The sequence below is a fragment of the Prevotella illustrans genome (genome assembly GCF_017426725.1).
Taxonomy (GTDB): domain Bacteria; phylum Bacteroidota; class Bacteroidia; order Bacteroidales; family Bacteroidaceae; genus Prevotella; species Prevotella illustrans.
The window spans coordinates 1-115,343 of record NZ_JAERMS010000001.1; the positions used below are offsets into that span (position 1 = coordinate 1).

The 115,343-nt window shown below is 50.4% G+C and carries 74 protein-coding genes, 1 tRNA gene and 1 pseudogene (1 of these 76 running past the window's edge); 47 read left to right on the forward strand and 29 right to left on the reverse strand.

The window, feature by feature from the left end; genetic code table 11:
- The 13 genes from JHU38_RS00005 to JHU38_RS00065 form a co-directional block, all read left to right on the forward strand.
- On the forward strand, nucleotides 1–431 hold a 431-nt coding region (locus JHU38_RS00005; protein ID WP_207859242.1), incomplete at its 5' end, for a transposase.
- Between the two features lie 756 nt (nucleotides 432–1,187).
- Nucleotides 1,188–2,123 carry a FecR family protein gene (locus JHU38_RS00010; protein WP_107581620.1) on the forward strand — a complete coding sequence of 312 codons (936 nt, stop codon included), beginning with the start codon at nucleotides 1,188–1,190 and terminating at the stop codon, nucleotides 2,121–2,123.
- 289 nt (nucleotides 2,124–2,412) lie between these two features.
- A complete protein-coding gene (locus JHU38_RS00015; RefSeq protein WP_107581619.1) occupies nucleotides 2,413–5,688 on the forward strand; it encodes a SusC/RagA family TonB-linked outer membrane protein in 3,276 nt (1,091 codons plus the stop codon).
- A 22-nt stretch (nucleotides 5,689–5,710) separates the two neighbouring features.
- Nucleotides 5,711–7,285: a RagB/SusD family nutrient uptake outer membrane protein gene (locus tag JHU38_RS00020; RefSeq protein ID WP_021588713.1), complete on the forward strand. Its 1,575-nt coding sequence runs from the start codon at nucleotides 5,711–5,713 to the stop codon at nucleotides 7,283–7,285.
- 38 nt (nucleotides 7,286–7,323) lie between these two features.
- Entirely contained in the window at nucleotides 7,324–8,343 is a 1,020-nt protein-coding gene (locus tag JHU38_RS00025) for a glycoside hydrolase family 18 (RefSeq protein ID WP_021588852.1), read from the forward strand.
- Nucleotides 8,344–8,355: 12 nt separating this feature from the next.
- On the forward strand, nucleotides 8,356–9,534 hold the full coding sequence (locus tag JHU38_RS00030; RefSeq protein WP_021588840.1) for a DUF1735 and LamG domain-containing protein: 1,179 nt from the start codon (nucleotides 8,356–8,358) through the stop codon (nucleotides 9,532–9,534).
- Between the two features lie 211 nt (nucleotides 9,535–9,745).
- Nucleotides 9,746–10,312, forward strand: coding sequence for an RNA polymerase sigma-70 factor (locus tag JHU38_RS00035; RefSeq protein WP_107581618.1), 567 nt, complete (start codon nucleotides 9,746–9,748; stop codon nucleotides 10,310–10,312).
- Between the two features lie 718 nt (nucleotides 10,313–11,030).
- The gene (locus JHU38_RS00040) at nucleotides 11,031–11,345 is read left to right on the forward strand and encodes a carboxypeptidase-like regulatory domain-containing protein (protein WP_107581617.1); all 315 of its coding nucleotides are present in this window, start codon (nucleotides 11,031–11,033) and stop codon (nucleotides 11,343–11,345) included.
- 10 nt (nucleotides 11,346–11,355) lie between these two features.
- Complete coding sequence (locus tag JHU38_RS00045) at nucleotides 11,356–11,616, forward strand: hypothetical protein (protein WP_146156992.1); 261 nt, start codon at nucleotides 11,356–11,358, stop codon at nucleotides 11,614–11,616.
- A 69-nt stretch (nucleotides 11,617–11,685) separates the two neighbouring features.
- Nucleotides 11,686–11,907 carry a hypothetical protein gene (locus JHU38_RS00050; protein WP_146156991.1) on the forward strand — a complete coding sequence of 74 codons (222 nt, stop codon included), beginning with the start codon at nucleotides 11,686–11,688 and terminating at the stop codon, nucleotides 11,905–11,907.
- A gap of 97 nt (nucleotides 11,908–12,004) precedes the next feature.
- Complete coding sequence (locus JHU38_RS00055) at nucleotides 12,005–12,541, forward strand: hypothetical protein (RefSeq protein WP_146156990.1); 537 nt, start codon at nucleotides 12,005–12,007, stop codon at nucleotides 12,539–12,541.
- Nucleotides 12,542–12,914: 373 nt separating this feature from the next.
- On the forward strand, nucleotides 12,915–16,226 hold the full coding sequence (locus JHU38_RS00060) for a SusC/RagA family TonB-linked outer membrane protein (protein ID WP_207859244.1): 3,312 nt from the start codon (nucleotides 12,915–12,917) through the stop codon (nucleotides 16,224–16,226).
- A gap of 54 nt (nucleotides 16,227–16,280) precedes the next feature.
- A complete protein-coding gene (locus JHU38_RS00065; protein ID WP_107581613.1) occupies nucleotides 16,281–17,912 on the forward strand; it encodes a RagB/SusD family nutrient uptake outer membrane protein in 1,632 nt (543 codons plus the stop codon).
- A 506-nt stretch (nucleotides 17,913–18,418) separates the two neighbouring features.
- Here JHU38_RS00065 and recO read toward each other — a convergent pair.
- The gene (gene recO, locus JHU38_RS00070; RefSeq protein ID WP_107581612.1) at nucleotides 18,419–19,144 is read right to left on the reverse strand and encodes a DNA repair protein RecO; all 726 of its coding nucleotides are present in this window, start codon (nucleotides 19,142–19,144) and stop codon (nucleotides 18,419–18,421) included.
- A gap of 222 nt (nucleotides 19,145–19,366) precedes the next feature.
- Between recO and rpsT the strand changes: the two genes are divergently transcribed.
- The 8 genes from rpsT (at nucleotide 19,367) to JHU38_RS00110 (ending at nucleotide 29,662) form a co-directional block, all read left to right on the forward strand.
- On the forward strand, nucleotides 19,367–19,621 hold the full coding sequence (gene rpsT / locus JHU38_RS00075; RefSeq protein WP_107581611.1) for a 30S ribosomal protein S20: 255 nt from the start codon (nucleotides 19,367–19,369) through the stop codon (nucleotides 19,619–19,621).
- A 277-nt stretch (nucleotides 19,622–19,898) separates the two neighbouring features.
- Nucleotides 19,899–21,869, forward strand: a complete 1,971-nt coding sequence (gene gyrB, locus JHU38_RS00080; RefSeq protein ID WP_107581610.1) for a DNA topoisomerase (ATP-hydrolyzing) subunit B — start codon at nucleotides 19,899–19,901, stop codon at nucleotides 21,867–21,869.
- Nucleotides 21,870–22,102: 233 nt separating this feature from the next.
- Nucleotides 22,103–24,526 carry a glycoside hydrolase family 95 protein gene (locus tag JHU38_RS00085; protein WP_107581609.1) on the forward strand — a complete coding sequence of 808 codons (2,424 nt, stop codon included), beginning with the start codon at nucleotides 22,103–22,105 and terminating at the stop codon, nucleotides 24,524–24,526.
- Nucleotides 24,523–25,440 (forward strand): alpha-L-rhamnosidase N-terminal domain-containing protein, encoded by a 918-nt coding sequence (locus JHU38_RS00090; protein ID WP_107581608.1) that lies wholly within the window; start codon nucleotides 24,523–24,525, stop codon nucleotides 25,438–25,440. The genes JHU38_RS00085 and JHU38_RS00090 overlap by 4 nt, the downstream gene beginning before the upstream one ends.
- Before the next feature lie 27 nt (nucleotides 25,441–25,467).
- Entirely contained in the window at nucleotides 25,468–26,346 is an 879-nt protein-coding gene (locus tag JHU38_RS00095) for a helix-turn-helix domain-containing protein (RefSeq protein WP_107581607.1), read from the forward strand.
- 29 nt (nucleotides 26,347–26,375) lie between these two features.
- Entirely contained in the window at nucleotides 26,376–26,954 is a 579-nt protein-coding gene (locus tag JHU38_RS00100; RefSeq protein ID WP_107581606.1) for an RNA polymerase sigma factor, read from the forward strand.
- Nucleotides 26,955–27,003: 49 nt separating this feature from the next.
- Nucleotides 27,004–27,984, forward strand: a complete 981-nt coding sequence (locus JHU38_RS00105) for a FecR family protein (protein ID WP_107581605.1) — start codon at nucleotides 27,004–27,006, stop codon at nucleotides 27,982–27,984.
- A gap of 121 nt (nucleotides 27,985–28,105) precedes the next feature.
- Nucleotides 28,106–29,662 carry a sulfatase family protein gene (locus tag JHU38_RS00110; RefSeq protein ID WP_107581604.1) on the forward strand — a complete coding sequence of 519 codons (1,557 nt, stop codon included), beginning with the start codon at nucleotides 28,106–28,108 and terminating at the stop codon, nucleotides 29,660–29,662.
- Nucleotides 29,663–29,831: 169 nt separating this feature from the next.
- Here the strand turns inward: JHU38_RS00110 and JHU38_RS00115 are convergent, their stop codons facing one another.
- The 22 genes and pseudogenes from JHU38_RS00115 to JHU38_RS00220 all read right to left on the reverse strand — a co-directional run bounded on the left by JHU38_RS00115 (nucleotide 29,832) and on the right by JHU38_RS00220 (nucleotide 63,215).
- Entirely contained in the window at nucleotides 29,832–30,032 is a 201-nt protein-coding gene (locus tag JHU38_RS00115) for a hypothetical protein (protein ID WP_107581603.1), read from the reverse strand.
- 13 nt (nucleotides 30,033–30,045) lie between these two features.
- Complete coding sequence (locus JHU38_RS00120; protein WP_107581602.1) at nucleotides 30,046–32,010, reverse strand: leucine-rich repeat domain-containing protein; 1,965 nt, start codon at nucleotides 32,008–32,010, stop codon at nucleotides 30,046–30,048.
- A 693-nt stretch (nucleotides 32,011–32,703) separates the two neighbouring features.
- A complete protein-coding gene (locus JHU38_RS00125; RefSeq protein ID WP_107582351.1) occupies nucleotides 32,704–33,336 on the reverse strand; it encodes a DUF3109 family protein in 633 nt (210 codons plus the stop codon).
- 134 nt (nucleotides 33,337–33,470) lie between these two features.
- Nucleotides 33,471–34,136 carry a uracil-DNA glycosylase gene (ung, locus tag JHU38_RS00130; RefSeq protein ID WP_107581601.1) on the reverse strand — a complete coding sequence of 222 codons (666 nt, stop codon included), beginning with the start codon at nucleotides 34,134–34,136 and terminating at the stop codon, nucleotides 33,471–33,473.
- Between the two features lie 221 nt (nucleotides 34,137–34,357).
- A complete protein-coding gene (gene gpmI / locus JHU38_RS00135; RefSeq protein WP_107581600.1) occupies nucleotides 34,358–35,881 on the reverse strand; it encodes a 2,3-bisphosphoglycerate-independent phosphoglycerate mutase in 1,524 nt (507 codons plus the stop codon).
- A 128-nt stretch (nucleotides 35,882–36,009) separates the two neighbouring features.
- Entirely contained in the window at nucleotides 36,010–36,738 is a 729-nt protein-coding gene (locus tag JHU38_RS00140) for an ABC transporter ATP-binding protein (protein ID WP_107581599.1), read from the reverse strand.
- Nucleotides 36,739–36,753: 15 nt separating this feature from the next.
- Entirely contained in the window at nucleotides 36,754–38,139 is a 1,386-nt protein-coding gene (locus tag JHU38_RS00145) for a DUF5687 family protein (protein ID WP_107581598.1), read from the reverse strand.
- 771 nt (nucleotides 38,140–38,910) lie between these two features.
- Nucleotides 38,911–39,702, reverse strand: coding sequence for a hypothetical protein (locus tag JHU38_RS00150; protein WP_107581597.1), 792 nt, complete (start codon nucleotides 39,700–39,702; stop codon nucleotides 38,911–38,913).
- 36 nt (nucleotides 39,703–39,738) lie between these two features.
- The gene (locus JHU38_RS00155) at nucleotides 39,739–41,280 is read right to left on the reverse strand and encodes a RagB/SusD family nutrient uptake outer membrane protein (protein ID WP_107581596.1); all 1,542 of its coding nucleotides are present in this window, start codon (nucleotides 41,278–41,280) and stop codon (nucleotides 39,739–39,741) included.
- A 24-nt stretch (nucleotides 41,281–41,304) separates the two neighbouring features.
- The gene (locus JHU38_RS00160) at nucleotides 41,305–44,463 is read right to left on the reverse strand and encodes a SusC/RagA family TonB-linked outer membrane protein (RefSeq protein ID WP_107581595.1); all 3,159 of its coding nucleotides are present in this window, start codon (nucleotides 44,461–44,463) and stop codon (nucleotides 41,305–41,307) included.
- A gap of 945 nt (nucleotides 44,464–45,408) precedes the next feature.
- On the reverse strand, nucleotides 45,409–46,656 hold the full coding sequence (locus JHU38_RS00165; protein WP_107581594.1) for a DUF4302 domain-containing protein: 1,248 nt from the start codon (nucleotides 46,654–46,656) through the stop codon (nucleotides 45,409–45,411).
- A gap of 9 nt (nucleotides 46,657–46,665) precedes the next feature.
- Complete coding sequence (locus JHU38_RS00170) at nucleotides 46,666–47,604, reverse strand: zinc-binding metallopeptidase (protein WP_107581593.1); 939 nt, start codon at nucleotides 47,602–47,604, stop codon at nucleotides 46,666–46,668.
- A gap of 19 nt (nucleotides 47,605–47,623) precedes the next feature.
- Nucleotides 47,624–49,186 (reverse strand): RagB/SusD family nutrient uptake outer membrane protein, encoded by a 1,563-nt coding sequence (locus JHU38_RS00175; protein ID WP_107581592.1) that lies wholly within the window; start codon nucleotides 49,184–49,186, stop codon nucleotides 47,624–47,626.
- A 21-nt stretch (nucleotides 49,187–49,207) separates the two neighbouring features.
- On the reverse strand, nucleotides 49,208–52,519 hold the full coding sequence (locus JHU38_RS00180) for a SusC/RagA family TonB-linked outer membrane protein (RefSeq protein WP_107581591.1): 3,312 nt from the start codon (nucleotides 52,517–52,519) through the stop codon (nucleotides 49,208–49,210).
- A gap of 1,125 nt (nucleotides 52,520–53,644) precedes the next feature.
- Nucleotides 53,645–55,168 (reverse strand): DUF7689 domain-containing protein, encoded by a 1,524-nt coding sequence (locus JHU38_RS00185; RefSeq protein WP_146156989.1) that lies wholly within the window; start codon nucleotides 55,166–55,168, stop codon nucleotides 53,645–53,647.
- A gap of 86 nt (nucleotides 55,169–55,254) precedes the next feature.
- A complete protein-coding gene (locus JHU38_RS00190; protein ID WP_146156988.1) occupies nucleotides 55,255–55,596 on the reverse strand; it encodes a hypothetical protein in 342 nt (113 codons plus the stop codon).
- A 162-nt stretch (nucleotides 55,597–55,758) separates the two neighbouring features.
- Nucleotides 55,759–56,928, reverse strand: a complete 1,170-nt coding sequence (locus tag JHU38_RS00195) for an exo-beta-N-acetylmuramidase NamZ family protein (RefSeq protein ID WP_107581588.1) — start codon at nucleotides 56,926–56,928, stop codon at nucleotides 55,759–55,761.
- A gap of 39 nt (nucleotides 56,929–56,967) precedes the next feature.
- A pseudogene (locus tag JHU38_RS00200) lies at nucleotides 56,968–58,149 on the reverse strand (serine hydrolase domain-containing protein); the annotation flags it as partial.
- Between the two features lie 12 nt (nucleotides 58,150–58,161).
- Entirely contained in the window at nucleotides 58,162–59,613 is a 1,452-nt protein-coding gene (locus JHU38_RS00205) for a sodium:solute symporter (protein WP_107581586.1), read from the reverse strand.
- 40 nt (nucleotides 59,614–59,653) lie between these two features.
- Nucleotides 59,654–61,006 (reverse strand): transglutaminase-like domain-containing protein, encoded by a 1,353-nt coding sequence (locus tag JHU38_RS00210; protein WP_107581585.1) that lies wholly within the window; start codon nucleotides 61,004–61,006, stop codon nucleotides 59,654–59,656.
- Between the two features lie 52 nt (nucleotides 61,007–61,058).
- Complete coding sequence (locus JHU38_RS00215) at nucleotides 61,059–62,213, reverse strand: dipeptide epimerase (RefSeq protein ID WP_107581584.1); 1,155 nt, start codon at nucleotides 62,211–62,213, stop codon at nucleotides 61,059–61,061.
- Between the two features lie 9 nt (nucleotides 62,214–62,222).
- Nucleotides 62,223–63,215, reverse strand: a complete 993-nt coding sequence (locus JHU38_RS00220) for an NlpC/P60 family protein (protein ID WP_107581583.1) — start codon at nucleotides 63,213–63,215, stop codon at nucleotides 62,223–62,225.
- 204 nt (nucleotides 63,216–63,419) lie between these two features.
- Between JHU38_RS00220 and JHU38_RS00225 the strand changes: the two genes are divergently transcribed.
- The 3 genes from JHU38_RS00225 to JHU38_RS00235 all read left to right on the forward strand — a co-directional run bounded on the left by JHU38_RS00225 (nucleotide 63,420) and on the right by JHU38_RS00235 (nucleotide 65,575).
- Complete coding sequence (locus JHU38_RS00225; protein ID WP_107581582.1) at nucleotides 63,420–64,679, forward strand: Nramp family divalent metal transporter; 1,260 nt, start codon at nucleotides 63,420–63,422, stop codon at nucleotides 64,677–64,679.
- 147 nt (nucleotides 64,680–64,826) lie between these two features.
- Nucleotides 64,827–65,240 (forward strand): nucleotidyltransferase substrate binding protein, encoded by a 414-nt coding sequence (locus JHU38_RS00230; protein ID WP_107581581.1) that lies wholly within the window; start codon nucleotides 64,827–64,829, stop codon nucleotides 65,238–65,240.
- Nucleotides 65,241–65,266: 26 nt separating this feature from the next.
- Nucleotides 65,267–65,575: a nucleotidyltransferase domain-containing protein gene (locus JHU38_RS00235; RefSeq protein ID WP_107581580.1), complete on the forward strand. Its 309-nt coding sequence runs from the start codon at nucleotides 65,267–65,269 to the stop codon at nucleotides 65,573–65,575.
- Between the two features lie 159 nt (nucleotides 65,576–65,734).
- Here the strand turns inward: JHU38_RS00235 and JHU38_RS00240 are convergent, their stop codons facing one another.
- On the reverse strand, nucleotides 65,735–67,402 hold the full coding sequence (locus tag JHU38_RS00240; RefSeq protein ID WP_107582350.1) for a S41 family peptidase: 1,668 nt from the start codon (nucleotides 67,400–67,402) through the stop codon (nucleotides 65,735–65,737).
- A 190-nt stretch (nucleotides 67,403–67,592) separates the two neighbouring features.
- Here JHU38_RS00240 and JHU38_RS00245 point away from each other — a divergent pair.
- The 12 genes from JHU38_RS00245 (at nucleotide 67,593) to JHU38_RS00300 (ending at nucleotide 86,712) form a co-directional block, all read left to right on the forward strand.
- Nucleotides 67,593–67,669: transfer RNA gene (locus JHU38_RS00245), tRNA-Asn, on the forward strand.
- 718 nt (nucleotides 67,670–68,387) lie between these two features.
- The gene (locus JHU38_RS00250) at nucleotides 68,388–71,768 is read left to right on the forward strand and encodes a SusC/RagA family TonB-linked outer membrane protein (protein ID WP_107581579.1); all 3,381 of its coding nucleotides are present in this window, start codon (nucleotides 68,388–68,390) and stop codon (nucleotides 71,766–71,768) included.
- 23 nt (nucleotides 71,769–71,791) lie between these two features.
- Complete coding sequence (locus tag JHU38_RS00255) at nucleotides 71,792–73,507, forward strand: RagB/SusD family nutrient uptake outer membrane protein (protein WP_107581578.1); 1,716 nt, start codon at nucleotides 71,792–71,794, stop codon at nucleotides 73,505–73,507.
- A 95-nt stretch (nucleotides 73,508–73,602) separates the two neighbouring features.
- Nucleotides 73,603–76,647: a golvesin C-terminal-like domain-containing protein gene (locus tag JHU38_RS00260; protein WP_232369781.1), complete on the forward strand. Its 3,045-nt coding sequence runs from the start codon at nucleotides 73,603–73,605 to the stop codon at nucleotides 76,645–76,647.
- Between the two features lie 65 nt (nucleotides 76,648–76,712).
- Nucleotides 76,713–78,605, forward strand: coding sequence for an outer membrane protein assembly factor BamB family protein (locus tag JHU38_RS00265; RefSeq protein ID WP_107581577.1), 1,893 nt, complete (start codon nucleotides 76,713–76,715; stop codon nucleotides 78,603–78,605).
- Nucleotides 78,606–78,618: 13 nt separating this feature from the next.
- Nucleotides 78,619–80,091 (forward strand): glycosyltransferase family 2 protein, encoded by a 1,473-nt coding sequence (locus JHU38_RS00270; RefSeq protein ID WP_107581576.1) that lies wholly within the window; start codon nucleotides 78,619–78,621, stop codon nucleotides 80,089–80,091.
- Nucleotides 80,092–80,125: 34 nt separating this feature from the next.
- Entirely contained in the window at nucleotides 80,126–81,454 is a 1,329-nt protein-coding gene (locus tag JHU38_RS00275; protein WP_107581575.1) for an MFS transporter, read from the forward strand.
- A 10-nt stretch (nucleotides 81,455–81,464) separates the two neighbouring features.
- Nucleotides 81,465–82,691 (forward strand): exo-beta-N-acetylmuramidase NamZ family protein, encoded by a 1,227-nt coding sequence (locus tag JHU38_RS00280; protein WP_107581574.1) that lies wholly within the window; start codon nucleotides 81,465–81,467, stop codon nucleotides 82,689–82,691.
- Between the two features lie 5 nt (nucleotides 82,692–82,696).
- Nucleotides 82,697–83,848, forward strand: a complete 1,152-nt coding sequence (locus tag JHU38_RS00285; protein ID WP_107581573.1) for an acyltransferase family protein — start codon at nucleotides 82,697–82,699, stop codon at nucleotides 83,846–83,848.
- Nucleotides 83,845–84,690: a BadF/BadG/BcrA/BcrD ATPase family protein gene (locus JHU38_RS00290; protein WP_107581572.1), complete on the forward strand. Its 846-nt coding sequence runs from the start codon at nucleotides 83,845–83,847 to the stop codon at nucleotides 84,688–84,690. The genes JHU38_RS00285 and JHU38_RS00290 overlap by 4 nt, the downstream gene beginning before the upstream one ends.
- A 3-nt stretch (nucleotides 84,691–84,693) precedes the next feature.
- Nucleotides 84,694–85,506: an N-acetylmuramic acid 6-phosphate etherase gene (murQ, locus tag JHU38_RS00295; RefSeq protein WP_107581571.1), complete on the forward strand. Its 813-nt coding sequence runs from the start codon at nucleotides 84,694–84,696 to the stop codon at nucleotides 85,504–85,506.
- A 3-nt stretch (nucleotides 85,507–85,509) separates the two neighbouring features.
- A complete protein-coding gene (locus JHU38_RS00300) occupies nucleotides 85,510–86,712 on the forward strand; it encodes a CobW family GTP-binding protein (protein WP_107581570.1) in 1,203 nt (400 codons plus the stop codon).
- A 902-nt stretch (nucleotides 86,713–87,614) separates the two neighbouring features.
- On the opposite strand, the gene JHU38_RS00305 is transcribed toward JHU38_RS00300, so the two are convergent.
- Nucleotides 87,615–88,118 (reverse strand): hypothetical protein, encoded by a 504-nt coding sequence (locus tag JHU38_RS00305; protein WP_107581569.1) that lies wholly within the window; start codon nucleotides 88,116–88,118, stop codon nucleotides 87,615–87,617.
- Nucleotides 88,119–88,474: 356 nt separating this feature from the next.
- Between JHU38_RS00305 and JHU38_RS00310 the strand changes: the two genes are divergently transcribed.
- From JHU38_RS00310 to JHU38_RS00340, 7 genes are all read left to right on the forward strand, one after another.
- Complete coding sequence (locus JHU38_RS00310) at nucleotides 88,475–91,297, forward strand: TonB-dependent receptor (protein WP_107581567.1); 2,823 nt, start codon at nucleotides 88,475–88,477, stop codon at nucleotides 91,295–91,297.
- A 15-nt stretch (nucleotides 91,298–91,312) separates the two neighbouring features.
- Nucleotides 91,313–92,569: a DUF4876 domain-containing protein gene (locus JHU38_RS00315; RefSeq protein WP_027445079.1), complete on the forward strand. Its 1,257-nt coding sequence runs from the start codon at nucleotides 91,313–91,315 to the stop codon at nucleotides 92,567–92,569.
- 45 nt (nucleotides 92,570–92,614) lie between these two features.
- Nucleotides 92,615–94,189, forward strand: coding sequence for a DUF6850 family outer membrane beta-barrel protein (locus JHU38_RS00320; protein WP_107581566.1), 1,575 nt, complete (start codon nucleotides 92,615–92,617; stop codon nucleotides 94,187–94,189).
- 43 nt (nucleotides 94,190–94,232) lie between these two features.
- Nucleotides 94,233–96,431, forward strand: a complete 2,199-nt coding sequence (locus tag JHU38_RS00325; protein WP_107581565.1) for a HEAT repeat domain-containing protein — start codon at nucleotides 94,233–94,235, stop codon at nucleotides 96,429–96,431.
- A 52-nt stretch (nucleotides 96,432–96,483) separates the two neighbouring features.
- A complete protein-coding gene (locus JHU38_RS00330; RefSeq protein ID WP_107582348.1) occupies nucleotides 96,484–98,658 on the forward strand; it encodes an AAA family ATPase in 2,175 nt (724 codons plus the stop codon).
- Nucleotides 98,659–98,972: 314 nt separating this feature from the next.
- The gene (locus JHU38_RS00335) at nucleotides 98,973–102,230 is read left to right on the forward strand and encodes a glycoside hydrolase family 2 TIM barrel-domain containing protein (protein ID WP_107581564.1); all 3,258 of its coding nucleotides are present in this window, start codon (nucleotides 98,973–98,975) and stop codon (nucleotides 102,228–102,230) included.
- 97 nt (nucleotides 102,231–102,327) lie between these two features.
- On the forward strand, nucleotides 102,328–104,667 hold the full coding sequence (locus JHU38_RS00340; RefSeq protein WP_107581563.1) for a glycoside hydrolase family 3 N-terminal domain-containing protein: 2,340 nt from the start codon (nucleotides 102,328–102,330) through the stop codon (nucleotides 104,665–104,667).
- A 460-nt stretch (nucleotides 104,668–105,127) separates the two neighbouring features.
- On the opposite strand, the gene JHU38_RS00345 is transcribed toward JHU38_RS00340, so the two are convergent.
- Nucleotides 105,128–105,604 carry a hypothetical protein gene (locus JHU38_RS00345; protein ID WP_107581561.1) on the reverse strand — a complete coding sequence of 159 codons (477 nt, stop codon included), beginning with the start codon at nucleotides 105,602–105,604 and terminating at the stop codon, nucleotides 105,128–105,130.
- A gap of 167 nt (nucleotides 105,605–105,771) precedes the next feature.
- On the opposite strand from JHU38_RS00345, the gene JHU38_RS00350 reads away from it, so the two are divergent.
- The 4 genes from JHU38_RS00350 (at nucleotide 105,772) to JHU38_RS00365 (ending at nucleotide 113,018) form a co-directional block, all read left to right on the forward strand.
- Complete coding sequence (locus JHU38_RS00350; RefSeq protein ID WP_107581560.1) at nucleotides 105,772–108,450, forward strand: SusC/RagA family TonB-linked outer membrane protein; 2,679 nt, start codon at nucleotides 105,772–105,774, stop codon at nucleotides 108,448–108,450.
- A gap of 14 nt (nucleotides 108,451–108,464) precedes the next feature.
- Entirely contained in the window at nucleotides 108,465–110,072 is a 1,608-nt protein-coding gene (locus JHU38_RS00355; protein ID WP_107581559.1) for a RagB/SusD family nutrient uptake outer membrane protein, read from the forward strand.
- A gap of 96 nt (nucleotides 110,073–110,168) precedes the next feature.
- Complete coding sequence (locus JHU38_RS00360; protein ID WP_107581558.1) at nucleotides 110,169–111,350, forward strand: TlpA disulfide reductase family protein; 1,182 nt, start codon at nucleotides 110,169–110,171, stop codon at nucleotides 111,348–111,350.
- Between the two features lie 159 nt (nucleotides 111,351–111,509).
- Nucleotides 111,510–113,018 carry a Gfo/Idh/MocA family protein gene (locus JHU38_RS00365; protein WP_232369790.1) on the forward strand — a complete coding sequence of 503 codons (1,509 nt, stop codon included), beginning with the start codon at nucleotides 111,510–111,512 and terminating at the stop codon, nucleotides 113,016–113,018.
- A gap of 394 nt (nucleotides 113,019–113,412) precedes the next feature.
- Here the strand turns inward: JHU38_RS00365 and JHU38_RS00370 are convergent, their stop codons facing one another.
- The 3 genes from JHU38_RS00370 to JHU38_RS00380 form a co-directional block, all read right to left on the reverse strand.
- Nucleotides 113,413–114,426: a relaxase/mobilization nuclease domain-containing protein gene (locus tag JHU38_RS00370; RefSeq protein ID WP_207859246.1), complete on the reverse strand. Its 1,014-nt coding sequence runs from the start codon at nucleotides 114,424–114,426 to the stop codon at nucleotides 113,413–113,415.
- Entirely contained in the window at nucleotides 114,410–114,841 is a 432-nt protein-coding gene (locus tag JHU38_RS00375; RefSeq protein WP_207859248.1) for a plasmid mobilization protein, read from the reverse strand. The genes JHU38_RS00370 and JHU38_RS00375 overlap by 17 nt, the downstream gene beginning before the upstream one ends.
- 359 nt (nucleotides 114,842–115,200) lie before the next feature.
- Nucleotides 115,201–115,343: the end of a DUF3408 domain-containing protein gene (locus JHU38_RS00380; protein ID WP_004354666.1), read on the reverse strand. Its footprint extends 319 nt past the window's final position; 143 of the gene's 462 nt are visible here — the last part of the coding sequence; its start codon lies off the right edge, out of view — the gene reads right to left on this strand; the stop codon is at nucleotides 115,201–115,203.

A 115,343-nucleotide genomic window follows, 5' to 3' on the forward strand; every position in this document is an offset into this window, starting at 1 on the left:
TTGAGAAGGGAGAGATAAAACACGAGGCAAGACGAGTTGAACTTTGGAGTAATAAGTCAGTTGTCCTGCTGACCAATAACTTTGAACTTGATGTAACAGACCTTGAAGAGATTTACAAGCGTAGATGGGCTATTGAGTCTCTTTATAAGCAACTCAAACAGAACTTCCCTCTGCATTTCTTCTATGGTGACAGTGTAAATGCCATACAGATACAGACATGGGTGGTACTCATTGCCAATCTGCTATGTACAGTGATTGCCAGAATGATAAAAAGACATGTATCCTTCTCGCAATTGGTAACTATGCTAAGGCTTACACTGATGTACTACACCGATTTCATCTCGTTTATGGAAAATCCACAGAATGATGAACTCATAATAATGGCAGAAAGAGCAAATGCACCACCAAAAGAACTTGATTTATTTCATTAGGGGGGGCTTGGTTTTCAAAAAATAATGCGGAATTACCTATTTAAAGGCAATTCCGAAAGGATATCTATGCTATTTAAGTTTTACCGGACAGCAATATACAAGTATCAATCGATATCTGCTGAGCTATGAATTATCTTTACATATACCCTCAAAAAAGTAGCGTTATTCTGAAAAAGAAAAGAGCCGGACGAAAATAAACGATTGTAGAGCAAGTTTATAAAACGCTGGCTATCAACGCATTGCGCTTTTCATAGTATTTCTCCTTCGTATTTTTACCATTAATAGCTATGCTTTTAGGCTGTAATCGTAGCCCTTTTAGTGGCTAAAAGCTATGGTTTAACGACGTAATCGCTGTGCTTTGAACCGATAAAAGCATAGCTTTGGGCATAAAAGGATATGGAAATCGGCAAATCGAAGGATTTTTTTAGCGTGCCGGCAGCTAGATGAAGCGTTGCGGAAGTGTTAAAATCAAGTAGTTTTTTCTAACAAAATCATGGAAACACTGAATCAATATATTGAGCATGGGCTTACAAGTGATGAAAACAGCAGACTTCATCACCGACGCGGCTGTCCATCGCCCATAAACGATTGACAGATCTATATGACTTCAATACTTGCAGACTTGTCCTCGCAAATTATCAAGTGAGCCATAAAAACCATTATCGCTTGCCCGCAAAAATAAAAAACTTACCGCAAGCTGTCCCTCTTTCGATTGTCAATTGTATTATCAATAAAGCAACCCAAACTATCAACCACTTGAAAGACGAACAGCAATCTCTCCGAACCGAGGAGCTATGGAACAAAGCCAAAGCCATAGCCGATGACATCATAGCTATTGAGGCCATTGATACGACCAAGGCTTACAATAAGTTGTGCGCGGAACTGCGGCGAAAGAAGCTACGCGTATGGCAGCAAAGGCTCACTAAATACGCGGCCATTCTCACGCTACCACTTCTCTTCAGCACCGCCATTCTGGGCTACTTGCTGACTAATAGCTCCACGGATGACGACCGAATGACCGAGATTTATTCGGTAAATGGTGCCATCACGCGCTATGAATTGCCCGACAAGTCTGTCGTATGGCTCAATTCCGGCAGCCGACTGCGCTTTGCCAACCACTTCACCCAAGCCAATCGGCAGGTTGAGTTGGAAGGAGAAGGCTACTTTGAAGTCAAGGCCAATCCGCAGTCTCCTTTCTATGTCAATACCGTCCACGGCCTTCAGGTCTATGTCTACGGCACCCATTTCAACGTTGCCGCATACGAAGAAAGCGACTGTATAGAAACGGTTTTGGAAGAAGGGCACGTCAATGTCATCATACCCGGCAGGAAAACACAATACAGTATGGAGCAGGGCGAAATCCTTTCATACAACAAACAGACCGGACAGATTACCTCCAATCGGGTCGATACGGAAGAAAAACTGGCATGGAAAGACGGCAAGCTCGTTTTCAGAAACACGCCACTGGAAGAAATCTTCCAACATCTGGAACGCCATTTCAACATCCATATCACATTCGTCAATCATTCCGGAAAACAATATAGGTATCGTGCTACATTCTATAACGAGACGCTTCCTCAGATCATGGACTACTTAGGGAAGTCGGCTTCTCTGTCATGGCATTTCGAAAAGAGCACGCTGACCACCGGCTCCAAATCTTCTAAACGCCACATGCGGGTAGATCTATATTAAAAACTACCCGCATCTACACGCAACTCGAGTAAAATCATCATATTACCTTATTTTAAATATCAATTAACTCCTAAAAATTATGACATAAAAAATCGACGCTCCAACCACAGACACGCCAAAGCCGCCATGCCGGCCGCGCCTGTCTTCAACCTTATTTCAACCTTTTCCCAACGAGATGGGGAAAAAACTAACCGTAATATCCAATAATCAACCTAATTGCGCAACCCAAGAGGGTGGTCGGTAAGCATCGTCCTCGGCAAAGCGTGATTCTTTTAAAACTTACAATCAGATGAGGAACAGTATTATACTTTTCTGTATGATAGCATGCCTGTTGGTAGCTCCCAAGGCTTATTCCCAACGCATCGGGAAACCTATTACAGCCTCCAATGTTTCCATTGAACAGGTGTTGAATCAGATAGAAAAGGCTTCAAGCTACGTCTTTCTCTACAACAACAAGACGATCGACACTCGGAGAATTGTCAGTGTCAACAGCAAAAACGGCGACATAAAGGAAATATTGAGCCATATTTTCCGAGGAACGAATGTCACCTATACTATCGTTGACAACCAAATTATTCTCTCTACGAAAAATCAGAAGAAAAGTCCCGCCGACGCGTTCACGCTCAAGGGCACGGTCAAGGACAGTCAGGGTGAACCGCTCATTGGCGTCAGCGTCAAGCGGAAAGGTAGCACTACGGGCGTTATCAGCGACATCGACGGCAACTTCAACCTGCAGGTGAATGATGGATCGCTGCTCGAAGTGTCCTACATTGGCTACGCCACCAAGACCGTAAAGGTGTCGGGCAACCAGCCTATCACCATCACCCTGCAGGAAGACGACCAACTGCTCAACGAAGTAGTGGTTACGGCATTGGGTATCAAGCGCGAGACCAAGGCCCTCACCTATAATGTTCAGGAACTCAAGGCCAAGGACGTGACCGGCGTGAAAGACGCCAACTTCATCAACAGTCTGGCCGGTAAGGTGGCCGGTGTCACCATCAACCAGAGTTCATCCGGCGTCGGTGGTTCTTCACGTGTCATGATGCGTGGTACCAAATCGCTGTTCGGCGAGAACAACGCGCTCTACGTTTTGGACGGCATCCCCATGCAAGGACTTCGCACCAAACAGTCTGACAACTTCTACGAGGCCGTTGAAGTGGCCGATGGAGACGGTATTTCAAACATCAATCCCGACGACATCGAAAGCATGTCAGTACTTACCGGTGCTTCGGCCGCGGCTCTTTACGGTAACAAGGGTGCCAACGGCGTCATCCTGATAACGACCAAGAAGGGTGCCATCGGCAAGCCGCGCGTAGCTTACTCTCACAACACGAGCTTCATGAGTCCGTTCGTGACGCCTCAGTTTCAGAATACTTATGGTCGCAAGGACGGCGATTTCGCAAGTTGGGGAGAGAAACTCGAGAAGCCTTCTTCCTACAATCCGCTCGACTTTTTCCAAACAGGTTTCAACGTTATGAACTCTGTTGCGCTGTCGACCGGCTCGGAAACCAACCAGACACACATCTCTTTCGGCAGTGTCAACTCACAAGGTGTTGTACCTAACAACAAGTACAACCGCTACAACTTTACGTTCCGCAACTCCTGGGATGTCATCAAAGACGTTCTGAGCATGGACATGGGACTCTTCTATATCAAGCAGAACAATCAGAATAGTGTAGGCCAGGGCATGTACTACAACCCGTTGGTTCCCGCATATCTGTTCCCTCCCAGCGACGATATCAACAAGTATGTGGTCTACGAAATGTACAACGGCAGCCGCAACTTCAAGACCCAGAATTGGCCTTATCACAACCTGGGCTTGGGCATGCAGAATCCTTACTGGATTGTTAACCGTAATATGTTCAACACCGACCGCAACCGTAACATCATCACACTGTCGGTGAAATGGAACATCACCGACTGGATGAACGTCATTGTCCGCGGCCGAACCGACCATGCTTATATGGAGTTCGAGCGCAAACTCTATGCCTCGACCGACGGTCTCTTTGCCAAACCGCAAGGCCACTGGATGACACAGGACGACAAGAACACTTCCGTCTATCTCGATTTCCTTGTCAACATCGACAAGAAGTTCGGCGAAGATTTCCGTTTCCTTGCCAACATCGGCGGCAGCTATTATGACGAGAAATATAAATCTCACACTTTCGAAGGTAACTTGGTAAGAGTTCCCAACTTCTTCCACTCTTCCAATATGTCACCCGCCGAAACGAGAACAACCCATTCAAACCTGCATACTCAGACGCAGTCGTTCTACGGCAAGGCCGAAGTCAACTGGAAGAACTTCCTCTTCATCGACGCCACGGGCCGCATCGACTACTTCTCCACCCTCTTGGGAACAGACAAGAACTATGTCTTCTACCCTTCTACCGGTCTGTCGGTGTTGCTGTCAGAAGCACTTCCTTTGCCCAAGAACATCATTTCGTTCTGGAAGATACGCGGTTCATACGCTCAAGTAGGTAATCCCCCATCCGCTTATCTGCCCTATACAATGGTAACACTGGCCAACGGCAATGCCACCGGTTCCAGCTTCACGCCTGCCAGTCACCTGAAACCTGAAATGACCAAGGCTTTTGAATTTGGTATGGATCTGCGCTTGTTCCACAACAAGCTGAACATTGCCGCTACCTATTATAATTCTAACACTTATAACCAGCTCTTCCGCTACAACTTGCCGCCAAGCACGGGTTATTCATACGCGTTTGAAAATGCCGGAAAGGTCAACAACTGGGGTGTCGAACTGACAGTGGGTGTTAACCAGAAGATAGGTCCTGTAGACTGGAACGCCAACCTTATTTACTCGCTCAACCGCAACGAAATCAAGGAACTGCTGCCCGAATACGTCACCGACCGCAAGACGAACACCACCGTCAAGGCGCCTACGGAGTTTGAAGTATCGAGCGCGGAGTCCTATAAGATGATACTCAAGAAAGGCGGTACCATGTCGGATATCTACGCCAGCAAGCTCAAGCAAGACCTTCATGGCGACATTCTCTGCTCGGGTGGCGTGTCTAAAGACGACAATAACTTCATTAAAGTAGGTTCGGCAGCTCCTAAATACAACGTGGGTTTCCGCAATAGCTTCGCTTGGAAAGGCCTTGAGCTCAACTTCCTCCTCGATGCCCGTGTAGGCGGCGTTGTCGTTTCGGCCACACAAGCCCTGATGGATCAGTTCGGCGTATCGAAGCAGACGGCTGACGCAAGAGACAACGGCGGTGTTCGTGTCAACAACGGAAAGCTCAACGCCGAGCAATATTACAGTGTAGTGGCCGGTGGAAAGACCGGTCTGTTGGCCCATTACGCCTACAGTGCCACCAATGTTCGTCTGCGCGAACTGTCATTATCCTACGATCTGCCCGCTTCATGGTTCAGAGACAAACTCCGCATGGGCATTTCGCTCACGGCTCACAATCTGTTCATGATTTACAACAAGGCGCCGTTCGATCCGGAATTGACAGCCAATACCGGAACCTATTATCAAGGTTTCGACTACTTCATGCCTCCCAGCTTGCGTAGCCTTGGTTTTGGATTGAAAGTGAATTTCTAATACGTTTATTACACAAAGAATAATGAAAAAGCATATATCATTCATCTCATGCCTCTCAATAGGCATGCTGGCCGCCTCCGTATCCTTGAGCAGCTGCATGTCGGATAGCCTCAATCTGGACCCCGACAAGATACAAGAGAGCGAACTCAATAAGGACAATCTTTGGGGCACTTACCTCACGACGATGGAACGCAGAGTCGTGCCCGAAGACCAAAACGACTATCAGCTTGCGGAAGATCTCGTGGGCAACATGTACGCAGGTTACTTCGCGGGCACACAGTCATGGGAGGGCGGCAACAACGGAACTACCTACGCATTCCCCAGCGGATGGCTCAACCGCCCGTTCAAGGTGGCTTTTGTCGATTTCCTTTCATCATGGAACGTGCTGAGACAGAAAACTAATGAGTCTACGGTGCTCTACGCCGTGGCCGAAGTTGTAAAGGTTTTGGCCATGCACAAGACCACCGACATCTACGGTCCCATCCCCTATACTCGCTTCGGACGGGTTACTCCTGTTCCATACGATTCACAGGAAGAGGTCTACAAAGCATTCTTTAAGGAGTTGGATCACGCCATTGGCATCATGACAGAGTACGACGCGGCCAACCCCGATACCAAACCATTAGAGAAATTCGACCTTATTTATAATGGTGAAATATCCAAATGGATTAAATTCGCCAACTCTCTGAAGTTGCGTTTGGCCATGCGTGTGAGCAAAGTATACCCCGAGGCACAGCAGATTGCCGAGGCAGCGGTTAACAACAAGTATGGTGTTATCGAAAACAACACCGATAATCCGGTAATGCAAAGCAATTCCACCCTGTCGTTCACTTATTTCAATCCCTTCTACAATCTGTATAGCGAAGAGGGATATAACGAAGATCGCATGGGAGCTTCAATGGACGCTTATCTCAACGGATTCGAAGATCCGCGCCTGCCGGTATTCTTTACAAAAGCCAAAGATGGAAAATACCGCGGTCTGCGCAATGGTCTCAAGAACGGACTTAAATTCATGGGCGACGCACGTCTGTCGCAACCGACCATCAAGCAATCCGATCCAACTCTTTGGATGAATGCCGCCGAGGTTTACTTCTTGCGTGCTGAGGGTGCGCTCAAGCAATGGAACATGAAGGGCGAAGCCCGCGGACTCTACGAAGAGGGTATCAGAAAATCGCTCGAACAGCACGGACTGGCCGCTCAAGCTGATGCCTATATCAACAGCGATAACAAGCCGGCGAAATACGAAGGTTTCTCAAGCAGCCTGAGTATGCCTGCTCCGTCAGACATTACCGTGGCATGGGATGACGCCGACAGCAAGGAACGACTGCTCGAAAGAATCATCACGCAGAAGTGGATCGCGCTCTATCCGATAGGCCAGGAAGCCTGGAGCGAGTTCCGTCGAACGGGTTATCCCAAGATATTCCCTATTGTCGACAACATGAGCGACGGCAAAGTCAACACACAGATACAAGTTCGCCGCCTGCCGTTCCCCGAGTCTGAATACTCCGGCAACAACGCCGAAGTGCTCAAAGCAGTCACGCTCTTGGGCGGAGGTCCCGATACCGGAGGCACACGCCTATGGTGGGACAAGGAATAAACCGACAAACAACAACATCAAATCTTTAGTATCGCAATATGAATAAGAATAAAATATTTGCTCTCGTGCTATCGGCTGTTTCACTGGCAAGCACGTTGACATCCTGCAACACCGAGATAGAAGCGCTCAACCTGGTCGTACCCGACCAGAAATCGGAACAATATTACGCCGACCTCCGTGCCTATAAGGCCCGTAACGACCACGAAGTATTCTTCGGTTGGTTCGGTAACTGGAATGCGGATTCACCAGATATGATCGGACTCTTGCGCAGTATTCCCGATAGTGTAGACATCGTTTCCATCTGGAGCGGCACCCCTAACAGAGAGGATTTGGAGTACGTACAGAAAGTGAAAGGTACACGTGTCACCTTTACCATCTTCGCCCATAAGATTCCGGAAGAATTCATGTCGGGCGAGAAAAAGGATCAAGTGACAAAGGAGGGCATAGAAGCCTATGCGGTATCGCTCGTGGAACGTATGAAGCGAGAAGGCTATCAGGGCATCGACCTCGACTATGAGCCGGGCTTGCTCGAACCGGGTGGCGGCGTCTTCAATGGCCCGTTGGTCGGCCCCAACTACATGTGGCCGAACTATAAGGAGAACATGGCCATCTTCGTAAAGAAGCTCGGCGAGTTCATCGGCCCCAAATCGGGCACGTCCAACTTGCTGCTCATCGACGGAGTGCCTTACGATGTGAAGCCCGAACTGGTGGAATACTTCAACTACGGCATTGTACAATCCTATAAATCCCGCGGTTTCTACGACCTGCAAGGCCGATTCAACCGAGCTGCGGCCAATGGTTGGACACCCGAGAAATATATCTTTGCCGAAACCTTTGAAGGTGGAATGTATGAAAAAGGTGGCGTAAATCATCAGCTGCGAGAGGGAGAACACGTTCCTTCACTGCTGGGAATGGCTCATTTCCTGCCCGAATACAACGGCAAGATAGCCACACGCAAGGGTGGTTGTGGTACCTATCACATGGAAAATGACTACAACTCCACCCCCAACTATCGCTTCACCCGCGAAGCCATACAAATCATGTCAAAGCACAAATAAATCCTATCGATTATGAAAAAACTTATCTATCGAATAGCTACCGTGACCTTGCTGCTAAGTTTGGCGGCATGTCAGGAAAGCCAGAAATATTATGATGGTGTCTATATCATGGGCACAGAAGGTAAAGAGGTGACAGCCACGCTCACCGTAGACGACCTCCCCTCGGCCATCGCCGTAAACGTAGCATCGTCCGACATTACTCAAGATGACGTAACGGTCAGCATGAAGGAGAGCCCCGAACTGGTGGAATCCTTCAACAAGAAGTTCCATAAGAACTACGTATTGTTGCCCAAGAACGCTTACAAACTGGAGAATACGGCCCTCAAGATCGAAGCGGGCAAACACGTTTCTTCGCAAGGAATGAAACTGAACATCACCAGCCGCGACGAACTGAAAGAAGGAACGACCTATCTGTTACCGGTCAGCATAGCCGACGTTTCCGACAAAAACCTGTCGGTCATCGAAGCTTCGCGCACGCTCTACATCGTGGTCAATCAGATCATCATTACCCGGGCAGCCAATTTGGAAGACAGTTACTGCTACTATCGGGTGAACTTCGGTTCACAGCCTGAAATCGACACGAAGGCCTGCAAACAAGTAACTTACGAGGCCCGTGTGCGCTTCCGCAGGATGACGAAGCACAGCCGCAAGTGGTGTTTCTCCGTGATGGGACTCGAAGAGAACTTCTGTCTGCGAACGGCCGGAAGCAATAAAGACGGCTGGAAGCTACAGCTTGCCGGCAACGGCCACGTAGACTCGCGCGATGTTCTGCCCAACGACAAATGGGTTCACTTGGCTTGCGTTTTCGATAGCGACAAGGGCAAGAAGTACATCTACATCAACGGCGAGCTGCAAGGCGAGATCGTCGACGCCCGAAAGTCAATCGACCTGACCAGTTTCTATGCTCAGAAAGCATTCTATATCGGCCAGACTGCTGCCGACGACCGCTATATGGACGGCTGGGTAAGCGAAGTAAGAGTATGGACAACGGCCCGCACGGCCGCCGAACTCAAGAACAACGTTTGCTGGGTAGACCCAACGACGAAGGGACTCTTAGCCTACTGGCGCTTCAACGAGTCGTCTGCGGAAAACGAACGTGTGGTAACCGATATCACCGGTCATGGTTTCCATGCCACCTTCTCAGGATGGGGCAAACCGAAGTTCGTGGATGCCGTGCGCTGTCCGGAATAAGCGACGCCTCGCATTGAAAGCCAAAATTACAGAAATAAGATTTGGTTTTCAGTGAATAACATAGGTGTACTCTGTTAGGAAGCCCGGTCCGAACTGGATCGGGCTTCATTCAAAATATCGATTTCTACCTGTCGTTTTCTTATATTTTTCATTTTTCAGTAAAATAATGCTTACTTTTGCATGTTAGTCATTTCGTCGATTGTCCGCCTATATGGTACTGAACACCGAAAAGAAAGAAAAAGAGCAGTATTTCAAACAACTGTTTGAAGACTACTACGCGCCTTTCTGTATCTATGCCAAGCGATTCGTAGACAGCCGCCCGACATGCGAGGATCTCGTGTCGGAGGCTTTCGTCATCGTGTGGGAAAAACTGGAACGCGATCAACTGCAACGGGAAACCGTCGTGGAATATATCCGAAGGATTGTGACCAACCTGTGCCTGAACCATCTGAAACACCATGCTTTCGAACTGGATTATGCCGTTGCCGACAGGAACAAAGGGGCCGTCTACGCGGATTCGCCCCACGCGCTGTACACGCAAAAGGAACTCTACGAAATGCTGACCGACGTACTGCGGCAGCTGCCCGAGCACCACCGCCGAGTCTTCATCGCGTCGTATATCGACGACAAAAACAACATTGAGATTGCCCGCGAATTGGAGATAAGCGTGAAGTCGGTTATCAGATACAAGCAGAAAACGATCAATCTGCTCCGGAAAAACCTTAAAAATTATATATCGGTCATGCTACTTCTCATGACTATCGGACACGAAGGCTAATTTTCATCAGCTTTCATGCCGATTTTGTAAAGAAAACCAACTAAAAATACACACCTCTTTTTCACGCCATCCAGCGTGCCGAACGCCTTCCGACGCGCTTTTCAAACACTACAAAACAACTTACTCGCGCCCAAAACCATGCTTTCACACGCCAATATACCGACTTTCAGCTGCTCAAAGGGCTGCAATTACAACATAAAAGGGCAGCTTTTGGCCGCTAATAGCTATGCTTTTACGGTCTCAAAGCATAGCTATTGCAAAGTACGCGCCCCTGTTTATCGCGTTAAAATCCGTTAACTGTCTGATAATCAACTAATAATCCAAACATCATTTTCCTGCCGTTTTTTCGTCCACTTCCTTTTCTTTTTTGAAAACACGCACTTTTTTCGACCTGTTTGTCAATAAAATTCATAGTTATTTTCTATCAGTGGGGCTATCCGATGATTTTTACTCAATACCGCATCTAAATTCTTGCAAAACTCATCGATTATACAAAAAAAACGCTTTAACTTTGTCAAATGTGTACGATAAAGATATGAATGTAGTTTGTTGATAAGCATGTCAAGTATTGCGCATGTCCAACCTGCTTTTAAATCCGTGCACTCGAAAAATCGTTTGAATCATTTCAAAGAACGCTTAGCGATTTTTAGTGAACAGCAATGATCAAATTCCATAAAAACGAAAGCAAAGAAAAATATTTATAATAGGAATATAGTTTATGAAGCAAATATTAACTATATATGTATGCCTTTTACTTTTCCCACTCCAAATAAAGGCCTATAATATCCAAGGAAAAATAATTGATCAAATAGAAAATCAAACACTGACAGGTGCAAACGTGATAGTAAGAAAAGATTCCATAACCATTTTGAAAACCACTCAAACAAATGAAAACGGACGATTTTTCATCAAGGATATCTCTGAGCCAAACATCAGTATTGAAATTTCGTATTTTGGTTATAAGGGCATCGTTAATAACTTCTACGGAAATTCATCCGATATAAACATGGGGTACTATCAGCCTGCTACCTGAAACGCAGGATTTGAAAGAAGTGACGGTTATCGGTAAACGGGTTATCCGGAAAGCTGATAAATATATAATCATACCCTCTACGGAGGAAATCAGCAGAGCTTCAGAATCTATGAGCCTACTTAACGAACTAAAGCTGAAGATGCCCGGCCTTAGAATTAATGAGGCACTTCAATCCATTACAATAGATGACGCGACACCTATCTTAATGATAAATGGCAAAAAACAGCCACTTTCTAAAATTCAAGGGTTAGACCATCACGATATTCTTTGAATAGAATATAGCAATACACCAGATATCCGATATATGGATGAGAGGAACGGGGGGATAATCAATTTCATTATGAAATCACCTTCACAGGGTGGATTCATTCTAACCAATACGAATCAGGCTGTCACTACTTTGCGTAACAGGTCGCAGCTTACAGGATCATATTTCAAGAAAAAATCAGAATGGAGTATCCAATACAACACTACATGGCGGGATTCCAGGAAAGAGTACGACAACAAGGAAGAAAGGTTCATAGGCAGAGAGTATGACATCATACGCAACCAATACGATTAGTTCTTCGTTGCAAACCAGCTATAGTATAACGACAAATCCACAGATAAACTCATACCAATATATGTCGGACGTGGCATCGCCCTACTATGGTTTATTCATGAAAAAAACAGAAAACGGCAAAAACGACACACACTTTAATATCGAATACTCCTTTGGGATTCAGAACATATTTCATCATCTTTCATTCCAGCTTACAACGGGCCGGAGCATATATTCCATGAAAGGAATCAACTATCAGCATCATGTCTCTAAGATGTATGCCACGGTTTCACTGAATGGATATTGGAAAACCTGGTCGGTTTTTGCCAATATTGATATTGCGCCGCAATATAGTATTTGGGGAACAAGTCTGTATAGTGGAACAAAATACAACTATATGGGTGTAAAGTATAATTTAAAGAATTGGAATTTTGGCTTACGTCTCGATAATCCGCTGACGAGACGCGGTTTCATTCAATGTATAGAAAATATATCAAGCGTAGCTCCCTCTCGCACCGAATACTATATTTCAGACATGGCCAATATGGTAGAACTATCAGTACAATATCGCCTTCAGTTTGGGAAAGAGTATAAAAAGACAAATAGAACCCTGAAAAATCGGAATTTTGATGCAGGGGTTAACAATGAATATTAAAAACAATGGAGTTTATACATCTATTGTCATGACGGAGAGGTCAGCGTAGGAGCGTGATTCATCATGTTCCGCATTGGCAATCAAGCATGAAACACGGCTGATTTTAGAAAACTCATTCCGAACCGGCCTTTACTTATCTTCTTCGGATTCGTTCCAAAGCATAATATCTATGCTATAGGATGGGATGAAAAGAGGAAAACTGACGGAATATAACTTGTTAATTCTTTTTTCTTTTCAAGTTTATTTCATAAAAATATTTAATTAGAATTCCGAATTAACAAGAAATATTTTTGTTAATTAAAATGCTTTTTTATATTTGCAACGGTTTATCATAAAGACTATTTACCACTATTTACCAAATCTTTTATTTATTATGTACAAAACATTAATTTTTAGTGTGTGTTCAATACTGACGTGTTCGACAACGAATGTATTGGCGCATCCTGGCAATTCTGTGCAGATTGTTCAACAACAAAATGATTGTCGTGGCTCTGTGAAAGACGCGAACGGCGAGCCGATTATCGGAGCTACAGTTCTTGTTAAAGGTTCCAAAAATGGCACGGTGACAGACTTGGAGGGCAACTTTACCTTATCCAAGGTTGCCAAAGGCGCTGTCATTCAAGTGTCTTATATCGGCTACGACGCGGCAGAAAAATCATGGATGGGGGGGGGTATTACCTTTACCCTTCGAGAGGGCTCTACGGCGCTTAACGAGGTTATAGTAACGGGTTATAGTGGCTCTATCACCCGCTCCAAACTAACCAACTCCATCTCGAAAGTCAAGAACTCGAACCTCACTACGGGTATGTTCTCCAACCCCGCCCAGGCCCTAAGCGGTAGCGTGGCCGGCTTGCGTGTCATCCAAAGTTCGGGTAACCCGACATCAGCCCCTACTATTATCCTGCGTGGTGGTACCGATTATAACGGCAGCGGTTCGCCACTGATCGTGGTCGACGGTATGATTCGCGGCAGCATGGACGACATCAACCCCAACGACATCGAGTCGATGGAAGTAATGAAGGACGCCGGCGCCACAGCCATCTATGGTTCACGTGCCAATAATGGTGTTATCCTCATTACTACGAAACAAGGCAAGAGCGGTACGTCGGCAATCAACTTCAACGCCAAGCTGTCGTGGAACTACTTCAACAATCCTTACGAGTTCTTAAACGCCGGCGACTACCTTTATTATATGCGTCGTGCCTATCTCTACGCTTCACAGCGAGGCTCGACCACTCTGAACTCGCTGACGGGCAACCAGCCCTACGGAACGGGCAACGACTATAACGCCGACGGTAACAAGAGTTCGCGCGGTATCTGGGGCGTCTATGCCAAGGACGACTTGACGACGGAACTCTACAACGAGCTTTTGACCAAGGGATACAAGACGATGACCGATCCCGTAACGGGCAAGGAACTGGTCTACATCGACAACAAGATGGAAGACTGGAACATCAAGAGTCCCAGCTTCTCGCAGGACTACAACCTCAGCTTCAGTGGCGGTAACGACCGTGGGCACTACTATGCCGGTCTGGGTTACAACAAGAGCGAGGGTAACGCCATCAACAATTTCAGCCGTCGCCTGTCGGGATTGCTCAATGTCGACTACAAAATCAGACCATGGTTCATGTCGATCAGCAATGTGAATATCTCTACCTCTAAAGAACAGGACATTTCTCCGTTCTCAGGAGAAGCCAACTACTTCTCGCGCAACTTCTCTTATCCTCCGACATTCCGCACCCACAACAAGGATGGCGAACTGCTTTTGGGTAAGAACTCGGGTGATGGCAATCAGCAGTTTCTTCAGAACGCCCTATGGCAGGACAACAACTGGCAGAAGTTCAACTTCGCGCAGGACTTCAGAATCACGCCGGTAAAGAACTTAGATGTCGACTTCAAGGGCAACTGGTACTATGAATACTACACCAACGAGTATATGTACCACACCTTCCTGCAGTCACCGGGTAACTACAACACCAGACACACTTCTTCATCGCAGACACGGAAGCAGCTGACACAGACCTACAACATCCTCGCCAATTACCACACGAGTTTCGGACTGCACAACGTGTCGGCTCTGGCAGGCTGGGAATACTTCCACCAGAAGTACAACATGTTGAGCGGTTCCGGCTACAATCCGAACAACAACTACTTCCCCGACCTGGAATATACCATTAAGGATGAGGGCGCACGCACGATAGACTCCGCGCACAGCAAGTTCATCACCGAGTCGTACTTCGCCCGTGCCAACTATGATTACGACGGCAAGTACCTGGCCAGCTTCACCATCCGTCGCGACGGAATCTCCAAACTGAGCAAAGACAACCGCTGGGGTACTTTCCCGGGTCTGTCTTTGGGTTGGGTGTTCTCGAAAGAAGACTTCATGAAGAGCACTGCTTCATGGCTGAACTTTGCCAAACTCCGTACCTCGTATGGTAAGAATGGTAATGTGAATAAGGACTGGGTAGGCAATTACACCGTACAGGGCAACTACCTGCAGACCACTTACAACGGCCGTCAGGGTTTCTATCTGAACAATATACCCAATTCCTATCTGACTTGGGAAACCTCTCGTACATTCGAAGCCGGCCTCGACCTGGCGTTTCTCGACAACAAAGTGCAGGCCAACTTCACATGGTACAACCGCCGCACGATAGACAAATATGCCAGCATCACCGTACCGGCTTCATCGGGTTGGACTACGATTACTTCAAACAACGGTAGCTTCCAGAACACAGGTATTGAACTCGAAATCAACTATCACGCCATCAAGACCAAAGACTGGCGTCTCGACATGGGCCTGAACCTGGCTCGGAACACCAACAAAGTGATTAAGCTACCCGCCAACGGCAATGAGAAAAACCGGCAGGGAGGCTTCCAGGTCTACACCGGCAATGGCAATGAAAAGAAGTGGGTAGGCGGTTATGCCGAAGGCGAGCGCCCTGGTGATGTCTGGGTTTTCGAAGCCGAAGGCATCTATAAGACTGCCGATGAGATTCCCGGCAACCTGATTGACAGGTCAACGGCAGACGGTTATTATGGTGGCAGCAACAGGGTGCTCTACGGACCTGCTGTCTATGAGTCTAAAGGAAAGGCCGCCGGCGGCATGGCCATTCGACCCGGTGACGTGAAATGGAAAGATGTGAACGGCGATGGTGTCATCGACAACTACGACTTAGTGAAGAAAGGCAACTCTACTCCCAAATGGATAGGTGGTTTCAATCTGGCCGCTTCATGGAAGGGACTTACCCTCGCCGCCCGTCTCGACTTCGCGCTTGGTTTCGTACAGTACGACTACCGCACGCCATGGTTCATGGGCAACGCGCAGGGAACTTACAACACGCTGACCAATGTGAAGGACACCTGGTCGGAAGACAACATCAACGCCAAGTATCCCACCTACGTATGGGCTGACCAGCAGAATGCCCGCAACTACTCGCGCCGCAGCTCTATGTTCTGTTATAAGGGCGACTACCTGTCATTCCGTGAAGTGACATTAGCCTACGACCTGCCCAAGTTGTGGATCGCGCCGTTGCGTCTCGAAGCCGTTAAGGTTTCCGTGACAGGCCAGAACCTTGGGTATCTATGCGAAGCGCCATTCATGGCTTCACCCGAAGTGTCTACCACCTATGGCAACTATCCATTGCCTCGCATGCTCGTACTCAGTCTGAACGTAACGTTCTAACCCTTTTCAACTATTTCTCAATTATGTATCATTTACTATAAATAGACAGTACAAATGAAAAAGAATAAGATATTGACTTTCATTCTATGCCTCGGCATGATGACAGGTTTCAGCGCTTGCGAATCGCTCGATCTGGCACCGGAAGATTACTTTGGCAGCGGCAACTTCTGGAAAGACCAGACTCAGGCTTCCGGCTATATGGTTGGATTGAACAGTTATCTGCGTAGTTCCTATAGTAGCCTGTTTGTCATGGGCGAACTTCGCAACGGATTGCTGGGCGACGGCGACGACGGTATGGGTACATCCGTAATGGGTGAGTCGCTCGACAATCAAAATATCATCAAGCAAGACCTTACCGCCGACAAGGCCGGTATGAGCAACTGGAATGGCCTTTACTCAATCATCGTGCGCATAAACTTAGGAATACAGGAAATAGAGAACACGTCGGTACTAACCGAAGCGCAGAAGAATCTCTACTTGGCCCAGGCCTATGGTATGCGTGCTTATTATTATTACCTGCTCTATGCCACATGGGGCGGTGTGCCATTGGTGACCGATGTGGCCATCATCAAAGGGCAGGTGTCGGCCGAAGCGCTGAAACGTCCACGTGCCAAGGCTTCGGAAATCATGGCTCTGATGAAACAGGATATCGACAAATCAGAGAAAGCCTACGCCGCTTACGGGGCTGATGGCTTCAGCGACAAATATACCTGGAGCAAATATGCCACCCTCATGCTTAAAGCCAACGTCTACGCATGGGCAGCCAACGTCACTACCGACGACCAGAAGGCAACGGGCGAGGCCGACCTGAGAACCGCCAAGGCTGCTTTGGAGGAGGTTATTGGCAGCAACAAGTTTGCGTTGACGTCAGATTTTGTCAAGGCTTTCAGAACCGACGCCAAGACAACGAGCAAGGAATCGATTCTGGCCGTGCCTTACAATAAAGTGGAAAACGTCTACATGCCTTACATCGCGAATTGTGTGGCACAGGAAGCCCTGCTCACCGCAGCCTTCGATAAGGACGGCAAGCCCATTACGCTGGACAACGAAGCCTACGGCAAGCGCACGCTGGTCAACGGATTGCTGCGCTATCAGTATAAGGAAACGCTCTGGAAAGCTTTCGACGAAACCGACTCACGACGCGACGCCACGTTCTTCGTTGTTTGCAACAACGCTAATAAACCGAAGACAGGCAGCAATTTTGGTGTTCTGCTCAAGAAATTCTCGGGCACTTATTACGCCAGTGAGGGCGTCCATCGCTTCGACTGCGACGGTCCTATCTTCCGCTATGCCGAAGCTTTGCTGCTGATGGCAGAAATAGAGAACGATTTAGGCGGTGATCCTACACCTTATCTCAATAAGGTTCGTGAACGTGCCTATGGTAATACGACTCACAACTTTAGCAACGGAAGCAAGTATCAGAACACGCTCAACATCCTCAGCGAGGTCGACAAGGAGTTTGTTTTCGAAGGCAAGAGGTGGTTCGCGCTGCAACGCATGAAGGACAATGCGGGCAAAGCGCTGGTCTTCAATGCCGACGTAAACTACGCGTTCATCCCCGGTGATGCTAAGAAGCCCATTCTGTCGGAGGCGGAAGCCTACAAAACGTTGTGGCCTATCTCGATAAGTACCCACGCGAACGACGCTTCTATCGAACAGAATCCCGGTTACGAACAGTTCAAGTAAATCGTTAATTCACAAGAGGGTGTGCACACCCTCTTGTTTTCTTATGTCTTTACCCTGAATAATCTTTACATATACCATCAAAAAAGTGGCGTTATTTTGAAAAAGAAAAGACTTGGGCGCAAATAAGCGATTTTAGAGCAAGTTTATAAGCCACTGGTTATCAACGCATTGCGTTTTTTATAGCATTTCTTCCTCACTTTTTTACCCTTAATCGCTATGCTTTCAGGCCGTAATCGCGGCCCTTTCGCCGACTAAAAGCTATGCTTTGAGCGTGTAATCGCTATGCTTTGAGCCGATAAAAGGATAACTTTGAGCATAAAAAGGTTTCAAAATCGGCAAAGCGAAGGACTTTTTCGGCGTGCCGGCAGTTAGATAGCGTGTTGCGGAAGTGTTAAAATCAGGTAGTTTTTTCTGACAAAAATCACGGATTCGCTGAATCAATATACATACGATAGAAATACCTTAATATAGATTGATTGAAAGACAAAAGCCACAGGCACACGGCTTCATTCAAACAAAGACTTCAGCACCTCCAAGCTCTTTAACTGCGGGAATCCCGGGATATGAAGCCGGTAATATTTCAGAATCATTTCCGTGAACCAATTACGATACGCGTGTGACATACGAAACAGGTGCATATTTTCATACGTCATGCGCATGGCCCGCTGTAAACGAGCCGCCTCTTCGGGCCAAAGGTAGTCACTATGCAGCGGAGCAACCGAGTCGAAAGCTCCTTCGCGCAGGTCGAAGAAGTCGCCTTCTACGTAATCGTCCAGATTGGGGAAGAAGCCCACGAACACGGAAAAGCGCAGCATGAATACCAAATGAAAGTTGGCATAGCGTTCGGAGCGCCTGTCGAGCCACAGCAAACTCTGCACGATATAGTCGAACAGGGGCCGGTTGGCCTGTTCCCCACGTGTGGCGTGATTCAGAAATTCGGCCAGGAACATGCAGATTGCCGTTTTTTCCATCTCGGTCTGCGTCGTCGTATAGGGGCGTTCTACTTGAAAATCGCGCATGCGCAAGAGGTTCTGACCGGGCCGGTCGTCAAACTCCAGATGAAGTAAGGTGAGTGGTTGGAAATACAAACGCTTATGTTGACTGCGTGGTGAACTGGAAATCGTCGTGATAAAAGAGAGCCTCCCTTTCACTTCTGTGAACAGGTCGACAATCATTTTTCGCTCGCCATACTTCACGGTTCCTATTACAATAGCCCTTGTTTTTGTCAACATACACTACAAAGTTAGGTAAAAAAGCACGAAAAAATCAATCATTTATAAAAATAATTACAAGAAAGTTTGGCCATAATGAAAAAAAGCTATAACTTTGCACCCGCTTAAAATAAGTCACGGGGTCCCTTCGTCTATCGGTTAGGACGAGAGATTTTCATTCTCTAAAGAGCAGTTCGACTCTGCTAGGGACTACAAATTATAAAGAAAAGATTCATAACAAAGATGGCAAATCACAAATCAGCATTAAAGAGAATACGTCAGACAAAGACAAGGACGCTGCATAATAAGTATTATGCGAAGACGATGCGCAACGCTGTTCGTAAGTTGCGTGCTCTCAAAGACAAGGATGAGGCTATCAAGCTGTATCCTGCAGTTCAGAAGATGTTGGACAAATTGGTTAAGACAAACATCATTCACAAGAATAAAGCCGCCAACTTGAAGTCAAGTTTGGCTCTTCATATCAACAAACTCGGCTGATCCCCGGGATTTGTTAGCCCCATATAGGTCGATATTCGCACGAATATCGGCCTAATTTTGTTTTCATTATACGCTTAGGTTCAAACAATATAAACGGGGCCGGACCGACAAATGACACTGTCCGCAGGCTTGTATTGCCTTTCAGGTCCGGCCACGACGCGAATTGTTTCGCGAATGATGGTGCCTACACCATACATTAATGTATTTTAGCGTCTTTTCCTATCGTAATCTCTTTCTTTTTTCGTATCTTTGCATGAAAATATTACTAATCAAGGAAATGGCAGAAAATCAAAACACCGAGGCAAATTATTCAGCCTCGAACATCCAGGTTCTGGAGGGTCTGGAAGCCGTGCGTAAGCGTCCCGCTATGTACATTGGCGATATCAGCGAGAAAGGTTTGCACCATTTGGTAAACGAAACCGTCGACAACTCCATCGACGAGGCAATGGCCGGATATTGCACCGATATTGAAGTTACCATCAACGAAGATAATTCCATCACGGTTCAGGACAACGGCCGTGGCATTCCCGTAGACGAGCACAAGAAACTCCATAAGTCGGCTCTCGAGGTTGTTATGACCGTGCTCCACGCCGGTGGTAAGTTCGACAAGGGGTCCTACAAAGTCAGCGGCGGTCTCCATGGTGTGGGTGTCAGTTGTGTAAATGCCCTTTCCAGCCACATGAAGTCGCAGGTGTTCCGCGACGGTAAGATCTACCAACAGGAGTATGAGAAAGGTAAACCGCTCTACCCCGTAAAGGTGATGGGCGAGACCGAACTCCGTGGAACGCGGCAGCAATTCTGGCCCGATCCCACGGTTTTCACCACCACTACCTACCGTTGGGACATTATCGCCAACCGCATGCGTGAGTTGGCTTTCCTCAATGCCGGCATCAGAATCACGCTTACCGACCTGCGTCCTGACGAGGACGGCAAAACCAAACAGGAAGTGTTTCATGCCAAGGATGGCTTGAAAGAGTTCGTTCGCTACGTCGACCGCCATCGCACCCATCTTTTCGACGATGTGATCTATCTGAAAACCGAGAAACAGGGCATACCCATTGAGGTGGCCATCATGTATAACACCGACTATAGCGAGAACATCCACTCTTACGTTAACAACATCAACACCATAGAAGGCGGCACACACCTCACCGGTTTCCGCATGGCGCTCACCCGCACGCTCAAGTCTTACGCCGAGTCCGACGCCACGATCTCCAAGCAAATAGAAAAAGCCAAGGTCGAAATCGCGCCCGAGGACTTCCGCGAAGGCCTCACTGCCGTCATCTCCATCAAGGTGGCTGAGCCCCAATTCGAAGGTCAAACCAAGACGAAGCTGGGCAACAGCGAGGTACAAGGGGCCGTTCAGCAGGCCGTGAACGAGGCGTTGGCCAACTATCTGGAGGAACATCCCGACGAAGCCAAGAAGATATGCGAGAAGGTTGTCTTAGCCGCCACGGCACGTATTGCCGCCCGCAAAGCCCGTGAAAGCGTGCAACGCAAGAACTTTATGACCGGTGGCGGGCTGCCGGGTAAGCTGGCCGACTGCTCCAACAAGGACCCTAAGGAGTGCGAAATCTTCCTCGTCGAGGGCGACTCGGCCGGTGGTTCGGCCAAGCAAGGCCGCGACCGCTTCCATCAGGCCATCCTGCCGCTCCGCGGTAAGATTCTGAACGTGGAGAAAGTACAGTGGCATAAGGTGTTTGAAGCCGAATCGGTCATGAACATTATCCAGAGTATCGGCGTGCGCTTCGGCATTGACAGCGAAGACAGCAAGGAGGCCAATACCGACAAATTGCGCTACGACAAAATCATCATCATGACCGACGCCGACGTCGACGGCTCACACATCGACACGCTCATCATGACTTTATTTTATCGTTTCATGCCGAAAGTCATTCAGGAAGGGCACCTCTACATCGCTACACCGCCCCTCTATAAGTGTACTTACAAGAAGATGAGCGAATACTGCTACACCGAGCAGCAGCGACAGGCCTTCATCGACAAGTACTGCGAGGGCAAGGACGACGACAAAGCGCTCCACACGCAGCGTTATAAAGGTTTGGGAGAGATGAATCCCGAACAGCTTTGGGAAACCACCATGGACCCCAAGACGCGTCTTCTGAAGCAGGTGACCATCGATAACGCGGCCGACGCCGACGAGATTTTCTCCATGCTGATGGGCGATGACGTAGAACCACGCCGCGAATTTATCGAGAAAAACGCCACTTACGCCAACATCGACGCGTAGTTTTTTATACGACATACCTTGCAAGGCATACTTACACCGCGTGAGTATGCCTTGCCTGTTTTATGGACAAGCGACTCTCATCATCTATCCACAAGTCTGCCTTTTCGCCATTCACCGCCACGTAGCCTCAAAAATATTTGGCAGGCCGACGCGAAATGATTATTTTTGCAGCGTATCTTAATTCCTAATGACTTATGCGTTTCTCACCATCTTTTTGTTTCTCGTGCCTTGCCATGATGCTAAGCATATTGTCTGTCAGCGCCAAGCCACAACCGCGCAAAGCGCTTCCACTACGGCTGTGGTATCAGACGCCGGCCCGCTATTTCGAAGAAGCGCTGCCCATCGGTAACGGAAAACTCGGCGCTATGGTCTACGGCGGCGAGACGACTGACTCGCTGCAGCTTAATGACATCACGCTTTGGAGCGGGAAGCCCGTCGACCACAACGAAGACAAGGACACTTGGAAGTGGATCGAACCTATCAGAAAAGCGCTTTTCAAAGAAGATTACGCCAAGGCCGACTCGCTGCAGCTGCACGTTCAGGGGCACAACAGCGCCTATTACATGCCGTTGGGCACGCTATATATAGAGGACCTTAACGTCACGGCCCCCATGACGCGCTACCGTCGCCAATTAGATATCGACAGCGCGCTCTGCCGGGTGAGCTATCGGCGAGGCGATGTAGGCTTCGAGCGCGAGTACCTGGCTTCGAATCCCGACAAGTGCATTGCCGTCAGAATGCGAAGCACGCAACCGGGGAAGCTGTATCTATGTCTTCGCCTGCAATCGCCACTCAACCACACCGTGAAAGCCACCGACCATCAGCTCACCATGCTGAGCCACGCCACCGGCGACCCGCAACAAACCGTTCATTCCTGCACGATCGTCCGTGCGACAACCACCGACGGACACGTATTGACGTCGAATGGCAACCTGCTGATTGAGGGCGCGACCGAGGCCACCGTCTTTTTAGTGAACGAAACTTCATTCAACGGCTACAACCGCCATCCCGTGAGCCAGGGAAAACCTTATATCGACCTGGCCGCCGATGACATTTGGCACACTTACAACACTGATTTCACGGCCATCAAGCAACGTCATACGGCCGACTACCGGCAGTTCTTCGGTCGCCTTTCGCTGCAAATAGACGGCGCGAAGTTCGACACGCTGCGTACTACCGCCGCGCAACTGAAGGCTTATACCGACCAAAAGGAAGCCAACCCCTATCTTGAAACGCTCTATATGCAGTACGGTCGGTACCTGCTGATCAGTTGTTCACGCACCCCGGGCGTACCCGCCAACCTGCAAGGACTGTGGAATCCCTATCTCAAAGCACCGTGGCGCAGCAATTATACAATGAACATCAACCTCGAAGAGAACTATTGGCCGGCGGAAGTGGCCAATCTCAGCGAAATGGCCATGCCGCTATGGGACTTCATGAAAGCCTTGGCCGACAACGGCCGCTACGCCAGCCGCAACTACTATGGTATCGATGAGGGATGGAGCGCCAGTCACAACAGCGACATCTGGGCCATGACCAATCCCGTGGGTGAGAAACGCGAGAGTCCCGAATGGAGCAACTGGAACATGGGGGGAGCCTGGTTGACGCAAGCCGCGTGGGAACATTTCGCCTTCACGCAGGACAAACGGTTTCTGAAAACGCAGGCCCTGCCGTTGCTCCAAGGCGCCACCGACTTCATGCTGCGCTGGCTCACGCGTCATCCCGACAAGCCCAACGAATGGATTACGGCTCCCAGCACGTCGCCCGAGAACGAATACGTGACCCCCGAGGGCTATCACGGCACCACCTGTTATGGCGGAACAGCCGACCTGGCCATCATCCGCGAACTGCTCACCAACACCGCCGGCGCGCTTGCAATCAGCCACTCCACAGCCCCGAAAGATACCGACAACATGAATCCTAAGATTCTCCAAATCCATCAAACCATCGCCCGGCTCCACCCCTATACCGTCGGACACATGGGCGACCTGAACGAATGGTATCACGACTGGGACGATTTCGACTTCCGACATCGCCACCAAAGTCATCTCATCGGTCTCTTCCCGGGGCATCAGATTACACCCGACCGCACGCCGCAACTGGCTCAAGCCGCGACGAGAAGCTTGGAAATCAAGGGCGACGAGACCACCGGCTGGTCTACGGGATGGCGCATCAATCTCTGGGCACGGCTCCGACGGGCCGACAAAGCCTATCAACTATTCCGGAAACTCCTCACTTATGTCACGCCCGACGGCTACCACGGCCCCGACCGACGCCACCGTGGCGGCACCTATCCCAATCTTTTCGACGCCCATCCGCCTTTCCAGATCGACGGAAACTTCGGCGGCACGGCCGGCGTCTGCGAGATGTTGCTGCAAAGTGAGTATGCTGTCGACACTTCTTCAACGGCTAACGCCAAGCTGCCCGCGGTCTCTCTCCACCTGCTGCCAGCCCTTCCGTCGGCTTGGAACACCGGTAGCGTGAGCGGACTCTGTGCCCGTGGCGGCCTGGAGGTCAGCATGAAGTGGCAGGAGGGTCGCGTCGTCAGCGCCACCATCAGTAACAAGCACGGCTACAAGGGAAAAATCAGCATCAGCTATAACGGCCAAGAACGCGTCGTCAGCGTGCGACCGGGCCACAGCAAGACCTTCCGATGAAATTATTGATCGCTTTTGGATTGTTCCTGATAAGTATTGCGCCCGCCCAAGCCCAGTCTTTCGGCACGCATTGGATAGCCAGTCCGCAGGTCGACTCCACGTCACAGGTGTGGTTCAAGCAGTCGTTTGTTATGCCCCGGCGTCCTCATCGAGCCGCGCTGACCGTGATTTCAACAGGCTATTTCGCCGTTTACGTGAACAAATGGAAAGTCGATTTGGCTACCATCGCTCCCTATCGGGCATACGGCGACACGCTGACCAAGGGCATTTGCTACGACGTGACACGCTTCATGCGTCGCGACACCAATGTCATAGCGGTGTGGTACAGCCCCGTTTTTCCGCATATCGAACGCCGCCAGCTATCGGTTTCGCTCGTCACGACCGACTCACAAGGTCATACCGCCGTACTCAATTCAGACTCAGGTTGGCTCTGTCATCGTGCCACCCGCAGCCTCAACGCCGACGGAGGCGAAACGATCAACGGCCGGGGTTACCCCTTAAAATGGTATGACACGTTTACCGACCTGGCCCTTTGGCAACCGGTCGTCAACATAAAGGCATCGCCCCTGCAAGGATATACTATCGAAGAGAACTTCCGACCACAAATGAAAGTCCATTATATAAGGAATCAGAATTACTTCGATTTAGTTGGCGACACTGTTTATTACGAGTTTGGCCTGGGCTTCTATGGCAACCTGCGCCTCACTATTCGTGACGCCCAACCCGGACAGGTCTTCCACATCGGCAATCTCACCTACACTTGTAATGGAAAAACCGATGAGCAAGCTATCTCTCGCTTCGCTCCTGCCTATTACCGGCGTGTTCCCATCTGGGGCGACAAGCTCTTCAAACACAAACAAATACAGAATTTCGAAGCCATTGAGCTGGCCCCTGTATGGCCCGGTTTCCAATAATCATTTTACGACGACAGAACATTCAGCATGAACAGCAACGACATTGAGACCATCGACATTGAGTCCGCACTACGGTTATACCGAGGCAGCCATATCGACAACGACCTTTTGCTCATCGACGAAGTGGCCGATATCCCCCTACCCGGCGAATCACGCCGCATGAAAAGCCTACTGATAGCGCTCTGCCTCAAGGGCAAAGCTCAATATACCGTCGACACCATCGAGTATAAGGTGAAGCCTAACGACATCATGATCATCAGTAACGGTCAGGTGGTAGACGACTATCTACTGAGCCGCGACTGTAGCGGCATAGCCATCATGGTGTCGTATGACTTCTATCGTGAGATTGTTTCCGACGTGCACGAGCTCTCTTCGCTCTTCATCTTTTCACGCAACCATCCCGTCGTAACCCTATCGCAGGACGAGTCAGACATGATTCAGGAATACTACCGGTCACTTAAAAGCAAGGTAGAAGACCAAAGCCATCACTTCCGGCGCGAAGTAGCACGCTCTCTTCTCTCCACGGTCATCTATGATATCAGCAATTCGCTCTATCATATCATGAATACCGAAAACGTGAAGCAGACTCGGGCAGACAAAATTTTCAAAGAGTTCATCCAGTTGGTCGAAGCCAACTATCATGAGAAAAGGCGGGTCGGCTGGTATGGAGGGCAACTCTGCATTTCGCCCAAATATCTTTCCGAAACCATCAAAGCTATCAGCCATCAGACGCCTAACGAATGGATCGACCGTTATGTGGTGCTCGAAATATGCAATCTGCTGCGCAATACGACTAAAAGCATTAAGGAAATTGCCCAAGACCTGCACTTTCCCACTCAGAGTTTCTTGGGAAAATACTTTAAGGAACACGTCGGCGTGAGTCCCACAGAATACCGGCGAGGATAATTTCTTACAGGTTTCGTAATTTTAACAAAATGCAAATCGCGGAAGAAAAGCTGATCGAAGCCTTGAGTCAAGATTCCCACGAGGCTTTCGACCTTATATATAATATGTATGCCAAGCGCCTTTATGCCTACTGCATGCAATATTCCAAAACGACAGAAGACACCGAAGACATCTTGCAAGGGGTATTTTGCAAGCTATGGGTCAACCGCCGGCATATCAAGAAAAGGCAATCGCTCAAGTCGCTTTTGTTCACCATCGCCCATCATGCGGTCATCGACACCTACCGACGCCGGCTTCTCTCACCCACCTACCGGGAATATGTCGAATACAAAGCGGCTTCGGAAACCGACAGCAGCACACGGATCGAATACGAAGAGTTTGTCAACAGACTCAACGCCATCCTGAAATCAATGTCCGAAACACAGCGAAACGTCATCCAAAGGGCCAAGTTCCAAGGTATGCGCAACGCGGACATTGCCGCGGAACTTCATCTCAGTGAGCAGACTGTCAAAAACGCGCTGTCTGCCGGCATGAAGACGCTACGCGACAAACTCGCTTCCATTACGATCTTACTGCTGCAATCGCTGTTACTGATTATTAACAAATAACGATGGTATCTTTTCAAGATGTCGACGTCTATACAATAAAAATAGAACCATGGACAATCAATTGAACGACAAATATAGACACGACTGGCTGAATCCTGACGAATTGAAGGAATGGAAACGGCAGGTGACACGCATGGACAACCATGAGATGGAACAGCTGATAGCGCCCGCATGGTTCGACGAAGAGCTGAGCGCGGCAAACGTTTCCGATGACCGTCTGAAAGCGTTGAAGGAACGTATCGACCGCAACCTCCCCGCAAACGACGGCAAACCGTCGATATCCCTTGTCAAGCGGATAGCCTTGGTTGCCGCCTCTCTCTTGCTTCCTATCCTGCTTGTGTCTACCTATTACTTTTATCACGAAAGCCAACAAGCCTTCGACAGCAGGACGACCATCGTCACGAAGAAAGGCGAGCAAGCCACCGTTGTTCTGCCCGACGGCTCTGTGGCCACCCTCAACTACAACAGCCGCCTGTCCTATTGCGCCCGGGATTTCAACCGCAAGGAACGTGATGTCGCTTTCGACGGACATGCCCGCTTCGAAGTGGCCAAGATACACGACTGCCCTTTCAACGTTTACACCCACGGTCTGAAGGTACATGTGTTGGGAACGAAATTCTATCTGGACGCCAGAAAAGACCGCGACATAGCCCAACTGACCTTGGAAGAGGGACTTGTGAAGCTCACCTCCCTGAAAACCGACGCGGAAGCTTTCGTACATCCGGGCGAAACGGCTACGCTCCGCTATGCCACGGGCGAGATAACGGTAAGCCGACAGCACACGGAAAGCACGCTACAGGCTTTACAAAACAACCTGTTGGTATGCAACGGACAACCCCTGCCCCACGTTCTGCGCGAGCTGGAAAACGCCTATCGGACGCGCTTCTTCGTCCATGCCAACAAGCCGCTTGGCACATTTACAGGCAAGTTGCCCCTCGATAATCTGATGGAAACCGTCAAAATCATCGCGGCCACCTATCGGTTCGGTTATACGATAGAAGGCAAGGATGTCCATTTCAGGAGCCGTTGACAAGACAAAACGTTATTATTCTCATAAGTGTATTACGCCACAGGACTACACATGGCCCATCCCCTTGTCGGAACAGAATATCAATCCGAATCTTAGAGAATCCGATAAATAAAGGTAACAAATGAACAACAAACTATTGACGTTGGCTCTTTTGGCGCCCGCCGTCGCTCCGATGACAGGCTCAGCCAAGAGTGCCAAGAAACCGAACAACGGGCGGAAGACGCCCAACGTGATTATCATCCTGGCCGATGACCTGGGCTACGGCGACCTGCAATGCTACGGCGCCAAGAATGTGGAGACGCCCAACGTAGACCGGTTGGCCCGCAACGGCATTCGCTTCACCAACGGACATGCCGTCGCCGCCACGAGCACGCCGTCGCGCTACTCACTGCTGACGGGCGAATATGCCTGGCGACGCCCCGACACCGACATCGCCGCGGGCAACGCGGGCATGATCATCAAGCCCGCGCAGTTCACCATGGCCGATATGTTCAAGAGCGTGGGCTACGCCACCTGTACCATCGGCAAGTGGCACTTGGGGCTGGGCGACCAAACCGGACGGCAGGACTGGAACGCCCCGTTGCCCGAGGGACTCGGCGACCTGGGCTTCGACCGACACTATATCATGGCGGCTACGGCCGACCGGGTGCCTTGTGTCTTCATTCAGGACGGGCGCGTGGCCAACTACGACGCCGAACATCCCATCGAGGTGAGCTATAAGGCCAACTTTCCCGGTGAGCCGACGGGAGCCGACCATCCGGAATTGCTCTACAATCAGAGGTCAAGCCACGGTCACGACATGTCAATCGTGAACGGTATCGGCCGTATCGGCTATATGAGAGGAGGCGGCAAGGCCCTGTGGAAAGACGAGAACATCGCCGACTCGCTCGTCGCGCACGCCGTCGGCTTCATCAAGGCACACAAGGACAACCCCTTTTTCATGTACTTTGCCACAAACGACGTGCACGTACCCCGCTTCCCACACCCACGCTTCCGGGGCAAGAGCGGCATGGGACTGCGCGGCGACGCGATCGCGCAGTTCGACTGGTCGGTGGGAGAAATCATGAAAACGCTGGAACAGCTGAAGATTGCCGACAACACGCTTGTGATTCTGACGAGTGACAACGGCCCCGTGGTCGACGACGGCTACGACGACCGCGCCGAGGAACTGCTCAACGGTCACAGTCCCGCCGGCCCGTTTCGTGGCAACAAGTACAGCGCTTTCGAGGGCGGCACGGCCATCCCCTTCATCGTCAGCTGGCCCGCGCGTGTCGCCGCCGGCGACACTTCCGACGCCCTCCTCAGCCAGATAGACCTCATGGCGTCGCTCGGCAGCCTTATCAACGCACGCCTGCCCCGTGGAAGCGCGCCCGACAGCCGCGACTATCTCGCCACCCTTATCGGCACCGACAGGCAAGGACGCGACTACGTACTCGGGCAGTCCAACACGCACGTGCTTTCGGTTCAGACGGCCGACTGGCGATACATCGAGCCGAACGACGGTCCGAAGATGATTACCTGGGGACCCAAGATAGAAACGGGCAACCTGCCGCTGCCGCAACTTTACGACCGCGCCAAGCACCTATACGAGCGTGACAACGTGGCCGAAACCCATCCCGAAGTGGTCTTCCGCATGCAAAACATCCTACGAAGAGAACGTGCCGGCAAGGCGAAATAAACCCAACGGCGCAGTCGTTCTACAATGAAAACAGGCTTGCAAGAATGAAAACACTCCGATTTCATTTCTTGCAAGCCTATTTTTCGTAAGCAATAACGTCCGCAATGCCCGTTCATGGAACATTGCGGATATTTATATCCGTCTGATTGCTGAAAGACAATCAGTCTTCCTAATCTTCCCAGAAACCTCCCTGTTTGGCACTGTTGATATTGGGAATTTCACCGTCTGCATCAGACTTGATACCTCCCGACTCACCATTTTCCTGTCCGGGCTTCCCCAAGTCATACTCACTTTTCGAGGCTGCACATAAATGAGATTCAAATTGAGCCGCGAAAATTTCTATACATGGCGCTATATAAGTCTTTTTCATTTCTTTCTGCTAATTAACGTACAACAAATTTCTTTCCATTCACGATGTAAATGCCCTTTGGCAGACCTTCAAGCGAACTGCCATTGCGCATAACCTGTCCATTCAGATTGATTACCTTATCGGCCATCTTTCCGCCCAACCGCTTGGTACCGGCACCTTCAGAAGTAATATTGTTTATGCCGGTTGTCTCATGGTCAATCGAACTCGTGAAGAAATTCGTAAACGCCTTCGCCTTCACGCCATCTGTAGCAGAAGCCAACACCAAGGCCGTGTACTTGCCCCATGTGCCACCTTCCTTGGTTCGCTTATAGAAACCGGAATCAAAACTGCCGTTTGTAGCCCCTTTGCCGTTATAATAGAAATAGCTGTTGGCAGGCATGGCCTTGCCTTGCGCATAGTTACCGATGAACTTATAGCTAATGCCATCGGTAGTCGTCAATGTCACATTTTCAAGAGATGATTCGTTTTCAGGCTGCTTGTTGACGCCTATAATCGTCACTTTCATACCGGTAGCGCTACCCGCGTGAAGCGCCGGGCGAATCATGTAAGGATGGTGTGCCTTGGTCTCCGTAACAGGAGTTTTAAATGCCAACGTAAGATAATTGGTACCTCCCTTAGAAGTAATGGTCGCGCCCGAGAATTCCACAACCTCAACCGTGGAGCCATAAGCGCTCTTCAGCTGCGCTTCCGTCAAATCGAAAGGCAGACACATGGAATACCATACATCGTCGACACGAGTTTCGTCTACCCAAGTCTCATCATCTTTGATTTTAGTCGTAATCGCAAAGTTCTTCCAACCCGCATAGTCACCCGTTGTTACTGTGTACTTACCGTTCTCTTTCGTAGGCCAAATATTGCCATCTTCCGCCGCGACATTCTCCGTATCACCACCTAACCCGGAAGAACTTGGATTTACGTATTTACTTCTGGCCGATTCCGGAAAATGAAGCAATGCAAGAAAGCTTTTCCCGTCACCGCGTTTATAGCAGTCTCTCGTCACGGGGGTGATATGGGTAGGATTAGAATATTGAAAGTTGCTGACCGCATTTTCGTCAAAAGCCTGAGTGCCGGCTTTCGTGTTCTCACCCAACACATACACATCCTTCAGCGCATAGTTTTCCTGAAAAGCCTGACTCTCAATTTCTTCTACACTTGCCGGAATCGTAATCGATTGTAAATAATGACACCTGAAAGCCGTGGCCTCAATCTTTTTCAATGTATTCGGCAAATGAATCGCTTCAATGGCACAACCTGAAAAGGCTCCATTCTTGATCGTTTCAAGACCTTCAGGCAAAGTAACGTATTTCAGCGCAGAACAATCGAAGAAAGCCTGTTGTCCTATCGTCTTCCAGCCAAAATAAAAATCAACAGATGTCAACGCGGTACATCCCATGAAAGCATGTTGTCTAATCTCACTATTTCCGTTAGGATCGACCTCACCCAGCTTCACCGTTTTCAAAGCAGAACCGAAAGCCTGCGCCCCTATGGTCACGCTTCGCCCGCTGTTATTTGGAATGACGACATTCTCGATTTGGCAACTGCCATTTGCAAGACAATAAGCCGGAATCGTGGTTGTCGTCCGCGGAAAGGTAACGGTCTTCAAATGGTCCATGAATTTTAGGTTTGTGAGCTCATTATCATTTGCGATCGCTGCATTCTCCAAGTCGAGCGTCTGAAGTTGAGGAAAATTATTTTCCTCGTCCGCCATACCACAGATTCTCTTCAAATCGTCACTCGTCATCGTAACTCCACCTTTGGTTACCACTTTCAGCTTGAGCGTGTTCAAGCAAGGCTGCACAAGTGAAGACGGCGTGTATTTCGCCCATTCGCCGGACACAGGCGTAAATTCATTCGCGATGTCGCCAGAGGCTTCCAGTGTAAACACAACCGTGCCATCGCTTTCTTTGGCCACTGTCAATTTAGCGTTTGCCAAACCCACGGTCAGCAAACACGACATAAATAGTAAAAGTCTTTTCATTTCTTTATTTTAAATCATATTTTTGCAACTTTTCTAACTTCTTAAACTAACGGAACAGAAGAATCCGGTAAACCGTTCAATCTTTGCCTTCTCACAGTATCAGTTTAAGCAACTCTATTCAGTAGATAGGGCCTACGTACAGGCGTTAATTTTGCTCAAAAAAATGATTATTAATGTTCGGCAAAGGTAGGCATTATTTCTTATCACAACAAATTTATCTCCTAACATTTAAGTACTATTCACAATAAGCAAGGAGGGTACATATCAAGAATTGTCAAGAATTTTAACGAAAAAACAGCTCTGCTTTTTTGGTCCTTTTAGAGCGAAACGGACATGAAAATGGAGCGATTAGGGATGAATATTTTGCTTAAATTTCTCATTATATATGCTTTCGACTCATCAAAGCTATGCTTTGAGGCGCCAAAAGCTATGCTTTTAGCGTGCAAAAGGGCTGCGATGAGGGGCTAAAAGCATATACGGTAAGGGGCAAAAGGAAGCCGAAAAGCTGTAAAGAAAAGAGAAGTCGTTGATTATCAGATAAATACAAACACGCGAAATTCTCGCGTATTTGGACGCGAAAGAAAAATTTTTCAGAATAACACAAGCAGCAAAGGGCTATTGTAAAAAAAACTGACGTTTATTCAGTATCCCACCACCTACCCGTCTTTCGAGCTATCTACCGCGCAGATTCTGTTAAATTTGGTTCATAGTACGAATTTCTTCGGCCACTTCGCACAACTCCCGATACCAGGCTTCGCCGAACCGACGCTTCAAGGGACCGGCCAAAAACTTATAGACAGGCATGCCAATGGCACGGCCTTTAGCCACGGCGTCCTTGCAGATGTCCCACCGATGATAGTTGATTCCCGTGAGGCCGTGGCCGAACTCCTTCACGCGGATGGGATAAAGGGCGCACGAAGCGGGTTTCACGAACTGTGTCTTGCCCTCACGAAAAGCGCATTCCAAGGCACAGAGGCAGCAATCCTTCACCTCGGTTCCGTCATCGAGCGTCAGATCCTTATACTCGGTGAAGGCACAATCCTTGCCCCCCACGATACTCGTCACAAGGTCGCCCTCACGGTCTACATAGGCCACGCCCTGCCGGTCGACCACGGCCTGAGCCGAAGCGCTCATCCGTGGCCACACGGCGTCGAGCGACTCTTCGATGCTTCCTATCTCATCGAGCGTCACGGGAGCCCCCGCGTCGCCCTCGACGCAGCACTTACCTTTGCATTTGGCCAGGTCGCAGCAAAACATTTCGGTGATAATATCGGGCGAAACCAATACGTCGCCCACTTGCAAAATACGCAATTCGTCTTGATTCATGTTGATTTTACAGTTTGAGCATGGACTGCCATCCATATTGCCATCAACGAACAATTCGCCAACAAACAACTCGTCAACTCGTCAACTAACAACTCGTCAACTTGTCAACTCGTTTACTCGTCAACTTAAAAAAGCTACCACTCGATGGGTGCCAGCCCCTTACTCTCTAAGAAAGCGTTGCAGCGGGAGAACTGGTGATTGCCGAACCAGCCGCCATGGTTGGCCGACAAGGGCGAGGGGTGGACGCTTTCCAGAACGTAATGGCGATGGGTGTCGATGAGATACTTCTTGCCACGGGCGAAACCGCCCCACAGCATGAAGACCAAGTTGTCGCGGTGATCGCTCAGGGCCTTGATGGCCGCGTCGGTAAACGTGGTCCAGCCCAGCCGCTGATGGCTGTTGGCCTCATGTGCCCGCACGGTGAGCGTGGCGTTGAGCAGCAAAACGCCCTGGTCGGCCCAGCGAGTCAGGTCGCCGTTGCGGGGCATAGGCTTGCCCAAATCCATTTCTATTTCCTTGAAAATGTTGATGAGCGACGGAGGTGCCGGCACACCATCGGGCACCGAGAAGCTCAATCCCATGGCCTGACCGGGCTCGTGGTAAGGGTCTTGGCCGATGATAACGACTTTCACTCGGTCGAAAGGACAGAGGTTGAAAGCATTAAAAATGAACTGTCCCGGCGGATAACAGGCATGATTTTGATACTCCTCACGCACCAATCGGGTGAGATTCACAAAGTAAGACTTCTCAAACTCGGCACCCAGATGCTGCCGCCACGATTCTTCTATCTTTACGTTCATACAGACAGTTAATAATGATTGCAAAGATAATGATAAACTACGAAAAGTAAGTCTTTTCACAAAACATTATCATAAGCGACTGTTCTGCCTGCTCATTCTAAGGTGCTTAACGGGCAGAACTGGGTCTTCGGGGTTATCAGATGATAGCGCAGGACACCTAAAACAAAAAATCGGAAGCTACGAATGCGTAACTTCCGATTCTATTTAGTTTGTTTAATTGCTTATTTATCTTCAATCAGACACTCGCCCGTCATGTCTGTCGGCTGTTCCAAACCCATGATATGGAGCAGAGAAGGGGCCACGTCGGCCAACCGACCGTTCTTTACCTTGGCCGAATTGTTATCCGTTACATAGATAAAAGGCACCGGATTCAGCGAGTGAGCCGTGTTGGGCGTACCGTCTTCGTTGATCGCATTGTCGGCATTGCCATGGTCGGCGATGATGATAGCTTCATAACCGGTGGCCTTGGCAGCCTCGATTACCTCCTTCACGCACTGATCTATCGCCCAAACAGCTTTGGCAATGGCGTTGTAAATGCCCGTATGGCCCACCATATCGCCATTTGCGAAGTTCACAACAATGAAGTCGTACTTGTCTTCCTTGATAGCGGCCACGAGCTTATCCTTCACCTCGTAAGCGCTCATCTCAGGCTTCAGGTCGTAGGTTGCTACCTTAGGCGAAGGCACAAGGATGCGGTCTTCGCCCTCGAAAGGAGCCTCACGACCTCCGTTAAAGAAGAAGGTCACGTGGGCATACTTCTCTGTTTCGGCCGTATGAAGCTGCTTCTTGCCCAGTTTCGACAGGTATTCGCCGAGCGTATCTTGCACGTTTTCTTTCGGGAAGAGTACGTTTACGTTCTTGAAATTGGGGTCGTAGGGCGTCATGCTGTAGTATTGCAGGCCCTTAACCGTGTGCATTCCCTCTTCAGGAAGATCCTGTTGCGTGAGTACAGCGGTGATTTCTTTAGCACGGTCGTTACGGAAGTTGAGGAAGATTACTACGTCGTCTTCCTGGATTGTGCCATCAATCTTGGCATTGTTGATGGCCTTGATAAACTCGTCCGTCACGCCCTCATCATAGCTTTCCTGCATGGCCTGCACCATATCGGTGGCCTGTTTGCCCTTTCCTTCAACGAGAAGGTCGTACGCTTCTTTCACACGATCCCAGCGTTTGTCGCGATCCATGGCGTAGAAACGACCGATAATGCCGGCAATGTGGGCGTCATTCTTGTCGCAGCAAGCCTGTACTTGCTCGATGAAACCCTTACCGCTACGTGGGTCGGTGTCGCGTCCGTCCATGAAACAGTGAACAAACACCTGATCTTTGAGACCATATTCCTTACCGATTTCAATAAACTTGAAGAGGTGATCGAGTGAAGAGTGAACGCCACCGTCAGACGTCAGACCCATGAGATGGAGCTTCTTGCCCTTCTCTTTGGCGTAGGTATAAGCCGCAACGACGCCTTCGTTCTTCAAGATAGAACCGTCGGCGCACGCACGATTAATCTTAACGAGATCCTGATAAACCACACGACCGGCGCCGATATTGAGGTGTCCCACCTCTGAGTTACCCATCTGGCCGTCGGGCAAGCCTACGTTTTCGCCGCTGGCCTGAAGCTCTGAATGCGCTGAAACAGCTGTCAAATAATCTAAATATGGAGTTGGCGTGTTGTAAATAACGTCACCTTTACCGTGTTTTCCGATTCCCCAACCATCGAGAATCATCAGAAGTGCTTTCTTTGCCATAATAAAACTAATATCTAATTATTGTTATATTTCCTGCAAAAGTACGATGAATCAATGAGATAGCAAAAAAATGATTTTATTTTTAATAATCTTTACTGCAGCAATAGACGCAAGATTTGGCGCGATTCTTACAGCTCGGCAGCAGGCTGCGTTGCGTCGGCAATATCGAAATAGGCTTCGAGTTCGGTCATGGCACGACCCTCCACGTTCGCCAAATCTTTGATAATAAGGCCTTTCTCCAACAAGAGAATGCGGGTGGATATATCGGATACGAAGTTGAGATTGTGACTGGAGAGGATGACCGTGGTGCCTCGTTCCCGGCATTCGCGTTCTATCATCTTGGAGATGAGAATCTGCGACGACGGATCGAGGTAGTTGAAAGGTTCATCGAGGATGAGTACGCGCGGCTGAATGAGCATGGCTCCGATGATACCGACCTTCTGTCGGTTGCCTTCGGAGAAGTCGCGCAGGTATTTCTTTGTACCGAGAATCTCGCCATTCATCAACGCCTCGAAGCCCGCGAGCCGTTGATGGATGGTCGTTTCGTCTAAACCATAGACCTTACCGATGAACGCGAAATACTCTTCGGGCGTGAAAAAGTCGATTAGAAAGCGCCCGTCGATGAACGAACCGGTAAATGTTTTCCAGTCATCACTCTCATGAACGAGCTTTCCTTCGTTCTCCACACTGCCTTCATCGGCCTTGATGAGGTCGAGAATAAGGCGCATCAGCGTGGTCTTGCCTGCGCCATTGTTACCCACAAGACCGATCAGCTGGCCATCACGGATGGTCAGTTCCGGAATATCAATCACAGTTTTGTCACGGTAAACCTTTTTAAGATTGGATATTTGTATCATAAGAAAAATGTTTCATTACTCTCCTAACTTCTCCATTCGTTCATATCGCCGGGCCATAAACATATCGGCCACACGCTTGATGATGGGTCGATGAGCCGCAATTAGGCCAATACCTACAAGCGAAGTAATCCATTCGGCCACCACGGGAGGCAGCCACGCGAAAGCAAAGGCAAAGCCAATCATCGGCACCAACGGCACAAAAGAATACACATTGATAGACATATTGGCTCCCTGATAATTGAAGAAAGCCGACGAGAAGACGTCGAGACGGGTGGAAAAAAGGCAGGTTGGCAGCAGCAACAGATTGGTACCGATGGCCAACAACGCGGCACTGCACAGGAACCCGAGGCTCCATTTGCCCATCAACAGGCCCGGCACGAGCAATAAAAAGACCACCAGATTGATGAGCATATAGAAATAATACTTATTGAGCAGCAGGCGATAAACCGACACGGGTTTAGTCATCAGACCGTGAAAGAAGTTGGCTTCCACACCGAATACCCACTGTCCCAGAATGATAGACGGAAAAGCAACGGAGAAATACATAAAGAATGCCATGAAACCATGGTCGATTCCGCTGTCGCCACCGAATGTGGAGGACTGCGCATAGATTTGCGGAACAATAATAACGAGGCCGAATATCAAGCTCTGGCGCAGGCGCTTGGCTCGTATCAGGCAGAGGTATTCCAAACTCAGAAGCGACACTCGCCCCATGCTGCGCACAGAAGAGGCTTGGTCTTTGTGGTCGTTGTAGACCCGCATGGCACAGAGATAGCGGTAGAGCACATAGATGGCAAGGCCCGACAGGGCCATCATACCCAGTATATGAGCCACGGCGCCAAGGCCGATGAAGCAGAACGCGTAAAGGGTCAGGATAAAAAGGTAGAACAACAGGCCTACCCAGACGGCCAACTTGCGGGCCCAATCGTCAGCCTTGTGCAAACAGGTGATGGCCAAACCGTCGGCCACCGACAGCACATAGGTCATCAGCGTGGCCAGCAACGCGTAGCCGACCGGCATGAAGATGAAATAAATCAGTGCCATAACGAGCGGCACCATGTAATTCCAGTAATCAAGTAGATTGGAAAGAATAAGGAATTTGTTCCACGTGCGTTCCGTAACAGGCTTTGCTTTCAGGTAGTCGTCCATGATAGCGGCGTCCTGCTTCATCGTGAGTTTCAACAGAAAGTCAGGCAAAACGAAGGCCAGTCCCATCACCGTGGCAACGCGTTCAAATGGCAAATCGCCCATCTGTTCCATCACGGAGCTGCCTCCACCCACGTAAAAACTTATCAGGAAAGAAGCCATGATGAAGAGAATATAAATAAAAATGCCCATTTTCTTCCAATTGAAAGTGCGCCGTGTTTCTATCCACCATAGTTTAAGAAGTATCTTCAGCATAAATTTTACTTCATGATTTTAGAATATTACAAAAATAATATATTCTTTTGAAAACGACAACGCCTGCACATCTTTTAACCCAAACATATATAAAACCACTTTTACACCGGTAAAATAAAATTAGCGGGGACAGGTTTACAAGTATCAACGATATCTGCCACGCCCTGAATTATTTTTACATATACCATCAAAAAAGTGGCATTATTCTGAAAAAGAAAAGACTTGGGCGCAAATAAGCGATTGTAGAGCGAGTTTATAAAACGCTGGCTATCAGCATATTGCGATTTTTAAGGTGCTTTCCTGTCGCTTTTTCACCTTTAATCGCTATGCTTTCAGGCCGTAATCGCGGCCTTTTTACCGACTAAAAGCTATGCTTTGGCCGTGTAATCGCTGTGCTTTGAACCGATAAAAGCATAGCTTTGAGCATAAAAGAGCATCAAAATCGGCAAATCGAAGGACTTTTTCGGCACGCCGGCACTTAGATGACGTGTTGCGGAAGTGTTAAAATCTGGTAGCTTTTTCTGACAAAATCACTTGTAGGCTTGCACTAATGAGAAAGGGCTTACAAATGATGAGGCCGGAGATTTCGTCACTTGCAAACTTGTCCCCCACAAATGATCAGGTGAGCCGTTTAACGAGTGAGGACTCGATAGGCTATCATTAAAATAGGGAAGCCTGCTTCACAGCTGACTTCCCTGAAATAGAGAGAGAATTTAAGATTAGCCCTTGATGGAACTAATCCTTTATTCTATAATGTCCATCATTTGCGCCTCAGGGCAATGTGATAACTTCATCAACAACACCAAATGAATAATTACCTGCTCCGACAAGGATATGCTCCAGCGAAAGGGTCAACTGCTTGCCGACTCTTACACCGGTACCGTTGACATAGACTTCTCCATATTGGCTGTTATACTTCCAACCGGCTTGTTTATCTATAACAAACTTGGTGGCGTCGGCGTCGGTAGCCTTGGCGATCACGCTATAGCCTTGGGCAAAGATGTCTTGGAACTTATAAACTTTGAGACCTTCGGCCGTTTCTGATTCGTAAACGTGTACCTTTTTTGTCGCTCCATCGTCGAACCCTGACACGTTGACCAGTTCGCCCAGGTCTTTCCAAGCGTAGTCGCAGGTTATTGTAATCTCTATTGTTTTCACCGGTTTACCCACGATTGTATCGGCTGTAGCTATGTCAGCGTCGCTCAAGGTAAGGGTTGCGGTATAAGTTGTCCCCGCCTTCATGTTGGCAGCCTTAATGGTTACAGTCGTCGTCGTCTGCCCGTTGGCATAAACGGCCGCGCCATTACCGGCGTCGGTGAAAACTCCCGCGTCATCACTGCTGAGTGTATAGTGAGCGGTGTACTCACCTGAGCCGCCAAAACGACTCAGGCTGACAACGATGTCGGCGGATGAATTGTTGGTGAGCGCGGTCACTGTCTTGTCTATGAACGAAATGTTCGCGCCCGTCGGAGAATAGACAGCAGACTCATTATCCTTATCGCAAGATGTAAACAGCGCAACGGCTACTGCAGCTACACCTAATATATACTTACTAATTTTCATTGTAATCAATATTTATGAATTAAGAAAAAGATGGGATTAGTCCATCGGGTTCTGATCCTTTGCAGGATCAAGTGCCGAGTTTCCATCGAATTCGGACTGCGGAATGGTCAACACCCACTTATAGCTGTCCTTATTGTCAATGCCCTTTACTAACGCGGATGACGGATGGCCCTGATCGCTTGAACGGTAAACACCCTGGTGCAAACGGCGAAGATCGAAGATACGGCCAAACTCGCCCCACAGCTCAATACGACGCTGATCGATGATTTCCTCACGAAGCGAGCCTGTCTTGATAAGCGGATTGGTTGTAACGGCCAATTCCTTGCCACTCTTCGAGCACGTATAACCCGAATCACGCTGTTTCATCACTTCCATCAATGTCTTTATCGCGCCGCTATCGTTGCCTTGCATACACTGTGCCTCGGCCTTGGTGAGATACATTTCCTCGATACGCATCAGGATATAGTCGCCTTCGAATGTAGCTTGATTGGAGAATTTAAACTTCTCCTGCTGATAACCGTTAGTCTTGTTGTTCTTGTCATTCGGATTCCACCATTCGCGACGCTCATCTTTTTCGCCCATCAGCGCGTAGAGCGTCTTGCTTACTTGAATACGTGCTCTGGCGCCATACTTACCCATGTCAGCGTCCATGTGGTTGAAGAAACTGGCATATTGTGTTGACTGGTCAGACACGATCTTCATTCCCCACATCACATTCTTGTAGTCTACCTTGTTCAAACCGAGGAAATTGCTGACTGCAGCGATGGCTATTCCTTCCTTACCGGCTTCGGCGATAGCATTGTCAGCATAGGTTTCGGCGTCCTGCCACTTCTCTTCAACCAAAGCAATGCGGGCTGCCAAACCATAAACCTCGCCCAAACCTAAGTGCGACTTACTGTCGCGAGTGGTCTTGGCAGCTTTCAATTTGTCGATGGCAGCCTTGATATCGCTGTCAATTTGCTTGTAGACATCAGCCGTTGTAGCACGTGGTTTGCCCTTTGTTCCCTTCACGGTTGGCTCCGTATAAATAGGTACACAGGGGTCTGTAGGATGGTCTATGTAGTTGCGGGCATAGAACTGTGACAGATAGAAGTAGCCCAAAGCACGCAAGGCATAAGCCTGGCCCACAATATAGTTCTTCTCTTTCTCGTCACCTTCCATCGTTGCGTCGGCCGCAATCAGGTAGTTAGCGTTTGCAATGATCGTATAGAAGAAGTTCCAGGTTCCGTAAGGACGGCCGTAATTATGGGTATAGTCACCCTTAACGTCGAATCGATAGTCATACCAGAACCAGCCGCTACCGGCCGCCTGCTGAATCATATCCTCGCCTTCGAGGTCAGCTACGTGGTTGAAAGCGGTGATACCGAATTCCTCATGCTGCCAGCCGGTGGTATAACCGGTGGTATAAAAGAAACGATAGATACCATTCAAGGCACCAATGGCCTTCGAAGTGCTCCTCATCAACTGACCTGTATCAACAGAAGTGGTAGGTGACGTCTCTAATTGGTCGTCTGAGCAAGAAGACATAGTGCCCAAAGCGAGCAGTCCCAGAAACGCAAATTTATATATTGATTTCATAGTTATATCCTTTCTTTAATTCTATTAGAAATTAACTTCCAGACCCAAGGTCCATGTCTTGTTGCTTGGATAGGTATAGCTTGTACCACCACGGAAGTTGTACTGTGGATCCATACCGTCAAGATGCGAGAAGAGAGCGACGTTGTCGGCCGAACAGAAAACGCGAACGTTGCTAAGACCGGCCTTCCTTGTCAGCGACTTCGGTAAGGTATAGGTGAGCGTGATGTTCTTAATGGCGAAGTAAGAAGCATCGATCAGATAGCGATCGAGTACAATCGTAGTCTCCTTGATGGCCATACGGGGAACATCGGTAATGTCGCCCGGCTTCTGCCAACGACGCAACGCGTTCTTGTGAAGGCTATTGTTGATATACTGGAGGTTCATGTCCTGGTAATAAAGGCCGTCGAGCACCTTGCCACCAATAGAATAGGTAGTCAACACAGACAAATCGAAATTCTTGTAGGTAAGGTTTGTACCGATACTGCCATAGAGATCAGGAATACGTGAGCCCATCTCGTAACGGCTGTTGGTAGCCTTGGAACGGTTGGAAGTAATGTATTCCTTCGTGATATTGCCGTTTTCATCCTTGTCATAAGCCCAGTAGAGCTGTGTACCCGTTGCAGGATCAACGCCGGCACTCCTGCTTATGTAGAAGGTATAGATGGGCAACCCCTTCTTGATGATATAGTTACCGGTAAGAATCTGATCGGTTTCCTCTGTCAGCTTGGTCACCTTGTTGCTGATGGTAGACCCCATCCAGGTAAGTGACCAACTGAAATCTTTCGTGCGGATTGGCGTGCCTGACAATTCTATTTCAACACCGGTGTTGCGCATATTACCTACGTTGGCGTCATACCCGTCGAAACCAGTTGATACAGCCATCGGGTAGTTGAGCAACATGTCAGTGGTCTTGCGATAGTAGTATTCTACACTCGCTTTCAGACGCCCATCCAGGAACGAGCCTTCAACACCCGTATTGAAGTTGCCGTTCTTCTCCCATGACACTCCCGCGTTCTCCAATGTAGAGAGCAGAGAGCCGGTTGTATTGGCATTAGCGTAGTTGACGCTCGACAAACCCTGCCACAGATAATAACGGGGATCGCCGTCAGAGTCAAGAATATTGTCATTACCCTGCTCGCCATAGCTCACTTTATAAGAGAGGTTGTCAATCCACTTCACGTCCTTGAGGAATTTCTCGTGCGACAAACGCCAGTTGGCGCCCAACGACCAGAACGTACCTCTGCGATGATTCTTCTCGAAACGTGAAGAAGCATCCCGACGAACAGAAGCCGACACATAATACTTGTCATCGTAATCGTAGTTGAAACGGCTCAGATAAGAGTCGATGCGATAGTCCAAAGAGTAAGAGTCACCATCCTTCAGAGTAGCGCCCGGACGAAGCTCGATAATACCACTCATCAAACCTGAGCGCCGTGCCATCAAGTATTTCAAGTTATAAGCATAAAACTCATGACCCGCAAGGATATCGAAAGTATTCTTGCCGAACGAACGGTTCCAGCTGAGCAACTGGTTGAGGGTATAGCTCTGGGTACGACTCTCGTACTTAGTGAGCAGACCGCCTGACGTAGCCTGGTTGCCATGCTCCATGTTCATCAGGTCAGAATTGTTGCGGTTGTTATAGTCAAAACCGAAGTTCAACGCGAGTTTCACACCCTTGAGCCAGCCGAAGCTGTCCTTATCGCCACCGAATACGAGACCGCTGCGCATACCGGCAATGTCGCGAAGGGCGGTTGTCTTGTCAAGCAACAGCATACCGAGCGAACTAAAGTCCGCCAAAGAACCCGGGCGCTGGTCGCCGTTAGAATAAGGCTCACCCCAGTCATACTCTGCTTTACCATTCTTATATACGGTCTTGCCGTCGGCGTCTTTCAGATAGACGGGGAACAAGGGGTTCACAAACTGAGCGGTATACCACACGTTTGAGGAAGAGCTTCCCGAATAGTTGCTAAAGTTAGAGATGGAGTGACCTACGTTCAGTCCTACATTGGCACTGAACCAGTCGTTTACCTTGGAGTCTACATTCACACGGGCCGTATAGCGCTGAAAGTTAGTAGTCTTCAGCGTACCATCCTCATTGACATAGCCCAATGACATCATATACTTTGTCCTGTCGGTACCACCGTTGAGGGAGAGCTGATGCTCATGACGGAAAGCATTCTTCTGCTCTACCGCGTCCATCCAGTTTTCATCCCAGGCAGCCTGCGCGTCGGCCTGCACCCGTCCGGTCTCGGGGTTGATGATGGTAGCCCAAGTGTAGTTCTTGAACGGATTATAATATTCACCGCCCAAGGTTTCAGACATCTGAGCACGCCCCGCGGCTTCTGCGTCGGCCCATGAAGCGCCACCGGCAAAAGCTTCATTGCGCAGTGCCTCATAGATCAGTTGCACATATTCTTTCTGATTGACGTTGTCATAACGCTTGATAGCACGGTTCGACCAACCCATGGTTGAACGCCATGTCACCTGTGTCTTGCCCTCAAGTCCCTTCTTCGTGGTAATCATCACGACACCATTGGCACCACGGGCGCCGTAAAGCGCGCCGGCACTGGCGTCCTTCAACACGGTCATCGCCTCAATATCCGAAGGGTTGATGCTGCTCAACGTACCGTCGTAAGGAATACCGTCGACAACAATCAGCGGGCTGTTGGAAGCGTTGATAGAACCATAGCCGCGAATGTGAATGGAAGGCGACGAGCCCGGCTGCCCTGAACCCGAAGTAAGCTGAACACCACTGGCATTACCTTCGAGGGCTTTGGTAACAGTCGTTACGGGGCGCAGCTCGAGCTTTTTGCTGTCGATGTTCTCGGCAGAACCTGTGAATGATGATTTTTTCGATGTACCATAAGCCACAACCATCACTTCATCCAATGTCTGGTTGTCAACTTCCAGTACTACTTTCATGTTACTTCTGGCAGCCATCACCTTTGTCTTCATACCGATATATGAGAACTGAAGTTTTGAACCGGCCGGAGCAGACAATGAGAAATGACCGTTAACATCAGTCACCGTACCCGTGTTAGTGCCTACGACTTTAATCGCCGCTCCAATAATGGGACTGCCATTATCAGCGGAGGTTACGGTACCACTAACTTGGGTCTGTGCCATTGCTATTCCAAAACTGAGGAACAAGCAGGCGAGAAACATACTTAGTCTCTTTTCCATAAAATCTCTCTCGTTAATAAATTTATAATATTAATTCTCTCGCTACAGTTTGTTATTAGATTGCATAACTATACAAATACCCTCTGTATATTATCATTACTTAACTGTTCTGCAAAAATAACAATTATAAACGTAACTTCCAATTATTTTTTAATATTTCTTTCTTTTTGACGCAAAAAAGCCATAATTTTATCAATTATTGATTTAAAAACGGATATTTATATGCTATTTTAAAAAAAATGAATTATCAGAAAAAGGACAAAAAACAACGGATAACAAGCATAAAGTTAATGAACATTTCGCATATTTATAAAAGAAATAGGGCCGAAGGACTGATTTAAGAGGGTAAAGTCAAAATAGACCTCTTGTAAGCCCATCCCAATTATATTGATTCAGCGGATCCGTGATTTTGTCAGAAAAAACTACCTGATTTTAACACTTCCACAACATGTCATCTAAGTGCCGGCACGCCGAAAAAGGCCTTCGATTTGCCGATTTTGATACCCTTTTATGCCTAAAGTTATCCTTTTATCGGCTCAAAGCACAGCGATTACACGGCCAAAGCATAGCTTTCAGCCGATAAAAGGGCCACGATTACGGCCTAAAAGCATAGCAATTAAAGGCGAAAAAGTGAAGAGAAAGCACCTTGAAAATCGCAATATGTTGATAGCCAGCGTTTTATAAACTTGCTCTACAATCGCTTATTTTCGTCCTTCTCTTTTCTTTTTCAGAATAATGCCACTTTTTTGATGGTATATGTAAAGATAATTCAGGGCGCGGTAGATATCATCGATACTTGTAAACCTGTCCCCACTAATTTTCTACTCACCCCATAACAGGCTTACGACCCCATTAAGCAAAGACCTTACAAAACCGATCGCGGGTCGGCATTGATACCGACCCGCTCTGTTTGACACCTTATTAATATATAAGGATTACGATTCTTTAGAAAGATATCTTGACATCGCCCTTATCGCAGACAAAGACGATAGACGGATCTTCTACGCAAGTAAGCGTGATTCTTGTAGGAAGTTTAGTCTTGTTCGCCTTCAACTTATAAGTACCGGGCTTGCCGTTAGGCGTCAACATTTCGATAATCTTATCCCAATGGAAATTCTTTGTAAAGTAGTCTCCATTGGCATCGGCTGTGGTCTTACCGGAAATGACGATGGTTTCATCATCAACCTGCTCCACACCCAACACAATCTGTCCCCAATACTTGCTCATTTTGATGGAGATACCAAACTGCGATCCTAAACTGATGCTTTCCGTACCGAAGTAAGCATAACTCAGAGGGAATTTGGTATTAGCCTTGGCCGCGGCCTGGAACAACTGAACCACCTTTGCCGAGCTTTTCTTCATATTAGGAGTCCACCAACCATTGATAAACAACTCTGCCGTAGAAGCCGGAACCAACTTAATCGTTTTATCTACTTTGTCGAGCCAATTATCATCTTCGGTATAGGTAAAACCGGATATAACCTTTCCGTTCAGCGTAACAGGCGTCAAGACATCCAATCCCGCGGGTGTATAGATGACAGGAATATCATGAACCGTTCCTTCGGCGTCGGTAGCCTTCAGCACGTTGTAAGACATCGTACACGGATAAGTGACGTCTCCCACAATCAACTTATAGCGATCGGTCTTCATGTTTTGCTTCACCGTGTTTACCTGACTTACAAAATCGGCCCATTTCTGATTAGCAGCCATAGGGGTCATCACAATACGTGCGTTGTGTTTCTTACCCGCCATAATCACACTGTCGGCCGTTGCCTTGAGCACACGAAATTCAAAGTCGCCTTCATATCCTTTACCGTTTGTACCTACGTTGGCCACCGGATCTGAATAGATATGGAAAGCCTTATTGAAAGAGTCGAAACTTAGCAAGACGCCCTGACTTTGCTCTACCGAATAGTGAGAAGTATCTTCTGTTTGAGTTGTCACATCCAGACAGTGAACGCCATTATCTTTATCAAACTGACAAATAAGATTGTAACCTCCATAGAGCGATGAGCCCTGGTAAGCCACTCTCCAGCCATTGGGTGCCGAAACAAGCACCTGCTTTGTATTCTCAATACTCTCCATGATACGCGTCGCGGCAGGCTTGTCAAACACATCCTTTATTTCGGGCGTGCATGATGAAGCCATTGCCAAAGCGCCCACCATAAACAGCAAGCTATATAGTTTATTCATATCTCAATCTTAATTTAATGTTTTCAAATCCAGTTTTTCCACTTCTCCCGATCGACGCAATACGATTTCACGCAGCTTGTCGATGTCAACACCCCATGAATTCATCAGATAGCTCCTGATCATATCAAGCTTGGTGAGGATGGCATTGACACCGTCCCTGCTACCCGTTTCGGGATCAATGGCTTGCTCCAAACGGGTATTCCACATCTCGTCGGTATCCGTCACGTAACAAGAGAATACTTCGGCAAAGTCTTCGTTATACTCACTGCTGGCATAACCCGTCACAAAACCGTCACGACCGGAAACCGTATCGTTCACGTTGATCCAGTCATTCGAATGGAACTTACCGGCCGACACCGTACGGAAGTCCGTAGAGTAATCTTTCAGCTGCGTAAGGATATGGGCAAACTCGTGGTGCATGGTATGGAAGTAGGCACGGTTCAGGTCGAGCTTCAACGGACGCTTAGGCTTGTCCCTGAAAGGGTATTTCCGCTCGATAAAGATATCGTTGATATCTAAATGGTTTATCTGAAACAGGTTGACACGTATACCTCCTTCGGCAAAACCCAAAACGACAGAACCTTGACTTGTATACTGGGCCGAACCTATCAGTTGGAACTCACGGAAACAATGCTGCTTCAGAAAATCCGGTCCCATCAATTCGGTATAAGCGTCAAGCCACACGTGCTTCACGATCTTGGCCAACGCAATGGAATTGGTGATGGAAGCCGGTGTCACATTGTAGCTCAAATCAGAATTCTGGTCTACATAAAGATAGTTGAAGCGGATGTTATACGGGTCGGTATAATTCTTCTTCAGCCACTCGTCAAACTCCGAACGCTGCGGCGCCTTGGTATCAAAGATCGACTCCGAACTCAAGTTGTCGCTCGTACAGGCTGTGGTCAAAGCCAGGACAGCCATCATCAAAAACAATTTTATATTTTTCATTTGCTAATCCTTTCTATATTTATTTTTCACGTGGGTTGGCCTCCAATCCTGCTTCGATAACTTCGGCCGGCAACTGCAACGCGCCACGGAGATCGCCTGCCTTGAAATAAATGTTATCCTCGCCATCGAGAAGATGCGTAATCTCGATACCATAACGCTTGATATCCTGGAAACGGAGCCCCTGCATGTAGGTTTCGATACGGCGCAACTGCAATATCATGTAAATAAAGTTGGTCTGCGTACCCTGCTCAATAGTGAATCCCTGCGGATGAATAGGCTTCTTGATTCCCATCTGGCTTTCTGATTCAATCTTGGCAGGCACCTCGGTCAAGCTATTAAAGAACGAGTTCACCAACTCCGTTGTCATGACCGGACGTACTGCCGTTCCGGCTTTGCCAGCCGTATGGGCGGCTATCCATGTGTTCATATCGGCCAACGACTCCTCGTATTTACCTGAACGGGCATAGGCTTCGGCGCGCACCAGTAAGGTTTCTTCAGCCGTAAACACGGCATCCACGATACGGTAATAAACCGACGTCTTGGTCGCGTTAGTATATTGCCGCTGTTCCATCATCTTAGGATAATAATTGTAACCACTACCTCCATAAAGCAAACGCGACTCATAGAGCACATTATTGGTAGAACCCGAACCCCAAGGCATACGAGCCCAGAATGTTTCGCCGATGGCTATCGACCGTGCGTGGATATAACGACGCCAGCTGGAATACCTGGCGGCATAGCCATGATGCGAGATTGCCGTCTGCAACATGAAGTTGGCGTTCTCGCCCGAGTTGATATAGGCGTTTCCTATATCTACCACACCGGCCAACTTCTTGTAAGTTGATACGGAACGCATCATCGAAGCCGGATTGGATCCCAAGGCTTTTGTAGCATACTCGATGGCCTTGTCCGGCTTGTTATAATACAAATTAAAACGGGCCGCAAAAGCATAGGCCGCACGGGTGTTGAAGTGATACTTCGGCACATCGTAATGATCGTCCGAAATCTTTGGCAAAGCCTCTTCGATATCGGCATTGATGTAGGCATAGAGCTCTTCGAGCGTGCCACGATTATTGACCGACACGCCGGCCGTCTTCGGATAAGGCAAGCCCAGATACTTGTCAGCCTTCGTAGCATCGTAGGCCATACAGAAAATATTAGACAGGCGGAAAAGCGCCCACGCACGGCAAAGCAACGCCTCTGCGCGCAGGGGCGCCACGTCGCGATCGGTCACTTTGCTCAGGTCGGCCAACACTTGGTTGGCTGTACCCACGGCAACATAGAAGCCGCTCCATAATCTACGGGGAGAGTCGTTGGTAGTCACGTCGATCTCTTTCCAACGATAAGCCTCATCCTGAACAATCTGATAGGTGTACTGACGCCCCAGGTCGGTCACGTTGTCACTGCTCAGATCGAGCAGGAGGTTCGGCGCGTTATCGCTATAGGCCGTAGACAACAGCTGCTTGGCTTTCTCAAAGGTATTGACCTCAGCACGGTCGTCGGGCAGTTTGTCCAGATAGCTGTCGCACGAAGAAAATGCCAACGTGCTCAAAACCAAAAGGAATATATTTATTTTTTTCATTTTGTTTGCTTCTTTAATTGATTAAATACCCAATCTAACGGTCAAAGTGAACTGACGGGCCATCGGCAGAGCCACACCACCTGAATTGTAGAACTCCGGATCTTGTCCGTTCAACTTCTTGTCGGCATAGATAAGGAAGAGGTTGGTGGCCTGAAGCTTTACGCTGGCCGAGTTCAAAGTAAGATGGCGGACAAAGCGCCGCGGCAGATCATAAGAAAGCGAAATTTCCTTCATACGGATGAAATCACCCTTGGCCACCCGCTCGGTAGAATAATTATAGGCCGAGAAAGCACGACCGATATAGCCATCCTGCTGAATCGTACGCAGGTCGACGATAGCCGGAATCGTCGTGTGGGCCTCATCGCCGGCCTTTATCCAACGGTTCTTGAGCTCCTTGGGCATGGCCAACATATCGGAATAGCTCGTGCTGAAGAAAGGATCAAGACGCACTTTGTTGCCGAAAGCGTAAGTGGCGAATATGTTCAGGTGCCAACCTTTGTAAGAGAAAGTGTTGCCCAACGAACCGGTTATGGTAGGATCTGTCGGACCTTCATATTTCAAATAATCCAAGTCATAGCTTTGGAATTTGACATTGCTGGTAGTCAGTTCGCCCGCTTCGTTGATTACCTGTGGAATACCATGGTTGTTCAAGCCCTTGAAATCCCAGGAGAAGAGCGCTCGATAAGGATAGCCCACCTTAGTGAAACCGGTACCAGTGGTCATCGTGAGAATGCGTGAACGGCTATCAAGCGAAGTAACCTCTGTCTTCACATGCGAGAAGATAAAGTCGGTGTTCCACTGGAATTTCTTGTTCACGATGTTCTTACTCGATATAGCCAGCTCTTCACCATGCGATTTCATGCTGGCCACGTTGGCATACTCTGTGATGGTACCCTTCGTTCCGTTGGTGGTGCGGGGACCGATGAGGTCGTAGTTGTTACGAGTATACCAGTCGAAAGTCACGTTAATGCGGTTGTTGAGGAATCCCAGATCCATACCGATATTAAACTCGTGCTTCTTCTCGTAAGTAAGATCAGGGTTGGCAAAGCTGTATATTTCCAGTGCCGACTCTTTGTCGACGGCAAACGGACGCCATATATTGGTACTCGTGATGATCACCTGCGAGTTGGTTACGGCAGGCTTGTCACCCGTCAGCGAGTAAGAAGCACGGAGCGTGGCATGAGAGAGTGAGCTCTTGAATACCTTCTCAAACCATGGCTCTTCATGGGCGTTCCACGCGCCCGATACATTCCAAGTGGGCAGCCAACGGGCACTGCGGGCCTTACCCAAGCGGTTGCTGCCTTCGTAACGCGAAGTCAGATTGACCGAGTAACGACCCTTCCAAGAGTAGTTAACCGTACCGAAGAACGACACGTCGCGGCCATAAGAGTTGGTCAAACTGTAATAGATATTGTCGTCTTCCACAGCCTGCTTGAAATAATGATAGTCGTAATTAGCCAAGTAACCCATTTCGTACTGCATACCTACGCCGTTGAAATAACTTCTCTTTCGTTCGGTATTGTTTACTTCCATACCGGCATAGAAGTTCACGATATGATCTTCGTTGTAAACATCATTGTAGCTGGCCGTGGCACGGAAGTCCCAACTGTTCATGGTATACTTGTTTTCCTTATAGAAACCACCCTTGGGCAACACCGAGAACTTCTTGGTATTGGCTTGGTCGGGGTCCCGATAGAGCCATGGATTGGCGTCGCGGATGGTGGCGTCGTCCATGGCACGGAAGGCTAGAGCGTAGTTAGAGTTGTCGCGAATCTGCGTGGCCTGTGTCGTCGTAGAGAACTTATAAGCTCCCAGCACGGAGAGTTCTACCTTCGTGATAGGCTTATACTTCAATTCGGCCTGCGCCTTCATGTCAAGCACGTTGAATTCAATGAAGTTGTTGGCCAACTCATGGTGAATGTTGAACGGCGCATAGTTGCGGATGTAGTAAGTATTGGGATCGAGCGCACGCGAAGAGTTGATGGCGTAAGAATAGGGATTGATATCGAAATTGCGACTTACGACCCCCGTAGGACCATCGACTTCCTGAGAAGTGGAACCCGGTGCACGCTGCTTGCGATAGGCTGTGTTGCCAATAAGGTTGAACGACACCTTCTTGCTAAGGTTGTAGTTAGCATTGACCGAGTAGGTATAACGCTGCACTTTGCTCTGTTCGCTCCAGCCCGGATCGTTCATGAAAGAGAACGACGTGTAGTACTGGGCCTTATCGGTACCCGTCTGCATACTGATGGAGTGGTTCATGGAGATGGCGTTGCTGAAGAGTTCGTCAAACCAGTTGGTATTCCTCATTTCAGCCGCCTGCAGATACTTGCCCATGGCCTCGTCCGTATTAGCGATGACAAACGCGCCCGTCACAGGGTCGTAGGTATTCATCAGGCTATACATCTTGCCATAGACACCACTGGTACCCGCACGCAGAGTTCTTGAAAAAGAGAGCAAACCGTCAGCGGCCATTTCCTTATACACCCCCATCTGCTCTTGCGAGTTCATGATATTGAACTGGCTGTAACTGGGTTTCAGGCGCATCGTGAACTCACCGGTATAGCTGATGCGTGAGCTTCCGGCCTTACCTTTTTTCGTGGTCACGACAATCACACCTGACATGGCACGGGCACCGTAGATAGATGTGGCCGAACCGTCTTTCAGAATCTGGAAGCTCTCGATGTCATCGGCATTTAAACCGGCGATGGCCGACGAAATCAAAGTTGTAGCGTCGCCCGAGGAAAGGGCGTCGGCGTCGACCTCAGTCACGTCTTCCATGATCACGCCGTCAACCACCCACAGCGGTTTTGACGAACCATAGATTGACGTGGCGCCACGCACGCGGATCTTAGGTGCCGTACCGAAGGTGCCACTGACATTCTGCACCGACACGCCGGCCACACGCCCTTCGAGGGCACGGCTCACATCGGGCACACCGTCGAGTTTCGACTTGGCCGCGTCGAGCTTGGAGGCCGCGCCCGAGAAAAGACGCTTGTCCATCTTCTGCATACCCGTGACGACGACTTCACCAAGCGTCTGGTCATCGGGATGCAGCACGACACGCATCTTGCCGGCTTTCGCGGCAACTTCCTGCGTCTTCATGCCAACGTACGAAATGACGAGGCGGGCATTGGCAGGAACAGAAAACTGAAACTCTCCGTTCACATTGGTGATCGTACCGGAAGAAGTACCTTTCACTTTGACAGAGGCTCCGATAATGGGTTCATTGTCTTCAGATGAGACGACAACACCTGAGACTTGTGTTTGGGCCATGGCCATTCCTAAACCAAGGAACAGACATACCAGAAACATAAATAGTCTTTTTTCCATAGACATTCTCTCTTGTTGTTAAAATGATTATATATAATGTAGAAAAATTGATACTTGTAAACCTGTCCCCATTAATTTTCTACTGAGCCGAAAAATTCTCTCCAAAAGTGTCAAAGAAACAACTTACCTCTTTTCCCAAAGACAAGAACGACCATTTTATTATAATCAAGGATTTAAGTAAATATTATACTACCTCTTTTTGACACGTCAGCAAATTCACAATAGCTGTTAATTACAAAATTAATTCAATTTTATTAATTTTCCAACTTTTTACCCCAAAAAGTATAAATTTATAGAATAAAGACTATTTTTGAATACAATAAATAAGCAATGTTATCTCAATGAATTATCAACTGTCATCTACCACGCCGCCGCCATAATATGGCGGAAGTCTCCTGATTCATCATTTGTAAGCCCTTCCTGACTCCGTGCTTTTGTCAGAAAAAACTACCTGATTTTAACACTTCCGCAACATGTCATCTAAGTGCCGCCACGCGGAAAAATCCCTTTGCTTTGCCGATTTTGATGCCCTTTTATGCTTAAAGTGATGCTTTTATCGGCTCAAAGCATAGCGATTACCCCGCCAAAGCATAACTTTTAGTCGGCGAAAGGGCCGCGATTATAGTCTAAAAGCATAGTTATTAAGGGTAAAAAAGCGAAGGGCAAACACTCCAAAAATTACAAACCATTGATAACCAACGCTTTATAAATCCGCTCTAAAATCGTTTATTTTCGCCCGACTCTTTTCTTTTTCAGAATAATGCCACTTTTTTAAGGTTGTTTGTAAAGTAAATTCAGAGTGCTTTTATAAACGTGAACCATTGCAAACATAGTAACTACGACTGGCGCATGAATGCGATTACAAGCACCCCAGAGTCAACTTATTGGCATGACTCTGGGGTGTGGAGTAATGAAGCCGGCGGCTTCATGGCTTATATGCTTTTCTTTTTATAGAATTTAGTGATAAGTCGAATAGAAAGTTGTTATTTCAGATAACCTTCATATTAATCCCAGTCTTCTCCGCGTAGCGGAGTGACGAGTAAGAAACCATGCAGAAGGAAATGACTATAAAAGGGGCGTCTATAGGTCGTTTTATCTTTTTTGAGCGACTTTTCTATATTTTTTTTAATAGTCTTCTACTAAAGCTTGATAATCATATGAGGCACATAACCTTCCATCTGATTCATATAAATTACAATAAATATTATAAAGGCCTCTTCTTGTAAAGTATGCTACCATGTAATTTTTCGAAGTTTGGGTAATGACAGCATGACCTAATTCTACTTCATCTTCGTCATCTTTAGCATTTGAAATAATGAATTCAGAATAAGCAACATCATCAGGATAACCATAAGAAGTGTCAACTCCAAAAGTTACAGTAGTATTTTTGCGAATAATTCCAGAGCCAGCCGAACAATTAAGTAGACCATCGTAAAATGTAGTAATGAATCTTTTATACGTTCCATATTCTGGGGGGACATCGTTAGGTAGGTGCCTGATAAGAGGCCATGCTCCCCATTTGGATTCATAGTATCCCGCTACTTTTGATTTTATAGCAGAATGTGTGATAGCTCTATTGTTAAAACTATTGGAAGAATAATAGACTATTTTTTTTGCATGGGCACTATCGCTTGTTATTTGAAAAATTTTGCCTGCCCAAATTTGGGATAAATTATTTTCATTATTGGGTACAACTGCGTTAAGCCAATAGGGTTGAGTTATACCTTCCTTTATCAACCATGCATAGTCATGGCAATTGTATGTTGATGACGCTTCTGAAAGTATTATTACGTTTGGATAAGATATCATACAAATATTATGTAGTTCTTGAATCTCATAATTGGATAGTTCTGGGGTTAGATGAACTAATACTTTTTTCCCATTTCTTGTCGTTACATATTTAGATGGTATTGAAGTTAAATTAATTTCCCTAGAAAAACCACCACTTTTAATCAATTCTTGAAGATGATATTTGGTTAACGAATCCAATCTTTCTACTTTAAGATTTATTTTCGAAGATATTAAAATGGGGGTACTTAATCCTATTTTCCCAAAGATTGGTTGTGCGATCTTTTGTTCATAAACTCTTTTAGTTATTTGTTTCAAAAGATTTATATTGTCATTATTATAAATATCTGGTATCTCTTCGGATGCAATAATTAATTCTATAAAGTTTATATTAAGTCCTCTATATTCTTTACCTTCTTCTCCTTTTAAAGTTATAGGGTAAGGCTTTGATAAAGCTCTAGAGAAATCTATTGAGTTGTAGAAATTCAATAAGCACCTAGCCGCATCCGGTCGTTTCTTTAATTCCTGAAAGACGTTAAAATTATTCATCAGATATTTGGCCCCATTAATAGGATTATCATACGCATAGCATATGCCAGCAAGTGGGTGTCGAGCGCATAATTCTACTAATTTCTTTGTAGGTAGTTGGGATAATATAGAATTTGGAACTTGACATGCCTCCATCTTCTCTGTAAATGTATTGAATCCATTTAGATTTGCTGTTATTAATGGAGAATTAGTTAATATGGATTCGGTAGAAGGATTTGATAGTTCTATTGTAGATTCTACATTCTCTTGGATATAGTTAGAACATGAGAAAAAAAATAGAGCAAAAAGGCTGATTGTTAGATAGTGTCTCATAATGTTATGATATTAAATATAATGTTTAGTATTATCTGATATTCGTGAGGTATTCTTTGTTAATACTCAGTTTGTTGTTACCTCCATTAGTCATTGCTATTATAAATCATTGAATAGTTCACCACCGAATTATAAGTTCCAAAGGAAACTCTGATAGAAAACATTACATATCTTAGTTTGTTATCCCAGCAGCCTTTCTGACTACCTTTCACCACTACGCTGGCGCCGATGATAGGGTCGCCATTAGGGTCGAGGACTTTGCCTTTCACAACGTTTTTCTGTTGTTGCGTGATGGCGACGCGGGGACTGTTGTCAGGCCCTGCTGCTTTCACAGAAGGCACACCGCTGCTTAAAAATAGCGCAGCTAAGAACATAGCAGTAAAGATTGTCTTTGCTGTTACGTTGTTTTCTTTGTGATTTCCATTCATAGCGATGAAGTTTTTTATGATATGATAGGTTAGTAAAAACATCTTTCTAACCAAAAGATATTAGGTTTTTATTCGCGTTTCGGTTACAAATATGGGTAAAAAATAAGATAAATGCAAGTGAAACGCCAAATTATTTTAACAAATAGCAAATTAATGCGTCTTTTATTCCTTATAAAGCAGGTATTTGCGGCGTTGCTTTTTGAAATTCTCAACGTCGTTCCGCCACCTGGCTTTGATGTCGTCAGCGTCTTTTCCGGCCTCAATCATCTGCCGGACGTAATCCACGCCGATGAGTTTTTCGAAGAACGGGGTGAAGAACCGGTCGCCGACGTTCAGATTGCGGTAGGCTTCGATGAGATAACTCAGGTCGATTCCCTTGCTCCGGACGGCCGCTTCGTCGAGCGACGACAGGTCGCGGCCGTAACAACGCTTGCCCAACTGGGGCGGATGCTTGGCTCCCGGGCGACTCTCGGGCGTGAAACTATAGTCATATCCCCGCATGTCGGGATGGCCGAACTGCTGAAACGGCTTGTCGGTGCCGCGTCCAAGGCTCACGTCGGTGGCCTCGAAATAGCAGAGAGACGGATAGAGATAGACGGAAAGCATATCGGGCAGGTTGGGCGACGGCGCGATAGGCAGGCGGTAGAGGGTCCGGTGGGTGTAGTTGCAGCAGCGGATAACGGTCAGCCGGCAGCGTCGACTGCTCTCCAACCAGTGTTCGCCGTTGGCCATGAGGGCCAGTTCGCCGAGCGTCATGCCGTGGACGACGGGAATGGGCAGCGCGCCCACACCCGACTTGTACTTCATGTCGAGGATGGGGCCGTCTACGTAGAAGCCGTTCGGGTTGGGCCGGTCGAGTATCAACATGTGTTTGCCGTAGCGGGCGCACCGGTCCATGAGCTTCACCATCGTAATATAATAGGTATAGTAGCGCAGTCCCACGTCCTGAATGTCGGTTACGATGAGGTCAATCTTCTGCATCGCAGCCTCGTCGGGCACCCCTCCTTTGGCGTCATAAAGCGAATGAATGGGCACGCCTGTTTTCCCGTCGACGCCGCTGCTTACCTTTTCGCCGGCATCGGCCTGGCCTCGGAAACCGTGTTCGGGCGAGAAGATCGTCACGACGTTTACGCCGTTTGCCAGCAGGATGTCGAGCGTGTGCCTGTCGCCCACCATGCCCGTTTGGTTGGAAAACAGCGCCACACGCTGTCCTTTCAGATGTTTCAGATAACGTTCGGGCATGGCGGCACCTACGATAACGTCGCCCGCAAAACCCATCTGCGACCATAAGGCGCAGCAGACGGTTATGAATAATAAGGTGATTCTATTCATGTTTTTGGAGGTGTTCTTGTTCTTCAGCCGTCACTTTCTGATACTGCCCGCCACGGCGTTGGCCACGTACGACCGCAGAGCCACACAGGCGCCGCCGTCGTCGGGGTGGACGCGGTTGGTGAGCAGGATAATGCTGATGTCATTCTCCGGGTCGATGACGACACTGGTGCCCGTGTAGCCCGTGTGTCCATAGGTGGAAGGGCTCAGCAGATCGCCGTTGTTGGTGGCATAGTCGGTGAAGATGTCCCAGCCGGGCGTGCGCCCCAGCGTCGATACCTGGCGCGGAACGGTGCGCATGCACTTTACGGCCATCGGACTGAGAATGCGACGACCGTTCCATTCGCCGCCGTTTTGCAGGCAAGCACAGAGGATGGCCACGTCTTCGGCCGACGAGAATACGCCCGCATTACCTGAGATACCGCCGTTGATAATGCGTGCGATGGGGTCGTGCACCACCCCTTGCAGGCATTTACCGTCGGGCTGTTTCTCCGTCGGAGCGCAGCTTTTGGCCAAAGCGGTGTCGGGGCAGTAGTCGGTATGCTTCATACCGAGCGGGTCGAAGATATGCTGTTTGGCAAAGTCGCGCAGGTTCAGGCCCGAGATCGTTTCGATAATGCGCTGCAACGTGACGTAGTTCAGGCAGCTGTATTGGAAGTCGGTCTTCGGTTTGAAGTCACGACGGCAGTGCGAGATATAGTCGATGAGGCTGTCGGGGGTGGGCGTGCCGTATCTTTTCTTCAGCATATTGACGTCGGCATAGGGCGGCAACCCCGACGTATGGGTCATCAGGTCGACCACGCGAATGGTCTCCTTGTGCCCCAACGAGTCCTTCCAGTTCTCAAAACCGGGTATGTAGGTGGTCACGGCGTCGGTCAGTCGCAGCTTTCCCTGGTCGATGAGAATCATGGCGGATAGGGCCGTCGACATCGATTTGCTGCACGAGGCCATGTCGAACACGGTGCCGGTGGTCATCGCCTCCGTGTAGGGAACGACCCGCTTGTTGCCATAGGCCTTCAGATAAGCCAGTTTGCCATGGCGCACCACGGCCAGCACCGCCCCCGGAATATCCTTGTGGGCAATGGCTTTTTCGATGGCTTTGTCAGCATATTTCAAGTGCTTGGCGTCGAGACCAACGGCCGCCGGCGTCACTAAGGGCAGTCCTTGTGCCATTGAGACAAGGGCCTGCGTAAGGAAAAGGAAGGAGAAAAAAAGCGTTTTCATGCGTATAGAGATTTACTTTTTCTTTCTGATAAGCCACATACCCGTCATTGTAAAGAGAGCATTGAAGATGAGGAGTTCGTAACTGAACTTATAACCATTGAACCATGCCTCGGAGTTTTGAGCCAGAATGAAGCACAAAACGGGCGAAGCCACGGCTACCAAGGGGATAAAGCGGTCGTGTACTTTGGTTTTGCAAAGAATGCCGAAGGCAAAAAGACCGAGGATGGGGCCGTAGGTGTAGCTGGCCAAAATGTAGACCGCGTCGATGACGCTGGCGTTATTGAGCAGCCCAAAGACAAAGATAACGGCGGCCATGAGCAGTGCCATGCCTATATGCACTCGCTTACGGGTGGCTGTCAGTGAACTTTCGTCCTGTTGCTTGTCGGCATGTCCGTTGCCCAGAATGTCAATCGTGAACGACGTAGTGAGGGCTGTGAGGGCCGAACCTGCTGCCGAATAGGCCGAAGAAAATAGGCCCACGATGAACAGAACGCCCACAACACCGGGCAGATAATTGCTTGTGGCCACCGTCGGAAAGAGGCCATCGCCTTTAGCATCGATACCAACCTTCACGGCAAACATATAGAGTAGTACGCCTAACATGAGGAAAAGCAGGTTTATGAAGAACTGACAGACAATGCTGACCATCATGTTTTTCTGCGAATCGCGGTAGTTTTGGCAGCTCAGGTTGCGCTGCATCATGTCTTGATCCAGGCCCGTTGTGGCAATCATTGTGAAGATACCGGCCAGGAATTGTTTGAAGAAATAGCGTTTGTCATTGATGTCATCGAAGAAGAAAACCTGACTCATGCTGCTGTCGTCAATCGCTTTGAGCATGCCGTTGAAGCTCAGATTGAGCTGGCCGGAGACGTAATAGATGCACAATCCCACCGAAAGGATTAGGCAGAGTGACTTTAAGACGTCGGTCCAGATGATTGATTTCACGCCACCTCGGAATGTATAGAGCCACACAAGGAACACTGTGAGAACGACATTGAGCAGGAATGGTAGTCCTAATGGGTCGAAAACGAGCAGCTGCAACGTCAGACAGACGAGGAATAGACGTACCGACGCGCCTAACATCTTGGAAATGAAGAAGAACCAAGCCCCCGTTTTGTAGGATTTCAGGCCGAAACGATCTTCCAGATACTGATAAACCGACACAAGATTCATGCGGTAGAACAGCGGTATCAGGATGAAAGCGATGAGAAATTGGCCCACAACGAAGCCCATTACCATCTGTAAATAAGAGAATCCTTTCTCTGCTACCATTCCCGGAACACTCACGAAGGTGACGCCAGAGATGAACGAACCCATGGTGGCGAGGGCTACTACCCACCATTTTGATTTGCGATTGCCGACGAAGAAGCCGGCATTATCGGCCTTGCGGCCTGCTAAGTACGATACGGAGAATAGCAACAGAAAATAGGTTGCTACAGTAATGATGATTGTCAGTGTGTTCATATAGGATTATAAGTATATGGAAGTTCGGGTAATTTATAGGTTATGGCAGATAGTCGATAGCGATATTCCACGACCATTGGTCGAAATAAAGGTTACCACCACTCCATTCTACCTCGCCCCGTTGGAAGTCAACGGTCTCGCTGCGTGGGTATTTTTTCTGTCCGTTGATAGTTTTTCCCTCGGCATCCTTGCCCGAAGGGAAGAACGATTGGCCATAGTCGTTGTTCACAATCATACGCCATGAGTCGATGCCACCTAAGAAAAAGTAGCGTTCGGCGTCGTCTTTGGCATAGGAAGGAATGCCGAACGATTGGTCGACGGGCACCCAACCCACGCCTTCAAAGTATGCTTCGCACCAGTCGTGTAGGTTGTCGTGTCCGGGATGTGTCATGAAACCGCTCTGCCAGTGGGTGGGGATGCCGCTGAGACGGCACAGCGTCATGAAGAGCAACGTTACCTGACCGCAGTCTCCATGTCGGTTTTCTACGACATAGGTAGGGATGTTCTCGATCGTCGAATACTCGCGTGCCGAGGCCCACGGATAGTTTTCGGCAATGTAAGTAAAGATGCGTCGGGCCTTCAGATAGGGATTCCGCACGCCCCGAGTCAGGCTGTCGGCCAGTTGACGCAGCCGTGGCGTAAAGACGACATGCCGTCCGTCCTCGCCCGTAAAACGCCTGTAGACGTCGCTTCGGCGGTCGTAAGGCTTCACGTCGGACGCCTTCAGCCCCCGGTATTCGCCGCCGGCGGTATATTCAAAGGTCTCCTGAAACACCGTCGGTTGTCCCGATCGCGCCACCTGTTCCATGTAAAGGGCCGAGTGGGGATCGGTCGGCGGACTGACGTGGGCAGACACTGTGGAGGCGATAAGTCTCACGTCGCGCTGGCGGTTGACGTCGCGTCGCGGAAACGGCAGCCAGCAACGCACCGTCTCTCCGGCCGGTACGGCGTCGGCCTTCACCGTCAGCGTGTAAGTCACCCGCACACGTTTGGGCTCAGCCAGCCAGCCCGTGGCCTTGCGAGCCTGCCGCATGATGGCCGGCACATGCGTTCGGTCTACGTCTTCATAGCCCTCGCTAAAGGGCCCGTCCTTGATCTCCTTGACGTGTCGGCAATCCTCATCGACGCGAAACAGATTCGGCGCGGCGTTATGAAAATAGCGTTTCTCGCCATCGATCGTCAAGCACTCCAAGACCCCCGTGCGCTCCCAGGCGTCCAACCGGTCGTCGGTCACGTCGGGAATATACCGCCGGATATACGCCTTCACCTCCTCCCTACTCTTGTTGAAGTCGAGCAGCAGGCGGTGGCGCAGCTCCTTCGCCCATCCGTCCGTTTGCGCCATCGCGCCCAGCGAAGCCATGATGGCCATGGATAAAATAATCTGTTTCTTCATGAATTTCGTAAGATAGCGGTACAAAACATTATTACCCTGCACCTAAGATCCATCACCTAAGCACCACGCCGATCCCCGGTCGGTCGGGCAAAGTAATCTTTCCCTTCACTACCTCCATGCCCCGGAAACGGTCGTTGCTGATGAGCAGGTTGCCGTCGAGGTCGGCGAAGTCGACGGCCGGGGCCAGTTGGGCGGCGGCGCTCACGGCACACGACGTCTCGGTCATGCAGCCCACCATCACCTTCATGCCACGGGCGCGGGCATAGTTGACCATTTTCCAGGCCTCGCGCATGCCCGTGCATTTCATCAGCTTGATGTTAATGCCCGTATAGGCGCCCTCCACGTCCTTGATGTCGCTGAGCCGTTGAATGGCCTCGTCGGCGAAAACGGGCAGCGGACTGCGTTCCGTAATCCAGGCGATGTCGTCCTTGCGCTCCCGCGCCATGGGCTGTTCCACCATCACGACACCCCTTTCCTTGAGCCAGTGAATCATGTCGAGGGCCTGTTGGCGGTCTTTCCAGCCCTGGTTGGCGTCGACGGCTATCGGCAGATCGGTCACTTCACGGATGGCGTCGATCATTTCCTTGTCGTTGTCGCGTCCCACCTTCACCTTTAATATATTGAACTTGTCGGCGCACTCGCGCGTCTTCCGCCTGACCATCTCGGGCGTGTCGATGCCGATGGTGAAAGTAGTGGACGGCGCCTTGGCCTTGTTCAGTCCCCACAACTTGTACCACGGCGCGCCTAAGAGCTTGCCCGTCAGGTCGTGCAGGGCGATGTCGATGGCCGCCTTGGCTGCCGTGTCGCCCGGCGAGAGGCTGTCTACATAGGCCAGAATGTCCTCAAGTTGAAACGGATCATCGAACTGATTGAGGTCTACCTTGCTTAGAAACGCGCAGACACTCTCGACCGTCTGACCCAGATATGGCGGCATGGACGCCTCGCCGTAGCCCGTGACGCCCTCGTAGGTTATCTCCACCTGAACGTCGGGCGTGGTGGTACGGGAGTAAGTGGCCACGGTGAAGACGTGGCGCAGCTTCAGTTCGTAGGGGAAGAAGCGCAACTTCAGTCGTCCGGGACGACCTTCCTTGTTGATATTGAACAGTGGTGTGGCAAAGCGAGTCAGGGCTTCGGCCTTGCCAACAGCCAGCGCCGAGCCTACGGCGGCCAGCGTGGCCTTCTTCAAAAAATCGCGTCGTGTGGTCATGGTTTCTCCTTATTTAAAGTAATCGTTGTTTTCTGTTGTCATGATGTCGCCGCCGTTGTTGACGGCGGGCAGGACACGCGTAGCCCACAGCAGGCGGTTGAGGTTGTACTCGTCGTACTCCTTGTCGGCGGGATTGAAACTACTGACGTGCACCCGGCCCAGTGAATGGATGAATTTGCGATTGCCGATGTACAAGCCTACATGCGACACGCGGGCCGGTTGACCGTCCGTGGCCTTGCGTCCGAAGAACACTAAGTCGCCGGGAATGAGGTTGCCGAAGTCGGCCGCTATCCCTAAGTGCTGTCCTACCAACGCCTGCTGCCGGGCATTGCGGGGCAAGATGATATCGTGCGCCAGCAAAACGTTGCTCACGAAGCCGCTGCAGTCGCAACCCTTGGTGCTGTTGGCCCCCCACATATAGGGAATACCGTTGTATTGCATGGCCGTGGCGATGAGGCTGCGTGCGTCGCGCTTCACGCTTTGGCGCCACCGGTGGAGCGGCATGGCGTCGGTCCGGAGCACGTAACCCTGTCGTCCGTCGGGATATTCCACCTTATAATATAGTCCCTTCCGCCCTTTGAGCAGCAGCCGGTTGTTGCGCACGAGGTCGCCCACGGGCAATGACCGGCTGTCGGGACGCTCGCGGACGAAGCCGTATTGCGTAGTGATGACGACCTGGGGCGAACGGTTCCAGCGCGTGAGCTGTTCGCGCGTCATCTTACGAAGCGAATTGCCGAGCACCCAGGCACGGTCGCCGTCGGGCGTCTGTACTTGTATCCACATGCTGTCTTTCAGTATTCTGACCGGCTCGCCGAGCCATCCTTGTGTCTCCATGCCCGCGTCGTAGTCGCCCGCGACGCGCATGTTGCACACCGAAACATTAACCACGGCCCATTTATATGCCTCCGGTTTTTGGGCATGTAAAGTAAGATTGATTGCTAAAAAAGTGGAAAGCGCCAAGAAGAAACGAGCTTTCCTGATCAAAAAAACATCGTGTTTCATCCGTATTGAAAGTATGTCGATTACAAAAGTAAATAAAATTGCTGAAAAAGATTTCATTTTCTTTATTTTTATTTGCGACAGATGAAAATACGTGTTGCGACGTGCGATATTCCCTTGTCCATACCTATCTATTGGTATTGTTGGGCGTCGATAGACCCTTTCTCAAAGATAAATCGTATCTTTGCGGCAAATGAATGATCAAGTATGAAAAATATTATTAAGGAATTGAAGCGCAAGGATCATCCGCATGTACTGGGTGCCTTTGACATTTTCAAATATATCGGCCCGGGCTTGCTCGTCACCGTTGGTTTTATTGATCCGGGCAACTGGGCCAGCAACTTTGCCGCCGGCTCCGAGTTTGGCTATGCTTTGCTGTGGGTGGTGACGCTCTCTACGATCATGCTCATCGCCCTGCAGCACAATGTGGCCCACTTAGGTATTGTCACGGGGCTGTGTCTGAGCGAGGCTGCCGTAAAGTTTGCGCCCCGTTGGCTGGGCCGTCCTATTGTCGTGACAGCCATCTTGGCCAGTATCTCTACGTCGTTGGCCGAGATATTAGGCGGTGCCATCGCGCTGCAGATGCTTTTCGGAATCCCCATTCCTGCCGGTTCGGTGTTGACGACAGCCGCCGTGCTCATCATGCTCTTCACCAATAGCTATGCGAAAATGGAGCGGGCTATTATCGGTTTTGTGTCGATGATCGGCTTATCGTTTGTTTACGAGTTATTCTTGGTAGACATCGACTGGCCCGCGGCTATGCGCAGTGCCGTGGTTCCAAGCGTGCCCGAGGGGTCGTTGCTCATCATCATGAGCGTATTAGGCGCGGTGGTCATGCCTCATAATCTCTTTCTGCATTCCGAGATCGTACAGAGCCGTGAGATTCATCTCAAGGGTGACGCGCGCATCCGGTATATGTTGAAATATGAGTTTATCGATACGCTCTTCTCCATGATTGTGGGTTGGGCCATCAATTCGGCCATGATTCTGCTGGCAGCGAGCGCTTTCTTCACGCACGGTCAGCACGTAGACGAGCTCTCTCAGGCCCAAGCAATGCTCCAACCGCTGCTGGGCGACAACGCCGCCAACATCTTTGCCATCGCCCTTTTGCTCGCGGGCATATCGAGCACGATAACGAGTGGCATGGCGGCGGGCAGCATTTTCTCGGGTCTTTTCGGAGAGTCGTACAACGCCCGCGACACCCATTCCATCGTGGGAATCGTGCTGTCGTTGGGCATCGCTCTGCTACTCATCTTCTTTATCGGCGATCCGTTCCGGGGATTGATCATCTCACAGATGGTACTTTCCGTTCAGCTGCCCCTCACGGTGTTCTTGCAAGTGAGCCTTACGTCGTCGAAGCGCGTCATGGGCAAGTATGCCAACCGCCCTTGGAACACAGTTTTTCTCTATTCATTGGCCGCCATCGTGACGGCCCTCAACGTGTGGCTGCTCATAGAAAGTTTGTAGGCAGAGACGAGAAAAACGGTTATTTGCATTTGGTGTATTGATGAATAAATCGTAAGTTTGCGGAGAAAAGTCTATAACAAGTGTCTTTAGAAATTCGAAAGACAAAGGATAAGATTACGACTTTTCATGAAATTAAATTGATAAGTTATGGAGGAAAAGACAGAACGTTGGCGGCAACGTTTGACAATGTTTGGTAAGGCGCTGTCTCGAATGGATGAGGTTATTTCGTTGAGGCGTAGCCGCAAGTTGTCAAACTTGGAGTGTGACGGGATGATTCAACGGTTTGAGTATACCCAAGAACTGGCATGGAAACTACTCAAAAACTATATTGAATACCAAGGCGAAGCACAGTTGGGAGGCTCAAGAGATACAATTCGGCAGGCTTTCAGGCTGGGATTAATTGAAAATGTCGAACCTTGGTTCGATATGTTGGAAAGCCGTAACCTCACCTCTCATGTGTATGACGAGGATACGGAGCTGACAGTGATAGAACGAATTGTCGATACGTATTTTCCGATATTGAACTCGCTATACGCCAAGATGTTGAAGATAGCGAATTAAGAACGTTCTTATTGAGTCTTTTTACTATGCGATTTGGACTTGACGATAAGTATTTTAATGAACTGACAGCCATCCTTCGCGCTATACCGGAGATTGAAGAGGCTGTGATTTATGGTTCGAGAGCTCGTGGCGACTATCGGAATGTTTCCGATATCGACCTTTCGTTACGTGGCACAAGGCTTGAAAACAAGCACGTCGTTCGACTGAAGTCATTGCTTTATGAGTCGCGCATCCCTTATTTTTTTGATATCCATATCTTTCATCAGCTGCGTAATCCACAGTTTATTGCCAACGTTGAGCGTGACGGAATCGTCTGTTATCGGCGCGAAGCGTAGAGCCGGCTGAGGGGTGTCGGTTATTGATAAACCGATCGCAAATTGATCGTATGGTTACAGATTAGCGTATGGACAGCGTAAAGTATCTTTTTATCCTGCTGAAGATACGCTAATTAAGTATCTAATCATCTTTACTCTCCTTTCATCCTTGCCGTTTGATTACGGACGCAATATTTTTCGGTAACGGGCGGAGTCATTCAACAGCTTCACGGCTTCGGCAAACGCCTTGTCATGCTTCAGCCCATACTCGATGGTTCCGGCCTGATAGTAATACGATGGCAGGATTTCCTTGGCCAGAATCTCCTTCAGTTCCTGCTTGTTGCGCCGCAAGTCTTTGGCCAGATTGTGGCTGAGCTTCTTCTTCAACGCCTCAAACTCAGGCTTCGCTTCGTCATAATAGCCTTCGAAACGGGCCAGCTTTTCCAGATTTTGCAAATACTTCTCCGAGTCACGCGCGTAGGTATAGCCGCTGTCCACTACCCGTTTGGCAAACGCTTCATACTCCGCGTCTGTCAGTTCAAAGTCCTTTGGGGCCGCTATCGTCGGGTGTTTGGCGATGTAATCCACCACATAGTTGAGCATGAGCTCACTCGAGTCGCGGGTCATATAGGGACTGGAGTTCAACAGACAGATGGTAAGATTGGACAAAGTGTCGGGCTTTACCTCCACGTCGGGCATGATACCGCCCCCATCCTTCACCACCCGACCACCGGCCGTATGGAACACTTTGGTCAGCGAATCGGGCATGTGCTCCGTATAACCACCGTTATTGTGTTTGTAGTTGATGGCCTGAATGCAGCGTCCGCTGGGGATATAATACTTATTGGTGGTCAGTTTCAGGCTTCCGTTGTAGGGCATGGGCATGGTCATCTGTACCAATCCCTTGCCATAAGTGCGTGTTCCCATGATGACCGCACGGTCCAAATCCTGCAAACTGCCGCTCGTTATCTCGCTCGAGCTGGCTGTCTCGCCGTTCACCAGCACCACGATCGGCATAACGGTGTCTATCGGCTCCACCGTCGTCCGGTAGTCATTGTTCACGCGTTTCAGTCGTCCACGGTTCGATACGATCAGCTTTCCCTTGGGCACAAACATGTTGACAAGGCTCACGGCCTCCTGTTCTATGCCGCCGCCATTACCGCGCAGGTCGAGCACGAGCTTCTTCATGCCTTTACTTTTCAGGTCGAGAAAGGCTCTTCTGACGATTTTCGAACAGCCTTCCGTGAACTGATTCAGATTGATATAGCCCACGCTGTCCTGCCACATGCCGTAATAAGGCACCGACGGAAGTTGTATGGCCCGGCGTGTTACCTTCACTTTCATCACCTTACCCGTAGCGGGCCGGCGTATCTTGATCACGAAAGTGGTGCCCGCGTCGCCCCGCAAGCGGTCGCTCACGTAACTGTTATCCTTGCCTTCCATCGACTGATCGTCTATCGCCAGAATCACGTCACCTTTCTTTAAGCCCGCTTCCACGGCCGGCATGTTGGCATAGGGCTCTTCTATCACCGCGTTTTTCAGGGCGAAGTTATAGCGTATGAGCGACCCGATACCGGCATATTTGCCCGTCACCATCATCTTGAAATCACCCTTTTTCTCGGCCGGATAGTACTCCGTATAGGGGTCGAGCGACCTCAGCATGGCGTCGATGCCCGCGCCAATAGCCACTTTGGGATCAAGCGTATCTACATAAAGCAGGTCCAACTGCTTGTAGATGGAATTGAAAACATCCAAATTTTTCATCACCTCGAAACGATGATCGTCCTTGTCCTGGGCTACCACCGGCAACGCCAACATGAGCAGCACACCTATTATATATTGTTTCATCTTCATTGAAAGATTATCTTTTATTCCTGCAAAAATAGCATATTATGTTCTATATTACCGCTTTGAAATGCCAAAAAGCATACGTAATTAAAAAAAATTAGCCTATTTGCGAATTTTTACCGCAAAACATTTGGAAGAATCAAAAACTTGCTTTACCTTTGCAACCGCAAATCAGAATTGATAGCGCTATGCTTCAATAGCTCAGTTGGTTAGAGCACCTGACTGTTAATCAGGGGGTCGTTGGTTCAAGCCCATCTTGAAGCGCCAAAGGAATTACTTCGGTAATTCCTTTTTTTTGTTTGATGCCGTTACCCGATTCCGTAAAATTTTCGTAGAGACAAACTTCTGTCAAGCCCTGAATTATCTTTACATATACCATTCAAAAAGTGGCGTTATTCTGAAAAAGAAAAGAGTTGGACGAAAATAACGCGAAATTTCGCTACTTTATTAATCCGTTGAAAACCAGCCATTTAGCGTTTATCGCTTCATATTTTCCATGCTCCGGACTTGCCAAAGCTATCCTTTCGCTTTGCAAAAGCAGCCCTTTTAGCGTGTGAAAGGGCAGCTTTGAGGAGGTAAAAGCAGCCCTTTGAGGGCCAAAAAGGCACAAAAACAACCCAAAAAGGCAGCAAATGGAGAAAGAAAACGTGGAAAAATACGAAGCAATGACAAATTTATCCTACTTTTAACACTTAGATGACCCTATTTCAGAGGGCTTGGATTCTATCAAAATATCAGACAAAACAGCCACTTGGCGGCATTCAAAACGCGATCGGAAGGATAGATCTTTACGATTTATAAGATTTTTTTCGTCTTTTGATAAAAAAAATAAGAAAACACTTGCGAGTTTCATTTATTTTAATCATATTTGCAGCGTGAAAACACTGTCTGCCTGTTCCTATATTTATTCCATGAAGACCGACAGACCCTGCTCGCATACTCAGATAGCTAATCTAAACATCGTATAACTCATAATAACACGCTTATGAAAAGACACGTAGCGCTAATAGGAGCGCTTTTACTATCGTGTGGCGCAACAGGAAGTTACGCTTTCGCAGCGCCTACCCCGCAGATTGTGACGGACAGTAAGACTACCGTTACGGTGAAAGGAACGATTGTCGACGAGAATGGCGACCCTATCATTGGAGCCAGCATTGCCGAATTGGGTACAACTCGTGGCACGATCTCGGACGCAACCGGTAACTTTGAACTGAAAACAGCCGGCAACGCCAAACTCCGCATCTCTTTCCTTGGCTACAAGACCGTTGAGTTGAAGGCCAAAAGCAGCATGCACGTGCAGATGACGCCTGACAACGCGCTGCTCGACGAGGTGGTTGTCGTGGGCTACGGCCAGCAGAAGAAGGTGAATCTCACCGGCGCCGTGGCCAACGTGGACATCGACAAGACGCTCGGGAGCCGACCGGAGCAGGACGTCAGCAAGGCCCTGCAAGGCGCGGTGCCCGGTCTGACGGTACTCAGCAACAACGGCGACCTCAACGCCACGCCCTCCCTCTCCATCCGCGGCTTGGGCACGTTGTCCAACAAGCAGAAGTCCTCGCCGCTCATCGTCGTCGACGGCGTGCCCACCGACAACCTCACGATGATCAACGGCAACGACATCGCCTCCATCTCCGTGCTGAAAGACGCCGCGTCGTCGGCCGTCTACGGAGCCAGGGCGGCCTTCGGCGTGATTCTCATCACCACGAAGCAGGCCAAGAAGGGCGACCGCGTGACGGTGAAGTACAACGGCCAGCTGGCTTGGGACCAGGCCACGGTGCTGCCCGACTTCCCTACGGTGCCCGAACAGCTTGAGGCCGGACTCATCGGCAAGAAGCGGGCAGGCGAATCCACGCCCGAACTCTTCGGCATGTACTTCGACAAGTTGCTGCCGCTGGCCCAGGATTGGGAAAAACAATACGGCGGAAAGAAGGGCTACAGCCTGATGAGACCGTGGAAAAGCGACCAGGAAGTGGGCGACTACTCCTTCGAAGGCAGCCCCATGTACTATGCCAACTACGACATCCGCAAGATATGGTACGACAACGCCGCACCCTCGCAGACGCACGACGTCAGCATCTCGGGCTCGTCGGGCCGCACCACGTTCTACACGTCGCTCGGCTATGACTACAAGCAGGACATCATGAAGTTCAACCCGGCCAAGCGCAACCGCCACAACGCCACGGTGAACCTGCAGACCGACATCACCGACTGGCTCACGGCAGGCGTTCGGTTCAACTACACGCGCCGCCACTTCAGCAGGGCGGACACCTGGACCGACATCCACCAGTATCTGTGGCGATGGGGTTCCTACTTCATTCCGTCGGGAATCTACAAGGACGCCGACGGCACCGAGTACGACTACCGCATGATCGCCATGCAGAAGCAGGCCAGCCGCTACGTCATCGCGCACGACGTGCTGCGCATGAACGCCTTCGTGAAGGCCAACATCACCAAGGAGCTGACCCTCAACGCCGACTACACGTATCAGATAGACAACTTCAACTCGAAGACGGCCGACCACAGCGTACAAGGCATGAACTGGAGCGGCAAGAAGCCGACCTACTTCGTTACGTCGAGCAACACCAGCACCAACCGTTGGAACCGCAAGAGCAACCGCTGGACGGCCAACGCCTACCTGAACTACGCCCACTCGTTCAACGACGAGCACAACCTCAACGTGATGGCCGGCGTCAACGGCGAGAGCTTCACGTCCGATTACTTCGGCGCCACCCGCAAACTGCTCTACGATGAGAATTATCCGGAACTGAACCTGGCCTATGGCGAAATGAAGGACGCCACCATCGAGTCGGAGACCGCCGACCGCGCCTCGGCCGGCTACTTCGGACGAATCAACTACGACTACAAGGGCATTTACCTGCTCGAACTCAACGGCCGCTACGACGGTTCCAGCCGCTTCCGCAGCGGCGACCGCTGGGCCTTCTTCCCCAGCTTCTCATTGGGCTATCGCTTCAGTGAAGAGGCCTACTGGAAGAACTACCGCCACATCGTCTCCAACGGTAAGCTGCGCTTCTCCTACGGCGAAATCGGCAACGAGGCCATCGGCGACAACATGTTCCTCTCCACAATGACACCCTATCAGGTAGAACCCAACAGCAAGTTCATCTGGCTCAACGGCAGCGGCGCCAAGGTCAACGGCTTCACCATGCCCACATGGGTGAACCCATCACTCACCTGGGAGCGCATCCAGACGAAGAACCTGGGCCTCGACCTCGGCTTCCTCAACGACGAGTTCACGCTGACCGCCGAGGTTTATGAGCGCCTCACCAAGGACATGCTCGCGCCGGGCAACGCCATTCCGTCGGCCGTCGGTGCCGGAGCACCCTACACCAACGGCGGAGAACTCCAGGCACGAGGCTGGGAATTGTCGGTGGCATGGCGCAAACAGTTCAGCAAAGACTTCGGCCTCTACGCCAACTTCAGCATTGGCGACTCGAAAATCAAGGTGAAGAAGTGGAACAACGCCAACAAGATCATCGGCCACACCAACGACGTTTCCTACGCCTACGAAGGTCAGACATGGGGCGACATCTGGGGTTTCGAGACCGACCGCTACTTCACGGAGGACGACTTCGAGAGCCGCAATGCCGACGGAAGCTGGGTATATAAGAAAGGAATAGCCGACCAGACGGGCATTCAGACAGGCAACTTCGTCTACGGCCCCGGCGACATCAAGTTCAAAGACCTCAACCACGACGGAAAGATCGACGGCGGAAAGGGCACCTTGGAAGACCACGGCGACCTGAAAGTCATCGGCAACACGCTGCCCCGCTACGAATACAGCTTCCACATCGGCGGCACTTTCAAGGGCTTCGACCTCGACCTCTTCTTCCAAGGTGTGGGCAAACGCGACGTCTGGACGATATCGGCATTCAACTTCCCGCTCATGAGAAACGCCGACCTGACCCTCTACAAGCACCAGACGAAATACAATGTCTACACGTGGGACGCCGATCCGGATAAGAAAGTGGTGAACATCAAGCAGAGCAACGACTATCCGTGCCTGTGGCCTGGCAACGAGGCAGCCGGCAACGTTTCAGCTTTGTCGGCATCCAAGGGCAGCCACAACTACTATCCGCAGAGCAGATACCTCACCCACATGTCCTATTTGCGCCTGAAAAACATCACGTTGGGTTATACCTTGCCGAAAGACCTGACACGCAAGGCCTATATCCAGAACCTCAGGGTCTACGTCAGTGCCAACAACCTCTTCTTGCTCCACAAGGGCAACGGCGATTTGCCGGTCGATCCGGAAATCAACGAAGGCCAAGGTATCAAGTTTGGCGGTTGGGGACGCACGCAACCCATCACCCGCACCTTTGCCGTAGGCGTACAGGTTACACTATAAGCGACATCTAAACATCAAGCATCATGAAAAAGTCAATTCTATATATCCTTGCGACTGCAGCCCTGACACTAACGGGTTGCAACGATTTGCTGGACAAGAATCCGCGCGACACGTTCGTCAACGCTCCGGCGTTTTGGAGCAATGTCAACGAGGTGGAAAGCTACAGCAACGGTTTCTACTCCTTCTACGGCAGCGCCAGCAGCTTCTATTTCAACACCTTGAACGACGACCAGGCCAATCCTTCGTTCGCCAACTGGACTTACCGCACGATTCCCAACAAGGCCGCCGCGTGGTCGGGACGCTTCACCAAGATACGCCGGGTCAACTACATGCTCGACGGAATCAAGACTTCGAGCCTCTCCGACGCGCAGAAGGCCAGGTACGAAGCCATCGGCCGCCTCAACAGGGCATGGGTCTACTACGAGCTGGTGCAGATGTACGGTGACGTACAATGGGAAGACAAGGTGATAGGCGACCCCAATGAAGAGGCTGTCTATGGCCCGCGCGACGACCGCGACCAAGTGATGGACAAGGTGTTGGCCGACCTGGACTTTGCTATCGCCAATCTGCCCAGCAACACTTCCGACAAGACGACGTGGGGCAAGGAGATGGCGCTGGCCGCCAAAAGCGACATCTGCCTCTACGAAGGCACCTTCTGCAAGTATCGCACGCTGGCCGACAACGGCAAGGCACCCGACGGCGCCCGCGCCAAGAAATACTTGGAAGAATGCGTGAAAGCCTCGGAGGCACTGATGGACGGCAAGTTCGTGCTCAACGAGTGGACGCCCGGAGCAGGCGGCAAGATATACACGGTGTACAATTCGCTGAACCTGTCAAACAACAAAGAGGTCATCTTCTACGACAACTATGAGAAGGATGTCAAGGCACATGGCCTTTGCGACTACACCTCTGGCTCTACAACACAGAGCGGACTCACCAAGGACGCCATCGACGCCTTCCTTTTCAAGGACGGAAAGCCGTTGGCGACGACGACACTCGACAAGAACGACGCGGCGGCGGCCAATGCCAAAGGCGACTACTCCATCAGCCACCTGCTGGCCGTGAAGGACAAACGCCTCAGTTTGCTCGTCGACTCCATCATCTGTTTCAAGAGTCACGGCTGGATCCGCAACGAACCGTCGCCCGACGGACCGCTGCCGGCCGAGATGACAGCGGCAACGGGCTACACAATCTACAAGTATGACAACCCGCAGCTGGCGCTTCACTACCGCACCAATACGAATACCAACTACACCGACATCCCCTTGTTCTGGTATTCGGTCATCCTGCTGAACGAAGCGGAGGCCAAAGCAGAGTTGGGAACGCTGACCCAAGCCGACCTCAACAAGACCATCAACCTGTTGCAGAAGCGCGCCGAACTGCCCGACATGACGCTCGAACCGGCCGCCGACCCTGCCAACAACATGGGCGTGAGCAACCTGTTGTGGGAGATACGCCGCGTGCGCCGCTGCGAACTGATGTGCGACATGGACTACCGCTACTGGGATCTCGTGCGCTGGCATCAGCTCGACAAGCTCGACAGCAACAAGTACACCGCCATCAACCGTGGAGCCAACATCGCCAACTTGCCCGACAAGAAGGGACAGAACGTCGACGGCAACTACCTCGTTGGAACGACGGCCACCCGCAAGTATGAAGCGAAATACTACCTGTACCCCGTTCCGAGCAACGAAATAGACCTGAACGCCGAAAAGGTGAAGCAGAATCCGGGCTGGTAACGATTCATGCCCATGCAACGAATAGACATAAATCGCTTGCATCATCCACTACCGGGACCTGTACACGCAGGCCCCGGTAGTTTAGTATATTTGTTATGAAAAGACTTTTTACCTTATCCCTGGGGCTGGGGCTGTCCTTTTGCACGACAGCCCTCGGGCAAGGGACGGACGCCGTCGAACGCGTTCTGAACCAATTCACCGCCGGCATCAACACCGGTCGCGTAAGCGTGGACTCCATCAAGGCCGACAGCGGCCGAACCCTCGTCTACGCGAGCACCAACTTCTCATACGTTTCCTTCAACCGAGCCAAATGCGACGCCATCATCAGCCGCGTTAAGGCCGTCCTGCCCGCCAATAACGCCGACAACGAGGTGCATGTCATCACGGGTGGCGTAGACATCCGCGACCTGATTCCCCGCTATCTGCGGCCGAAAGCCGACAAACCGGCCGTCTTCACGCAGGACAAGACGGTGCCGTTGGTGCGCAACCTGAGCCGTCCCTACACCCCGACGCGAGGACTTGAGGGCCGACATATCGCCATGTGGCAGAGCCATGGCCTCTACTTCGAGCCGGGACGGCAACGCTGGCAGTGGCAACGGGGGCGCATGTTCCAGACCGTCGAGGACAAGTACACGCAACAGTATGTGCTGCCCTACCTCATCCCCATGCTCGAAAAGGCGGGCGCCTACGTGCTGACACCCCGCGAACGCGACACCAATCCCCATGAAGTAATCGTCGACAACGATGGCCAACTGGCCTCATCGCCCTACACGGAGACCGACGGCGACAAGCCTTGGACGACCGGCGACGGCCCCGGCTTCGCCTACATGCGGCAGGAATACAAGGAGTTTGAGAATCCTTTCCACGACGGAACCTACCGCATGGCGGAGACGACGACCAACAGCGGGCGTGCCGGCGAAATCAAGTGGAGTCCCCGGATAGCCGTCAGCCGCCCCTACGCGGTCTACGTGGCCTATCAGTCGCTGCCCAACAGCACCACACAGGCACTCTACACCGTGCGTCACAAGGGCGGCAGCACTCGCTTCTCGGTCAACCAGCAGATGGGTGGCGGCACGTGGATCTACCTCGGCACCTTCGACTTTGACGCGGGAACGCGGGGCTGTGTCACGCTCACCAACTATTCAAAAGAGAAAGGAACCGTCGTGACGGCCGACGCCGTGCGCTTCGGTGGCGGCATGGGCAACATCGCCCGACGGGCCGATGGCGACAGTATCGCCTACAACGGAAAGACCGACCGCCAGTCGGGTTACCATCCCCGCAACGCCTGGCAGCCCCGAATGGACTACCCATACGAGACCAGCGGCTATCCCCGCTACCTGGAAGGAGCACGCTACTACATGCAGTGGGCCGGCATTCCCGACAGCGTTTACTCGCCTTCACACGGCAAGGACGACTACCGCGACGACTACAAGAACCGCGGGCCATGGGTCAACTACCTATTGGGAGGCACCAAAGCCTGGCCCGAAGGCAAGGGGCTCCGCATTCCCATCGACCTCTCCTTCGCCTTCCACAGCGACGCCGGCACGGTCTATGGCGATTCCATCATCGGCACCTTGGGCATTTACATGGTCAACCGCTACGGCGGCAAGTTCGCAGACGGCACCAGCCGGCAGATCAACCACGACCTTTGCGACCTCGTCCAGTCGCAGATCGTGAACGACATCCGCACACTCTACGAACCCAAATGGACGCGCCGCGGCATGTGGAACCAGTCTTATTTCGAAGCATGGACGCCCCGTGTGCCGGCCATGTTGCTCGAACTGCTCTCGCATGAGAACTTCGCCGACATGCGCTACGGGGCCGACCCGCGCTTCCAGTTCACCGTTTCGCGCGCCATCTACAAGGGCATGCTCCGCTTCCTGTCCGACAACTACGGCACCGACTATGTGGTTCAGCCGCTGCCTGTCAAGGATTTTGCGCTCCAACTGGCCAAGGGCGACAAGGTGCTGCTCACGTGGCAACCGGTCGACGACCCGCTGGAAGCGACGGCCAAGGCCGAGAAATACATCGTCTACACGCGTCAGGGCGACGGCGATTGGGACAATGGCGTGGTGGTGAAGAAGCCGCAACACACAGTCACGATAGCCCCCGACCAGGTGGTGAGCTTCAAGGTGTGCGCCCTGAACAAGGGCGGCGAGAGCTTCCCGTCCGAAATATTGAGCGCGGGCATAGCCTCTGCGGCCACGGCCAAGCCCGTCCTGGTGATCAACGGCTTCGACCGCATCAGCGCGCCCGACGACTTCCGCAGTGCCGACGACGAGCAGGCGGGCTTCCTGGCCGACGACGACAACGGCGTGCCCTATCGGGAAATGATTTCCTACACGGGCAAGATGAAAGAGTTCAGGCGGGCCATCCCCTGGACGGACGATGACGCTTCGGGCTACGGCGACAGCCAGAGCAACTACGAACGGATTGTGGTGAAGGGCAATACTTTCGACTACCCTGCGCTCCACGGGCGGTCTCTCCTGAAGGCAGGCTACAGCTTTGTGTCGGCCGGTCGTGACGCGGCCCTCGCCCTCCGGCTCTTCGACAGCGAACGTTTCTGTGCCGTCGACCTCATCCTGGGCAAGAACAAGCAGACCAAGATGGGCCGTATCGGGGCTGTAAAGGGACTCGACTTCAAGACCTTCCCCAAACCGTTGCAGCAAGCCATCACGACCTATTGCCAGGCAGGAGGCCGCATCTTCGTCTCCGGTTCCTACGTGGCTACCGACCTTTGGCAGAACCCCATCGCCAAGGCCGACAAGGAAGACATCGCCTTCGCACGTAAAATACTGAAATACCAGTGGCGCAACGACAAGGCGTCGACCGAGGGTGAGATTACGACCGTGGTGTCGCCGCTGACCGACAAGCGGCTGCGGATGGAATATTTCAACCGCCCCAACGAGCAATCTTACGTCGTAGAGTCGCCCGACGCCATCGCCCCGGCCGACCCCTGCGCCTACACGGCCTTCCGCTATCCCGAAAACAACAAGAGCGCGGGCGTCGTCTTCGGCGGCAACGAGACCGACCGATGGCGCACGGTGGTGCTCGGCTTCCCCTTCGAAGCGGTGAAGGGAGAGGCGCAACGCGATGAGTTGATGAAGATGGTGATGGAGTATTTGAGGAATAAAGAGTAGAAAATGCGCACGAATCACGTTATTTTAATATCTTTGCATCATGATATAGGAAAGGTAAAACAAAGATGAAGCATTTCATAACGAAACCTAAACAATGGTATCTACAAGCCGCCATCCTGTGGGCGCTTCTCCGCGTCTGCGTATCGGCACAGGCCGGTGAACCTTTCCGCTTTGCCCTCCTCACCGACATCCACATCGACATCAATGCTCCGGGGCCCACACAAGACCTCCGCAACTCGGTCGACCAAATCAACGCGTCGGACTCCATCGACTTCATCCTCGTCACCGGAGACATCGCCGACAAAGGAGACGGGGCCTCGCTGCGGCTGGCCAAGCAGGAACTCGACCGGCTGCAACGCCCCTACTACATTGTCCAAGGCAACCACGACCAGAAGTGGAGCGAGAGCGGATGTATGGATTTCAAGCGGATTTTCGGCTATGAACGTTTCAAGTTCGAGCACCGCGGCTACCTGTTCCTGGGCTTCCCGAGCGGCCCGCTCATGCGCATGGCCCTGGGACACGTGGCTCCCGAAGACATCGAATGGCTGAAAGAGGAGCTGAGGCACAACGGATTCGACAAGCCCGTGTTCCTTGTGAGCCACATGCCCATGCTCCCTGAAGACGTCGACAATTGTTTTGATGTGACAGATGCTGTGCGATCCTTTCCCGTTCAGGCCTTTCTGAACGGCCATTACCATCGCAACCGATTTGAGACATACGATGGAATACCGGGCTTTGTCAACATCACCAACCTCAGACAGAAAGGCCGTACGGCCGGACAATATAACGAATACGACGTAACGGCGGACTCGCTTATCGCTTATACGCATCCCGTTGGTTTGCCCCGTTATCGCTGGGCCGCTATCGCTCTTGGTCAACGACTTGGCCCGGCTGCAGCAGCCACGTCGCCTTTGCGTCCTGATTTCAGCGTCAACGAAGCCTATCCCATGGTGAAAGAAACGTGGCAGGTCGCTCTTCGAGCCGGTATCTATTCATCACCGGCTATTGACAAGCAACGAATTGTGGTGGCCGACAACCTCGGACGCATCACTTGCTTTGGCCATCAAGGCCGGCAACGCTGGCAATATACCACCGGTGCCCGCATCATTGGTACGCCCGCAATCGGCCGTGGTGTCGTGGTGGCTGGTTCGGCCGATGGTTTTATTTATGGACTTGATGCCCGTCAGGGTACCTTACGATGGAAAGTGCGGACGCAAAGACCCGTTGTGAGTGCCGTAACGATCCGTGGCGGTATAGCTTACGTGGGCAGTGGTGACCATATTTTCCGTGCTATCCGCGTCAAAGATGGCACAATCCTTTGGAGCCGACAGGGCATTCGGGGCTACGTAGAAACACGACCGCTGGTCAATCGGCGCATGGTTGTCTTCGGCGACTGGGCCAATACTGTATACGCGCTGCGCCGTAAAGACGGAAACCCATTGTGGGAGTGGACCACCGGACGACAAAATATGCACTATTCGCCAGCCGGTGTGTGGCCCGTTGAGGCTCATCAGAAAGTGTTCGTGGTCGATCCACGTCGCGTACTGACTGCCATCGACGCTCGCGATGGTCACGAAATCTACGCCACCAAGCAGAGTGTGGTGCGCGAATCCATTGGTATTTCAAAAGACCGGAAACGTATTTATGCCAAGACCATGCGTGATAGTGTAGTCTGTTATTCTGCTTTGGACAATCATCCACGACAACTATGGGCCTGCCATGTAGGCTTTGGTTACGAACATGCCACCGTCATGCTACCCGAAAAAGACGGAGTGGTATTCTCTTCCACCAAGAATGGCTTGATTTTCGCCATCGAAGCGAAGACCGGACGCTTGCTATGGAAGCATAAAGTGAGCAACACGCTCGTCAACACGGTGGTTCCTTTAAGCCGCAACATTGTGCTCTATACAGACGAAGACGGCTTTTTAGGAAAACTTTCAATCAACAATAATCACTAACAATATAACAATCATGAAGAAAATGGTAGATTGCTTCCTCCCCATGGCGGGCCAGGAAGAGTTAAAAAAAAACCTTGAAGGCCTGAAAGGGCAAGATATCGTAAATCGCATCATTATCCTACAGTCCGGTGAACCGGTAGCCGTAGAAGGTGTTGACGGCGTTCTGACCATCGATACGCTGAAGAGCAGCGACACGATGTGTAAGGTGGCTGAGGCTGCTGAGGCTCCTTTCACCTTATTATATATGAAGGAGCAATATATGGAAATCGGTCTTTACGCGCTCGAACGTATGACCGGCATTGCTCAATGCACCCATGCCGGCATGGTATATGCCGACCATTACAAAATATCTGCAGAGGGAATCCGCTCGGAATCACCCGTTATCGACTACCAGAAAGGTAGTTTGCGCGACGACTTCGACTTCGGTTCGGTACTCTTTTTCCGCACCGACGCTCTCAAGGCAGCAGCCGGTAAGATGACTTCTCACTATCAGGCAGCCGGCTTCTATGACCTCCGACTGAAGCTATCACAATGCGAAGAGCTTGTTCATATCAACGAAAACCTCTACAGCGAGGTGGAACTCGACAACCGCAAAACAGGAGAAAAGCTTTTCGACTACGTGGATCCACGCAACCGCGCCTCACAAATTGAGATGGAACAGGCCTGCACCGAGCATCTGAAGGAAATCGGTGGTTACCTCGCTCCTAAGTTTGAGCCCGTTGATTTCAATCAAGAAGCCTTTGAATATGAGGCAACCATCATGATTCCCGTGCGCAATCGCATCCGCACAATCCGTGATGCCATCGACAGCGCGTTGAGCCAAAAGACTAATTTTAAGTACAATGTATTCGTTGTTGAGAATGGTCCTGAATTCCATTCTACCGACGGTACCACCGAAGCCATTGAGGAATACAAGAGTGATGAGCGACTGATACACCTCATTCCGACCCGTCGCGACATCGGTGTTGGTGGTGCTTGGAACATGGCTACCCACCATCCTAAGTGCGGTCGCTTCATCGTTCAGCTCGACAGCGATGATGTATATTCTGACGAAAACACGCTTCAGAAGTTTGTAGACGCCTTCCATGAGCAGCAATGCGCTATGGTTATCGGCTCTTATATGCTGACAGATATTGATAAGAACATGCTTCCGCCGGGCAAAATCGACCACCGCGAGTGGACTCCCGACAACGGTCGCAACAATGCTTTGCGTATCAACGGACTCGGTGCGCCACGCGGTTTCTTCACACCGGTGATACGGACAGTCAACCTTCCCAATGTAAACTATGGCGAAGACTATGCTTTGGGCCTGGCCATTTCACGTCATTACCAGATTGGTCGCATCTATGATGTGCTCTATTGCTGCCGTCGTTGGGACGACAACTCTGATGCCGCGCTCAGCATTGAGAAGGAAAATCGCAACAATACGTATAAGGATCGTGTCCGTACATGGGAATTGCAGGCCCGCATTGCCATGAATAAATAAGGATTATTCGTTGTCAACAATACGCTAAAAATCAATGAAAAGCAACATAAAATCTCCATGGCTGTGGGTGCCCACGCTGTATTTTGCCGAGGGTGTGCCCTATTTTGTCGTGAATAACATCTCTGTTATGATGTTCACAAAGATGGGTGTACCCAACGGCGATATGGCTTTCTTCACGACACTGCTGTATTTTCCGTGGCTGCTCAAGGGTATTTGGAGCCCCTTGGTCGACGTAATCAGAACCAAACGCTGGTGGATTGTCTGCATGCAGATGATTATGACCGCGTTCCTTGTTCTGCTGACAGTCACGCTGCCTAACCCTTCGCCAGAGCTTATTGACAGCGGACAGACGCCAATCAGCATGTTTACGCTGACCTTAGTACTGTTTATCATCGCCGCTTTCGCCTCGGCCACGCACGATATTGCGGCCGACGGTTACTACATGCTGGCCCATAATCCAAGCAGTCAGGCCGCTTTCATCGGCATCCGCAGTACTTTCTACCGCATCGCCTCTGTTTTCGGTCAGGGTGTATTGGTCTTTATCGCCGGCAGTATCGAGAACGATACCGGCAATATACCCTATTCGTGGAAGATTACGCTGGGCGTGAGCGCGGTCGTTTGCTTCCTTATTACGCTTTATCACACCTTTTTCCTTCCTCATTCGGCCGAAGACAAACCGCGCGTTGCTGATACTGTCGACGACAAGGAAGCCGCCGACCTAAAGCGAAAGGAACTGATCAACTCGTTTGTCACGTTCCTTAAGAAGCCCCATGTGCTCTGGGCAATTGCCTTTATGTTGCTCTATCGTTTGCCCGAAGGATTCCTTATCAAGATGTGTCAACCGTTCCTCGTTCACAGCACAGACAGCGGTGGACTGGGCTTAAGCACCGATATGGTCGGTCTCGTCTATGGAACCTTTGGCGTGATGGCCTTGTTGGGCGGTGGTATTGTGGGTGGAATCTTCGCCTCACGCGTTGGTTTGAAGCGGTCGTTGTGGATTATGGCAGCCTGCATGACGCTTCCCTGTATCACTTTCGTTTATCTGGCCATCTACCAACCCGCAGATCTCACCGTCATCAGCGTGGCCGTCTGCATCGAACAGTTCGGTTATGGCTTCGGCTTCACAGCCTATATGCTCTATATGATGTACTTCTCCGAAGGCGAATTCAAGACCTCTCACTACGCCATCTGTACTGCTTTCATGGCCTTGAGCATGATGCTTCCGGGCTTTATAGCAGGTTATATTCAAGAAGCCATTGGTTATGTGAACTTCTTCTGGATGGTAATGCTCTGCTGTGTGGCCACCATTGGCGTGACGTTTGTCATCCGAAAGCAGATAGACGAGAACTACGGACGCAAATAATTTACGAACAATGAAGAGATTACTATTCATCTGTTGTGCCCTGTGGCTTGCCTTCGGTAGCGCGTCGGCACAGAAAGTGAAGACCGGCATAGGGGTTTTGAAAAAGCAGAACTTCAAAATCCTGGAGGGCTTGCGGGTCGGTCTGGTCACCAATCCTACGGGAGTAGACAATGACTTGCGGTCGGATGTCGACATTCTGCATGCTGCCAAGAACGTAAAGTTGGTGGCTTTGTTTGGCCCTGAGCATGGTGTGCGAGGCAATGTGCATGCCGGTGACGCGGTGGCTAACGACTCCGACCCGGCTACGGGATTGCCCGTTTATTCGCTCTATGGCAAATATCGCACGCCTTCTGACGAGATGTTGAAGAATATCGACGTACTCGTCTACGACATTCAGGACATCGGTTGCCGCTCGTTCACTTATATCAGCACCTTGGCCAACATCATGAAAGCCGCTGCCCGCAACCATATCAAAGTGGTAGTGCTCGACCGTCCCAATCCATTGGGAGGCAAAAAGGTGGAAGGTTGCATCACGGAAGACGACTGCATTTCGTTTGTCAGCCAGTTCAAAGTGCCATACATTTATGGTCTGACGCCCGGCGAACTCGCCCGATTGCTGAACGACGAAGGCCTGTTGGGCGAGAAATGCGACTTGGAAGTAGTGAAAATGAAAGGCTGGAAACGCTCGATGACCTACGGCGACACCGGTCTGAAGTGGGTACTTTCGTCACCCCACATCCCCGAAGCGTCGTCGGCACCGTTCTATACCGTGTCGGGCATCGTGGGCGAACTTGATAGTATCAACATCGGTGTAGGCTATACGATTCCTTTCCAGACCTTCGCGGCACCTTGGATCAAAGCTACCGAGCTGGCCGATCGCATGAACGCGCTGCGACTGCCGGGCTATACCTTCCGCCCCATCTATTACTCGCCCTTCTACAGCAAGTATAAAGGACGCCAATTGCAGGGCGTTCAGGTGCATTTCACCAATTATCGTAAAGCTCGTCTGTGTGATGTGCAGTTCTACATCTTACAGGAGCTTTACAAACTCTATCCCAATCACGACATCCTGAAGCAAGCCGGACAGCGTGCCGGCATGTTCGACAAGGTGTGCGGAAGCAAGAAAATACGTGAACTTTTCTTGCGTCGCCATCGTTGGAAAGACGTAAAAGCCTATTGGGACAAGGATGCCGACAAGTTTAAAAAGCTATCCCGACAGTATTACCTTTACAAATAAGCATCATGACTGAAGTGAAAAGCAGCCGCATTCAGGCCATTGATATCCTGCGTGGCATGACCATTGCCGGCATGATATTGGTCAACAATCCCGGCGGCGAACCCGTTTATACGCCTCTGGAGCATGCCGAATGGTTTGGATTGACACCCACCGACCTCGTTTTTCCGTTCTTTATGTTCATCATGGGTATCACGACCTACCTTTCATTGCGCAAGTTCAACTTTGAATGGTCATGGCTCTGTGCCCGCAAAATCCTGAAAAGAGCCGTCCTGCTCTATTTCATCGGCATTGCCGTCAGTTGGCTCATGAAGTTTTGTTATGGCATGGTCAGTGCCGATAATGCCTCACTTCCTCTCCTCGAACGGATGCTGGTGTCGGCCAACAGCTTTGCCGAGATTCGATTGGTAGGCGTCTTTCCGCGCCTCGCAATCTGCTACGGACTGGCCGCTTGCATCGCGCTCAGCCTGAAACATAAGTATATTCCATGGCTCATTGCCTTCATTTTTATTGGCTATTTCATTATTTTGGAAACAGGCAATGGCTGGGCACACGATGCCACCAACATCCTTGCGGTGTTCGATAGCAGCATTGTCGGGCAGCAACACCTCTACAAATGGGACACCCCCGACCCCGAAGGCCTGCTCAGTACGCTGCCCTCGCTGGCTCATGTGCTTATCGGCTTCTGCGTGGGACGCGTTCTCACCAATCTGAAGAATCTCAACGACAAAATCGAGCGCCTCTTTATCATCGGTGCCTTGCTCACCTTCGCGGGCTTCCTGCTCAGCTATGGCTGCCCCATCAGTAAGAAACTATGGACGCCGACCTTTGCCATGGTGACGTGCGGACTGGGTTCCACGCTGCTGGCATTGCTCTCTTGGCTCATCGATAAACGTCGGTATCAAGGCAATTTTAGCCGTTTCTTCATGACCTTTGGTGTCAATCCGTTAGCACTCTACATTTTAGCCGACCTTGTTCTCATCCCGTTATCCATCATTCCCATAGCCGGACAAACGTTGCAACGTCGTATGTTCAATGACGTTATGCAGCCCCTCGTCGGCACGCAGGCTGCTTCGTTGGCATGGGCGCTGCTCTTCGTAATCATCGTATGGGGCTTCGGCTGTTATCTTTATAAGAAAAAAATCTTTATCAAACTATGATATTATTAGCAGATAGTGGGTCTACCAAAACCGATTGGTGTGTGGTAGACAACGGTCAGGCCGTTCTGACCATCAAGACAAAAGGCACAAATCCCTTCTTCCAGACCGAAGAAGAAATCGCGCAGGAAATCAATAGCGCGCTCGTTCCCGAACTTCCATCGACCGACATCGAAGACGTATTCTTCTATGGTGCCGGTTGCACGCCCGAAAAGCTGCCTATTCTGGAGGCCGCACTCCGAAAGCACCTCCACATCACGGGTCGGTGCGAGGTAGCCACCGACATGTTGGCGGCAGCCCGCAGCCTTTGTGGCCACCGACCGGGCATTGCCTGCATCCTCGGCACGGGCAGTAACTCTTGTGCTTACGACGGAGAGAAGATTATCAAGAACGTTTCTCCGCTCGGATTTATTCTTGGAGACGAAGGCAGTGGTGCTGTTTTGGGCAAGACATTGGTGGGCGACGTGCTCAAGAACCAGTTGCCGCAAGACATCGTAAAGGCTTTCCACGACGAGTATCAGCTGACCAATGCCGACATCATCGACCGTGTTTACCGCCAGAAACTGCCCAACCGCTTCCTCGCCGGCTTTGTACCTTTCCTCGCGAAGCATATCGACAACGCGGCTGTTCGCCAGTTGGTGGTCGATGGTTTCCGCCGTTTCCTCGTGCGCAATGTCAAGCAATACGACCATTGGAATCAGCTACTCATCGGCTTTAACGGCTCCATTGCCTACTACTTCAGGCAACCGCTCGAAGAAGCGCTCAAGGCTGAAGGCATGACATTGGGCAAAATCATCCAAGCTCCCATGGAAGGGCTCATCGCTTATCACACCAATCAGGAGTAAGCTATGGCATTCGTCAAAATATCGGAGCAGCCGTCGCTCTACGACGACCTCGAAAAGAAAAGCGTTCACGACCTTCTGGTCGACATCAATCGTGAAGACCAGAAGGTGGCCCTGGCCGTAGAGCAGGCCATTCCACAGATAGAGAAACTCGTAACGCTACTCGTGCCGCGCATGAAAAAGGGCGGACGCATCTTCTATATGGGTGCCGGCACGAGCGGAAGACTGGGCGTTCTCGACGCGTCAGAGATTCCGCCGACCTTCGGAGTGCCCCCAACCCACATCATCGGACTCATCGCCGGCGGCGACACCGCGCTGCGCAACGCCGTCGAAAACGCTGAAGACGACGAGCAACGGGGCTGGCAGGAACTGCAGGAGCACCACATCAACGAGCACGACGCCGTTATCGGTATCGCCGCTTCGGGCACAACGCCCTATGTTATCGGCGCGCTGCGCGAGGCACGGGCCCACGGCATCCTCACCGGTTGCATTACCAGCAACCCCGATAGTCCCATGGCTGCCGAAGCCGACGTACCCATCGAGATGATTGTAGGCCCCGAATTTGTTACCGGCAGCAGCCGTATGAAATCGGGAACGGGCCAGAAAATGATTCTCAACATGATTTCTACATCAGTCATGATACAACTGGGACGCGTCAAAGGCAATCGCATGGTCAACATGCAACTCACCAACAAGAAGCTCATCGACCGAGGCACACGCATGATTGTAGACGAACTGGGACTCGACTATGAACACGCCAAACGGCTGTTGCTGATGCATGGCTCGGTCAAGAAAGCAATAGAAAACAGTAAAGGATAATCCATGACAAAGAAAGAACTGCCTGTCTTGCTGCTCACCGGCTATCTCGGAAGCGGCAAGACCACACTACTCAATCGTATTCTCACCAACGAGCGCGGCATTAAATTTGCCGTCATCGTGAATGATATCGGCGAAGTCAACATCGACGCGGACCTCATCGAGAAGGGCGGCGTTGTGGGACAGAAAGACGAAAGCCTCGTGGCTTTGCAGAACGGCTGCATCTGTTGCACGCTCAAGATGGATCTCGTAGAACAGATTCACGACATCACGACCATGCAGAAGTTTGACTATATCGTCATCGAAGCCAGCGGAATATGCGAACCCGCGCCCATCGCGCAAACCATTTCCAGCATTCCGACGCTCGGGCCGAAATACATCAAGGACGGTATTGTGCGCCTCGACTGCATCACGACCGTTGTAGACGCGCTCCGCATGCGCGATGAATTTGGTAGCGGCGACCAACTCGTGCGCGATCATATCGACGAGGAAGACATCGAAAACCTTGTCATTCAGCAAATAGAGTTCTGCAACATCATCCTGTTGAACAAGGCTTCGGAAGTGACGCCCGACGAACTGGCCCGCATCCGACACATCATCCGTGCCATCCAGCCCAAGGCCGAAATCATCGAGTGCAACTATGGCGACGTCGAACTGACCAAACTGCTCGACACCCACCTCTTCGACTTCGAGGCTACGGCTACTTCAGCCGCCTGGATAGACCACATTGAGCATCACCACGACGAGGAACACCACCACGATGAGCATGATGAAGACGAACATGAGCACCACCATGGCCACCATCACCACCACCATCATCACGACGAAGGTGAGGCCGAGGAATACGGTATCGGCACGTTCGTCTACTATCGCCGCCGTCCGTTCGACCTGGCGTGGTTCGACGACTTCGTAGCCCGTAAGTTTCCCAAGAACGTTATCCGCTGTAAGGGTATCTGCTGGTTCAAGGGCGAGCCCGACACCTGCTACGTCTTCGAGCAAGCCGGCAAACAAATCGGCCTGCGCAATGCCGGCCTGTGGTATGCCACCATGCCCGAAAAGGAACTCGAAGCGCTCAAAACCGTGCAAGCCGGACTGCGCCGCGACTGGGACGAACAGTATGGCGACCGGATGCAAAAGCTCGTTTTCATCGGACAGAAGCTCGACAAGGAGGCCATCACTGCCGAACTCGACAAATGTCTGCTCGACTAAACCAAGCTATAATCCCATACGGACAGATATCTTGATAGATGTCTGTCCGTATGGTTATATACCGGTATAGGAGCGTGATTTATGATGTTTCGCACGGCGAAACAGGCATGAATTTGCCATGAAAATTTCGTACAAACCGCTCATTTATTTTGCGTCAGGATTTTTTTTGTCGCAAATAAGCCAAGCATTTCGGTAGTTCGCGTAAATGCAATAAGTAATTGATAATCAGCGGTTTGGTAAAGTTAATGGCGTTTATGCGCATCGAAAACACCCCAAAACATCGAAAAAAGCACCTGAAAGCATAGCTTTTACCATGCAAAAGCGTCACTATGACCACGCGAAAGCATAGCTTTGAGCAGGCAAAAGGGCTGCTTTGACAACCTAAAAGCTATGCTTTGACCTCAGAGAAAGCGAAAAACGACCACATAAAAAAGTGAAAAACAGCTTTTCAACGCTGTTTTTCACTCTATTTGAAGTATTTTCGGAGGTCGTTTTTGTGACCGTATTTTTACATTTATCGCTCATTGTATTGTCTTTATGTATGAGCGGAACATGATAAATCATACCCCTACGGCTGGCGCATGGCTACTGATTTACATTTACCAAGTTATTCATTTTCGTGTTTAGAAATGTGATGGCGTGAGCCGTAGGGGCGTGATTTATCACGTTCCGCATAATCGGAATACATCTTGTTTAAGGCAATTCGGCGAAAATCCACGTTACAACAAGAAACAAACTTTATATCTGAAGATACTCAATCACGCATGGTATTGTCTTGATGTATGAGCGGAACATGATAAATCATGCCCCTACGGCTGGTGCTCGTGCGATTACCATATTCTGAGCGCACAGCTTTTGCAGAATCCAAAGGGCAACGGCTCAATGGAATCTCTCCGTTTTGCTTAGTTGATTTTGACCTTCACTTTGATGTCTTTTACGTTTGTCTTGGGATAGAAACCCCAGAAGAACATTCTGCTAAACGTGGGATGAACAAAGTTCTGCGGCAGGGTCTCGATATATAGTTGCGCGGACGATGACGAGATGTATAGCTTCTGGCTACCCACATGGTAATATGAATTAGGCATCATGTACCATCCTATAATCAATGTGCGCTGACTGAAATCAATCTGGGGTAGTTGCACCGGCGCATAGCAAAGCTTTTCAAGTTCTGCCATCGAATTAACAACACAAACGGATAGCGTGTCAGGGTCTTGTTCTTTCCGTTGAAAGAAGCAATCTGATTGGCCGGCACCAGGCAAATGGGTCTCAAAGAAGTCCGTTATCTCCACCGAAGTAGGCAATACTTGAACTGTTTTCGAAGAATCTTCATCATTGCTGCAGCTAAAGGCCGTCAGACACCATGCGACAGCCATAAAATAAATAATGCGTCGAATTAGTTTCATCATTTAATAAATATATAACGATCAAATACTTCATTAAAGATTAAAAAAGCAAAAGCCATCATAGGGTGGGCCGATGCTATGAAAAATAATGTATGCAAATAAACAAAAAAAGAGAATACGTGTAAGTTTTGGAGCGTTAAATAACTTAAAATGTGGACGAGGAAGTACATTTTCGCGAGAAAAAGTAAAGCAGAAGCGGAGCGACAAGTGCTTGCCGGCAGCCTCATATTTGCTAAATACCTATAAAATGGTATTGTTGAGCATTGTTTTTTTAAGTATTTTTGCAGAAGAAAGGCATGTGCCTTCGCGTTTTTATGCAACGCTAATTATAAATACGAATCAACATTTCTTTTATCCAAATGACAAATTTGAAGCAACTTTTCAGACCTTTCCTGTGTCTGTTGTTCATATTGGTAGGCATGAATGGCTATGCCCAGCAAGCGGTAAAAATCAGCGGAGCGGTCTACGAAGCCGGCAAACAACCCCTGATTGGCGCCACTGTTTCGGTGACCGACTTTAAGTTTGGTGCCGTGACCGACATCAACGGTCGCTACCAACTCAACCATGTGCCACAGGGAAAAGTGAGGCTTGTCGTCAGATACCTGGGCAAGCAGGAGATTGATACCGTTGTTACGATCACCGGAAGTCGACAACTCGACTTCTACATGAAGGACGAAAACTTTCGCCTGAACGATGTTGTGGTCGTGGCACAGACCAAGGCCGGCGGCACTTCTACCGCATCCTACGTCAACCGCAACGCCATCGACCACTTGCAGGCCACCAGCCTGACCGACATCTTAGCTTTGGCACCGGGCGCCATTTCGTCCAACCAAACGCTGAATAAGGCGGGATTAGTGACCATTCGAGGTGTTGATAACAATAGACTAAACGAGCTTAACTCTTTCGGCGCGACGCTTATACAGGATGGCGCGCCCCTTTCAAACAACGCCAACTTGAGCGCGCTCAACCCATCTGTCAACGGAAGCACGGCTGCCATGGCCGGAGGAGCGTCGGCCAATACGGGTGTCGACGCCCGCGGCATATCGGCCGAGAACATAGAGTCGGTCGAAATCGTGCGTGGTATTCCTTCGGTAGAATACGGCGACCTCACTTCGGGAGCAGTCATTCTGCACACCAAGGCCGGTCGCGAGCCTCTCCGCGTCAGTGCCAAGGCCAATCCCAACATCTATCAGGGTAGCGTCGGCACGGGATTCGAGCTGGGACGCAGAGCCGGCGCGCTCAATCTGAGCGGCGACTATGCTTACAGTAATAACAAGGTAACAGCCTCTTACCTCACTTATCAACGCGTAAACCTTCGGGCCATTTACTCCAATGCGTTCTTCGGAAATCGTCTGCGCACCAACACTTCGCTCTCGCTTAACTACGCCAAGAACCATGAGGATGACAATCCCGACCTGCCTCGCGACATCAGTCGCGGCGAAGACACGGGGCTGCGCTTCAATACCAACGGACTATGGCAGTTTGATAAAGGCTGGTTGCGCAACATCCGCTACGTCGTTCAGGGCAGTTATACGTCTAAACAGAGCATGACCGAGCGGGATGAAACATCTGCCAACTCCGTGTATTCGGGCACGATGACCGATGGAACCACGTTGAGCAATCGCCCGGGTCGCCGTGTTTATGACGCCGATGGCAAGGAACTGACCCACTTCAGCGACGCCGACGTTCGCGCAGGTTACTACGCTCACTACCTGCCCAACGCCTATACAAGTCATAACGAGATTGACAGTCGTGAGGTAAACTTCTTCGCTAAACTGACGGCTAACTTCTTTCAGTCGTTCGGTAAGTTCAATAACGGATTGCTTTTAGGTAGCGAGGTCAAGCTCGATGGTAACGAAGGCGAGGGCACCAAGTGGAGTATGGCGAATCCTCCTTTCCGTTCGGTCAGAGATTACGACAGCAGTTACCGCCCACGGAGCTATAAAGACATTCCTTATATCAAGATGTTGAGCTTCTTTGCCGAAGATAACGCCGAACTGACATTGGGCCGTCACACGCTCAACTTGCAGGCCGGTCTGCGCTACGACCGGGTTTCGGTGGTCGGCGGCACGTTCAGTCCGCGCGTCAATGTGGCTTTCGACCTGGTTCCCGATGTCCTGACGCTGCGCGGCGGCTATGGTATTACGGCCAAAATGCCGACCCTTACCTATCTCTATCCGCAGAAAGCGTACTATGAGTACATTCATATCAACGAGTTGCCGCTGGAGAATATTCCCGCCGAAGAGCGAGTGCTGCTCACCACGACACGCGTTGTCGATACGCAGAACAAAGCGTTGAAGGTGGCCAAGAACTACAAGAGCGAGGTGGGTCTTGATTTGAAGTTGGGTAAAACTCGTTTGAGCGTCACCGCTTTCAACGAGCATCTGCGCAACGGTTATAGCTTGGGCAGCACGCTGGGTAGCTTCCTGCCTTTCAACTACACCATTTACGGTCGTAACAGCGACAATAAAATCGTGACCAAAGGCACGTATCCCATCCTTACACCTTATTATACTGCGCTCAACAGTCAGGATATGCGCACCCGCGGACTTGAGTTTGAGTTCTATACGGGTCGTATCGAAGCCATCCGCACGGCCTTCCAGCTTAGCGGCGCTTGGATGGAGTCGAAATACGCGTCGCGCAAATACCACTTCTACGATAACTCCAACGGCGCTCCCGCCAGTCGTACCGACATCGCCATCTATGATCCAAAGGATCAGGACGACTACCAAAAGCAGTTCGTTACAACCCTTCGGGCCACCCATAATATTCCTCGCATCGGCTTTGTCATTACGTTGACGGCTCAAGCGGTATGGAATGAGAGCGACTGGACAACCTTCCACAACGACTCTATCCCCATCGGCTACCTGTCGTTGAAGGACGGTAAGCCTCATTATTTCGAGCCCGGACGATTCAAGACCGTGGACGACGTGAAGGCGGCAGGCTACGACTATCTGCTACAAAACGTCAGTCATGCCAAAGCAATCAAGGAAACGGTAAGCCCGTATTTCCAATTCAACCTCAACCTAACGAAGGAAATCGGCGACGTGGCTCGCATTTCATTCTTCGCCAATAACTTCTTCCGTAGCTATCCCATCAAGAAAAGTCACCGCTATCCCGGCACGTTCGATAGGAAAAACAGCGACTTCTTCTTCGGCATGGAGCTCACGCTAAAACTCTAAAAGTACGTATTCAAGATGAAAAATATCATTTATGGGCTATTCGTAGCCATCGCTTTGGGCACCGTTTCCTGCACGGGCTTCGACGAAGCAGCCAAGTCGGAAAAGGTGACACCGCTGCAAGTGAGTGTCAATCTGACCGTTTCTGTAGAAAAATTGGCCTCGGTTAAGAACCTTACACTCAAACTCGACAATTATACCGACGGCTATCATTATAGTAAGAAGCTCAACGATACCCAAGCCAGTATCGACGGCGTGGTGCCCGGTATCTATACGGTCAGCGTGTCAGGCACGGCCTACGATGCCGACGGAGCCGAGTTCTACGTAAACGGCAATGCCGTCAATAAGGCGCTTTACGCAGGGGTAGCCTCTGTTCAAATCACAATGAGAGGACTAAAGGTAAGTCCGCTCGTATTCAAGGAAATCTATTTCGCAGGCAGTAAGCCTCTGAAGGGAACTTCTTATTTCCGCGATCAGTTCTACGAAGTTTACAACAACTCTGCTGAAGTGCAGTATCTGGATGGCGTTTACTTCGCCCAACTCGCGCCCAACGTCGCCACTCGTAAGCTGCCGGTGTGGGATGGTGGCTTGGACGAAAACGTTTGCTATGGCGAACGCGTCTGGCGATTCCCCGGAACGGGCACGGAATATCCGCTACAACCCGGCGAGAGCGCTGTCATCGCGCAGTTTGCCGCCAACCACAAACAGGAAATATACAATCCTAATTCACCCGTCGATTGTTCGCACGCGGAGTTTGAGTTCTTCCCGTTCAATAATCGCTTGCCCGATATGCCTGCCATCAACATGGAACACGTATTTTACGACGGCAAAAGCGCATTCGGAAAGATACCGCAGTTCCTTACCTCGGTCTTTGGAGGAGCATTCGCAATCTTCAAAGTGCCCGCGGGAGTTGACTGGGATCCTGTTAAAAACACGGCTTTTCAGGCGCATGAGGTGAACAAAAAAGACCTCAAGGCAAAGATACCGCTTCAATATGTGCTCGACGCCGTGGAGTGTATCAACAACGAAACCTACGCCGACGCCAAGCGTATCCCTGCCGCCATCGACGCCGGCATGACATGGGTGGGCTCAACGTACTGCGGATTGGGAGTTGTTCGTAAGCTTATGATCGAAAACGGTGACACGCTGAAGCGCGAGAATGGCGCACTGATCTTCCAAGATACCAACAACAGCACCGATGATTTCGAACGAGGTGTTGTGCCCGTGCTGCATCGCTATCATACCGGAGTGCCTTCATGGAACAAAACCTATTGATATCACTTCGTTCAACAGAGTTTTTCATATTTTAAACAGATTGCAATGAAAAAATCAAACATACGTTTCTATCAATTTATCATGTTGTTTTTAGCCTTCGGCAGCGGTACCGCAACGATGGCACAGACGGCCGACGAGGGACTCTCCGTGGCCGGACAGTCGCTGCTGAAGGGCCAAAGACTGTGGCTTCAGACAGGCAACGCGGCAGGAACGGCTCATGATAATACTCGAAACTACTCACGCCTGCAAGTCAACTACGATGTTCAGTCGGGCGACTTCCACCGCGTTTACACGGGAAAAACGGTGCGCGACGCCAATATTTACACTGAAGGTTTTGTCAATTTGGGCAAAGCTTACGTGTGGGGAGAGTTCAAGTTTACGCACGAGAATGTGGGCAATGCCCGCTTCAATGCCTCTATCAATGACCCATATCGTGGACAACCCTACTTCGTTGTTGACTCAGGAGTTCAAAGTAAGTGGCGTAATCAGAACTATCACCTGCGATTCCGGGCTGCGACGCCTGTGCTTTTCCGTAGCTGGACCTTTGGTTTGGAAGGCACTTATAAGGCCCAGTTGGCAGCCAAACAGCGCGATCCACGCGTTGATGCCCGCTTCTTTATGCTGCAACTCATGCCCGGTGTCACCTATTCGCCTACATACAACGACGTGATTGGTGTCAACCTGCGCTATGCCAGCGTCAAAGAAGAGTCGAATATGGAGCTTGAAAACTATCAAGTAAAGCCTCATTACTTTGAACTCTACGGCCTTGGAACCGCTCATCGGGGCATTGGCACGGGCCGGGAAACCAACTATTTCGGCAACCGTTGGGGCTTCGGACTGCAATACGAACACCACATGAAGGGCTGGAAGCTATTGGCCGAACTCACCGCAGATAAGTATGTGGAGAATAATGAGATTAGTTTCACTACCCCCAAGAAGGATAGTCAGCTTGAAGAAAAGAACCTCGGAGCCAACATTCAGGCCATGCTGTGGGGACGTTCGCTGACCCATCAGGTTCGCATAGGCTTCAACCGCCGTGCTGTCAATGGCATTATGTATCTCTCGCAGAATGACAATACGCAGGAAAAGGCGGGTTGGAAAGTGCTTCATCAGGACATCCGCTCCACCTATAAGACTACCGATCTGAGCGCAGCTTACACGCTGTTGCGCCCCAGAGATACCGAATACAGCTGGCGAAGCGACCTGAGCGTCGCCTATCAGAAGCTGGATGACAAGTATCTGCTGCCGCTTTCGGTTAAGAATAGTGAGAATATCTATCTTCGCCTTAACCTTGAAAGGAACATCATCGTAGGTCGGTCAATGAACCGACGCTTGCTGCTGGCTGTCGGTGGCATGTGGAAAGATGCCTTGCGGGGCGAATATCGTTATACCGGAGCCAATGCCAACCTCGTCACCGTGCGCGAAATGGAACCGCTGGATCAGGCCTATCTGACGGCCGACGCATGGGGAGCGAATGGCGCAATCACTTATTCGCAATTGCTGAAAAGCCAGTCTAAGGTCAATGGTTTTGCCCAACTGGCCTTCGACTACGCCCATACCAACGCCGCAATGTTCAACCATCGCAGTCGCGTCAACGTGACTTTGGGCGTTAATTTCTAACTTCACATAGGGCGCAAGTCCTATTTTCCAACATACAAAGACTATGAGAAAAGGAGTATTACTTATCCTCGGACTGGTATTATACGTAGCCGCAATGGCCCAAATCATCATCCGTCCGAGCGTGAAGACGCCTACCAGCTTTGCCATCATCATCGATCGGCAGAGCTACAATAAAGCAAAGACGGCCGTTGAGGCCTATCGCAATAGTATAGAAGCTGATCATCTGGGCACTTATATCGCCATCGACGACTGGCAAAAGCCCGAAGATATCCGACAACTGCTGCAAAAATGGCACGCCGACAAGCAGCAACCCCTGGAGGGAGCAGTCTTTGTGGGCGATATTCCCATACCGATGATACGTGACGCGCAGTACCTTACCTCCGCGTTTAAGATGAATCAGGGGAACGATTGGAAAGTTTCAAGCGTACCCAGTGACCGCTTTTACGATGACTTTGGGCTGCGTTTCAGTTTCTTAAAGCAAGATAAGGAGAAGCCTCTTTACTTCTATTACAGTCTGACGGCTGACAGTAAACCTTATCTTTCGCCCGATATCTACAGCGGACGCATCAAACCGCTTGAACTGAAAGGCCACGATAAGTACAAAATGCTGGCCGATTATCTCAACAAGGTTGCCCGACTGAAACGGCAGGAAGCCCACAACGTACTCGACAACCTGACCATGGCCCGTGGTCATTCCTACAATTCAGAGGATCCATCGGCCTGGGCCGGCGAGCAGATAGCCTTGCGGGAACAAATGCCCCAGCTCTTCCGACGTGGTCATACCGTGAAGTTTTATGACTTCAACATGATGTATCCGGTCAAGAATCTGTATCTCAACGAGGTGATGAATCCAGATCTTGACGTGCTCTTGTTTCACCATCATGGTGCCACAGATACGCAATATCTCAATGGTTATCCCGAAGTGTCGGGGGTGGAGGCCAGCATTGCCAACATCAAACGCTATCTGCACGGCAAGGTTTTAGACCGTTCGAAGAAGACGGGGCGCGACAGTGCCGTCACTTACTACGCTCAAAGGCTCGACGTTCCTGAACATTGGTGCCGCGAAGCCTTTGATCCGGCGGTGCAAAAGGCCGATTCTCTGGCCGACGCGGCTCAAGATATCTACACCGTCGACCTGCGACGACTCAAGACCAATGCCCGTTTTGTACTTTTCGACGCATGCTTCAACGGCTCATTCCATGTAGATGACAATGTTGCCGGAGCCTATATCTTCAACGATGGCATGACGCAGGCTACCATTGGTGGCACCGTCAACGCCTTGCAAGACAAGTGGCCCGACGAGTTTATCGGTCTTTTGTCGGCCGGAATGCGTGTGGGGCAGTTCAATCGCTTCGGCGGTTACTTGGAAAGTCATGTCGTTGGCGACCCCACGCTGCGCTTTCAAGACAATAGCAACTTAGGTTTCGATATCAATCAGGGGCTTACTCGCCACTACTGCGACGCCAAATTCTGGCGCAAAATACTCCGTTCTCCTGTTCCTGATGCCCAAGCCATGGCTCTGCGCCAGCTGCATTTAGCCGGTGAAAAGGATATGCCTGCGTTGCTGAAACATACTTATGAAACGTCAGATAACTTCGTTGTGCGCATGGAAGCCGTGAAACTGCTCAGTCTTTATTATCCTGACGCCGGCGTCGAGGTGCTGAAAGAGTCGCTCAATGATAGTTACGAGCTCGTTCGGCGCTTGTCCGCGATTTACGCCGAGCGCAACGGTTCGCCCCAACTGATACCCGCCATCGTCGCTACCTTCTTGAAACGGGGGCACGAACCCCGTTTAAGTTTCCAGTTGTTAAATAACATTGAGGCTTTCGACAGCCCAACCATGCTGCACGAACTCGACCAACAACAGAGTCGTTACACGCTTTATAGCGACGCCATCGTGAATAAGTTGCGCACGGCTTTGCGCCAAGAACCTTTGCGTTACAAGGAAATCATGGACGAAATCAACGACTTTGGCAGTAAGCCTACACGTCGAAAGAACACCATTTTGCGCTTCCGCAACATGCCACGGGCCAAGATGATTGAGACGATTCTCCAATCAGCGGCCAACGAAAAGGAAGATATGGACGTCAGAATCGCGGCCATTCACACGCTCGGATGGTATGATACCCACTACCAGCGTGACATGATTGCACGCCGGTTGCGGCAAATCGAAAGCGATAATCCTGCCTTGAAAGCGGAGATTGAACGCTCGGTGAATCGACTGACGTGCCACGCACGATAACCCATACGCCCCATGGAAAAGCGATTCCACGGGCTTATTTAATATGATCTATATGGAAAAGAACGAACAACTCCGCCAAGCCTGGGACTTCGTGGAGCATACCGGAAAGAGCATTTTCCTGACGGGAAAGGCCGGAACAGGTAAAACTACCTTCCTCAAAGCCGTCTGCCGCCACAGCACCAAACGCATGGTGATTGTGGCACCGACAGGCGTTGCTGCCATCAACGCGGGCGGAGTCACCATTCATAGCTTCTTTCAACTGCCGCTTTCGCCCTTCGTTCCGGGCGTGAAGATGGAGAGTCGATACGACTTCAGCGAAGAGAAGCGCAAGATTATCCGCACGCTCGACCTACTGATTATCGACGAAATCAGTATGGTACGTAGCGACTTGCTCGACGCTATCGACTCGGTGCTGCGCCGCTATCGCGATCATAACCGGCCGTTTGGTGGTGTGCAGTTGCTCATGATTGGCGACTTGCAACAGCTGACGCCCGTGGTGACGGCCGAAGACGAACGTCTGCTGGCCGATTATTACGCTACTCCCTACTTCTTTGGCTCCAAAGCGCTGGCCATGACCGACTATGTGACCATTGAACTGCGCCACGTTTACCGCCAGCAAGATGAAACTTTCATCCGCCTGCTCAACCATATCCGCGACAATCAGGTGAGCGATGATGATCTGGCGTTGCTCAATCAGCGCCATATTCCCGACTTTCACCCACAGGCAGAGGAAGGTTACATCCGGCTGACGACCCACAATGCCATGGCCAATCGCTACAATACGCAGGAGCTGAAGCGCTTGGAGAGCCGGTCACATACCTATTTGGCCGATGTGGAAGGCGACTTTCCCGAATCTACTTATCCCACCGACGATCGGCTGGAGCTGAAAGTGGGCGCGCAGGTGATGTTCGTTCGCAACGATCCTTCACCCGAACACCTTTATTATAATGGCCGTATTGGCCACGTGGTCTACCTCGACGATGAGCGGGTGCAGGTGCTTTGTCCGGGTGACGACAAAGAAATCGACGTTGAACCGGCCCAATGGGAGAACACGAAATATAAAATCAACACCAAGACAAAGTCCATCGACGCCGTCGTAGAAGGCACTTTCCGTCAGCTGCCACTGCGACTGGCGTGGGCCATTACCATCCATAAGAGCCAGGGATTGACCTTTGAACACGCCATTATCGACGCCCAGTTGTCGTTTGCCGCAGGGCAGGTGTATGTGGCATTGAGCCGTTGCAAGACGCTCGAAGGGCTGGTTCTCTCGTCGCCCATCGGTCAACATGCCATCATCGGCGACCATCGGGTGGACGATTACATCAACCATCAGGCCGAGGCAGCACGCCAAAGCATAGCCCAACTGCCATCGCTGAAGGATGAATACTACCGGGAACTGCTCCTCGATGCCTTTAATTTCAACGACTTAGCTACGCTTGAGAGTCAGCTTTTCCGTGTGTTGCAGGAGTATTGCTATAAGTTTCCGAAGGTACAGCAACTCCATCGTGTGCTCATGAAGAAGCTCGACACCGAGATCGTGTTGGTAAGCCGCAAGTGGATGGGCCTTATCGCGAGCATGACCATAGACGAACTGCACGGCGAAACGTTTCTCGACCGCGTCAACAATAGCGCTTCGTACTTTGCCAAACAGCTCTCCGCCATCTTCGATCCGCTCATTACGGCCACCGAAGGCGTGTCGAGCGACAACAAGACGGGTGCCAAACGACTGGAACAGCTCTTCTCCGACCTGCGGATGGGCTACAAGGCGCGCCGCTATCTGCTGGAAGACCTGACCGACGAGCCATTCACGACCACCACCTACCTCACCCACAAGCAGGAAGCCTACCTGGCGGCGATGGACAAGAAGGCCCGACGGAGCAAGCCCAAAGCCAAGAAGGAGAAGAAGGAGGCGAAGCCCGACACGCGCCGGGTGACGCTGGCCATGTACCGTCAGGGCCTGAAGCCCGACCTGATCGCTCGCGAACGCAAGTTGACCGAGACCACCGTGATGAACCATCTCATTTATTTCATCGCCCGTGGCGTTCTAAAACCGGACGAATTGATGGATCTTAGCAAGCTGCCGGTTATCTATGACGTGATACATAAAATGCCTCCCATGTCGCCAAAGGCTGACATCAAGGCCGCCTGTCCGCCCGAGATTACCTACAACGATATCGCCGTCGCCCTCGCGCTGCTGGCCGCCAAGAAGCTGGCCGGACAGCGATAGTTCGGCTGCCGTCGGCCCCTTCATTCTCCACCCTTCACCCTTTGCTTTCCCAAAGCAGCCCTTTCAGCCTGCAACCGCTGTGCCCTTGCGTTGCAACCGCTGCCCTTTCGCACGGCAACCGCTGTGCTTTCAGCGGCCGAAAGGGCAGCTTTTGGAAAGCGGTTGCCGTGCGCGTGTTTTTTTGCGGCGTTCTTTCGACAGATTCATATTATTTTGTTTACCTTTGCAGCGACCGGCCGCTTCGGCGTGTCCGCGGCCCATTTTCCAAACAAAAACATAACTGAAATATTCAAATCTATCATTTTCACAACCTTATGAACATCTTATTGACTCTCCTTTCCGTGCTCCAAATCGTTCCGTTTTGGCAGGACGTGAACGTCACCAGCGTCAATGCGGTGAGTCCCCGCACCGACTTCATGACCTATGAGTCGAGGGACAACGCGCTCACCCTGCGCTACGAAAACAGCCGACGCTACCAGTCGCTCAACGGAACGTGGAAGTTTCTCTACGTCGACAGCTACAAGCAGCAGCCCGAAGGTGTGACCGACGCCGGCTACAACACGGCGGGATGGAAGAACATCACCGTTCCCGGCAACTGGGAAGTGCAGGGATTCGGCACCGCCATCTATACGAACCAACCCTACGACTTCGCCCCGTCCAACCCGCAGCCGCCGCAGTTGCCCGAGAAAAACCCCGTGGGCGTCTACAGCCGCACCTTCACCGTGCCCCAGGCGTGGGCCGACAAGGAGGTCTATCTGGCCCTCGACGGCGCCAAATCGGGTGTTTACGTCTACGTAAACGGACATGAAGTAGGCTACAACGAAGACTCCAAGTCGAAGGTTGAATACCGTATCAACCCCTATTTGCGCCAAGGCAACAACACGCTGACGCTGAAAATCTTCCGTTATAGCACCGGTTCCTATCTGGAATGTCAGGACTTCTGGCGCATGAGCGGTATTGAACGCGACGTTTATCTGTGGGCACAAGACAAGGTTTCGCTTTGTGATTTCAACGTGAAATCTACGCTCGACGACAGCTACCGCAATGGCATTTTCGGTCTGCGCACCCGCTTGCAGAACCTCACAGGCAAGAGTCAGAAGGCACAAGTGGACTATACCTTATTAGATAAAAATGGTCATGAGGTGGCCACCGGCCGTCAACAGGTGCTCATCAAGGACACTGCCGCTACGGTAGACTTCGACGCCACCTTGCCCAACGTGCAGACTTGGACATCTGAAAAGCCCAATCTCTATACGCTGTTGATTACCGTTTCGAGTGGCAAGACCAGCGAAACGGTACCTTATCACGTAGGTTTCCGCCGCATCGAACTGAAAGACGTGACCAATCTGTCGCCCAACGGGCGCCACGACGTATGCCTTTTCGTCAACGGACAGCCCATTAAGTTCAAGGGAGTGAACATTCATGAGCACAATCCGCTGACCGGTCATTACGTGACCGAAGAACTGATGCGCCGCGATTTCGAGCTCATGAAGCAGCATAACATCAACGCCGTGCGCCTCTGCCACTATCCGCAGGGCCACCGTTTCTATGAACTCTGCAACGAATACGGCCTCTACGTCTACGACGAAGCCAACATTGAGAGCCACGGTATGTACTATAACCTGCGCAAGGGAGGTACTTTGGGCAACAATCCCGCGTGGCTCAAGAAGCATCTTGCACGCACGGAGAACATGTATGAGCAAGATAAGAACCATCCTTGTGTCACTTTCTGGTCGCTCGGCAATGAAGCCGGCAACGGATATAACTTCTATCAGACCTATCTGTGGCTCAAAGCCAAGGACAAAGAATGGATGAACCGCCCCGTCAACTACGAGCGGGCGCAGTGGGAATGGAACACCGACATGTTCGTACCGCAGTATCCGGGAGCCGACTGGCTCGAATCGATTGGCAAGCAAGGCAGCGATCGCCCCGTCATGCCATCAGAATACGCTCATGCAATGGGTAATTCCACAGGCAATCTGTGGGGACAATGGGAAGCCATTTATAAATATCCCAACCTGCAAGGAGGCTTCATTTGGGACTGGGTAGACCAAGGATTGCTCGTCGATGGCAAGAGCAATGGTCTCGTGGCCAACCATCCTTTGTTACCCAATGCTCAAAAGCCCACTCCTTATTATGCCTATGGTGGCGACTTCGGAACGAATGCGCCGAGCGACGGAAACTTCCTTTGCAACGGATTAGTGAACCCCGATCGCACGCCCCATCCGGCCATGAGCGAAGTGAAATACGTACATCAGGACATGAAATTTGAGGCCAAAGACTTGAAGAAAGGCAACTTCCGCGTGTTCAACCGCTTCTATTTCACCAATCTGAAAGACTACGACTTCTATTACGAAGTGAAGCGACTCAGCGACGAGCCTGCCGTTTTGGCCCATGGAAAGCTCAATATCGAGGCCGCTCCACAGCAGTGGGCGTCGTTCCATATCGACTATCCCGACAGGCTGGCCACAGAAGAAACCGTCGTTATCAACTTCTTTGTCAAGACTCGTGAGGCCACTCTCGGCTTGCCCAAGGGCTACGAGATCGCTCGGGAACAGCTTGTTTACGACACCGAAAAATACGCCGATCTCGCGGATGTCATGCCAACCATCGTGAAAACCGTGGTGAAAGACGGCAAGATAACCGTCAGCGACGAACGCTTCAGCTTCGTTTTCAACAAGCAAAAAGGCATTGTCGAGAGCTATCGGGTAGACGGACAGGAGTATGCCCACGATGGTTTCGGACTGCAACCCAACTTCTGGCGTGCGCCGACAGATAACGACTACGGCAACGGACAGCCCTCTCGCGGTCACGTATGGAAAGAGGCGAGCCGCCAATTCAAGGTTTCTTCGGCCCAAGTAATCAAGAGTCCTACCGGCACCATGCTCCATGTGGTATATGATTTGCCCGCCGGCAATCGCTATTTAGTGGACTACGTCTTCATGGGCGACGGCGTTATCAAGGTCAATGTCACCTTCACACCGACCAAGGAAGGTCTGGCCGAAGTACCAAGAGTGGGCATGCGCATGCGCCTTCCGGCCACATTCGACAACGTTTCCTATCTGGGTCGCGGCCCACAGGAGAACTATATCGACCGCAACCACGGCACATTCCGCGACGTTTACAAAGCCAAGGTCGACCAACTCTACTTCCCCTACGTGCGTCCACAGGAAAACGGACACCACACCGACACCCGATGGATCGAACTGACCGACGCTTCGGGACGAGGTCTTAACTTCTATACCGATAACTTGATGGAGTTCAACGTCCTGCGCAACAGCATCGAAGACTTCGATAGCGAAGAAGCTACGGCCCATCCGTACCAATGGAACAACTTCAGCGCGGAGGCAATCGCCAATCACGACGAGGCTAAGGCCAAGAACAACATGCGTCGTCAGCACCATATCGACGACATCCAGCCACGCAACTTTGTAGAGTTATGCCTCGATTGGCGCATGCAGGGCGTGGGAGGTTACGACAGCTGGGGTTCACGGCCCGAAAAATGGTTCCAAATCGCTCCCAACCAAGAATATCGTTGGTCGTTCACGATTACACCGACAACGTTTTTATAGAAAGTCGAGTCAAGACTTTTATCATCAGGGAGCATGCCGGCAAATGGGCCGGCATGCTGCTTTTTTTTCTCAAAACTAACTCCATCAACTTTTTCAAATGAAAAAACTAACGTGGATTCTTTCTGTACTTTGCCTCACATTGTCGGCAAACGCGGCCAAGAAAAAAGTACTTCCATACCAAGATAGGAATCTTCCCGTGGAGCAACGTGTCAGCGACCTGCTTTCCCGCATGACCCTTGAAGAGAAAATCGGACAACTACGCTGTACGCTGGCGTGGAACTATTATGACATACGGGATAAGAACGTGATACCGACCGACCTATTCAAACAGGACATTAAGGACGGTAACATCGGCATGTTGTGGGCCACCTACCGTGCCGACCCATGGACCCGGAAGTCGCTTACCAATGGTCTGAATCCAGAACTGGCCGCCAAATGCGGCAACGCCTTGCAAAAGTACGTGAAGGAAAATACCCGTCTGGGTATTCCACTCTTCCTCGCCGAGGAGGCACCGCACGGGCACATGGCCATCGGAACAACCGTTTTCCCCACAGGGTTGGGTATGGCGGCCACGTGGAATCCCACTCTGATTGAGCAGGCAGGACGCGTCATTGCCAAGGAAATACGCCTTCAAGGAGGGCATATCAGCTACGGGCCCGTGTTGGATGTCAGTCGTGACCCACGATGGAGCCGCGTGGAGGAATCGTATGGCGAAGACCCCACGCTCACGAGTTACATGGGCGAGGCCATGGTGCGTGGACTGGGTGCGGGCAAGCTAAGCGATCCTTACGCCACACTGGCCACTCTGAAGCATTTCATCGGCTACGGCACCACCGAAAGCGGCCAAAACGGCAACCCAACATTCCTCGGCATGCGCGAGATACACGAGAACTTTCTGCCCCCTTTCAAACGGGCCATCGATGCCGGAGCCCTTTCAGTCATGACATCGTACAACTCACTCGACGGCATTCCTTGTACGGCCAACAGCTATTTCCTGACCGATATATTGCATAAAGAGTGGAATTTCCACGGTTTCGTGGTATCCGACCTCTATAGTATCGATGGAATCTGGCAAACACATCACGTTGCCGCCACCCGACAGCAGGCCGGCGTGATGGCACTCCATGCGGGAGTAGACGTCGATTTGGGCGCACTGGCCTACGAAGGACTGGTCGAGGCTGTGAAGAAAGGGGAAGCTATCGAGGCCAGAATCGACACGGCTTGCGCACGAATCCTGCGTATGAAGTTCGAGATGGGCCTCTTCGAGCATCCATACGTTAACCCGAAGGCAGCCCGCGACGTGCGTAATGCCGACAATATCGCGGTGGCCCACCAGACGGCTTTGGAGCTGATTACGCTGTTAGAGAACAAAAACCACACGCTACCGCTGCGCAAGGACATGCGAGTAGCGGTCATCGGCCCCAACGCCGACAATGTCTACAACCTTCTTGGCGACTATACCGCGCCACAACCGGAGGGTAATGTAAAAACCATTTTGGCCGGCGTAAAGACCAAACTGCCGACTGCTAATATAGAATATGTGAAAGGCTGCGCCGTCAGAGACACCAACGACTGCAACATTGATGAAGCCGTGGCAGCAGCCCGACGAGCCGACGCCATTATTGTAGCAGTGGGCGGATCGAGCGCCCGCGACTTCAAGACGAGTTATAAGGAAACCGGTGCCGCCGTGAGCGATAGCAAAAGTCTGGGCGATATGGACTGCGGCGAAGGTTTCGATCGTGCTACGCTCACGCTGTTGGGTCGCCAGCAGGAACTGCTCGAGGCCTTAAAACAGACCGGCAAGCCCTTAGTGGTGGTCTATATCGAAGGTCGACCGCTCGAAAAGACATGGGCCGCAGAGCATGCCGACGCCCTCCTGACAGCCTACTACCCCGGACAGCAGGGCGGGCAGGCCATTGCCGACGTGCTCTTCGGCGACTACAACCCCGCCGGACGCCTGCCCGTGAGCGTGGCCCGCCACATCGGACAGTTGCCGGTGTACTACAACAAGAAGGCTCCTGCCGCCCACAACTACGTTGAAATGAGCGCCAAACCGCTCTATAGCTTCGGTTACGGACTGAGTTATACGACCTTCGCATACACCAATCTACAGATAACGAAGAAAGATAAATACACGCTCGATGTCAGTTTCGACGTAACCAACACAGGTAACTGTGACGGCGATGAGGTGGCCCAGCTTTACCTCCGCGATGAACTGGCCTCAACCGTACAGCCCCTCTTACAGTTGAAACACTTTGAAAGGGCAATGATCAAACGTGGCGAAACCCATCACTTCACCTTCACGCTGACAGCCGATGACCTGTCCATAGTCAATGCCGAGATGAAACGCGTGGTGGAACCGGGAGATTTCACCATCATGGTGGGAGCAAGCTCAGACCAAATCAAACTCAACGGCAAGCTGACAGTAGAGAAATAACTCGTAATTTTTCTTAGGTCTCTGTCTAATTTCCCTATGAAAAATCTATACAAACCGCTCGTTTATTTTGCGTTAAGAAAAAAGTTTTCGCAAATAAGCCAAGCATTTGGGTAGTTGGCAGAAAAACAATAAGCTGTTGATAATCAGTGATTTGTTAGAAATGGCAGCTCAAAAGTTGAGTAAAAGCGGCCCAAAACATCAATAAAAACGGCTCAAAGCAGCCCTTTTACCTTGTCAAAGTATCACTATGACCATGCGAAAGCATAGCTTTTAGCGTGTAAAAGGGCTGCTTTTACCATGCAAAAGCTATGCTTTGACCCCGAAAAAAGCGAAAAACGACAGCATGAAAGGATAAAAAACGGCTTTTCATCCTTGTTTTTCGCTCTAATTGAAGCATTTTTAGAGGCCGTTTTTGTGATAGGATTTTTACATTTTCTACGCCTTTCGTTCTCGGAAACGATTATCCTTTGACCAACTGCCACAGCCGAATGGCCAAGTCGCGCGCGTATTCGTTGTCGTAACCCACAGGCAAACGCAGCGTCTCCTGTTTGGTGAAAATCAGCAATTGATACTCGCCGATGGTGTAAGGTGTGGCACTATTGACGAAACTAATGTCAAGAATCGTGTCGAAAGGGTAGATGCGGCCTTGCACGATCAGCCGCCGGGCGTCGGTATAGACGAGGATGACACCGGTAAGTTCGTTGCCCAGCGCGGCATTGAGCGTTATCGTATCGTTGGGTTCTCCCATGTCCTCTACGACTTCCGCTAACGAATGATAGACCGTTTGTATCGTCAAATTCTTGCCTTTGCGCTTCTCCTTCCAGCGCAAAGCTATGTAAGCCAGTGGGAAAATCAGCACTAAAAGGGCCACAAAACCGAGAAATTGCACTAATAAAAAGGCAGCAACGGCTGCCAGAAGCCAACGAGATTTGCCCATACTTATTTGTTTTTGGTTATGTCCTGCTACAAATATACATCTTTTTATATAGAAAAGCCGCGTTAAAAAAATGGATATTGACATGGTGTATTGATATTTTCACTATATTTGCGATAATTAATCATTTGCCTCACAATCAGTTATTATCCTTTTTTACCTACACCGCCATGCCAAAAAACAATCTTCTCCTCGTGTTACTTTTGGGCACAGCCCTTCCGCTACAAGCCCAAACCATCGTCAAAAAGGATTCTACGGCCTTGAAAATAGGCTACACCAAGGGTATATCGGGGCTCATTACGGGTTCGGTAGACCAAGTGACGGAACAGCAACTGAATAAAGGTCTGAACATCAACGCGCTGAGTGCGCTGAACGGTCAATCCGCGGGTGTGAGCGTATCGACAGGCCCTAATCAGGAAGCCATGCTCAATGCGGTGCGCGTGCGCGTGCGTGGTACAACGTCGCTCACGGGAGGCAACGATCCGCTTGTCATTATCGACGGCGTGTCGTCCGACTTGGCCACCTTGAGCACCATCTATCCCGCTGATATTGAGCGTTTCACCATCCTGAAAGACGCTTCTGAAACGGCGCAATACGGTTCGCGCGGCGCTTCGGGCGTTATTGAGGTGACCACCAAGAAGGGAAAGGGCGAACGATTCCACATCAGTTACGACGGTAACGTAGGGTGGGAGGCCGTCTACAAACGCGTCGGAATGCTTTCGGGCAGCGAGTTTCGCCAAGCGGCGGCCAATCTGGGCATGACGATCGCGGACCATGGTGGCGATACCGACTTCAGGCGATCCATCGAACGCACGGGATGGGTGCAGAATCACCACGTCGCCTTTGGCGGAGGAAGCGACCAAAGCAACTATCGGGCGTCTGTCGGCGTGATGGAGCATCGGATGGTCGTGAAGGAAAACGCCTATCGCAACTACATCGCCAAGCTCGACATCACGCAAAAAGCCTTCGACGAACGGCTCTCCGTCGACCTTGGTATCTTCGGAAGCATTCAGAAGAGCAAGCCGATTCCGTTTCCAGGGAGACTTTTCTACTCGGCTGCCGCGTTCAATCCGACGTTCAGCAATGGGCTCAACGCCGCCGGCGGATGGGATCAGGTGCCTGAAGCGTCGTGGATTACCAACCCCAACTCGCTGCTCAAGATGGAGAACGATAAGGATGACGGCCACTTCAATGCCCATCTGCGAATGAGCATGGACTTAGGACGAGGGCTCAGCGTGACCGCTTTCGGTTCTTATTCCTACAACACGGGCAACCTCTCACACTACTATCCCACCTTTGTATGGTCGCACGGCGAGGCTTATCGGGGCGATGACAAGAGCGAAGATATGCTTGCCAACCTGTCGATTAACTACCGAACCAGCCGAGGAGCGCACCAGTTGGAGCTGTTGGGACTGGCGGAAGTGCAGCACAGCGTAGGAAAGGGTTTCCATACGCAGGTGAGCAACTTCACGACCGACGCTTTTGGCTATCACAATCTGGCTGCCGGAGCCGTCCGTCTGTGGGAAGGCACGGGGTCGTATTACCAAGACTCTCACATGGAATCGTTTCTGGCACACGCCCAGTACGTGTTGGCCAATCGTTATATCTTGTCGCTCAACGCGCGTGCCGATGGTTCTTCCAAGGTGGGACGCAACAATCGGTGGGGCTTCTTCCCTTCGGTGTCGGGCGCATGGGTCATCGACAAGGAGCCATGGATGCAGCCGCTGCGACAGATCAGCAAGCTGAAGCTGCGCATGGGCTATGGTGTGTCGGGTAATCTGGGCGGTATCGATGCCTATATCTCACAACAGTCGGTCATGCCCAACGGCGTAGTGTCGGTGGGCGGCACACTAACGACGACGTTGGGAATCATCCGCAACGCCAACCCCGACCTGAAATGGGAAATCAAACGCACGTTTAACGTCGGACTCGATATGGGTTTTTGGAACAACCGCGTGGTGCTGACAGCCGACTACTACACGTCGCACACCTCCAATATGCTCTATCTTTACGACGCCAGTGTGCCGCCGTTTATCTACGATAAGGTGCTGGCCAACCTCGGTTCGATGCGCAACAGCGGACTTGAAATCGGTTTCGGAATCACGCCCTTGCGCACGAAAGACATGGAACTGAGTGTCAATATGAATATGGCTTTTGTGCGCGACAAACTCGTTTCGCTCAACGGCTACTTCAACGGAGAGTACCTCACAACGCCCGATATCAAAGGAATCGCGGCCCTCGGTGGCGCCGGCTTCCACGGAGCGAGCGACGCCGTGTTCCAGATGGTGGGCCAACCGCTGGGCGTTTTCTATCTTCCCCACTGCAAAGGCCTCATCCGCAATGACGACGGAAGCTATCGCTACGACGTGACCAAGGAGAAATACATCTGCGGCCAGGCCACGCCCAAGGCCACACTCGGCTCGAACATCGCCTTCAGATACAAGGCTTTCGACGTGACCATGCAGACCAACGGAGCCTTCGGTCACAAGATTTACAACGGAACGGCCCTCTCTTACATGAACATGTTGTCGCTGCCCAACTACAATGTTATGAAAGGCGCGCCACAGAAGAATATCCAAGACCAGACGATCAGCGACTACTGGCTCGAACGCGGCGACTATCTCAACATCGATTATCTGACTTTGGGCTGGACTGTACCGGTGAAAACGACCTACATCCGCAGCCTCCGACTCTCGCTGTCGGTCAACAATCTGGCCACCATCACGGGTTACAGCGGCCTCACTCCGATGATCAACTCTTCGGTTATCGACGGCACGCTGGGCCTCGATGACAAGCGCAACTATCCCGTCTATCGCTCTTATGCCTTCGGATTAAGCATTAAATTCTAAACCATCGCTCGCCCATGAAACGTTTTCTTTTTCCTTCCTTACTGGTGATATTGCTGGTTTCGTGTTCGCTCAATGAGCATCCGAAAGACCAGATTCCCGAAGAACAAGCCTACACCACGGCCCGACAATTATATCAGAACACCGTGGCGACACTCTATAATTATATAGGTGGCGACGCCGACGGTCAGGGACTGCAGGGTACTTGCCGTGGAGTCTACGACCTGAATACCTTTGGTAGCGACGAGGCCATGCTGCCCACGCGTGGCGGCGACTGGTATGATGGCGGCCTCTGGCAAGCTATGTACAAACATTCGTGGGCTCCCGGCCACGACCTTTGCAAGAACGCGTGGCTCTATCTCTACAAGGTCATCACGCTCTGCAACCGTTCGCTCGAAACATTGCAGGCCCACGGCAACCTTGTCGACGCGGCCACGCTACGCGGTTATCAGGCAGAGGTGCGTGCCTGTCGTGCGATGTACTACTGGTATCTGATGGATCTCTTCGGCAACGTGCCGCTTATCACGTCATCAGACGTGTCGATGAGTCAGGTGACGCAGGAAAAACGCAGTATTACCTTTGCCTTCATCGTCAAGGAATTGCAGACCGTACTGCCCGATTTGGCCGACGAGAACAGCGTGAAATCGGGCTATTACTATGGTCGGGTGACGCGTCCTGTGGCCTGTTTTATACTGGCTAAGCTCATGCTTAATGCCGAAGTGTACGGCGATGATGACTGGACCGACGGGCAACGACCCGACGGCAGCCGGATGAAGTTCAGCGTCGACGGACAAACGATGAACGCCTGGCAGGCAACCGTGTACTATTGCGACAAGCTCGATGCCTCCTTCGCGCTCATGCCTAATTATCGTGACAATTTCTTGGTGCACAACGAGACGTCAACGGAAAACATCTTCGTCATTCCCATGGACAAAAACTTCTATCGTCAGCAACAACAGAACCTCTTCCGATCGTACCATTATCGCCACGCGGCAGCCTATGGCTTCACCGGCGAGAACGGATCGTGCGCCACGCGCAAGGCTTTGGAGGTGTTTGGATATGCCACTAAGGCAGAGGATCCACGCTTCGGGGAAAACTATTTTGCCGGTCCGGTGGTCGATCTCAATGGCAATGCCGTGGCGGATCGTGGCGGAAAGCAGCTCGTTTACTATCCCACAGCCGTCGAAATGAATCTGAGCGGCAGCCCGTATGTAGAAACGGCAGGGGCCAGAATGCGTAAGTATGAGGTTGACAAGAATGCTCTGAAGGACGGAAAACTGATGGACAACGACATCGTTTTGTTCCGTCTGGCCGACGCTTTGCTCATGCGGGCTGAGGCAAAAGTAAGGATGGGGCAGTCGGGGCAGTCGGATTTCGACCGTGTGCGCAGCCGTTCCACCGGCGCCCATCGTGAGGCAACGCTGTTGAATATCCTTGACGAGCGACTGTTGGAGCTGGCTTGGGAGGGCTGGCGCCGTCAGGATCTCATCCGGTTTGGTCTCTTCCGTTCGTTGTATGATGGCAACGATCGAGTGAAAGAGGACGACGGACACACCACCGTCTATCCCATACCGGCCGATGTCAGGGCGATGAATGTCAAACTCGTACAAAACAAGGGCTATTAAGCCTTCCTAAGTTTTTTGCATAATGCTGTTCTCGTTTCCAAATATATTACGTATCTTTGCAGCATTACTGCAAAATTGAAATACATACGATAAACAATGAAGATAAACAAAGCCTTTTATGGGGGCGCCATTCTCCTGATGGCGCTCTGCGCTACCTCCTGTAACAACAAGAATTTCCAAGTAAACGGAACGATTTCCGAAGCTAAGGACTCCATCCTTTATCTTGAAAACATGTCGCTGAATGGCCCTCAAGTGGTGGACTCCGTGAAGTTGGGCGAAGACGGTTCGTTTGCTTTCAGCGAGAAAAGCATTGCCGATAACCCTGAGTTTTATCGACTGAGAATCGCCAATCAGATTATTAACGTGAGCATCGATTCGACAGAAACCGTCACCTTTAAGGCTGCTTATCCTACGATGGCTATGAATTATGAGGTGTCGGGATCGGACAACTGCGCCAAGATAAAGGAACTAACACTCTTGCAACAAGGCCTTCAGGCCAGGCTGAACGCCATTGCCAAGGATATCAATCTGGGCGTTGACGCAGTAGAAAATAGCATAAATCAGGAACTGACAGCCTACAAGGACAACGTGAAACGTAACTATATCTTCAAGGAACCCATGAAGGCGTATAGTTACTTTGCCCTGTTCCAGACCGTTGCTTTGGGCATGCAGCAGGCTCTTATCTTCAATCCGCGCAGCAATGAAGCCGACATCAAGGTCTACGCGGCAGTGGCAACGAGTTGGGATACCTATTATCCGAACGCCGAACGCGGTAAGAATCTCCACAACATTGCTATCGAAGGAATGAAGGATATGCGCATCGTGAAAGCACGTCAGCAGGAGCGATACATTGACGCCGAGAAGGTACAATCGGCCGGTATCATCGATATAGCCTTGCCCGACAATAAAGGTAACGTGCGCAAATTGTCGTCGCTGCGTGGTAAGGTGGTGTTGCTCGACTTCCATCTCTTCGCCGCCAATCATAGTATGGAACGTATTATGATGTTGCGCGACCTCTATAATAAGTATCACGCGCAGGGATTGGAAATCTATCAGGTGTCGGTCGACCCCAATGAGCACTTCTGGAAGACACAGACTGCAGCCCTTCCATGGGTGAACGTGCGTGACGAAAACGGTAGCGACAGCCAACTGATGCGCACATACAACATCCTTCAGATTCCTACTTATTTCCTGATAGACCGCAACAATACGCTTGTGAAGCGCGACGCGCAGGTGAAGGATATCGATGCCGACATCAAAGCGCTGTTGGCCCGATAAGCAACGGCAGCCGAAAAGTATAACCATGTATCGCCCGGAAGAGTGCGATGCATGGTTTTTCACATGAAAATTCAACCTTGTTTCCCCCTTCGGGAACAATCATTATCAATCCGCAATTATTACAATCCTAACTTAATCATGAAGAAATTCTTTGTTTACATGGGCTTGTTCTTCAGCACAATCCTGCCCGTTATGGGCCAGGAGGTTGCGTTCAACTGGCCTTATCAAGTAAAAGACGGTACAATCGTTACCGAAGTTCCTCAACGGCCGGCCGGCCAACAGTCTGCTTTGGGCCTCACGGCACCGAAGATGAAGACCGTAAGAGTGGCCTTTGTCGGCCTTGGCATGCGTGGCCCGGGTGCCGTTTTCCGCTGGACACACATCAATGGTACCGAAATTAAGGCTCTCTGCGACTACGAACGCGAGCGCGCCGAAGCCTGCAACAAATACCTTCGCGACGCCAGCATGCCGGCAGCTGACATCTACAGCGGGGAAGAAGGCTACAAAAAGCTCTGCGAACGCAAGGATATCGACCTCGTTTACATTGCTACCGACTGGCTCCACCATTTTGTTGTGGCCAAATATGCCTTAGAACAGGGCAAGCACGTGGCTATCGAAGTACCTTCGGCCATGAGTATGACCGAGATTTGGACACTCATCAACCTCTCCGAAAGCAAGCGTCTGCACTGCATGATGCTTGAAAACTGCTGCTACGACTTCTTTGAGCTCAACTCGCTCAACATGGCACAGCACGGCGTTTTCGGCGAAGTAATCTACGCTGCGGGTGCCTATCGTCACGACCTTTCTCCATTCTGGAAAGCCTATTGGAAAAAAGACGCCAGCGATAAGTTAGGCTGGCGCCTCGACTATAACCAGAAATTCCGTGGCGATGTGTACGCTACACACGGCCTCGGCCCCATCGCGCAGGCACTGGATATTCACCGTGGCGACCGCATGACTACGCTTGTGGCCATGGATACCAAGTCGGTGAACGGCAAAAAGTGGGTTGAGCAGATGTCGGGTAAGCCATGCAAGGACTTTGCTAACGGCGATCACACCGTTACGATGATACGCACTGAGGAAGGTAAAATGATGGAAATCCACCACAATACGATGACTCCACAGCCTTATAGCCGTATGTATCAGTTGGTGGGAACAACGGGGTTTGCCAATAAATATCCTATAGAAGGCTATGCCTTGTCGGGCGAAGACATGAAGAAAGCCGGTGTGAAGCCGTCTGCCGACGACCTTTCTGGTCACAGCTTTATGAAGAATGTTGACCGCAAGGCGCTGGAAGCAAAGTATGAAAGCCCCATCATCAAGCGCTATGAGGCCAAAGCCAAAGAGGTAGGTGGCCACGGTGGTATGGACTTCATCATGGACAGCCGCCTGGTTTATTGTCTCCAGCATGGTCTTCCCCTTGACATGGACGTCTACGACCTGGCCGAATGGTGCTGCTTGGCCGAACTCGGCAGTCTCTCCATGGACCACGGCTGCATGCCGGTGGCCGTGCCCGACTTCACCCGCGGCCAGTGGAACACCGTGAAAGGCTATCGCCACGCTTTCGCCACACCCGAAGAGGAGGCTGAAGTAGACAAGGCCAGTGCCGAATTCACCGCCAAACTGAAAGAGAAAGGCGCCAAATATTGGAAGAAAGTAAAGAAATAAGCGAATTGACGGGCTGACAAACAGACGAGTTGACAAGCTGTCGGCCCGACTCTCTTTCTTATTCATTTTCAAGCACATAGCCATTGTATTTTAAAAGGGTAACTTTGATATCGCGAAAGCTATGCTTTTACACGATAAAAGCAGCCCTTTTACCTTGCAAGATATTTATTAAAGTGTATCTAATTGAAAATAAAGAAGTTACCTTACTGATACAACTAAACTGGTAACGATTTAGAAACGAGCGAACTACTTGGCTCCGCTGTTTTCTGCCTAACAAAGAACGCTTGTTATTCTGTTTGCAAAGATAATACTTTGCTGGCGAATAACAAGCGTTTTTAATGAGAAATTCTTCATTCTGCATTTTTGTAATGCTGTTTTTGTCACTGTAATGGGATTATAATCCTCGTCCTCGCTTCTTCTTTCTGTTGGCTTGGTTTCTGAGTTTACGCTGCCATGCTGCTTCGGTATAGTCATCGCCATGTGTGGATGGTGTAATCAAATCGCCCAATCCTTCCACCACTTCATCGGCTGCGCCAACAATGGCGTCTGCCACTGCACCAATGGGATTCTGTACTCGTGGAGTGTCATTGTCTCGTGAGATAGAGGAATGGCTTGGAGGAACAAGTTGATAGCCTGCAGCATGTAGTTCTTTCTTTTCGGTTGGTTCAAAGTTCTTCTGCAAGGAACGGTAGCCGAACTCCCTGCCTATCTCGGAAGCTTTGAAGGATTGTCCTGCGTATGAGAATTTCAAGCCATAGACATTACCTTGCTTGTTCTTCATGCGCTCTATGGCGATGCCGTTCTTATTCAGCTCATAGAGGAACATGGAGTGTCCCGTGATACCTGTACCTTTGTATTTTTCAAGCAAGGCATAGCAAATCTTCTGCACCTGCTGCTTCGTCTGCTCTCTCGTTGGACTGGCTTTTGTCTTTTGATATTTCTTCTCCGCCTTGACCTCCTTTGCGATGGTCAAGCCTTTCTCTCTGCTTATTTCCTCCGCCACCCTTGCAGCCCTGTTGCTTGCAAAAGTGGTATCATAAACCTCACCGTACAGACTGATGCGGTTGGCAATGATGTGAATATGTCTGTTGTCGGTGTCCTTGTGCGTTACCGCCACCCATTGATGGTTGTCAAGTCCCATTTGCTTGGCAAACAGATGGGCTATCCTCATCAATTCGGAAACAGGCAGCTTTTTCTCGTCCTGCGGTGCGATGCCTATTTCAATGCGGAGAAACTTGTTCCTGCAACGGCTGTTATGGTCGCTGACCACTTTCATTTCTTCATAAATCGTCTTTGCCTCCCTGCTGCAAAGATTGTGAAAAGCAAGCCGATAACCGAGTTTGCCCTCTCTGAAAATATAGTCCAAAGCCGTGCTGCCGTGTGCTATCGCCTTACATTTTCCTATCATCTCTTGTCAGATTTAAGACCTTATATACCTCATCGTCCACACGAAAATGAGGGTCGTAAAATCGCTTAAATGCTTCCTTTGCACATAGGGAAAGGTTCTTTGTGATATGTAGCCAATCCTCGTCCTTGACCTTGATGAGGTTGGAAACCTGCCCGTAGAACCTTCCTGTATGCTGGAGTATGGCAATGGCTTCCCTCTCATTGTCGGTCATTTTTGGAACGGCTGTAACTTCTCCGTTAAGGAGTATCTCACGGCAGTAGTCGGAGAACTTCCGCCCCGTGATTTCCGCCCTTGATTTGATACGCTGCTTTTCCTCTAAAGTGCATCTTACCTTGATGAACTCCGTCTTGTTCATCTGCTGCTCTTCCTTATTCTGTTGCTGCCATCGGGCAGTCTTTCCTTTGTTTTTGTTCATATAAGTTTCCTTGAAAGTTAATCATTATAGATGATTTGTTGTTGCTTAATTTCTGGACACTGACCGATGAGAACAGAGTGATTACTGTCTAATCTCCCCGGTAACAGAATGAGGGGAGCAAGCGCAGTTTGTGGGTACAAACTGACGTCTTGCAATGCTACCTAACAGACCGTTTACGCATAAAGCGTTTTGCCGTCCAAAAACGAATGCCGTGCATTCAGTATCTAACTGCGTTCGTGGTATTCCCACCGTTCAATGTATTCAGCAAAAAACTGTTATCGGTACTATCCTAAAAACGGTCGAGGATTTTGAGTGAAAGAGAAGCTTTTTCTGAAAGCCTTCGACCTTTTTCTTGAGGTTCACAGTTTTCTCCATTTCTCTATATCCTCACCGTATTCCTCCAAATGGATGCGCACAAGGTTTTCGATAAAGCTTGACACGTTGGAACCCTTGTCACCCAACCTACGGACAATGAAGTCCGCACGTTCCTGTGTCTCCCTGC

Bases quoted from the DNA above. Each gene is read 5' to 3' on its own strand.
- JHU38_RS00270 (WP_107581576.1), top strand. From the start codon at position 78,619: ATGAAGAAAATGGTAGATTGCTTCCTCCCCATGGCGGGCCAGGAAGAG.
- JHU38_RS00105 (WP_107581605.1), top strand. From the start codon at position 27,004: ATGGACAATCAATTGAACGACAAATATAGACACGACTGGCTGAATCCT.
- JHU38_RS00205 (WP_107581586.1), bottom strand. From the start codon at position 59,613: ATGAACACACTGACAATCATCATTACTGTAGCAACCTATTTTCTGTTG.
- JHU38_RS00300 (WP_107581570.1), top strand. From the start codon at position 85,510: ATGACAAAGAAAGAACTGCCTGTCTTGCTGCTCACCGGCTATCTCGGA.
- JHU38_RS00350 (WP_107581560.1), top strand. From the start codon at position 105,772: ATGCCAAAAAACAATCTTCTCCTCGTGTTACTTTTGGGCACAGCCCTT.
- JHU38_RS00280 (WP_107581574.1), top strand. From the start codon at position 81,465: ATGAAGAGATTACTATTCATCTGTTGTGCCCTGTGGCTTGCCTTCGGT.
- JHU38_RS00100 (WP_107581606.1), top strand. From the start codon at position 26,376: ATGCAAATCGCGGAAGAAAAGCTGATCGAAGCCTTGAGTCAAGATTCC.
- JHU38_RS00330 (WP_107582348.1), top strand. From the start codon at position 96,484: ATGGAAAAGAACGAACAACTCCGCCAAGCCTGGGACTTCGTGGAGCAT.
- JHU38_RS00180 (WP_107581591.1), bottom strand. From the start codon at position 52,519: ATGGAAAAAAGACTATTTATGTTTCTGGTATGTCTGTTCCTTGGTTTA.
- JHU38_RS00275 (WP_107581575.1), top strand. From the start codon at position 80,126: ATGAAAAGCAACATAAAATCTCCATGGCTGTGGGTGCCCACGCTGTAT.
- JHU38_RS00040 (WP_107581617.1), top strand. From the start codon at position 11,031: ATGAAGCAAATATTAACTATATATGTATGCCTTTTACTTTTCCCACTC.
- JHU38_RS00125 (WP_107582351.1), bottom strand. From the start codon at position 33,336: ATGAATCAAGACGAATTGCGTATTTTGCAAGTGGGCGACGTATTGGTT.
- JHU38_RS00285 (WP_107581573.1), top strand. From the start codon at position 82,697: ATGACTGAAGTGAAAAGCAGCCGCATTCAGGCCATTGATATCCTGCGT.
- JHU38_RS00115 (WP_107581603.1), bottom strand. From the start codon at position 30,032: ATGAAAAAGACTTATATAGCGCCATGTATAGAAATTTTCGCGGCTCAA.
- rpsT (WP_107581611.1), top strand. From the start codon at position 19,367: ATGGCAAATCACAAATCAGCATTAAAGAGAATACGTCAGACAAAGACA.
- JHU38_RS00265 (WP_107581577.1), top strand. From the start codon at position 76,713: ATGAAGCATTTCATAACGAAACCTAAACAATGGTATCTACAAGCCGCC.
- JHU38_RS00310 (WP_107581567.1), top strand. From the start codon at position 88,475: ATGACAAATTTGAAGCAACTTTTCAGACCTTTCCTGTGTCTGTTGTTC.
- JHU38_RS00090 (WP_107581608.1), top strand. From the start codon at position 24,523: ATGAAATTATTGATCGCTTTTGGATTGTTCCTGATAAGTATTGCGCCC.
- ung (WP_107581601.1), bottom strand. From the start codon at position 34,136: ATGAACGTAAAGATAGAAGAATCGTGGCGGCAGCATCTGGGTGCCGAG.
- JHU38_RS00160 (WP_107581595.1), bottom strand. From the start codon at position 44,463: ATGGAAAAGAGACTAAGTATGTTTCTCGCCTGCTTGTTCCTCAGTTTT.
- JHU38_RS00375 (WP_207859248.1), bottom strand. From the start codon at position 114,841: ATGAACAAAAACAAAGGAAAGACTGCCCGATGGCAGCAACAGAATAAG.
- JHU38_RS00230 (WP_107581581.1), top strand. From the start codon at position 64,827: ATGGAGGAAAAGACAGAACGTTGGCGGCAACGTTTGACAATGTTTGGT.
- JHU38_RS00055 (WP_146156990.1), top strand. From the start codon at position 12,005: ATGAAAAAAACAGAAAACGGCAAAAACGACACACACTTTAATATCGAA.
- JHU38_RS00360 (WP_107581558.1), top strand. From the start codon at position 110,169: ATGAAGATAAACAAAGCCTTTTATGGGGGCGCCATTCTCCTGATGGCG.
- JHU38_RS00050 (WP_146156991.1), top strand. From the start codon at position 11,686: ATGAAATCACCTTCACAGGGTGGATTCATTCTAACCAATACGAATCAG.
- JHU38_RS00015 (WP_107581619.1), top strand. From the start codon at position 2,413: ATGAGGAACAGTATTATACTTTTCTGTATGATAGCATGCCTGTTGGTA.
- JHU38_RS00110 (WP_107581604.1), top strand. From the start codon at position 28,106: ATGAACAACAAACTATTGACGTTGGCTCTTTTGGCGCCCGCCGTCGCT.
- JHU38_RS00255 (WP_107581578.1), top strand. From the start codon at position 71,792: ATGAAAAAGTCAATTCTATATATCCTTGCGACTGCAGCCCTGACACTA.
- JHU38_RS00315 (WP_027445079.1), top strand. From the start codon at position 91,313: ATGAAAAATATCATTTATGGGCTATTCGTAGCCATCGCTTTGGGCACC.
- JHU38_RS00165 (WP_107581594.1), bottom strand. From the start codon at position 46,656: ATGAATAAACTATATAGCTTGCTGTTTATGGTGGGCGCTTTGGCAATG.
- JHU38_RS00185 (WP_146156989.1), bottom strand. From the start codon at position 55,168: ATGAGACACTATCTAACAATCAGCCTTTTTGCTCTATTTTTTTTCTCA.
- JHU38_RS00215 (WP_107581584.1), bottom strand. From the start codon at position 62,213: ATGACCACACGACGCGATTTTTTGAAGAAGGCCACGCTGGCCGCCGTA.
- gyrB (WP_107581610.1), top strand. From the start codon at position 19,899: ATGGCAGAAAATCAAAACACCGAGGCAAATTATTCAGCCTCGAACATC.
- JHU38_RS00370 (WP_207859246.1), bottom strand. From the start codon at position 114,426: ATGATAGGAAAATGTAAGGCGATAGCACACGGCAGCACGGCTTTGGAC.
- JHU38_RS00210 (WP_107581585.1), bottom strand. From the start codon at position 61,006: ATGAAGAAACAGATTATTTTATCCATGGCCATCATGGCTTCGCTGGGC.
- JHU38_RS00365 (WP_232369790.1), top strand. From the start codon at position 111,510: ATGGGCTTGTTCTTCAGCACAATCCTGCCCGTTATGGGCCAGGAGGTT.
- JHU38_RS00020 (WP_021588713.1), top strand. From the start codon at position 5,711: ATGAAAAAGCATATATCATTCATCTCATGCCTCTCAATAGGCATGCTG.
- murQ (WP_107581571.1), top strand. From the start codon at position 84,694: ATGGCATTCGTCAAAATATCGGAGCAGCCGTCGCTCTACGACGACCTC.
- JHU38_RS00120 (WP_107581602.1), bottom strand. From the start codon at position 32,010: ATGAAAAGACTTTTACTATTTATGTCGTGTTTGCTGACCGTGGGTTTG.
- JHU38_RS00320 (WP_107581566.1), top strand. From the start codon at position 92,615: ATGAAAAAATCAAACATACGTTTCTATCAATTTATCATGTTGTTTTTA.
- gpmI (WP_107581600.1), bottom strand. From the start codon at position 35,881: ATGGCAAAGAAAGCACTTCTGATGATTCTCGATGGTTGGGGAATCGGA.
- JHU38_RS00290 (WP_107581572.1), top strand. From the start codon at position 83,845: ATGATATTATTAGCAGATAGTGGGTCTACCAAAACCGATTGGTGTGTG.
- JHU38_RS00140 (WP_107581599.1), bottom strand. From the start codon at position 36,738: ATGATACAAATATCCAATCTTAAAAAGGTTTACCGTGACAAAACTGTG.
- JHU38_RS00235 (WP_107581580.1), top strand. From the start codon at position 65,267: ATGCGATTTGGACTTGACGATAAGTATTTTAATGAACTGACAGCCATC.
- JHU38_RS00250 (WP_107581579.1), top strand. From the start codon at position 68,388: ATGAAAAGACACGTAGCGCTAATAGGAGCGCTTTTACTATCGTGTGGC.
- JHU38_RS00355 (WP_107581559.1), top strand. From the start codon at position 108,465: ATGAAACGTTTTCTTTTTCCTTCCTTACTGGTGATATTGCTGGTTTCG.
- JHU38_RS00195 (WP_107581588.1), bottom strand. From the start codon at position 56,928: ATGAATAGAATCACCTTATTATTCATAACCGTCTGCTGCGCCTTATGG.
- JHU38_RS00325 (WP_107581565.1), top strand. From the start codon at position 94,233: ATGAGAAAAGGAGTATTACTTATCCTCGGACTGGTATTATACGTAGCC.
- JHU38_RS00190 (WP_146156988.1), bottom strand. From the start codon at position 55,596: ATGAATGGAAATCACAAAGAAAACAACGTAACAGCAAAGACAATCTTT.
- JHU38_RS00025 (WP_021588852.1), top strand. From the start codon at position 7,324: ATGAATAAGAATAAAATATTTGCTCTCGTGCTATCGGCTGTTTCACTG.
- JHU38_RS00095 (WP_107581607.1), top strand. From the start codon at position 25,468: ATGAACAGCAACGACATTGAGACCATCGACATTGAGTCCGCACTACGG.
- JHU38_RS00175 (WP_107581592.1), bottom strand. From the start codon at position 49,186: ATGAAAAAAATAAATATATTCCTTTTGGTTTTGAGCACGTTGGCATTT.
- JHU38_RS00060 (WP_207859244.1), top strand. From the start codon at position 12,915: ATGTACAAAACATTAATTTTTAGTGTGTGTTCAATACTGACGTGTTCG.
- JHU38_RS00260 (WP_232369781.1), top strand. From the start codon at position 73,603: ATGAAAAGACTTTTTACCTTATCCCTGGGGCTGGGGCTGTCCTTTTGC.
- JHU38_RS00170 (WP_107581593.1), bottom strand. From the start codon at position 47,604: ATGAAAAATATAAAATTGTTTTTGATGATGGCTGTCCTGGCTTTGACC.
- JHU38_RS00145 (WP_107581598.1), bottom strand. From the start codon at position 38,139: ATGCTGAAGATACTTCTTAAACTATGGTGGATAGAAACACGGCGCACT.
- JHU38_RS00065 (WP_107581613.1), top strand. From the start codon at position 16,281: ATGAAAAAGAATAAGATATTGACTTTCATTCTATGCCTCGGCATGATG.
- JHU38_RS00335 (WP_107581564.1), top strand. From the start codon at position 98,973: ATGAACATCTTATTGACTCTCCTTTCCGTGCTCCAAATCGTTCCGTTT.
- JHU38_RS00155 (WP_107581596.1), bottom strand. From the start codon at position 41,280: ATGAAATCAATATATAAATTTGCGTTTCTGGGACTGCTCGCTTTGGGC.
- JHU38_RS00345 (WP_107581561.1), bottom strand. From the start codon at position 105,604: ATGGGCAAATCTCGTTGGCTTCTGGCAGCCGTTGCTGCCTTTTTATTA.
- JHU38_RS00150 (WP_107581597.1), bottom strand. From the start codon at position 39,702: ATGAAAATTAGTAAGTATATATTAGGTGTAGCTGCAGTAGCCGTTGCG.
- JHU38_RS00305 (WP_107581569.1), bottom strand. From the start codon at position 88,118: ATGATGAAACTAATTCGACGCATTATTTATTTTATGGCTGTCGCATGG.
- JHU38_RS00240 (WP_107582350.1), bottom strand. From the start codon at position 67,402: ATGAAACAATATATAATAGGTGTGCTGCTCATGTTGGCGTTGCCGGTG.
- JHU38_RS00035 (WP_107581618.1), top strand. From the start codon at position 9,746: ATGGTACTGAACACCGAAAAGAAAGAAAAAGAGCAGTATTTCAAACAA.
- JHU38_RS00225 (WP_107581582.1), top strand. From the start codon at position 63,420: ATGAAAAATATTATTAAGGAATTGAAGCGCAAGGATCATCCGCATGTA.
- JHU38_RS00340 (WP_107581563.1), top strand. From the start codon at position 102,328: ATGAAAAAACTAACGTGGATTCTTTCTGTACTTTGCCTCACATTGTCG.
- JHU38_RS00030 (WP_021588840.1), top strand. From the start codon at position 8,356: ATGAAAAAACTTATCTATCGAATAGCTACCGTGACCTTGCTGCTAAGT.
- recO (WP_107581612.1), bottom strand. From the start codon at position 19,144: ATGTTGACAAAAACAAGGGCTATTGTAATAGGAACCGTGAAGTATGGC.
- JHU38_RS00220 (WP_107581583.1), bottom strand. From the start codon at position 63,215: ATGAAACACGATGTTTTTTTGATCAGGAAAGCTCGTTTCTTCTTGGCG.
- JHU38_RS00085 (WP_107581609.1), top strand. From the start codon at position 22,103: ATGATGCTAAGCATATTGTCTGTCAGCGCCAAGCCACAACCGCGCAAA.